This is a genomic window from Halonatronomonas betaini, from assembly GCF_015666175.1.
In the GTDB taxonomy this organism is placed as follows: domain Bacteria; phylum Bacillota; class Halanaerobiia; order Halanaerobiales; family Halarsenatibacteraceae; genus Halonatronomonas; species Halonatronomonas betaini.
Genome location: NZ_JADPIE010000010.1, coordinates 1 through 88,736, shown reverse-complemented (window position 1 = coordinate 88,736; position 88,736 = coordinate 1). Strand labels below are relative to the sequence as shown.

General features: G+C 38.2%; 80 protein-coding genes. 6 read left to right on the top strand and 74 right to left on the bottom strand.

Features of this window, described 5'->3' with window-relative positions:
• Positions 1 to 109: 109 nt before the first annotated feature.
• Genes I0Q91_RS13990 through I0Q91_RS13980 form a run of 3 tightly spaced genes read right to left on the bottom strand, consistent with a single transcriptional unit; the run spans position 110 to position 3,674 of the window.
• A complete protein-coding gene (locus I0Q91_RS13990; RefSeq protein ID WP_270455285.1) occupies positions 110 to 2,293 on the bottom strand; it encodes a molybdopterin-dependent oxidoreductase in 2,184 nt (727 codons plus the stop codon).
• A 33-nt stretch (positions 2,294 to 2,326) separates the two neighbouring features.
• Positions 2,327 to 3,028, bottom strand: a complete 702-nt coding sequence (locus tag I0Q91_RS13985) for a 4Fe-4S dicluster domain-containing protein (protein ID WP_270455284.1) — start codon at positions 3,026 to 3,028, stop codon at positions 2,327 to 2,329.
• 4 nt (positions 3,029 to 3,032) lie between these two features.
• Complete coding sequence (locus I0Q91_RS13980) at positions 3,033 to 3,674, bottom strand: TorD/DmsD family molecular chaperone (RefSeq protein ID WP_270455283.1); 642 nt, start codon at positions 3,672 to 3,674, stop codon at positions 3,033 to 3,035.
• A 251-nt stretch (positions 3,675 to 3,925) separates the two neighbouring features.
• Here I0Q91_RS13980 and I0Q91_RS13975 point away from each other — a divergent pair, with 251 nt between their 5' ends.
• Positions 3,926 to 4,255 (top strand): late competence development ComFB family protein, encoded by a 330-nt coding sequence (locus I0Q91_RS13975; protein WP_270455282.1) that lies wholly within the window; start codon positions 3,926 to 3,928, stop codon positions 4,253 to 4,255.
• A 14-nt stretch (positions 4,256 to 4,269) separates the two neighbouring features.
• On the opposite strand, the gene I0Q91_RS13970 is transcribed toward I0Q91_RS13975, so the two are convergent.
• From I0Q91_RS13970 to I0Q91_RS13790, 37 genes are all read right to left on the bottom strand, one after another.
• Positions 4,270 to 6,069, bottom strand: a complete 1,800-nt coding sequence (locus I0Q91_RS13970) for an ASKHA domain-containing protein (RefSeq protein ID WP_270455281.1) — start codon at positions 6,067 to 6,069, stop codon at positions 4,270 to 4,272.
• A 102-nt stretch (positions 6,070 to 6,171) separates the two neighbouring features.
• The gene (locus I0Q91_RS13965; RefSeq protein WP_270455280.1) at positions 6,172 to 7,836 is read right to left on the bottom strand and encodes a formate--tetrahydrofolate ligase; all 1,665 of its coding nucleotides are present in this window, start codon (positions 7,834 to 7,836) and stop codon (positions 6,172 to 6,174) included.
• Positions 7,837 to 7,890: 54 nt separating this feature from the next.
• Positions 7,891 to 9,318, bottom strand: coding sequence for a trimethylamine methyltransferase family protein (locus tag I0Q91_RS13960; RefSeq protein ID WP_270455279.1), 1,428 nt, complete (start codon positions 9,316 to 9,318; stop codon positions 7,891 to 7,893).
• Between the two features lie 21 nt (positions 9,319 to 9,339).
• Positions 9,340 to 10,182: an FAD/NAD(P)-binding protein gene (locus I0Q91_RS13955; RefSeq protein WP_270455278.1), complete on the bottom strand. Its 843-nt coding sequence runs from the start codon at positions 10,180 to 10,182 to the stop codon at positions 9,340 to 9,342.
• A complete protein-coding gene (locus I0Q91_RS13950) occupies positions 10,169 to 11,254 on the bottom strand; it encodes a 4Fe-4S dicluster domain-containing protein (RefSeq protein WP_270455277.1) in 1,086 nt (361 codons plus the stop codon). The genes I0Q91_RS13955 and I0Q91_RS13950 overlap by 14 nt, the downstream gene beginning before the upstream one ends.
• 2 nt (positions 11,255 to 11,256) lie before the next feature.
• Entirely contained in the window at positions 11,257 to 12,129 is an 873-nt protein-coding gene (locus I0Q91_RS13945) for a 4Fe-4S binding protein (RefSeq protein ID WP_270455276.1), read from the bottom strand.
• Positions 12,113 to 12,646 carry a hydrogenase iron-sulfur subunit gene (locus I0Q91_RS13940; protein ID WP_345790995.1) on the bottom strand — a complete coding sequence of 178 codons (534 nt, stop codon included), beginning with the start codon at positions 12,644 to 12,646 and terminating at the stop codon, positions 12,113 to 12,115. Before I0Q91_RS13940 ends, I0Q91_RS13945 begins: the two co-directional genes overlap by 17 nt.
• Positions 12,646 to 15,696 (bottom strand): CoB--CoM heterodisulfide reductase iron-sulfur subunit A family protein, encoded by a 3,051-nt coding sequence (locus tag I0Q91_RS13935; RefSeq protein WP_270455275.1) that lies wholly within the window; start codon positions 15,694 to 15,696, stop codon positions 12,646 to 12,648. Before I0Q91_RS13935 ends, I0Q91_RS13940 begins: the two co-directional genes overlap by 1 nt.
• A 1-nt stretch (position 15,697) precedes the next feature.
• Positions 15,698 to 16,147: a 4Fe-4S dicluster domain-containing protein gene (locus tag I0Q91_RS13930; protein WP_270455274.1), complete on the bottom strand. Its 450-nt coding sequence runs from the start codon at positions 16,145 to 16,147 to the stop codon at positions 15,698 to 15,700.
• Complete coding sequence (locus I0Q91_RS13925) at positions 16,147 to 17,076, bottom strand: methylenetetrahydrofolate reductase (protein WP_270455273.1); 930 nt, start codon at positions 17,074 to 17,076, stop codon at positions 16,147 to 16,149. The genes I0Q91_RS13930 and I0Q91_RS13925 overlap by 1 nt, the downstream gene beginning before the upstream one ends.
• Before the next feature lie 15 nt (positions 17,077 to 17,091).
• Positions 17,092 to 17,766 (bottom strand): methylenetetrahydrofolate reductase C-terminal domain-containing protein, encoded by a 675-nt coding sequence (locus tag I0Q91_RS14470; RefSeq protein ID WP_270455272.1) that lies wholly within the window; start codon positions 17,764 to 17,766, stop codon positions 17,092 to 17,094.
• On the bottom strand, positions 17,763 to 19,139 hold the full coding sequence (locus tag I0Q91_RS13915; protein ID WP_270455271.1) for a hydrogenase iron-sulfur subunit: 1,377 nt from the start codon (positions 19,137 to 19,139) through the stop codon (positions 17,763 to 17,765). Before I0Q91_RS13915 ends, I0Q91_RS14470 begins: the two co-directional genes overlap by 4 nt.
• A complete protein-coding gene (locus I0Q91_RS13910) occupies positions 19,139 to 20,182 on the bottom strand; it encodes an FAD-dependent oxidoreductase (RefSeq protein ID WP_270455270.1) in 1,044 nt (347 codons plus the stop codon). The genes I0Q91_RS13915 and I0Q91_RS13910 overlap by 1 nt, the downstream gene beginning before the upstream one ends.
• Positions 20,183 to 20,209: 27 nt before the next feature.
• On the bottom strand, positions 20,210 to 21,004 hold the full coding sequence (locus I0Q91_RS13905; protein ID WP_270455269.1) for a methyltetrahydrofolate cobalamin methyltransferase: 795 nt from the start codon (positions 21,002 to 21,004) through the stop codon (positions 20,210 to 20,212).
• Positions 21,005 to 21,125: 121 nt separating this feature from the next.
• Positions 21,126 to 21,773: a DUF1638 domain-containing protein gene (locus tag I0Q91_RS13900; protein WP_270455268.1), complete on the bottom strand. Its 648-nt coding sequence runs from the start codon at positions 21,771 to 21,773 to the stop codon at positions 21,126 to 21,128.
• 15 nt (positions 21,774 to 21,788) lie between these two features.
• Complete coding sequence (locus tag I0Q91_RS13895; protein ID WP_270455267.1) at positions 21,789 to 23,759, bottom strand: hydantoinase/oxoprolinase family protein; 1,971 nt, start codon at positions 23,757 to 23,759, stop codon at positions 21,789 to 21,791.
• Between the two features lie 34 nt (positions 23,760 to 23,793).
• A complete protein-coding gene (locus I0Q91_RS13890) occupies positions 23,794 to 25,242 on the bottom strand; it encodes a trimethylamine methyltransferase family protein (RefSeq protein WP_270455266.1) in 1,449 nt (482 codons plus the stop codon).
• Between the two features lie 16 nt (positions 25,243 to 25,258).
• A complete protein-coding gene (locus tag I0Q91_RS13885; RefSeq protein ID WP_270455265.1) occupies positions 25,259 to 25,897 on the bottom strand; it encodes a corrinoid protein in 639 nt (212 codons plus the stop codon).
• On the bottom strand, positions 25,897 to 27,402 hold the full coding sequence (locus I0Q91_RS13880) for a trimethylamine methyltransferase family protein (RefSeq protein ID WP_270455264.1): 1,506 nt from the start codon (positions 27,400 to 27,402) through the stop codon (positions 25,897 to 25,899). Before I0Q91_RS13880 ends, I0Q91_RS13885 begins: the two co-directional genes overlap by 1 nt.
• 18 nt (positions 27,403 to 27,420) lie before the next feature.
• Positions 27,421 to 28,059: a corrinoid protein gene (locus I0Q91_RS13875; protein ID WP_270455263.1), complete on the bottom strand. Its 639-nt coding sequence runs from the start codon at positions 28,057 to 28,059 to the stop codon at positions 27,421 to 27,423.
• 104 nt (positions 28,060 to 28,163) lie between these two features.
• The gene (locus I0Q91_RS13870; protein ID WP_270455262.1) at positions 28,164 to 29,729 is read right to left on the bottom strand and encodes a glycine betaine uptake BCCT transporter; all 1,566 of its coding nucleotides are present in this window, start codon (positions 29,727 to 29,729) and stop codon (positions 28,164 to 28,166) included.
• Between the two features lie 346 nt (positions 29,730 to 30,075).
• The gene (locus I0Q91_RS13865) at positions 30,076 to 32,346 is read right to left on the bottom strand and encodes a dipeptide ABC transporter ATP-binding protein (RefSeq protein WP_270455261.1); all 2,271 of its coding nucleotides are present in this window, start codon (positions 32,344 to 32,346) and stop codon (positions 30,076 to 30,078) included.
• Positions 32,288 to 34,099, bottom strand: coding sequence for an ABC transporter permease subunit (locus I0Q91_RS13860; protein ID WP_270455260.1), 1,812 nt, complete (start codon positions 34,097 to 34,099; stop codon positions 32,288 to 32,290). The genes I0Q91_RS13865 and I0Q91_RS13860 overlap by 59 nt, the downstream gene beginning before the upstream one ends.
• On the bottom strand, positions 34,099 to 35,088 hold the full coding sequence (locus I0Q91_RS13855) for an ABC transporter permease (RefSeq protein WP_270455259.1): 990 nt from the start codon (positions 35,086 to 35,088) through the stop codon (positions 34,099 to 34,101). The genes I0Q91_RS13860 and I0Q91_RS13855 overlap by 1 nt, the downstream gene beginning before the upstream one ends.
• 91 nt (positions 35,089 to 35,179) lie before the next feature.
• Positions 35,180 to 36,781 (bottom strand): ABC transporter substrate-binding protein, encoded by a 1,602-nt coding sequence (locus tag I0Q91_RS13850; protein ID WP_270455257.1) that lies wholly within the window; start codon positions 36,779 to 36,781, stop codon positions 35,180 to 35,182.
• A gap of 289 nt (positions 36,782 to 37,070) precedes the next feature.
• Positions 37,071 to 37,724, bottom strand: coding sequence for a 3-oxoacid CoA-transferase subunit B (locus tag I0Q91_RS13845; protein WP_270455256.1), 654 nt, complete (start codon positions 37,722 to 37,724; stop codon positions 37,071 to 37,073).
• Positions 37,725 to 37,739: 15 nt separating this feature from the next.
• On the bottom strand, positions 37,740 to 38,921 hold the full coding sequence (locus I0Q91_RS13840; RefSeq protein ID WP_270455255.1) for an acetyl-CoA C-acetyltransferase: 1,182 nt from the start codon (positions 38,919 to 38,921) through the stop codon (positions 37,740 to 37,742).
• A gap of 24 nt (positions 38,922 to 38,945) precedes the next feature.
• The gene (locus tag I0Q91_RS13835) at positions 38,946 to 39,593 is read right to left on the bottom strand and encodes a 3-oxoacid CoA-transferase subunit A (protein WP_270455254.1); all 648 of its coding nucleotides are present in this window, start codon (positions 39,591 to 39,593) and stop codon (positions 38,946 to 38,948) included.
• A 27-nt stretch (positions 39,594 to 39,620) separates the two neighbouring features.
• A complete protein-coding gene (locus tag I0Q91_RS13830) occupies positions 39,621 to 40,463 on the bottom strand; it encodes a 3-hydroxybutyryl-CoA dehydrogenase (RefSeq protein WP_270455253.1) in 843 nt (280 codons plus the stop codon).
• 20 nt (positions 40,464 to 40,483) lie between these two features.
• Positions 40,484 to 41,521, bottom strand: a complete 1,038-nt coding sequence (kdd, locus tag I0Q91_RS13825) for an L-erythro-3,5-diaminohexanoate dehydrogenase (protein ID WP_270455252.1) — start codon at positions 41,519 to 41,521, stop codon at positions 40,484 to 40,486.
• A gap of 20 nt (positions 41,522 to 41,541) precedes the next feature.
• Positions 41,542 to 42,357, bottom strand: coding sequence for a 3-keto-5-aminohexanoate cleavage enzyme (gene kce, locus I0Q91_RS13820; protein ID WP_270455251.1), 816 nt, complete (start codon positions 42,355 to 42,357; stop codon positions 41,542 to 41,544).
• Between the two features lie 3 nt (positions 42,358 to 42,360).
• Entirely contained in the window at positions 42,361 to 42,750 is a 390-nt protein-coding gene (gene kal, locus I0Q91_RS13815) for a 3-aminobutyryl-CoA ammonia lyase (protein WP_270455250.1), read from the bottom strand.
• 2 nt (positions 42,751 to 42,752) lie between these two features.
• Positions 42,753 to 43,508: a lysine 5,6-aminomutase subunit beta gene (gene kamE, locus I0Q91_RS13810; RefSeq protein WP_270455249.1), complete on the bottom strand. Its 756-nt coding sequence runs from the start codon at positions 43,506 to 43,508 to the stop codon at positions 42,753 to 42,755.
• Entirely contained in the window at positions 43,501 to 45,072 is a 1,572-nt protein-coding gene (kamD, locus tag I0Q91_RS13805) for a lysine 5,6-aminomutase subunit alpha (RefSeq protein WP_270455248.1), read from the bottom strand. Before kamD ends, kamE begins: the two co-directional genes overlap by 8 nt.
• A gap of 37 nt (positions 45,073 to 45,109) precedes the next feature.
• Positions 45,110 to 46,249: a lysine 5,6-aminomutase reactivase subunit KamB gene (kamB, locus tag I0Q91_RS13800; RefSeq protein WP_270455247.1), complete on the bottom strand. Its 1,140-nt coding sequence runs from the start codon at positions 46,247 to 46,249 to the stop codon at positions 45,110 to 45,112.
• A 12-nt stretch (positions 46,250 to 46,261) separates the two neighbouring features.
• The gene (locus tag I0Q91_RS13795) at positions 46,262 to 47,203 is read right to left on the bottom strand and encodes a LysO family transporter (protein WP_270455246.1); all 942 of its coding nucleotides are present in this window, start codon (positions 47,201 to 47,203) and stop codon (positions 46,262 to 46,264) included.
• A gap of 69 nt (positions 47,204 to 47,272) precedes the next feature.
• Complete coding sequence (locus I0Q91_RS13790) at positions 47,273 to 48,751, bottom strand: sigma-54 interaction domain-containing protein (protein WP_270455245.1); 1,479 nt, start codon at positions 48,749 to 48,751, stop codon at positions 47,273 to 47,275.
• Between the two features lie 171 nt (positions 48,752 to 48,922).
• Between I0Q91_RS13790 and I0Q91_RS13785 the strand changes: the two genes are divergently transcribed.
• The gene (locus I0Q91_RS13785) at positions 48,923 to 50,542 is read left to right on the top strand and encodes an amidohydrolase (RefSeq protein WP_270455244.1); all 1,620 of its coding nucleotides are present in this window, start codon (positions 48,923 to 48,925) and stop codon (positions 50,540 to 50,542) included.
• On the opposite strand, the gene I0Q91_RS13780 is transcribed toward I0Q91_RS13785, so the two are convergent.
• Positions 50,518 to 51,603, bottom strand: a complete 1,086-nt coding sequence (locus I0Q91_RS13780; RefSeq protein ID WP_270455243.1) for an alanine/ornithine racemase family PLP-dependent enzyme — start codon at positions 51,601 to 51,603, stop codon at positions 50,518 to 50,520. The genes I0Q91_RS13785 and I0Q91_RS13780 overlap by 25 nt on opposite strands.
• 169 nt (positions 51,604 to 51,772) lie before the next feature.
• On the opposite strand from I0Q91_RS13780, the gene kamA reads away from it, so the two are divergent.
• From kamA to I0Q91_RS13760, 4 genes are all read left to right on the top strand, one after another.
• The gene (gene kamA / locus I0Q91_RS13775) at positions 51,773 to 52,987 is read left to right on the top strand and encodes a lysine 2,3-aminomutase (protein WP_270455242.1); all 1,215 of its coding nucleotides are present in this window, start codon (positions 51,773 to 51,775) and stop codon (positions 52,985 to 52,987) included.
• An 85-nt stretch (positions 52,988 to 53,072) separates the two neighbouring features.
• Entirely contained in the window at positions 53,073 to 53,678 is a 606-nt protein-coding gene (locus I0Q91_RS13770; RefSeq protein ID WP_270455241.1) for a flavodoxin family protein, read from the top strand.
• A gap of 26 nt (positions 53,679 to 53,704) precedes the next feature.
• Positions 53,705 to 55,501, top strand: coding sequence for a hypothetical protein (locus I0Q91_RS13765; protein WP_270455240.1), 1,797 nt, complete (start codon positions 53,705 to 53,707; stop codon positions 55,499 to 55,501).
• A gap of 14 nt (positions 55,502 to 55,515) precedes the next feature.
• On the top strand, positions 55,516 to 55,788 hold the full coding sequence (locus I0Q91_RS13760) for an EscU/YscU/HrcU family type III secretion system export apparatus switch protein (protein WP_270455239.1): 273 nt from the start codon (positions 55,516 to 55,518) through the stop codon (positions 55,786 to 55,788).
• Here I0Q91_RS13760 and I0Q91_RS13755 read toward each other — a convergent pair.
• From I0Q91_RS13755 to I0Q91_RS13595, 33 genes are all read right to left on the bottom strand, one after another.
• Positions 55,785 to 56,807 (bottom strand): molybdopterin-binding protein, encoded by a 1,023-nt coding sequence (locus I0Q91_RS13755; protein WP_270455238.1) that lies wholly within the window; start codon positions 56,805 to 56,807, stop codon positions 55,785 to 55,787. The two genes, I0Q91_RS13760 and I0Q91_RS13755, sit on opposite strands and share 4 nt — an antisense overlap.
• A 1-nt stretch (position 56,808) precedes the next feature.
• Positions 56,809 to 57,150 (bottom strand): XdhC family protein, encoded by a 342-nt coding sequence (locus tag I0Q91_RS13750; RefSeq protein ID WP_270455237.1) that lies wholly within the window; start codon positions 57,148 to 57,150, stop codon positions 56,809 to 56,811.
• Entirely contained in the window at positions 57,150 to 57,905 is a 756-nt protein-coding gene (locus tag I0Q91_RS13745; protein WP_270455236.1) for an XdhC family protein, read from the bottom strand. Before I0Q91_RS13745 ends, I0Q91_RS13750 begins: the two co-directional genes overlap by 1 nt.
• A 3-nt stretch (positions 57,906 to 57,908) precedes the next feature.
• A complete protein-coding gene (gene yqeB / locus I0Q91_RS13740) occupies positions 57,909 to 58,739 on the bottom strand; it encodes a selenium-dependent molybdenum cofactor biosynthesis protein YqeB (RefSeq protein ID WP_270455235.1) in 831 nt (276 codons plus the stop codon).
• Positions 58,711 to 59,559 (bottom strand): selenium cofactor biosynthesis protein YqeC, encoded by an 849-nt coding sequence (gene yqeC / locus I0Q91_RS13735; RefSeq protein WP_270455234.1) that lies wholly within the window; start codon positions 59,557 to 59,559, stop codon positions 58,711 to 58,713. The genes yqeB and yqeC overlap by 29 nt, the downstream gene beginning before the upstream one ends.
• Before the next feature lie 42 nt (positions 59,560 to 59,601).
• A complete protein-coding gene (locus I0Q91_RS13730) occupies positions 59,602 to 59,934 on the bottom strand; it encodes a winged helix-turn-helix domain-containing protein (protein WP_270455233.1) in 333 nt (110 codons plus the stop codon).
• 12 nt (positions 59,935 to 59,946) lie between these two features.
• Complete coding sequence (locus I0Q91_RS13725; protein ID WP_270455232.1) at positions 59,947 to 60,552, bottom strand: nucleotidyltransferase family protein; 606 nt, start codon at positions 60,550 to 60,552, stop codon at positions 59,947 to 59,949.
• Positions 60,521 to 61,363: an Asp23/Gls24 family envelope stress response protein gene (locus I0Q91_RS13720; protein WP_270455231.1), complete on the bottom strand. Its 843-nt coding sequence runs from the start codon at positions 61,361 to 61,363 to the stop codon at positions 60,521 to 60,523. Before I0Q91_RS13720 ends, I0Q91_RS13725 begins: the two co-directional genes overlap by 32 nt.
• 9 nt (positions 61,364 to 61,372) lie before the next feature.
• Positions 61,373 to 62,503, bottom strand: coding sequence for a sodium ion-translocating decarboxylase subunit beta (locus I0Q91_RS13715; RefSeq protein WP_270455230.1), 1,131 nt, complete (start codon positions 62,501 to 62,503; stop codon positions 61,373 to 61,375).
• Positions 62,504 to 62,527: 24 nt separating this feature from the next.
• A complete protein-coding gene (locus I0Q91_RS13710; protein WP_270455229.1) occupies positions 62,528 to 62,926 on the bottom strand; it encodes a biotin/lipoyl-containing protein in 399 nt (132 codons plus the stop codon).
• A 22-nt stretch (positions 62,927 to 62,948) separates the two neighbouring features.
• Positions 62,949 to 63,347 (bottom strand): OadG family protein, encoded by a 399-nt coding sequence (locus tag I0Q91_RS13705; protein WP_270455228.1) that lies wholly within the window; start codon positions 63,345 to 63,347, stop codon positions 62,949 to 62,951.
• A 29-nt stretch (positions 63,348 to 63,376) separates the two neighbouring features.
• Positions 63,377 to 64,921, bottom strand: a complete 1,545-nt coding sequence (locus I0Q91_RS13700) for an acyl-CoA carboxylase subunit beta (protein WP_270455227.1) — start codon at positions 64,919 to 64,921, stop codon at positions 63,377 to 63,379.
• 305 nt (positions 64,922 to 65,226) lie between these two features.
• Complete coding sequence (locus I0Q91_RS13695) at positions 65,227 to 66,564, bottom strand: NCS2 family permease (RefSeq protein ID WP_270455226.1); 1,338 nt, start codon at positions 66,562 to 66,564, stop codon at positions 65,227 to 65,229.
• 93 nt (positions 66,565 to 66,657) lie between these two features.
• Positions 66,658 to 68,373, bottom strand: a complete 1,716-nt coding sequence (ade, locus tag I0Q91_RS13690) for an adenine deaminase (protein WP_270455225.1) — start codon at positions 68,371 to 68,373, stop codon at positions 66,658 to 66,660.
• An 11-nt stretch (positions 68,374 to 68,384) separates the two neighbouring features.
• Complete coding sequence (locus tag I0Q91_RS13685) at positions 68,385 to 69,482, bottom strand: 4Fe-4S dicluster domain-containing protein (RefSeq protein ID WP_270455224.1); 1,098 nt, start codon at positions 69,480 to 69,482, stop codon at positions 68,385 to 68,387.
• 41 nt (positions 69,483 to 69,523) lie between these two features.
• Positions 69,524 to 70,513 carry a xanthine dehydrogenase family protein molybdopterin-binding subunit gene (locus I0Q91_RS13680; protein WP_270455223.1) on the bottom strand — a complete coding sequence of 330 codons (990 nt, stop codon included), beginning with the start codon at positions 70,511 to 70,513 and terminating at the stop codon, positions 69,524 to 69,526.
• Positions 70,506 to 71,834 carry a xanthine dehydrogenase family protein molybdopterin-binding subunit gene (locus I0Q91_RS13675; RefSeq protein ID WP_270455222.1) on the bottom strand — a complete coding sequence of 443 codons (1,329 nt, stop codon included), beginning with the start codon at positions 71,832 to 71,834 and terminating at the stop codon, positions 70,506 to 70,508. Before I0Q91_RS13675 ends, I0Q91_RS13680 begins: the two co-directional genes overlap by 8 nt.
• Positions 71,834 to 72,310: a (2Fe-2S)-binding protein gene (locus I0Q91_RS13670; RefSeq protein ID WP_270455221.1), complete on the bottom strand. Its 477-nt coding sequence runs from the start codon at positions 72,308 to 72,310 to the stop codon at positions 71,834 to 71,836. Before I0Q91_RS13670 ends, I0Q91_RS13675 begins: the two co-directional genes overlap by 1 nt.
• A 13-nt stretch (positions 72,311 to 72,323) precedes the next feature.
• Positions 72,324 to 73,256, bottom strand: coding sequence for an FAD binding domain-containing protein (locus I0Q91_RS13665; RefSeq protein WP_270455220.1), 933 nt, complete (start codon positions 73,254 to 73,256; stop codon positions 72,324 to 72,326).
• On the bottom strand, positions 73,195 to 74,529 hold the full coding sequence (gene ssnA, locus I0Q91_RS13660; protein ID WP_270455219.1) for a putative aminohydrolase SsnA: 1,335 nt from the start codon (positions 74,527 to 74,529) through the stop codon (positions 73,195 to 73,197). The genes I0Q91_RS13665 and ssnA overlap by 62 nt, the downstream gene beginning before the upstream one ends.
• On the bottom strand, positions 74,529 to 75,905 hold the full coding sequence (locus tag I0Q91_RS13655; protein ID WP_270455218.1) for an 8-oxoguanine deaminase: 1,377 nt from the start codon (positions 75,903 to 75,905) through the stop codon (positions 74,529 to 74,531). The genes ssnA and I0Q91_RS13655 overlap by 1 nt, the downstream gene beginning before the upstream one ends.
• Positions 75,906 to 76,376 carry a (2Fe-2S)-binding protein gene (locus I0Q91_RS13650; RefSeq protein WP_270455217.1) on the bottom strand — a complete coding sequence of 157 codons (471 nt, stop codon included), beginning with the start codon at positions 76,374 to 76,376 and terminating at the stop codon, positions 75,906 to 75,908.
• The gene (locus tag I0Q91_RS13645; protein ID WP_270455216.1) at positions 76,369 to 77,244 is read right to left on the bottom strand and encodes an FAD binding domain-containing protein; all 876 of its coding nucleotides are present in this window, start codon (positions 77,242 to 77,244) and stop codon (positions 76,369 to 76,371) included. Before I0Q91_RS13645 ends, I0Q91_RS13650 begins: the two co-directional genes overlap by 8 nt.
• A 3-nt stretch (positions 77,245 to 77,247) precedes the next feature.
• Positions 77,248 to 79,536, bottom strand: a complete 2,289-nt coding sequence (locus I0Q91_RS13640; RefSeq protein WP_270455215.1) for a xanthine dehydrogenase family protein molybdopterin-binding subunit — start codon at positions 79,534 to 79,536, stop codon at positions 77,248 to 77,250.
• 94 nt (positions 79,537 to 79,630) lie between these two features.
• Positions 79,631 to 80,959: a uracil-xanthine permease family protein gene (locus I0Q91_RS13635; RefSeq protein ID WP_270455214.1), complete on the bottom strand. Its 1,329-nt coding sequence runs from the start codon at positions 80,957 to 80,959 to the stop codon at positions 79,631 to 79,633.
• A 159-nt stretch (positions 80,960 to 81,118) separates the two neighbouring features.
• On the bottom strand, positions 81,119 to 82,306 hold the full coding sequence (locus tag I0Q91_RS13630) for a YgeY family selenium metabolism-linked hydrolase (RefSeq protein ID WP_345790996.1): 1,188 nt from the start codon (positions 82,304 to 82,306) through the stop codon (positions 81,119 to 81,121).
• 17 nt (positions 82,307 to 82,323) lie between these two features.
• On the bottom strand, positions 82,324 to 83,310 hold the full coding sequence (locus I0Q91_RS13625) for an ornithine carbamoyltransferase (RefSeq protein WP_270455212.1): 987 nt from the start codon (positions 83,308 to 83,310) through the stop codon (positions 82,324 to 82,326).
• Positions 83,311 to 83,361: 51 nt separating this feature from the next.
• On the bottom strand, positions 83,362 to 83,913 hold the full coding sequence (locus I0Q91_RS13620; protein WP_270455211.1) for a helix-turn-helix domain-containing protein: 552 nt from the start codon (positions 83,911 to 83,913) through the stop codon (positions 83,362 to 83,364).
• Positions 83,913 to 85,169, bottom strand: a complete 1,257-nt coding sequence (locus tag I0Q91_RS13615) for a threonine synthase (RefSeq protein WP_270455210.1) — start codon at positions 85,167 to 85,169, stop codon at positions 83,913 to 83,915. The genes I0Q91_RS13620 and I0Q91_RS13615 overlap by 1 nt, the downstream gene beginning before the upstream one ends.
• Entirely contained in the window at positions 85,170 to 86,642 is a 1,473-nt protein-coding gene (locus tag I0Q91_RS13610) for a pyridoxal-phosphate dependent enzyme (protein WP_270455209.1), read from the bottom strand.
• Positions 86,643 to 86,826: 184 nt separating this feature from the next.
• Positions 86,827 to 87,240, bottom strand: a complete 414-nt coding sequence (locus I0Q91_RS13605) for an OsmC family protein (protein ID WP_270455208.1) — start codon at positions 87,238 to 87,240, stop codon at positions 86,827 to 86,829.
• A gap of 98 nt (positions 87,241 to 87,338) precedes the next feature.
• On the bottom strand, positions 87,339 to 87,815 hold the full coding sequence (gene rlmH, locus I0Q91_RS13600; RefSeq protein ID WP_270455286.1) for a 23S rRNA (pseudouridine(1915)-N(3))-methyltransferase RlmH: 477 nt from the start codon (positions 87,813 to 87,815) through the stop codon (positions 87,339 to 87,341).
• A complete protein-coding gene (locus tag I0Q91_RS13595) occupies positions 87,815 to 88,648 on the bottom strand; it encodes an MBL fold metallo-hydrolase (protein WP_270455207.1) in 834 nt (277 codons plus the stop codon). Before I0Q91_RS13595 ends, rlmH begins: the two co-directional genes overlap by 1 nt.
• Positions 88,649 to 88,736 lie beyond the last annotated feature (88 nt).

Here is an 88,736-nt window from a genome sequence, read left to right as displayed (position 1 = left end):
TATATTACAGTTTGGGCCACTATGGGCACTTTTTTATTAAATTTTTAATTAGTTCAAGTTCATTTTACAATTAAGCAGCAATTAAAATTCAATATTTTTTTAATATAATTTATACTTTTTCTACAGTAACTATAACCTCATTCACCATAGCATGACCAACAATCGATTCGACCTGATACTTAACAAAGTCATTAGGATTTAATGAATCAATCTCATGGGCCACCCGGTAATGGAAAGTTCTATTGCCATAACTCCCAGGATAATAAACTGTTTCCGGATGAATCCTTTCAGTAACTTTAATCCGGGTAGTATCACTGAAAATATCAGATGTAACCTTCACCTCATCACCATCTGCAAGTCCCATCTCCTCTGCCACTGAGGCATTTATCCAGAGCCTGTTAGTATCATAATCTTTCGTAATCTGTAATAACTGTGGCGTATTAGCTGTGGCTGTATGAGAATGATAAGCCTCCTTACCATGGACCAGCCTGAATTCATTATCACCAAATTCAAGACCTGTTGCCGGTGGCAACCAGCCAGCAACTGGAGGTGCTCCATGTTTCTCAAAGGTTTCAGAATAAAATTCAAATTTTCCGCTTGGAGTTCCTAGTTCTGGCCAGGGTTCAGGCTGAGGAACATCAACCATCATCGAACCCTTCTCCTTAAATTCAATCAGGCTGATATCAAAGGGCTCTAAAATAGCAGCATTGGCCTCATCCATTGTAAATTTGAAATATTCGCCAACCCCCATTCTAACAGCCAGTTCTCTTATAATCTCATCAAAGCTCCTGGTCTTGCTATACATCTTAGGGATAGCCTGAGTCCGCATGGCCAGATAACCTCTGCTGCCACCCCTGGATTCAATGATTTCCTCTCTTTCAGCAAATGAAGGTTCTGGCAGGACATAATCTGCAACCATGGCAGTCTCAGAACGCTGGGTCTCAAAGACAACCAGTAAATCTAGCGCTCCAAAACCTTCCTCCATATGGTCATAATCAGGGAAGTTACGCACAGGATTATGATGGCGGACAAAACCGGCTTTAACCCTGCCTTCCTTAATCCGCTCAGCCAGTACATGGGGCAGACCGTGGCCTGTAGCCAGCGGATATTCATCTTCAACCCCGGCGCCATCGGCCCGTTTAGTGTCTGGCGCAGATGGTGCAGGATACCTGTCAGGATCAAGGCTACCTGTCGATGGACCATTATAAAATTTCAGGCCACCATCCTGATTAATGTTACCGAGCAAAGCATTTAAATAGGCAACTGCTCTGGCAGTCTCAGTACTATTTTCGTAATTACAGCCAAAGGCACCTTTCCAGGTCGGATGAACTATAGCTGCCGGGGCTGCATCAGCTAATCCCCTGGCCATCTCTCTGATTGTATCTGCAGGAACATCTGTCAACTCTTCAGCCCATTCTGGCGTATATTCATCAAGGCTATCAGCAAACTGATCAAAGCCGATAGTATGTTCTTCAATGAATTCGTGATTATAGGAATCGTCATCAATTATAACTTTACACATGGCCAGCACCATAGCCAGGTCAGTACCTGGCTTAATCGGTACCCATTTATCAGCTATTATTGAAGTCTCGTTCTGCCTCGGGTCAACACAGACTAAAGTAGTATCACCTTTTACTGCTTTATTTACAGCTTTAAGCTGACTGGTTCTAATACCTGCACCGTAATTTCTCCCGATCATAACAACATATTTGCTATTGCCAATATCAGCTGATGGCACTCCACCCATTGTGGCACCAAAACCCCGGCCTCTAGCAGTATTACAGGCAGCATTATGAGTCATAATCGTGCTGACATTTAAAGCATGCATAAACCGATTGCCATAAAAGACCCCGGTTCTCCTTGGATTATGGGCATAAAAGACCTTTTCTGGGCCTTCCTCTTCTAAAATCTCTGTCAGCCTTTCAGCAATCTCATCTAAAGCCTGATTCCAGCCAATCGGCCTGACACTACCATCATCTTCAATCTTAATAGGTTGCTTTAACCTGTAAGGATCATAGACCCAGTCAATTCCGCCATGGGCTCTAGGGCATAATCTCCCCTGACTCCTGCCATTCTCTTCATGGCCAGTAACCTTCCAGATCCGGTCATTCTTAACATGGATCCACATTCCACAGTGACTGGCACAGACATTACAGAGACTTGGCCTTTTAACTACTTCTGAATCTTCTTGAACTTCAGCCCAGGCTTTGAAATCAAAACCACTTAATCCTATACCAACGGCTCCAGCAGTCAATCCAGCCGTCTTTAAAAACTTTCTTCTAGTTAATCCCATCTATATTAAACCTCCTCAAAATTTCTAAGTATTTTATACAAGCTCAAAATCCTCTGGAGCAGTTCTTAAAATCAGGAATAAGCCAAGGCCATCCTGAGCTTCTAAACCATATAAATAAGCTTCTTTGCCATCTGCTTCCAGCTCTTCCACCCGCTCAGCTCCTAGCTCTGCCATTTCTTCCTGATTGCCAAATTCAACAGCATAAGTCGGACAGGTCGAAACACAGGCAGGATTTTCTCCATCTTCAATCAGATGAACACAGCCATTACATTTATACATCTTGCCCTCAATAATCTCCGGTACATCATAGGGACAGTCATTTAAACAGGCTCCACAGCCAATACAGGCCTCAATATCAGTTACATTCATCTCCCCTTCCTGTCTTTCAAGGGCATCTACCGGACAGGAATCAATACAGGGAGCATCATTACAGTGGAAACAGCTCCAGCGAGTCGAATTATATTCAACATCAGGATATGAGCCAGTCTCAATACTCTTAAATTTAATACTCTGAGCAGTAATAGGAAAATCATTCTCCCGCTGACAGGCCAGCCTACAGGACTGACATTCAACACAGAGGCTCTGGTCCATTAAAATAGCCTTTTTGCCGGCATCTAAATTTTCAGCACCGACTTTTTGACCCTTCATTCCAAAGCCGGCCATTAAGGTAGCCACCCCGGCAGCTCCTTTCTTCAGGAAGTCTCTTCTACTTTCTCCATTCTTTTCATTACTCATTTTCTCACCTCTCAAATTTTTGGAATTTATCGGTCTCCTCATTATTTAAATCAAACTCCTGCCATTCTAACTTTAAAAATATTTCTAAAATTTTAATAATACTAAAGTATTCAGCTACTATCTCCTTTTCCTCTGCCTCCTCTCTCAAATCTGGAATCCAGTCTAAATGATGGAGCAGAAATAATTTCTGCTCTTCCTTTAAATCTTCTGCTATCAATAAACTCATAAATTCCAGCTCAAAGCAGATATAATCAGGCATTGCCTGATAATCCTCTGGAATCTCAAGCTCAAACTCATTAAAGAGATGCTTGATATGAAGAGCCCAATCACTCATTAAATAACCTTTATCCTTGGCAAAGGGCAGATCATAACTATCATCAAGGGTCCAGACCTTATAAATAGATTCAATTGGCCTAATTTTTCCTTCTTCAGGGCAGATATTATTTCTCCAGAGCTTTAACATTTCTTTTAAATTATTTGTACTTTCAAAGGCTGGCATGTGAATATCAAAACTTTTCTGGCCAAAATAATTCTGCGTTATTTTATTATGCAGACCAGACTTAATATCCTCAAAAATTTCCTGATCTGGCTCTCTAAATAAACTGGCAAAAACAAGATACATCTTCTCCCTTAGTTCATTTTCCATTAAATATTATCCCCTCCCTGTCGTAATACTTTAAACCTATAAAACCTAGCGATGTTATCGAGATTTATTTCACAATCCCTTATATATTATATTAAACTTATCCCCCTTTATTCCTCTTTTTTGAAGCCAGTTTTTTAATTTATGTAATAAATATAACATAAGTTGGATTAATCAATTGACAGTCAGTAATTTAAAGATTATAATTATAAACAATAGCGCTAAATTTATCCTAAAAAATATGAGGTGAAAAAATGACTGCAAATAAGTCAAATCGTTTAAAGATAGACAAGAGTTCTTTAAAAAACGAACTGGAAAATCATACTGAAGACTTTGTCTTAGATAAATTAGAAGAAGTCTTAAATAATGATGAGCAGTTCAATGATATCTGTACCTGCCACAACTGTTTATTGGACATGGCTTCCTATACTTTAAATAGAATCCCGGCCAAATATATATCCAGTCCCCAGGGTTCACTCCATGCAAAACTTATAGAGTTTGAGCAGCAGGTAAATGTAGATATCATCTCAGTTTTAACCAGAGCAATCAAAATTATATCAAAAAATCCACGACATAATGAATAAACATAATTTGCAAATTAATTTCCAGGGAAATTTAGTTCTTCAATAAATTTTTCCTGGAAATCTGCATCTTTAGAGAGTTCAATATATTTTATTCTCTCCTTTAAATCCTCAACTATAGTTTCTAGATCTCTATCCAGTAGATATAGACTGGCCCCTGCTCCTGAACCATTACCAAATTGAAGAATCTTACCTGCAAAGATCTCAGGTAGCATTCCAATTAAAATAGTATTATCAGGATCAAGATAATTGGCAAAACCTCCAACCAGATAAACCTGATTGATTTCTGCTAATTTTATCTCAAGCCTGGCTGCCAGAACTTCAATGCCAGCCCTGATTGCTCCCTTGGCCAATTGCAGTTGTCTGATATCTTTCTGGGTTAAGCTTATTTTATTTTCTGCTTCTTCCTCAGAAAAAATTACAATTTCCTTTTTATCCTTATTAAATCTTTTCTGCCAGAATTCAGGCATCTTCTCTTTATCATTAAATTTACCCTTAGGATTAATTAATCCAATCTTTAAAAATCCAGCTACTAAATCCAGGAGCCCTGAACCGCAGATACCCCTTGGTTCTGCAGCATTAATTGTCTTATAATCAAAACCCTCTTCCCTAATCTCAAACCTTTCAGCTGCACCATCCAGGGCAGCCATTCCAGATGAAATATTACTGCCTTCAAAGGATGGACCGGCAGCCACAGAACAGGTATATATCTCCCTGTTATTACCCAGGGCAACCTCTCCATTGGTACCAATATCAATTAATAATTGATTCTCTCTAGCTTCTCCTACCCCTGTTGCCAGCAGATCAGCAATTATATCGGCTCCAATATAGCCGGAAATAGAAGGCAGGACTAAAAGTTCAGCTTGAGAATTTATATCCAATCCTATTAAATCCGGTGACAGATTTAAACCTTCTGTGAAATCAGGAATAAAAGGTGATTTAGCTATATCTATAGGATTAAACCCTAATAAAGTATGGAGCATTGTTGTATTGCCTGCAAAGGCAATTCTATAAATATCATCAGGCCTGGTATTAATTTCAGCTGTTAAATCCTGGAGGCCCTGATTTAACCTTGCAACTAAAACCTGCTGTAATTTCTGAGCATTCTCTTTAGATTTATTGGCAAACTGGATCCTTGTAATAACGTCAGCCCCAAATTCCTTCTGAGGATTATACATAGAGTCTACTGCCAGTTTCTCACCGGTTTCTAAATCATATAAATAAAGGACCAGAGTTGTTGTCCCAATATCAACAGCGACACCTAGTAATCTTTTCTGATCATTGCCTGAAATTAATTGAACAAGTCTGTCCTGACAGCAGATACCTGTTAATTTATCCACCTTTGCTTCAAGTTTTTTTATATCCTGAATAATACTGTCAGATATAGAGACAGTATTGGTCTTTTCAAGATATCTTGTCAGATAACTCCTCTGATCATCAAGTTCTGGTTTTGCTGGCATAAAATCAACCAGTCTCCAGCCAGAATTTAAGCGACCTTCGACTGCAGCTGTCCCGGTCAATACATTTATATCGCCTTCAGTATCCAGTCTTATCTCTAAGTCTTCTTTAACCTGATGTAAACAGGCCAGCCTGAGCCCCTGAGCTTTCTCCTTATCAGTAAAAATCTCCTCTTCAATGCTTTTAAGTTCTGGAGCAGGCGTTAAGCGGACTCTGCATTTTTGACAGGTCCCCTCTCCTCCGCAGTAAGCTGTAAGTTGATAACCTTTCTGATTAATAATATCATATAAATTCTTATCTTTTTCCACTTCAAATTCATCAGCTTTATTACCCTGAATTATTTTAACCTGATAAGCCATATTACCCCGCCTTATTCTTAATTTTAAGAAAATTATATTTAAAAAAGAGACCAGACAGCAGGTACTGCCTGATCTCTATTATTTATCAAATGAGTTATCGGTTTAGAATAAACCACTAATCTTTCCATTTTCATCGATATCAATATCTTCAGCAGATGGTCTCTTTGGAAGACCTGGCATTGTAAGAACCGGTCCAGTTAAGGCAACTAAGAAGCCTGCACCTGCAGAAACATTAATCTCTCTAACATTAACTTTAAAACCCTCTGGTCTACCCTTTAGAGCCGGGTTATCAGAGATTGAACTCTGAGTCTTGGCCATACAGATAGGCAGTTTATCATAACCATAGCATTTGTATAGTTCTATCTGCTTTTTAGCTTCATCGCTAAATTCAACACCATCAGCACCATAAACCTCTTCAGCTATAGTTCTAATTTTTTCTGGAATTGAAGCTTTCTCATCATAGAGGAATTCAAACTTTGATTCTTCGTTATCTAGAATATCGATAACCTTCTTACCTAATTCCTCTCCACCTTCGCCACCTTTGGCAAAGACTTCAGATAGAGCAACATTAACATCTAGTTTTTCACAACGTTCTCTAACTAATTCTAGTTCAGCTTCAGTGTCATCAGGGAAACGGTTAATTGCAACAACTAATGGTACCCCAAATTTCTTGATATTCTCAATATGCTTCTCTAAATTCTCGATACCATCTGATAATGCGTCAAGATCTTCATCTGTTAAGTCATCCTTGGCCTTGCCACCATGCATCTTTAGAGCTCTAACTGTTGCAACTAAGACTGTTGCATCAGGATTAAGATTGGCAAATCTGGACTTGATATTGAAGAATTTCTCAGCACCAAGGTCAGCACCAAAACCAGCTTCAGTAACAGTAATATCACTGATTGACATAGCCATTTTAGTGGCCATAACACTATTACAACCATGAGCAATATTGGCAAATGGTCCACCATGGATAAAGGCCGGAGTATTTTCTAAGGTCTGTACCAGGTTAGGCTTAATAGCTTCTTTAAGTAGAGCAGCCATTGCACCATGGACACCGAGTTGTTTTGCAATAATTGGCTCATCATCATAATTATAGGCAACCACAATTCTACCGATCTTTTCTTTTAACTCACTAATATTATTAGCAAGACAGAGGATAGCCATAACTTCTGAGGCTACTGTGATCATGAAATTATCCTGTCTTGGATAACCATTAGATTTTCCGCCAAGACCAACTATAATATCTCTTAGAGCACGATCATTCATATCTACAACTCTTGAAAAACTGACTCTTGTTGGATCGATTCCAAGCTCATTACCCTGCTTGATATGGTTATCAATTGCTGCTGATAATAGGTTGTGGGCTACACCAATCGCATGGATATCACCAGTAAAATGGAGATTAATATCTTCCATTGGAACAACCTGGGAATAACCACCACCGGCTGCACCACCTTTAACACCCATTGTAGGTCCTAAAGACGGCTCTCTAAGAGCAATTGCTGCATTTTTGCCAAGTCTATTTAAAGCCTGGCCTAAACCTACAGTAGTTGTTGTCTTTCCTTCACCAGCAGGAGTTGGGGTCATAGCTGTAACTAGAACAAGTTTGCTGTCCTGATCAAGCCTATCTAAGGCATCTAAATTAACCTTGGCCTTATATTTACCATAATGCTCCAATTCCTCTTCTAATAGACCTGCCTTCTCTGCTATTTCACTTATTGGTTTCATTTCTGCTGCCTGTGCAATTTCAATGTCGCTTCTCATTCTTTTAAATTCCTCCTTTATAATATTGTGCTTTTAAAATAAATCTAAAAAATTTTATAACCTATCAATATACTTCTGTAATTTTTCCAAAATTCCTGCTTTTAATTCAGGCTTATTAAAATTATTAAGTATTTCTTCATATTTAGCCTTAGCCCTTGCTGCAGTCTCTGGCTGATCCTGATCACTGAAATACCGCTCTCTTTTTGATAATAGAGGCATTCTCATGTCCTTCATATGGCTAAAAGTATGATCAGTAGAAATATAATTACCACCTGCTCCAATCTCAATTATTTCATCGACTGCCAGTTGATCCTCATCAACAATTAAACCCTCTGCCACATTATTGACTATCCCACAGACTTCATCATCGATGATAAATTTCTCATAGGACATTGACATATAATTTTCTAATAGACCGGCGGCATGGAGGATAAAATTGAAACCATTATTGACAGCTGACATTATATTAAGCATTGATTCATAACCGGCCTGGGCATCAGGGAATAGTGAATCAGTTAAAGCTCCTCCACCTCTCGATGGAATGCCATAATATCTGGCCATTTGAGCAGTCCCATTAAACATCTTGACAGTTTCAGGACTTCCCAGGGCAAGATCTGCTTTCTTTAGATCAACAACACTGGATGCAGAACCATAAATTACTGGGGTACCAGGATTAATTAGCTGGGTTAAAACTATCCCTGTCAGAATCTCTGCATTCTGCTGTACTAAAGAGGCAGGCAGGGTAGTTGGTGAAGTTGTTCCAGTCATGCTTAATGAGGCAATAACCATTGCCTGTTTATTCTTAGAGTGGACCATAAGAGCATCGCTCATCCGTTCATCAATCGTTAAAGGACTATTTGTATTAATCAAGGAGATCAAAACTGGATGACTTCTGACAAATTCTTCACTCTCAAATACTATAGCTGCCATCTCCAGTGATTCCTGTGCTTTTTTTGCCCCCATTGCGCTCCCCATCAGGCATTTATCACTATATTTAACTGCTGCCTCCAGCATCTTGCCGTGGCGGATCTTATCATCAATATCAGTTGGTTCTACCAATACTCCACCGACAACATCAATATTATCACTAGCCTGGGCTAACTTCGTGAATTTTATATAATCATCATATTTAGATTCACGACGATTCATTTCTGGATAATCCATTACAAAGGGCGAACCATAACCTGGTGCCAGAACTGTATTATTACCTCCAATTTCAACATTATTCTGTTCATTTCTAGCATAAAGAGTAAATTTTTCAGGCGCCAGATTTAAATACTCATCAAGATCTTTCTGAGTAAGATGGACACTCTTCTCATTAACTTTCACACCAGCACTTTTAAAGATTTCTCTTGCCTCATCTGACATGATTTCTACTCCTGCTTTTTCTAAAACTTCAAGGGTTGCTTCATGTATCTTCTCCAGATCTTTTTCAGAAAATATATCAAGGCCTGCTCTACTTCTCTTTATCAATCTACTCACCCCCAAAACTATTTTTGCTGCTTAAAATTCCTCAGGCATATCCAGTAACTCCTGATAACTAAAGACAGGTCCATCTTTACAGACATAGCGATGGCCAATATTACATTTTCCACATTTCCCAAGCCCACAGGACATTCTCATCTCAAGTGTTGTGATAATATCTTTAGGTTTTATTCCAATCTCCAATAGTTCATTAATTACTGATTTAATCATTATCGGAGGCCCGCAAACATAATACTTTGCCCCCTCAATAATACAATCAATTTCATCCTCTATAAGCTTATGAGGAAAACCCACACAATGTTCCCAGTCTTCACAGGGTTTATCGATTGTATATTTAATATCTATATTTTCAGCATCTTCCCAGCGAGGCTGATCATAGTCATAGAGCATGTCTTCAGGTGAACGAAAGGCCTGCAACATCTGGACTCTTCCATAATCTCCCCGGTTATCAGGATCAAGCACATAATCAATTGCTGACCGGAGTGGGGCCAGACCGATTCCTCCACTGATAAAAATTATTTCCTGGGATTTATGCTCTTCAACAGGAAATGAATTCCCATAAGGCCCTCTAAGTCCAACTTTATCGCCTACAGTTAGTTCATGTAAGGCTGCAGTTACTTTGCCGGTCTCTTTAACTGAAATAACAATCCTATCTCTATTAGAAGGCGATGAAGCCAGGCCAAAAGGAGCTTCCCCAACACCGTGAACAGTCAACATTAGAAACTGGCCAGGCTTAAAGTCAAAAACTGGATCATCTCCTATAAGTTTAAGATGAAAGGTCTTTATATTAAGATTACTGCCTGTCTCCTGAATAACTTCAATAATTTCAGCTTCCTCTGGAAGATAATCATCTCTCTTCACTGGCCTGACCTCCTTTAACTAATGTTTTATCGACAGCATTTATTACATTTCTAATATCTAAATTAACTGGACATTTATAGATACAACGGCCACAACCGACACAGCCTGGTTTATCATTATAATTCTGGGGATGATAGGAGAATTTATGCAATAAACGTTGCCGCCAGCGCTGATGCTGTTCCTCCCTGGGATTATGACCTGAAGCATGTTCAGTAAATAATGAGAACATACAGGAATCCCAGGCACGATTCTTAGTACTCCCATCCCAGAAGAAATCAAAACAGAAACAGGTCGGACAGTAATAGGTACAGACACCACAGCCGAGACAGCTAGCTGTCGGTTCCTGCCAGTCAACCTGGTTAAAGACTTCTTTTTCTGGAAATGGCAATTTATTTTTTATTTCAAAGTCTGTCTCACCAGTAAACTTATCTTCCCAGTCATTTAATAGTTTTTCTAAATTTCCAATTTCTCCAGTCTCCAGATTATCCAGATGAGCTTCTACATCTTTTGAGAATTGATAACCTGCTTTAATTTTTAACCAGTAATGTTCTCTCCCTCTGGCTTCTAAATCCTCATAGATGAATGCCGGAGCCAGCTGGTGATCAAAATAACCAATCTCTAATTCTTTCTGAAAATTATTCGGTGGCAATATCTGATTAGAATAGCCTATGAAAATATTCTTTTCCCTTCTTGATTCATAAAAGGGATCAAGATAATCCTCATCTAAAAAGACATCATCAAATAATTCAATAGCAGCCAGGTCACAGCTTCTAACTCCAAAGAATAGCCTGGTTTTAGCCCGGGCTAAACTATTTTCATTTTCTTCTCTTTCAGAGTTAAACCTTTCAAAATCAAGACGCTCATCCCTTGGCAGTATAAAGTTTTTAGGGGTAGTTTCAGGCATTTCTTTAAGATAGATTGATGGTATCTCATTATTCTGCCTGATCTTTCGAAAAAGAACTCGATTTAATCTACCCTGTTCAACTTTAAATGGAGCAATCAGATCATATTCAGCAAAGAATATTTCCAAAAGCTCAATAAGTTCTTCTGAGTTTAATTTCTTTAGTCTCATAATTAATCTCCCTCCTGCTGGAGGAAACCAGGTTCAGGATCTTCCTCATTATAGTCTGAAAAAAGTGATTTCTGATCTACTGCTAATCCAGGTCTAAAATCAAAATATTCTCTTGCCTGATGATATAGATGAGATGTTAAGGAACGCATCTCGATCCCTTCAGGACAGGCCATCTCACAGGCTCCACAATTTACACATCTACCAGGCATATGCATCGTTCTCATTAAATGAAAGACCATATCCTCTTCTGGCCCACTGCCAGCTTCAAGCCAGACCGGCTGATTACTCTCAACAAAACAATGATCACAATAACAGACCGGACAGGCATCACGACAGGCATAGCACTGGGTACATCTCATGAATTCTTTAGTATAATGATTCTTTCTTGTAACTTGATTCTCCTCTGATAATAAATATTTTAAATCTGACTTATCCTTTGCAAATTCATCTTCAGGCATTAGGTTGCCTGCAGTGTAATCTGCTATCACTGGATTTTTAGAATCGCATTCATCACAGGCTGTATTATCTTTTATTCCTGGACAACCATTAATTCCAACGACTATCAGGTTATCCCTTGCAATAATATTTTCAGATATATAAAAGGCTATAGCCCTGGTATCACAGGGTTTAGCAACTACTACCTGCTTTAATTCTCTATTTTTTAAAAGATACTTGCTTAACATCTGATAGGCCTCATCTGTAAATTCCAATCTATCAAGATCCAGTTCAGCCTCTTTATCAACGATAACCGGCTCTATTAATCCTGAAAATAGACCTCTACCATAAGCAAGCAATCGATCAAATTCTTCCTGTTTATAAATTTGTTCAATTATATCCTGCAGATCTTCTGTTATCTCTTTATATGAATTGGTCATCGATTACACCGCCTTTATCATCTGGCTCAGTACACCCAGGATTACCTGCTTCAGGTATAAAATCTTCCATTAAATCAGCTGACAGATAACCGTCCCAGGGGCCAACAGATTTGACTCTATCAACAACCTGTCTGACTACACTGGCAAACCTTCTGCCTTCAGCAGCAGAACACCAGGTAAAATTAAGCCGCTCAGGCTCAACCCCTGCATACTCTAATAACTCTTTTAACATGATAAATCTACGCCTGGCATAATAATTACCATCAATATAGTGACAGTCACCAGGATGACAGCCTGAAACCAGAATGCCATCTGCCCCCTTTTTTAAGGTCTTGATTACTATTAATGGATTTAATCTGCCTGTACAGGGGATTCTGACTGCTCTAATATTTGTCGGATACTGAAGCCTGCTGCTACCAGCAAGATCTGCTGCAGCATAACTGCACCAGTTACAGAGAAAGGCAATTATTTTAGGCTCAAATTCCTCTTTTTTTGCAACTTCTTTGCTTTCTGCCATTAGAGCATTCCCCCTTTGCTAAATTCTTCCTGGTCTTCAGCTAAAAGAGTCTCAACTTCATCAAGTATCTGCTGATTCCTGAAGCCTTTTAAGTCAACAGCATGGGGGCGGCAAACTCCAAGACAGTTTCCACAGCCTTTACAGAGGACCTTATTGACTTCAGCCTTTTTATCAATTGGGTCTACCTCTATAGCCTTATAAACACAGACCCTTTCACAGTCGCCACAGCCAATACATAAACTCTCATCAACTTCGGCAATCATAGCTTCAGTTAATAAAAATTCTTTAGAGAGGATTGATGCAGCCCGACCGGCAGTTGCCCGGCTCTGGGAAATAGTTTCAGAGATATTTTTAGGACCATGGGCCAAACCTGTTAAAAATATTCCATCTGTTGAGGAATCAACTGGTCTTAACTTAACATGGGCCTCAAGGAAAAACTTATCTTCGTTTAATGGCGTCTTTAACATCTTGCTGATTCTTTCATTATCCTCTCCTGGCAAAACAGCTGCTGCCAGAATAACTAAATCTGGATTATCTTTAATTGTCGTCCCAGTTAAAGGCTCATTAAATCTTATCTCCAGTTGGTTTTCTTCTATTTTCTCAATTTCCGGTTTATTATCCAGATCGAATCTGGAGAAATTAATCCCTATATCTCTAGCTTCCCGGTATAGGTCTTCATAATACCCATAGCTCCGCATCTCACGATATAGGATAGTAATTTCTGATTCAGGATTTCTCTTTTTAAGTTCAATTGCATTTCTTAACGACTGGGTACAGCAGAGCCTGCTGCAATAGGGCCTTTCTTCTTCTCTGGAACCTACACACTGGATCATATATATCTTTTTAGCATCAGCCAGTCTTTTAGAGTCTTTATCTATAAGCTCTTCTAATTCCAGAGCAGTCATCACCTTATCGGAATTTTGATACTGATATTCATCAGGTTTTAATTCCTGACCTCCGGTTGCAACAATAACGACTCCGCCCTCAAGCTCAATCTGCTGGGGACCTGAAATGTCAAGTTGATAATTCCCGACAAATCCAGAGATATTATCTATCTTATAGCCTGAGTAGATATCGATCAACTTATTATCCCTGATCTCAGCAGTTAATCTTTCTAAAAAAGGTTTAATAGGTCTGCCAAAACCAGACCGATGAATCTCTGCAGCCTTGCCACCAAGCCATTCTTCCTCTTCAACCAGTGATACTGGAAATCCAAGATTGCCAAGCTCTCTGGCAGCTGTCATACCGGCTATTCCACCACCAAGAACTAGAGCTCTTGTTATATTATCTACTTCTCCCCGCTCTAAAGGCAGAGCATTCTTGATCCTGGCAACACCAGCCCGGACCAGCTCATAGGCTTTCCAGGTCGCTTTCTCTTTCTCTTCTTTATGAACCCAGGAACCCTGGTCCCTGATATTGGTCATCTCCATCAGATGGGGATTAAGGCCTGCTCTTTCCACTGCATCCTGGAAGAGCATTTCATGGGTTCGGGGAGTACATGAAGCTATTAAGATTCTATTTAAATCATGTTCCTCAATTCTATCAGCTATTAATTTCTGGCTATCTGTTGAACAGAGATATTTAACATCTTCAGCCAGCTCAACAAATGGCATCTCTGCAACTCTTTCAGTCACCTCTTCTACATCAATCACACCTGCTATATTGGTGCCACAATGACAGACAAAGACTCCAATTCTTGTTCTCTGATTGGTCACTGCTCTACTGGCAACTGGAGGAGCTTCTGTAATCCCAAGCTCATTAATATCTAAAGATGCTAACTGACCGGCCATAACAGCTGAACCACTCGCTTCAGCAACAGATTCTGGTATATCTTTAGGACCAGTTACAGCACCACAGGCAAAGATTCCCTCTCTACCTGTAACAAATGGAGAAAATTCTTCTGTATCAGCAAAGCCATATTTATTTGTTCTTATTTTTAATTTCTGTAAGTCTTCAGTAACCTCTTGTTTAGGTGCAATTCCAGTCGCAAGAACAACCAGGTCATAATCTCTGGCCTCGAAACCATTGTCGCCATCTGTTATTTTTAAATTGAGCTTTTTATCCTTTGAATTCCTCTCAATTTCAGCTACTCGACTTCTTATAAAATTAACTCCATCAGTTGCCTCTGCCCGATTAAAATATCTTTCAAAACCTTTACCATGGGACCTTATATCCATATAATATAGATCAACCCCGGCATCAGGCAGATGATCCCTGGTCAATAAGGCATGTTTAATTGAGTACATACAGCAGACTGATGAACAATAATTATGGTCACAGCTATAATCCCTGGAACCGGTACAATGGATAAAAGCAATCTTTTCAACTTTTTTACCGTCAGATGGGCGAATAATTTTCCCATCAGTCGGTCCAGCAGCATTTAAGATCCTTTCAAACTCAAGACTTGTAACAACATCCTGATGATTACCATAATGATATTGACTGACAATATCACCAGCAAATGCTTCATAACCAGGTGCAAAAATGATTGCAGCTGCCTGAACTATAAAGTTTTTCTCCCTCTGTTTATAATCAACTGCATCGAAATTACAGACTATTTCACAGAGCCCACATTTATCCTCCTGAAGTTTACGGCAATGATCTGGATCAATTACAGCCAGATTAGGAACTGCCTGGGGTTGATATTTATGAACTGCCTTCTGCTCAGTTAAGCCTAGATTATATTCATCAGGAATTTTCTCAGGACATTTTTCAAAACAGTCAGCACAACCGGTACATTTATCTTCATCAATATATCTAGGCCTCTTTTTAAGCCTTACTCTAAAGTTGCCTGGTGTTCCTTTAACATCAACAAGTTCAGTCATTGTATATGTGGTTACATTTTTATGGTTGTAACATGATGTAATCTTAGGAGCTAAGATACAGGTCGAGCAATCATTAGTTGGAAAAGTTTTATCAAGCTGGGCCATTCTGCCGCCAAGACTGGGGCTTTTTTCTACTAGATATACAGGAACACCCATCTCAGCCAGATCAGTTGCTGCCTGAATTCCAGCAATACCTCCACCGATAACAACTACTGGATCTGCCATCTTAAACACCACCTGAATCTGGTAATTCTTTTTCCCAGGTAGATTTACCAGATTCAACTCTTTCCAGACTTTTTAAGCGATAATTAACTAAACTTCTATCAAATTTATCAAGTTCTTCTTCCAGCTCTTCTGAATAATAACCGGCTGAAACTGATAACTCCCTTAATACCCTTATAATATCGGCAAATCTGACATTTTGAGGACAGGCAGATACACAGCGACGACACTGTATACATTGCCAGATAGTAAGTTCAGAAAGAAGTTCTTCTCTAAAACCAAGCAGAGCTTTCTTAATTATCAACCTTGGATTAAAGTTTTCTTCCTCTTCACTAACCGGGCAGGTTGCCGTACAGCTGCCACAACTATAACAGAGGCTAAGATTCTCGCCTCCTGGCTTAGACTTAATCTCATCTTTAAATTTATAATCTAATTCTTTATATTCTTTTACCATTATCTCTCTGACACCTCCGGTCTCGGGTAGAGGCCTGCTTCTTCGACAACTCTAGGAGTTATTTCCTCCCAGGCCACCGGCATTAAATGAATTCCTCTAACCCCTTCTATCTTTCTAACATGTTCGATAATATCAACTGCCATTCTTACTCCCTCTTCTTTTTTATCTTCTGCCCTATCCATTCTCTCAATAATCTCGTCAGGTACATCCATACCGGCAACATGTTTTTTCATCATTCTTAAAGCTTTTACAGATTTAGTCGGGAGAATCCCGGCCATTATATAGCATTTTTCATGAATTCCTCTTCTTCTCACTTCTTCCATCCAGCGATCAAATTTCTCTAAATTATAAATAGCCTGGGTCTGGATAAACTCCATTCCAACCTCTACTTTTTTCTCAACTTTCATCATATGAAGCTCAAAGGGATCTGCAAAGGGGTTGGCTGCCCCGCCCAGGAATAATTTGGGTGGAAAGTCCATCTCCTTACCGTTTAATAAAATGCCATCATCAACCATGCTCCTGGCCGCACTTAGCATGCTAACTGAATCTAAATCAAAAACATTTTTAGCCCCTTCATCCATTCCAAAACATTGATGATCTCCAGTCAGGCAGAGAACATTCCTTAAACCTAGAGCACTAGCCCCTAATAGATCGCTTTGAATACCAATTCTATTTCGATCCCGACCGGTGGCCTGAATTATCATTTCCAGGCCTTCATCAGCAGCTATTTTAGCAGCAGCTATACTTGACATTCTAACAATTGCAGTCTGATTGTCAGTTATATTTACTGCATCGACATAACCTTTCAAAAAATCGGCTTTCTTGCGAATAAAATCTGGATCAGCACCGATTGGAGGTCCCATCTCGCTGCAGACTACAAACTCTCCTTCTTCTAATAGTTGTTGTAATTTCGATATATATTCAGCCATCCTCTAATTCTCCTTTCATTCCTGGAAGAACTCTGGATCTTTATGGCTACGGACCCCGCCGTCTTTATGGGTTGACCAGTCCTTTGGAAAATCAAAATCCAGTAATTTTTCTAACTGGCCCAACTCCTCTGCCCGATCATAGATTTTCTGCCAGCCACAATCTATATCATCATCAACCTCACAGATTCCATCCTGGGATCCACCACAGGGTCCATTTAATAAGCTTTTTGAACAGCGGGCTACAGGGCAGACACCAGCAAATTGATCGAGAATACATTTGCCACAGCCATGACACATCTCTTCCCATTCACCGATATCACTGGTCCTGCCATAAAAGGTTGTATCGAGTCCAGGCAAAATTATTTTATCTGGATATTTAATTGCCAGATGCTGGACACCGACTCCACAGGCCAGAGAAAGTACAATCTTATTTCTAGCTATAGCCAGTTCAAGTTCATCCAGAAACTCATCGTCACACTGTCTCTTAATAGTTTCAGTTTCAATTGACACTTCCTGATTATTAGTCTGATAATAAAAATCAAGTAAGTTCTTTAATGACTCAGCCTCTCTTTCACCACCTGCCAGACTTACAGAGACACAGCTGCCACATCCTGCTATAAGAAGGCTATCTAAATCATCTGGGAGGCTATCTTTAATTTCATTTACATCCTTTAATTTTCCAACAATCACTGGATAACCGCCTCCTTCCAATCAGCAAGAAAACCACCAAGGTCCGTTGCCATTCTCGGTGAAAGCCTCTGGTAATGGACTCTATCCTTATTTAAGTCCAACTTCTCTAAATCTTCTTTAATCCTATCTATCACCTGTTGACAGCGATCATGCCCGGTCAGATGCTTGCAGGCTTCGGCAACACAGCCTAAAACCATAATATCAGCTGAGTTACTGGCTAAAAGTTGGATAATATTTTTCCTTTCAACTGTTGAAACACAGGGAACAACAATCTCTTTAAAACCAGATAAAGGCTCTTCACCTGTCATAGAATTATATTTTTCTGCGGCTATCTCTGCAGAGTTCTCACAGATAATCAGATTAGTTTTATCTTCTGAATCTGCCTCTGTAAAGTAATCATGGTCGATTTCAATGGCCGATGTTGGACAGCGACTTATACAGAGATTACAACCCTGACAGGCCAGTTCCATAATTTTCATCGAATTTAGTTCATCATCTCTCTGGATTGCCCCATGGGGACAGACCCGATAACAGGTGTAACAGACAATACATTTCTGATCATCTATAGTCCTTTCGTAATCATCTATTTCATTAACTCCAGTTAAATTCTTTGCTATTTCTCCAAGAGTAAAATCTAATTCTTCTTTATAATAAGTTAATGCTGTTGGTCCACGGCTCCCCCTTAATAGATATACGCCTCTTCTTCCACTCTGGGTCGGCTGAAGATAAATATTATCTAATTGCAAATAATCCTGATAGCCATCGACAAGATTAAAAATTCTTGCCAGTCTTTCTGTCTGATCGGCCGGCTTTAATTCAGGGGCTGCCAGAATTGTACCAGCTAATTCAAGCTCTATATCTTCTCGCTCATAGGATAGCTTTAAGTCTTCTGAGACTGTTAACTGACCTATATCAAATTTCAAAAATACTATCCCGGCTTTTCTGGCCTCTTCATAAAGTCTGTCATTATCTTCTAGAAACCTCATGGCCTGATAAAGATAATACACTTCTTGATCTGGATAGTTATTTTTAATTTCTAAAGATCTTTTTAAAGCCACTTTACTGATAAAAGCCGGTGATAAATCGGGATAATCCTGAACTATAATAGCCGGTTCATCATCTTTTAGATAATAATTATCATTCAGAAGTGAATCTGCCCCTTCAATAACAGGTTCTTCCTGATAGGGGAGATTAATAATTATATTGGCAGCTTCAATTTTAGCTGGATTATTCCGATCATTGCAAGTAAGTATAAAATCTCCAACTTCTCCCTGGCAGGCTACTAAATCTTTAGCAGATATTTGAATATCTTTAAAATCTGTCTCCACTTTATCACCTATCCAGGCTAATTCATATTTTGGACTGCCTGCCATTAGATAACAACCTCCTTTTCTGCAGCAATAATCTTATTTGCAACAGCTTTACTTTTGCTAATTGTTGTGGCAATATCTCCTGGGCCTGAGACTGTACCGGCTAAATAGACTCCTGTCTCTCTGCCAGGATTAATCTCCTCGAGGAAGCCGTCTGAGTTTAGTTGTAAGTTAAAGAGTTTTGACCAGAGTTCATTTTCTTTGCCTGGGTGAATCCCTTCAGATAATATTAGAAGATCCGTTTTAACTTTTTTCATCTCGCCTGCTGCCTGATCTTCATAGGCTATCTCAATCTGTTCATCTCTTTTATTGATTCTTAAAGGCTTACAGTTAAAATATTTAATCTCTTCATCGATTAATTTTTGAAATGAGAGATCAGTTAAAAAGCCAGATTCCTGCATATCAATGAAGAAAATTCCTAATTCCAACTCAGGGTAATTCTCTCTTAAAACTCTGGCAATCCGATAATTATAACCACAGCAGACCCTGGAACAATAAGCAGCCTTTTCCTGAGGGCTCCTGGAACCATTACACTGAATAAAGTAGGCTGATTCAGGCTTGAAATCTATGTCAAGCTCTAAATCTTTATTCTGGAGATAATCTCTTCTTTTAAATAACATTTCTTCAAACTCACCGGACCAGATTATTCTCTGATCTGTAAAGATTTCAGGGGTACCAGTCTCAAGTTCAGACCAGCGCCTGTAACCTGTCGCTAAAACTATCCTGTCAAAACCTTTATATACTTTTTCATTCCCATCTTCTTCACAATAAAGAGTAAAGCTGTCATTCTCTTTATAAGAATCTATGACCTGGTGGCCTTTATTGATTTTTATTTTAGAATCCTGGTTAAGTTGATTGAATACTGAATCTACCAGGCAGAGGTTGCAACGGGTACAGATATCAGTTGCCTTACAGCCAAATTCTGAGACCTGGCCCCCAATCTCACCAGCTTTTTCAAAGAGGGTGATCTCAAAACCTGCTTCTGCTAGCTCAACTGATACTGTTGAGCCAGCAATCCCACCTCCTATAACTCCAATTCTTGTCATATCTAACCTCTCCTTTTACTGGAACCTTTAATCCAGTTCTCCTGCTCTGGATGCTTTTAGATAATTCATGGCATGTTGGTCTTCATTCATTAAGACTTCAGAAGCTCTGATAAGCTTAATCATATAATCATCAAGGGGATCTATTATTGCTGAATCCATACCTCTTCCAATTGCCATAACCATAAAGGCCTGATTTAACAAATGCCTCTGTGGTAAACCATAAGAAATATTACTTAAACCACAGGTTATATGAACTCCAGTTCCCCAGCTTTTAATTTTTTCAATAGCATTTAAAATCTCTGGTCCCCGGGAACAATCAACACTGATCGGTGTTATAATCGGATCAACAAAGATATTATCCGCTGGAACACCATCATTAATTAATTTATTAATCAGTTTATCTGCTACCTCTATTCTGTCATCAGCACTCTCAGGCATTCCTTCATCGCTCATGCAAAGGGCAATCACATTTGCATTATATTCTTTAACAATAGGTAAAACTTTGCCATATCTATCATCTTCTAAGGTAATTGAATTAATCAAGGGTATGCCTTCATGTTTCTCTGCAGCTTTTTCTAAAGCCTTTTCATTGGGACTATCAAGTGATAATGGTTTATCAAGAACTTCCTGGGTTATTTCAACCAACCAAAGAAGGTGCTCAATCTCATCATGAACAAATGCTCCTGCATTTACATCAATAAATTCTGCCCCTGCTTTCTGCTGTTTTAAAGCTATATCCTGAATATACTCTTTATCTCTCTCCTCAATCTTCTCTTTAATAATATCCCTTGTAGAGTTAATCAGTTCACCGATAATAATCATTTAATATTCCTCCCTGCTTAAAATATAATTTATTAAACTTTAATAATAATATATAACTCAAGTTACTTTAATTATATTAAAATTTTGCTTACATCTTATACTTTTTTGTTGAACAACAGAATTAGACTAGATCAGTTCTCAAGATAATTCTACCTGGTTCAAAAACAGCAATTTCATCATTTTCCTCTCCAGCAAGCAACATTTTTAATAAATCCGGGTTGCCCTCTTTTATTTCAAATTCTAGATTAACAAAATCTGCTGCTTGTCTGGCATACTCTCGGTACTCTTCCAAACCATCAACCCAGGTATTAATAAAAACCAGACGGGTATAATTCTTATATTCAAGTTCTATAGTCTCCTGGGCAAAATCTGCTCCAACTCTCTCTTTATAGTTTTCAAATTGGGTTAAAGGATCACCACCAAATTCTATCCAGCCCCTGGATAAATAAATGGTACCAGGGTTCTTGCAAAATTCATTATGATAGGACTGACTTGAACCCAGTAGAATTGAAATACAATCATGCATTCTTGGAACAATCAACTTTGCTTTTTCACTACTAATACCAGCTATTCCATTAGAGCAGAGACCATAGCCAAGCCTGATTCTGCTAAAGCCTGCTTCCTCTGATTCTTTTACTGCCTCCTGGACTTTTTTATTTAATTTTTTCGGAGTGCGATGGAGTCCATATTCAAGGTATTCTGATTCTATATCAGGATTTATTGCTTCAATTTCTCTTCTAATTGTTGAACAGGCAATTATCTTATCCAAGCTACTATCCTCCTTTTACCAGGGCTTACCAACAGCTGAAATATTTAAGATTGTCTCAATAAAGATTTTGTCCTCTTCTCGACCGCCACTAAAACGGCCATATTTGTCTTCTCTTTCAGTGAAGATCTCGATATCCTTAGCTGCCGATTTCTCAGCCCTCTCAATAACTAATTCTTTGCCGAGCTCTCTAGCAGCCTCCAGCGCTGCATCTAAACGTTTATACCCCAGTCTTTCTTCAGGAGTATGAACTGCATATCCAGCTCCGACTTCATCTGGCTTAATAATTATTTTGACTCTTTCAATAATCTTGCCCATGACAGTACCTACAGCATTGGCCACTTCGGCCCATTCTGGCAGATATAGTTCTGCTGTAATCCTATCAACTACACCAGGAAAATATGCCCTGGCCGGAGCACCAACTCCGACCAGAGGCCGGGAGAGATCCACTTTAAAATCAATCATAGCTTCTTGGTCATGCTCCAGTAGTTTTCTGTAAAAATACTCAACTTCTCTACTGCTAAAATCTAACTTATCTGTTTCATCTCTAAGAGCCGATTCAATAATTAATGATCCCAGTTTAATTTCAATCTCTTTTTCAAGTAGATCAACAAATTTATCAGGGGAGATTCCTCTTCTCATTGCGGTAATCTCAATTGCAAGTGAGGCAGCCTCTCGATTCCAATCAAGATATTTATTCTGCCAGTGCAACATATCTGTTGGAGTTAAGCCGGCTCTATGCAAACATCCTGTTTTAACCAGCTGACGCCAGGGGAGAACCTCTGGATCAACATCTAAAATTTTGCCAAGTTCTCTAATGGTATGAGGCTTTTCCTTTATTTCTTTGATTATCCTCTGCTGTAATTTGCTCAGACTAAACTTTACTGGATCTTTGATATAAGTTAAAACTGAAACTGGTTGATGATTGATAGGAAAATATTCTTCAGCCTTTATTTTCTTTAACTCATCAATTAAGTGTGGATATTTATCTGAAGCCCAGGCCAGAGGAAAAACTCTCTCAGGTCCAATCTCTAACTGGCCTGATTGATCAACTCTGATCTGGCTATCTCCACCGAGCCCGATTGTTGTAATTCTGGCTGCCTTTACCCTTGTTAACCAGCCCCCGACTCTGGCACCGGCTTCACTGAGTCCAGGCTGGCCATCTTTTAGAAGGGCTAAATCTGTTGTTGTTCCGCCGATATCTATTATTATTCCGTCATCAATACCGGCAAGCTGCCTGGCTCCGATTACACTGGCTGCTGGGCCAGATAATGATGTCTCTATTGGTCTTTTTTTAGCTTCTTCAGCACTGATTAAACTACCATCACCTTTAACAACCATCAGAGGAGCCTTGAGCTGGTAATCCTCAAGTTTATCTTCGACAGAAATTATCAGATCAGTTATTAGGGGTAAAAGCCGGGCATTAAAGACAGCAGTATTTGCCCTTTCCTGGAACCCAAGTTCTGAGCTTAAACTATGGCCCTGAACGACTGGATAACCAGTCTCTTCAGCAATAATATTTGCAACTGCCTTTTCCTGAACTGGATTTCTAACACTTAAATACCCACAGACTGCAAAGGCATCGACTTTATCTTTAATTTCATTAACCTTTTTAATAATCTCCTGGCTATTGATTTTTTCTTTTATTTTACCCTTAATTGTACAGCCTCCTGCAACAGAAATATGGTGGCTGGTTGGCAGTTTTTCAACTGAATCAAAACCTATTAAAATGGCTCCAACCTCAGCACCCTGTCCTTCAACAATAGCATTGGTGGCCAGGGTTGTTGAAAGAGAGACCAGTTTAATATCTTCCTTATGAAACTTATCTGATGAGAGCAGGGCCTGAAGACAATTATCTATAGCCAGGGTTAAATCATTTCTGGTTGTAACCTGTTTGGTGGCTACAATAATTTCCTCAGTCCTTAAATCAACAACAACTCCATCAGTATAAGTTCCGCCGGTATCAATACCTAATGCTAGTTCATCCATTAACTGGCCCCTCCTTGTGAAGATTCAATTTCTATTATAATTTAGCCTCTGCTTCCTGAACGATTCGCTCGAGTTCTTCGACAATATCATCAGGTAATGGTTCAGGTTCATGATTTTCTAAGATATCTTTGACCTTTTCATTACTCCGCTCCAGTAATGTTTTTTCACCTTCCATCTCCCAGTTATCATAAAACTGCCTCTTAAAGAGATCAGGATACCAGGTCTCCTTCTTGAAATACTCTCTGGTATGAGCTTCCCCGAGGAAATGGCCACCTGGACCAACTTTATCAATAACATCTAAACCTAAAGTATCATCATTGACTTCGATGCCTTTAACAATTCTTCTGGCAAAACCGATAAGATCATTGGAGATAACAAGGTTTTCTAAGGATGCACAGTTACCATGCTCTATATAACCAACATCATGATTTAAATTAGCTCCTGATTGAGCGGTAATTAAGATTGAGAGAGCATCTTCAATAGCAGCCTGCTGATCCACTACCTTGGAATCAGTACAACCACAGGTTCCAAACATTGGTATATCAAGATAATTAGAAACATCAGCCAATGCTGCCTGCATCAAATGAAATTCAGGGGCACCATAGGCAAAGATTGTTGTATTCATATCCATAATTGTGAAAACTCCACCCATAATAAATGGATTACCGGCATTTACCTGCTGGTTTAGAACTAATCCACTGAGACTCTCGGCAAGCCCTGTCGCCATGGCCCCTGCCAGAGTTGCAGGAACAGTACCTCCTGCCATAATACATGGTGTATAAACTACTGGCAATGATTTCTTGCCGGCAAGAACCAGCTTCTGGGCAGCATCTTCAGCATGCTGGAGTGGCGAGATTGGCTCGGCATATAATGTCATGAATGGATTATCTCTTAATTCCTGTTCCCCACCAACAATAGTTTCGCACATCTTAATTATATCTCCATAACCATCAGCATCGTTGGCTGTTATAACAATTGGTTTTGATGTATTTAAAACCATTGCCTGAAACTGATGACGGTCATAAACTAACTGAGGAACATCCTGAACTATGCCTAAAGACATTACAAAATCAAGATTTTCCAGGGCATCAATAGTTTTAGTTGCCATGGCTACAGTTTCTTTAGATGTTTTAACTCTTTCACCTGTATATGGATCCATAAAATGAGGTGTATCTGAACCGGTACCAAAGTAAGCATTATTATTGGTAAGATCAACAACCCGCTCCCTGGTTCTACTATTACTTAAAGTAACCCGGTTTGGAACAGTACTTAGAGCATCCTTAACTAATTTATTCGGGATTCTAACTCGATTCCCTTCTACTTTACAACCAGCATTTTTCATTATCTCAATGGCTTCATCATCATAATAAACAACACCGGTCTCTTCTAATATTTTAGTTGATGCTTCAAGCATCTTATCTATCTGGTCTTCAGTTAAAACTTCTAGATTAACACCTGCTACAGATTGATAACTACTTTTCATCTTTTTCCCCCCTGACCTAATTAACTTCTGCTAATTCAAAGACTAGATCCTTGGCTGAAGCTGCATCTGGTGCCCAGCCATCTGCTCCTATCTCATCTGCAAATTCTTTTGTCACTGGAGCTCCACCGACTATTATTTTAACTGAATCCCTTAAACCTTCCTCTATTAATACTTCAATTGTGTTTTGCATCTCTAGCATTGTTGTTGTTAAAAGTGCACTCATTCCTAAAACATCTGGTTTATGCTCTCTAACTGCTTCTGCAAATTCTGCTGCCGTTACATCTGTGCCTAAATTGATGACCTCAAGGCCACCGCTCTCCATCATCATTCCAACTAAGTTCTTGCCAATATCATGGAGATCGCCCTCTACTGTTCCTAATATAACTTTTCCGGCTTCCTCCATCTCGCCTTCAACTAATAGCGGCTTAACTAATTCCATGCCACCTTTCATTGAACGGGCTGATAAGAGCACCTCTGGGACAAACATATCTCCCTCTTTAAATCTCTTACCTACAACATTCATGCCACTAATTAGACCCTGATTGATTATTTCACTTGGCTCTAATCCTTCATCTATGGCCTCCTGGACTAGCTCTTTAACTTTCTCCTCTTCTCCTTTAATTACGCTTTCGCTTAACTTTTCAAAATCTGCCATTATTTTTTGCCCTCCTTCTTTTTCTTGGCTTTCTCGGCTTCACGGGCCTCGGCTCTATCTATAATCTTTTGAATTTCTTCAAGTTTTTCTTCTGGAAGAGCTGGTACTTCATGTTCATCTAAAATTTTATGGAGCTTTTCTTTAATTCTTTCTCCCATCCTTGAACTGCCTGCCTGATGTTTCCAGCCATCATGGCGCATTCTATTAATTAATGTTGGGAACCAGGTCTCTTTTTTGAAATTCTTAACTGTATGGTCTTCACCTAAGAAATGTCCTCCTGGTCCGACATTATCAACAACATTAATGGCCAGAGTCTCATCTGTTACTTCTATTCCTCGCATAATTCTTCTAACCATACCTATAATTTCATCATCCATAACCAGTTGTTCGAGTGAACCACACTGCCCTGAGCTTATATATCCGCAATCATGAACCAGGTTAGCTCCTGATTGGGCTGCTGTTAAAATACTCATGGCCGCTTCTGCTGCTGCCTGTTCATCAATTGTATGGGAATCTGTACAGCCAGCTGTACCAAATACTGGAACACCCATATGGTGAGCAACTTCAGCAACTCCTGCCTGAAGAACATTGAATTCCGGACTACCATAACTGTAAATTGTTGTATTCATATCCATAATTCCGTAAACTCCACCCATAATTATTGGAGTTCCAGGACGAACAAGTTGTGATAATGTAATTCCAGCAATACTTTCAGCAATTCCCTGGACAAGGGTTCCGGCCATTGTTGCTGGAGTTGTTGCTCCAGAAATAACACATGGAGTATAAACTATCGGTATCTTTTTTCTGGCCGCAAAGATAACTTTTTCTATAGCCTCTCTGGAATGGAGCAGAGGTGATGTTGGCTCAGAATAAAGGAAGAAGAATGGCCTCTGCTGAAGTTTCTCCAGTGAACCGGCAACTATAGAGGCAATATCTATCATATCTTCATACTGCTCAATATCGAAACCCCAGTGAACTATTGGCTTGGTTGTATTTTCAACTAATGTTCTAAAGGCATGGACGTCAGCAATATTATCAGTAACTCCAGTTGGAGTACCAAGATCCATTACAAAGTCAATATTATCCAGAGCATCACAGACTCTGGCCACATTTTCAGTATCACTCAAAACCGGACGTCTCCGCTCGCCGGTATAGGGATCACGGTGATAGGTATTAGTTGGCCCAGGTCCATAATAGGTTCTAGTGGTGCTGAGATCTAATTGGCGATTACCTTCACGGTCATAAAGAATAATTTTATTCGGAGCTGAATCTACTGCCCACTGGCTAAGACCTATTGGCACTCTTATTAACTCCTCTTCTTCATCATCCTGCCAGCAACCTGCCTCAATCATTATTTCCCTTGCTTCTTCAGAGAATAATTTAACCCCTGTTCTTTCAAGGACTTCCAGAGCTGCCAGATAAATTTCTTCTCTCTCATCATCGCTTAAAGACCTGTAATTAACTGACTTATTAATATTAAACCTTGATCTTGTATATTTGCTCATTAATTTTAACCCCCTGACCTAATTTACTTCTGCTAATTCAAAGACTAGATCCTTGGCTGAAGCTGCATCTGGTGCCCAGCCATCTGCCCCTATCTCATCTGCAAATTCTTTTGTTACTGGAGCTCCACCGACTATTATTTTAACTGAATCTCTTAAGCCTTCCTCTATTAATACTTCAATTGTATTTTGCATCTCTAACATTGTTGTTGTTAAAAGTGCACTCATTCCAAGTACATCTGGTTTATGCTCTCTGACAGCCTCTGCAAATTCTGCTGCTGTTACATCTGTGCCTAAATTAATAACCTCAAGGCCACCGCTCTCCATCATCATTCCAACTAAATTCTTGCCTATATCATGGAGATCGCCTTCTACTGTTCCTAATATAACTTTGCCGGCTTCCTCCATCTCGCCTTCAACTAATAATGGCTTAACTAATTCCATGCCACCTTTCATTGAGCGGGCTGATAAAAGTACCTCTGGCACAAACATATCTCCTTCTTTAAATCGCTTACCTACAACATTCATGCCACTAATTAGACCCTGATTGATTATTTCACTTGGCTCTAATCCTGCATCTATGGCCTCCTGGACTAACTCTTTAACCTTCTCCTCTTCTCCTTTAATTACACTTTCGCTTAACTTTTCAAAATCTGCCATCTGCTCATTCCTCCCTGTGTTAATCATGATTATTTAATTTGAAAAAATTTATTTAGTTTCTCTGGCTGGCAATCAAAAGTAATTGCCAGCCAGATATAGCTTATTTAGTAATCCAGATCAATATCTCCGATAAATTCACCTTTCTCCATCATCTCATAATCATTGTTCAGAGCCTTAAAAATGCCAAACATGCTTGCAATTACAAAGAGCATGAACGGAAATGCCCCGGCAATTGAAGCAGTTTGTAGAGCCCCTAATCCTCCTGCAAGTAAGAGGATAGCTGCAATCAAACCTTCAATAACTCCCCAGGTAACCTTAACCTGTGTAGAAGGATTTAATTTACCTTTAGATGTAAGCATACCCATTACAAATGTACCTGAATCTGCAGATGTAATAAAGAATGTACTGATTAAGATTGTCGCCAGAACACTGAGTATCGCCCCTAACGGGAGTTGCTGTAAAGTGATGAAAAAAGCGACAGCCATATCATCATGGACCGGTCCTGAGATATCAATACCTTCAAACATTTCTAGGTGGAGTGCTGTTCCTCCCATAGTTCCAAACCAGACAATACCTACCAGAGCAGGAACTAAGACAACACCGACGACAAATTCTCTAATCGTCCTACCTCTAGAAATCCTGGCAATAAATCCGCCAACAAATGGTGTCCAGGCTATCCACCAGGCCCAGTAAAAGATTGTCCACCAGCCAGGCCAGGGATCCCCGGTAACTGAGCCAGTATAAAAACTCCTGGTTAAGAATTGATTAATATATTCACCAGTAGCTTCAATTGTATAACTCAGTATAAAGACTGTTGGGCCAAAGATTATAACAAAGGCAAGTAAAATTCCTCCAATAGTTATATTGATATTACTTAAGATTTTAATACCTTTATCGATACCAGTAACTGCAGAGATAATAAAGGCAAAGGTTATAACAACTACAATTATTGATGCCATATTATTGCTGACCGGCATACCGACCAGTTCATTTAACCCACTATTAATCTGCTGGGCACCGAGACCTAGTGAAGTCGCGATTCCAAATAATGTTGCAAATACAGCTAGAATATTAAAGACTTTACCCCAGCCACCTTTAACTCCCTTTTTACCTAAAAGTGGATATAGCGTTGAACTTGGAAGCTGTGGTAGACCTCTTCTAAATGAAAAATAGGCCAGCATTAAACCAAAAAATGCATATAGCGCCCAGGGGTGAAGACCCCAGTGAAAGAATGAAGATGCTCCAGCTTCAAGTGCTGCCGCATCGGTACCTGCCTCTATGCCAAATGGCGGAGCAGCATAATGCATTATCGGTTCTGCTACACCCCAGAAAACAAGACCGATTCCCATACCAGCACTAAATAACATAGCTATCCAGGAACGGGTTGAATACTCTGGTTCTTCACCAGGTTTGCCAAGTCTAATTTTACCAAACTTACTAAAACCTAAGATTATAACTAAAATAAATATCACCATTGTAAACAATAAATAAAGCCAGCCAAAGCTTCCTACTAGAAAATTAAAAACATTATCAATTATGCCACCAAAATGATCTGTTGCAATTGCTCCCCAGACAATTAGGATTGCGGAAATAATAGCAGAAACCCAGAATATCGTTGGATCAATATCCTTCAAACCCTTACCTCTCTGCTGCTTTTCTTCTTCTGCCATATTAATCAGCTCCTGATAATTATTTTTAATAAAGATAATTTTCAGACTCTTTAAAAGCTACTTACCCTCCTCAACTTCTCTGAGAATCAAGTTATCATTTCGCTGCAATCCCCCCTTTAAATTTGCCTGATAGCTTGAATACTATTGAGAATTATCAAAAAATTAATAATAAATAATAGCGATTACTAAATAATCAGTATTTATAAGTAATCACGTTTAGAGTTGTTATTTATATTATTAGAGATAAATTAGAAAAATCCTTCTTTTTTAATAAAAAAACTGTATAAATATAAATTGCACTGTCTATAAGTCACTGACAGTGCAATAATTTAGACTTTATTTATTTTTAATATAAGACACAGGCTACCTGCTGACCATCCGGTCCTGGTCTTAGCTCTGGCTCTTTTTTGGAATCAAATTTAATAGTTAGTTTATTTGAGTTCCATTCCCAGGCTGTTACAGCTTCTGGCAATGAACTATTCCAATCTGCTGCCAGTTTTTTTAGATGATTTTCGAAGCCATCTCTCTCAATTTTTTCAGGGGCTAGAGTTATTTCTATATTATAACCGTTGGTTTCCATATTTTTTATACTCTCCAGTTCTTTATACTTCTCTGGATAGTCTGGATGGTTTTGGGCTTTAATTATCACCTGTTCTATATCTTTACCTTCAAAGCCACATTCTGGAGTTGCTTCAACACATCTTCCATGGAAACGGCAGCCATTCGGTAAGTCGATAGGATCCGGTATCTCTCCTCTCGGATCCACCCTCTCTCTATTCCGATCTGGATCTGGAATTGGAACTGCTGCCAGGAGCAGCCTGGTATAGGGATGGGCAGCATTTTTAATAACTGTCTCTGTCTCACCTATCTCCATAATCCTGCCTAGATAAAGGATAGCTGTCCTGTCACAGACATACCTGATTGTTGCCAGGTCATGGGAGATATAAATAATTGAAGCTCCTAGATCATCTCTCAATCTTTTTAGTAGATTTAAAATACCGGCTCTTACTGATACATCAAGCATGGATACAGGTTCATCTGCAATAATAAATTCTGGCTCTAAGACTATCGCCCTGGCCAGAGCAACTCTCTGCCGCTGCCCACCAGAAAGCTGATGGGGAAAGCGATCTATAAAGTCATCGACTGGCCTTAACTCTGCTTTATGGAGTGCAGATTTAACCATTTCCAGCCTTTCAAAGAAATTATCACCGATATTATGGATCTTTAAAGGTTCCATGATTGTCTGCATTACAGTAAAGCGTGGATTTAACGTCTCATATGGATCCTGAAAGACTACCTGAAGTTTTTCTCTGAATGATTTTAATTCTCTTTTTCTTAAAGCTGAGATATCCTGGCCCAGGTATAAGATTCTACCATCTGTAGGTTTTTGCAATCTGGCAACTAATTCACCTAAAGTTGATTTTCCAGAGCCACTCTCCCCGGCAAACCCGAGAATTTCTTTTGCTTTAACTTGAAAATTAACTCCGTCTACTGCTTTAAGTTTTCTTTTTTTCCGGCCAAGAAAGCCTTCTCCCTTTAAGTTAAAGACTTTTCTTAATCCATCAACATCTAAAATATCTTTATCTTTAACACTACTTTTTATTTCAACTGGACTCTGATCCTGATCCCAGGTTTTAGGTAATGCAGCTTTTTCTCTGAATTCTGCAACCCTCTCCGGGTAATGACAGGCCACTAAATGTTCAGGGCCAACTTCTGTTATTTCCGGATCCTGTTCACATAATTCTGTAGCAAATGGACACCGATCTTTAAAACGACAACCATTTAGATCCCTGGCCAGATTTGGCGGTGAACCAGGAATTGAGATTAGATTATCTTTAGCTGCCTCCAGTGTCGGGAAGGCATTAATCAACCCAAGTGTATAGGGATGATAGGCTTCCTTAAATATCTCTCTGGTTGTTCCCTGTTCCATGATTCTACCGGCATACATAACTGCTGTTCGCTGGCAGAGTTCAGCCACCACTGAAATATCATGGGTTACCAGAATTATTGATGAATCGATCTTATTCTGGAGATAAACAAACTGCTTTAAGATTCCATCCTGGACAACAACATCCAGGGCAGTTGTCGGTTCATCTGCAATAATTAATGGCGGATCCAGTGCCATTGCCATGGCAATAACAACTCTCTGTTTCATGCCACCAGAAAGCTGATGGGGATAATCCTTTAAACGGCTCTTTTCCAGTCCAACCAGGGAAAAGAGGTGGGCTGAACGATCAAGGGCTTCCTCTCTGTTAATCTTAATATGGGTCTGGAATGCCTCGACCATCTGATCGCCAATTTTATAGACTGGGTTCAGGGCATTCATGGCACTCTGGGTCACCATGGCTATCTCCTGCCAGCGGATTTTATTTAATTCGGCATCTGATAATTTTGCTAGATCTTTGCCCTGAAAGTTGATTTCACCACCAACTATGCCACCATTTGATGGCAGGATCCGATTAATTGATTTGGCTGTGGTCGTTTTGCCACAGCCACTTTCACCGACCAGGCCGAGATTTTCTCCTGATCTAAGTTTAAATGAAACTCCATCTACTGCTTTAATTATTTGGTTGTTCATTCGGTAATAGGTTTTTAGGTTCTTCAGGTTCAGGAGCATTATCTCTACCTCCTCTCAATCTTGGGTTTGTAAGAACTTCCAGAGATCTTGATATTAAAAATACTGAAACAACAGTTACAGATATAAATAGACCAGGTGGAATTACCCACCACCAGGCAGTTCTCCAGGCGCCTGAAAGACGGGCTGAATGGAGAATTGTTCCCCAGCTATATATCTGTGGCGGCCCAAGACCAAGGAAGCTAAGCGTTGCTTCTGCTGTAATTGCATAGCCCATTGCTACTGCCAGCTGTAAAAATGCCAGCGGTAGAATATTTGGGGTTATATGAATCAACATTATTCTTAAATCACTGGCTCCAGCTACTCTGGCTGCCTTAATAAATGGTCTCTCAACTAATGATAAAACCTGGGAGCGGATGATTCTTGCATTTGTCCGCCAGGTTAAAAGACCGATGGCCATTATTATAATCCAGAGGCTTGGCTCAAAGATTAGAACAAGAATTATTGCAAATGGCTCTAAAGGCAGGCCATACATAATATCAACAATTCTCATTAAAACATTATCAATATTACCTCGATAATATCCTGCTATCAGACCGACTGTTGCCCCGATCAGGTTAACCACCAGGGCAGCAATAATTCCAACCATCAGAGCAGTTCTGGTTCCATACATAACCTGGCTCCAGATATCCCGGCCAAGATGGGTGGTGCCAAAGAGGTGATCTCCAGAAGGCGGTGCCAGCTCATTGACATAGGGCTCAACTCCATAGATATAGCCCCGATCCATTGCAAAAGTAATGCCTCGATAATCACGTCTGGTAATTCTATCAATTGTTTCCCAGTTTTCGCCATCATATTTTAAAATTGTTCCTCTTAAACCGATCGCGTAGGCTTCATTTTCTGAGATATGGATAACACCATTTAAAGATCTTGAAGCTCCGCTATCATCGGTATACCAGTCTTCTCCATCATATACCATAATAGTGGCTCGCTCGCCAACTGCAATTGCCTGATTTTCATTATAATAGGATACAGCCAGGAGATCTCTAAAGGTTGCATCTGTAAAGGCTCTAAAGGATGGCTCCTCTAATTGATCATCTCTATAATGAATGATAGTTCCTCTGTCACCAACTATTATACCGTCATCAGGACTTATAAAGCTTATCTCTCTTAAGTTTCTTTCAGTACCAGAGTCAATCTGAGACCATTCCTGGCCATTCCAGCTTAAAAAGGTGCCATTATCTCCGACTGCATAGGCTGAGTCTCTTGAAAAGAGATAAATATCGTTGATATTGGTATCTACCGGGGTATCCAGTTGTTCCCAATTGCCATCTTCATTTTGAAATAAAATCAGGCCGGCTTCACCGCCAACTAATTTAAAATCCTGATAGACTGCTGCTGCCAGGAAATCAAGGTCCTGACCTAAATCATATTCGATCCAGTCTCCATCGATTTCTCTTTCATAGATAAAGCCTCCATCTGCAACAGCTAACTCATATTCTAATCCAACAGCAACTTCATTTAAAGGTTTTTCTCCTATAATCTGGTAATTACTCCAGTTGCCATCCTCATCAAAGGGAATGACACTGCCTTCAATTCTCTCATTCATTATATTTGGATTGTGGGTTGCTAAAACTGGAGCAAAAATTGCTATCAATACAATAATAGATAGGATTACCGCCCCAATTCTGCCCAGGGGATCCTTTATAATAATTTTAAAGGGTTCAATAATATTCATTAACATTGGTTTTAAATATTTAAGTCGCTCTTTAAGTCCTTTTTTGTTTTTAGCCATTATTTATCTCCCCCTTTTAAGACAACCCGGGGATCTAAATAACTATAAAGTAAATCGGCCACTGTATTCATAACCAGCACAAGTCCGGCCATCATCATAAAGGCACTCTGGGCCATTGGGAAATCACTGGTTCTAACTGCCTGAATCATCTCTCTGCCTAAACCTGGCCAGGAGAAGACAACTTCAACAACAACCTGACCGCCAACAGCCAGGCCAATTGTAATAGCAGCCTGGGTGACGACTGGTAATAGTGCGTTCCTGGCAACATGTTTATACATAATCTTTCTCTCGCTTAAACCTTTGGCCTGACATAGTTCTATAAAATCTTCCCCCATAATCTCTAACATTGTATTTCTCATAATTAACATCGGCAGGCCTAAATAATAAATTGCTATTGTAAACATCGGCAGGATTAGATGCCTTAAATAATCCAGGGTTAAAATTTTATCTAAATTACTGCTGGCTTCATAGGGTAATGTTCTCATGCCACTGGTAGGCAGAATCCCCAGCCAGATGCCAAAGACCATAATAAAGATCATCCCTGTCCAGAAAACTGGAGCTGAGCGAAGGGTTAATCCACCTATAATCCCTGTAAATTCAATATTGCTGCCTCTTTTCCAGGATAATAATACTCCAAGCAGTGGCCCAATTAAATAGGATACAAAGATTGCCGGTAACATTAAGGCCAGCGTATTAAAAAGTTTTTCCATTAAAATAGGAAAGACTGGAGATTTATAATGGAATGAAAGTCCAAATTCTCCTCGCATAAAATTTCTTAAGTAAATAAAATACTGCTCAACTATTGGTCTATCAAGACCGAACCTTTCTCTAACCATTGCCTGTTCTTCAGCAGATAGGCCATCCATGACTAATGCTGCTGTTGGATCTGGTAATGCCAGTCTAAATAAGAAAAACAGGATTGTTAAAATAATCAGGAAAGTAATAACTAGCTGAATTAATCGTTTTGCTATATATTGCCCTTTTCCCATCAGTTTCACCTCGTTACATATTTTATAATTAATTATAATGGAAATAGGGAGGGAAGCCCCTCCCTATTATTGTATTCAATTAGTTCATTGTCTATTCAGGGAAATTCAATCTTCCGTCATCATCCCACCAGTAACCTGCATTTTCTAATCTTTCACGGGCTAGATCTAGATCATAATCATAGAGAGGGACATCTGGATTATGCCAGAATGCATTAACAGGTGCGATTATTGAGGTTCCTCTTTCTCCAAGGCCATCAAGCAATACGTTTATGAAGGTTTCATAGGGTACTGCATGGGCAAGGGCTCTTCTGAATTCAACGTCATCCATTGGAGGAACTCTTAAATTATAAGTCATATGGTAATAGCCAAAGTCTGGTACACTAACGACTGTCAGATGATCTTCCTGTTCAGCAAGTTCAATCTGAGCAGGTTCCAGTCTCCAGGCTGTCATATCTATTTCTTCTGTTGCCAGGGCTGTATAGACACCTTCAGAGTCAGCATAGATATTAAAATCTACTCCATCTATATTGATGTCATCGGCTTTAAAATAATCATCAAATTTGACTAATCTCTTGTATTCACCTCTGTCATAGGTGTCAAATTTTAATGGACCACTACCTACAGTCGGTACATCTTCAGGATTGAGCTGATCTGCTGCTTCTATATCTTCCCAGAGATGCTTTGGAAGAATTGGAATCTGACTTAAAGTAACTGTTATAAAGAATGATGTTGGCTCTTCTAGAACAAAATGAAGAGTATTATCATCGACTATTGTAACTTCATCTAATGGCTGATAAAACGGTCTAAAATAGGCAAAGTCCTGTTCCCGGAAATAATCATAGGTGAATTTAATATCTTCGACTGTTACCGGTTCGCCATCATGGAATAACATACCTTCTCTTAAGACAACTTCGATTGTATTATCATCGATGGCGTCAACAGATTCTGCTGCCCAGGGTAATGGCTCAATATCAGGTGATAACCTGATTAATTTGTCATAATACATTCTCATAAATTTCCATCCCCAGACAGTTGTTGAATCTAATGGGTTGATATTATCTGGTTCCTGGGTTGTACCGATAGTTAACATTCTATCTTCCCCTAGAGGATCTACATCAAATGGAATCCATTCATTATAAATAGCCTCTCCAGCCATTGGTACAAAACCTTCAAAGTTATTGTGGTTATATGCAACTACTTCATCTCTGAAGAATAAAATATTGACTGGCTGTTCATCCATGGCTATCTCCTGCATCTCAAGCACATACTCTCTTCTCTGATCCTGGTCAAATTCTTTGGCCTGGAGAGCAAAAAGTTCATCATAACGCTCATTAACATAGCCACCAGGGTTATTGCCTCCAAGATCTGCCTGACCTGATTCCAGTGTTCCTAAGAAATGCTGGGGATCAAGTCTATCTACTCTACCTGACCAACCTGCTATGGCAATCTCAAAGTCCTGTTCATTATAAAAATTCTGAATTAATGTACTAAACTCTGTCGGCTCTACTGAAACTTCAATGCCAAGCTCTGCTAAGTTCTCCTGAATCAAAAAGGCTGCTTCATAACGGACTGGATCATAACCTTCTGTTGTCGTCATGATATTTAGTTCAGGTACCCTTTCTGCGATAACCCCAATACTCAATCCTAATACCAGGACCGGAACTAAAAGATAAACTAAATACTTGCTTCTCATCTACTATCTCCTCCTCATGTAAATTTAAAATATTTAATTATCTTAAATTATATAACATATTTTAAATTTAGTCAATTAAAGTTATGAAAATATAAACAAATTTCGATGAATAGTTTAGTTTTGAGCTGGACAGACTTGATTCTGGATATCTTTAGATTAGAGGATAAAAGGGGGATGGATCAGGACTGGGTTGATACTGGGTTAGTACTGGGTTGGTATACTATGAAAGGTGAATAAAAAAAGCCCTACCTAATAAAAAGGTAAGGCTTGCTGCTTAATTATATTATCTTTATTTAAAGGTTTTCAGATCTGTGCTAACCTTTAATTTTGCTCCAGTTCTGGCTTTTACTTCTTCGACAGAAGTACCTTCAGCAATTTCTGTTAAAAAAAGCCCTTTATCTGTGATTTTTATGACCGCCAGTTCTGTTACAATCATATCGACTTCACCGGCTGCAGTTAATGGCAGATCACATTCTTTAAGGATCTTTGGATCGCCTTTTTTAGTTGTATGGGTTGTAGCGACAATCACCTGTTTGGCTCCAACTGTCAGATCCATTGCACCGCCCATTCCAGGAACTAATTTACCTGGGATCATCCAGTTGGCCAGATTGCCTTTTTCATCTACCTGAAGAGCTCCGAGAACTGTTGTATCAAGATGGCCACCTCTGATTATGGTAAAGGATGTGGCTGAATCAAAGCAGGCTCCTCCGTCTTTAATTGTAACTGGCTGGCCACCTGCGTTGACTATATCAGGATCTTCCTCGCCTTCTGGAGGAGTTGGCCCGACTCCAACAAAGCCGTTTTCTGTCTGAAGGGTTATATCTATATCATCAGAGATATAATCAGCTACCATCGTTGGCATACCTATGCCCAGATTGACGACCTCGCCATCTTTAAGCTCCTGGGCAATTCTTCTGGTAATTCTCTCTCTTATATCTGACATTAAAATACCTCCTGTCTAATTCCTTTCAACTATTGTTGTAATTCCCTGACCGCCGCCAATGCAAAGAGTTGCCAGTCCGTAACGATTATCTCTTTTAATCATTTCATGGATAAGGGTGACTAAAATTCTTGTGCCGCTGGCTCCAATTGGATGGCCAAGGGCGATTGCTCCACCATTGACATTAACTATCTCTGGATCAAAGTTTAATTCCTTTAAGACTGCCAGGGACTGGGCTGCAAAGGCTTCATTGGCCTCAACCAGTTCAATATCTGAAATATCGAGCCCGGCTCTGTCTAAAGCCAGCTGGGTTGCTGGAACTGGACCGATACCCATTATGGCCGGATCTACTGCTGCAGAAGCATGGGCAACAAAGGTTGCGATTGGCTTGATACCTAGTTCCTGGGCCCTTTTCTCACTCATTAGAACAAGGACTGCTGCACCATCGTTAATACCTGAAGCATTACCGGCTGTTACAGTTCCGTCACTTTTGAAAGCAGGCCTTAATTTACCTAAGCCTTCAGCTGTGACACCTTTACGGTAATATTCATCTTTATCGAAGATTTCAGGGTCACCTTTCCGCTGTGGAATCTCAACCGGAGTTATTTCATCTTCAAAACGGCCCTCTTCCCAGGCTTTTTCAGCTTTATTCTGACTCTTTGCTGCAAATTCATCCTGCTCTTCCCTGGTAATATCATATTTTTCTGCAAGATTTTCAGCTGTGATCCCCATATGGTAATCATTGAAGGCATCCCAGAGGCCATCATGGATCATTAAATCTATCATCTCTCCATGGCCCATCTTTTCGCCCCAGCGGGCATTTGGCAGATAATATCCAGATCTGCTCATATTTTCGATTCCGCCAGCTACAACAATATCATGCTCACCAAGCATGATACTCTGGGCAGCCAGATTGACTGTCTTTAAACCTGAGCCACAGACTTTATTAATAGTTGTCGCTGGAACTGTTTCTGGTAGACCGGCTTTTAATGCTGCCTGACGGGCTGGGTTCTGACCCTGGCCGGCCTGCAGGATATTACCTATTAAGACTTCATCGACTAATTCTTTATCTATACCTGCTCTTTCTAGAGCACTTTTTATGACAGTTGCACCTAAATCAACAGCAGGGACTTTCTTTAAACTTTTACCAAAGCTACCAATTGCTGTTCTGGTGGCACTTGCTATTACAACTTTCTCCATTATTATAACCTCCTCAGGTTACTCTTATTTTTCTAGAATATAATCGACAAAAAGTCCAGGGGTCATGACTTGATTGGAATCTATCTCGCCAACTTCCAGGATTTCGTCAGCTTCAACAATTACAATATCAGCGGCTGTTGCAACTATTGGATTAAAGTTTCTGGCTGCATAGCGATAAATCAGGTTGCCTTTTTTATCTGCCTTCCAGGCTTTAACCAGGGCTATATCAGCCTGTAAGGGCCTGGCCAGGATATAATCTTCGCCATCAACTTCAATTATTCTTTGATCCTCTGCGACTGTTGTTCCGATTCCAGTCTGAGTTAAGATTCCACCCAGCCCGGCTCCACCGGCTCTGATCTGCTCAATTAATGTTCCCTGGGGAGTAAGTTCGACTTCCAGTTCTCCGGCATTCATCTGCTTCCCAGTCTCCCGGTTAGTGCCAATATGAGATACTATCGCCTTTTTTAATCTCTTTTCAACTACTAATTGCCCGAAAGTTTTATCATCAAAACCGGTATCATTGGCAATTAAAGTTAGATCCCTGGCTCCACTATCCAGTAAAATTTTAATTAATTCTGCTGGAACTCCTGATTCAATAAATCCTCCTACCATCAAACTCTGTTCATCAGCAAATAGAGATTTAATCTTATCCTTATTTACAAGTTTGGCCATCTAAACTACCTCCAGTTATTAGAGATCTTAATATTTATAGAAACCTTTACCTGTTTTCCTGCCTAATTCTCCGCCTCTAACTTTTTTCCTTAAGAGAGGTGCTGCTCTATATTTAGAGTCTTTAAATTCTTCTTCAAGGGTATCCATAATTGCCAGACAGACATCAAGGCCAATCATATCAGCCAGAGCCAGAGGTCCAATTGGATGATTGGCTCCTTTTTTCATTGCTGTATCAATATCTTCAGCTGATGCTACCCCCTCGGAGAGCATAAAGACTGCCTCATTAATCATTGGAACTAAGATCCTATTAACGACAAAGCCTGGGGCCTCTTCAACTTCTACTGGTGATTTTCCTAAATCTTCTACCAGCTCGCTTGCTAAATCAAAGGTCTGATCTGAGGTTGGAAGAGCTCTAATAATTTCGACTAAACCCATAACAGGTACTGGATTAAAGAAATGAATACCAATTACTTTATCTGGCCGCTCAGTTACTGTTGCCAGCTCTGTAATACTTAAAGCAGATGTATTAGTGGCCAGAATGGCTTCAGGCTTACAGATACTATCAAGCTTTTTAAAGAGCTCCTGTTTTAGACTTAAATCCTCTGGAGCCGCTTCAATGACAAGGTCAACTTCTGAGAGACTTCCATATTCAATTACTGTATCTATTCTAGCTAGAATATCTTCTTTCTCAGATTCATTCAATCTATCCTTTTTAATAGAACGATCAAGGTTTTTTTCGATTGTAGCAAGTCCCTTTTCTAAAACTTCCTGATTGATATCACGGAGAATAACATGATAGCCTGCAGTTGCAGCTATCTGTGCAATCCCGCTACCCATTGTACCTGCACCGATTACACCTATCTTTTCCATTTTTTACTTCCCCCTTAATTTTAGACCGTGTATAGATTCTCAAAAATATCTCTAAGTTTTTGATTCTCCTGCATAATTGCCAGTGAAATTTCTGAATGACCTCTGGTATAACCATTGCCTATAATCATCTCAACGTCTTTGCCAACACCTTCAGCCCCTAAAGCAGCCCCGGTAAAGCTGGTTGCCATGCTAAAGAAATAGATTTTGCCTCTATCTCTACATGGAAGAATTGAAGCCATCTCTGTATTTGGAATATTAACACAGTTAATTACAATATCAGCTAAATTGCCATCAGTGGCTTCCTGGACGCTTTTATAGACTGCCGTTGGGTCTGTTGCATCTGCCTGAATAATTTCATCTGCAAGACCGAGTTTTTTAATCCTTGAGATAGCTTCATAGCCATAATCTAAAGCGATTACATTCCCAGTGACTCCAGCCCGCTTTTTGGCCTCATGGAGACAGAGCATACCTGATTTGCCGCCGGCTCCGATTATTAAGACATTATCTCCAGAATTTACAAGCCTGGCTGTCTGGGCGGCTGCACCGGCAACATCAAGTACTGCCAGGGCAAGGGTTTCTGACATATCTTCTGGAAGTTTTGCATAGATTCCACTTTCAAAAAGAATTGCCTGGCCTTCAATATCTACCTGATCAACTGCTGAACGGACTTCTTTTATTCTTTCAATATTTAATGGAGTTAATGAAAGAGAGACCAGTGTTGCAATCTTATCGCCAACTTGAAGATCTCTATCTTTAAGTTTTGGCCCGATCTCAGCCACTCTACCTATTAGCATTCCGCCAGAACCGGTGACAGGATTATGGTGTTTGCCGCGATTATTAACTATCTCCAGCATCTTACCTTTAATATTCTCGATATCCCCGTCTGCTTCCTCCTTGATCTGAGTAAAACTTGCAGAATCTATATTTAAAGTATCGACATCAATTAATATTTCGTTATCATAAATCTCCATTGTATTATCAATTTTCTCTGCTGGCTGGGGTAATGCTCCAACCGGTTTGATAACTCTGTGGATTCCAAATTTATTGCCCTTATTCATTTACTGACCCTCCAGTTAAATTATTTAATCTTTAAGATTTCTCTGGCCTCAGCAGGGGTTGCCACTTCCCTGTTAACTTCTCTAGCCATTCTAACGATTCTTTCTACTAATTCGGCATTACTTTCTGCCAGCCTGCCTTTACTGTAATAGATATTATCTTCAAAACCGACTCTGATATGACCGCCCATTACCAGGGCATGACAGGCCAGACTGAGCTCATGGCGGCCAATTCCTGCCACTGTCCAGGTTGCCTCTTCAGGTAGATGTTCAACCATAAATAGGAGATTTTTTATTGAGGCTGGCATTGCCCCTGGAACTCCCAGAACCAGATCAAAATGGAGATGTCCAGTAAGAAGACCTTCTCTCTTTAATTGCAGGGCATTATAAATATGGCCTGGTTCAAAACATTCTAACTCTGGCAGTATATTAAGGTCCCGCATCTCTCTTGCGAAATTCCGCATTAATGGAAGATCATTTACAAAGATCTCATCACCAAAATTAGTTGTTCCGCAATCTAAGGTGGCCATCTCAGGTTCTAAATAAACTGGTTGAATTCTTTCTTTCCAATTCATACCTGCTGCCCCGCCTGTTGAGGGTTGAATAATTGCTGTAACACCTTCAGATTCGATAGCTTCAATAACCTCGGCAAAACGCTCTTTGCTCTGGGTTGGCTGACCATCTTCATCTCTGACATGGAGATGGATTATGGCTGCTCCAGCTTCTTCAGCTTTCCTGGCTTCAAGGGCTATCTCCTCTGGAGTTATCGGTAAGTTGGGATTATCCTCCTTTGTTACCTCGGCTCCACAGATTGCTGCTGTTATAATTAGTTTATCCATGGATTACACTTCCCGCTGTCTTTCTTTTGGAACGACACAGGTTCCCTCTGCTCTGCAGACAAGCACCGGTTCATCAAGGACCTGGGCAGCTGATTCGAATTCTGCGTCTTCAGCTGGTGCAATAACTTTGTAGGCTTCAAATTCCATTTTTCTTGAAGAATTACCGACTTTTACAATTTTCCCTCTGGCTTCAATATAATCACCGGCATAAACTGGGGCTGTAAATTCGACATTATCATAGGAGACAAAGAGTCCTTCATCTCCATCATTTCTTATTAATAATTCTGTGGCTACATCGCCAAAAAGTTCTAACATCTTTGCGCCATCAACTAAATTACCTGCATAGTGGGCATCGGCATTACTCATTCTGAGACGGATTTTAGCTGTAATCATGATTAATTCTCCTCCTTATTAATTTCAGAGCTTAATTTTTCTGCTAAAAATGAGGCTACTTCCGGTGGCAGTGTTCCAATTCCAAACCCGGCATCGAATCCTAATTCAAGTGCAAGCTCGTGACTGATTCTTGGTCCACCAACAACTATTGTGAATTTATCTCTTAATCTCTCTGCCTCTAATAGTTCTACTAATTCAGTTAGATTCTTAACATGGATATCCTTCTGGGTTACAACCTGGGATACTAAAATAGCATCTGCTTCAAATTCCAGGGCTTTATGAATTAATTCTTCATTTGGAACCTGACTGCCAAGATTGAGTGTCTTAAACATTGGATACCGCTCAAGACCGTATTCTCCGGAGTAACCTTTCATGTTCATGATTGCATCAAGGCCAACTGTATGGGCATCAGAGCCGGTACAGGCTCCAACAACTCTTAAGGGGCGGCCGATATGTTCTTCTATATAATCATTTATCTCGTAATAGTCCATTACTGATGTTGTTGCTCGGGCCACTCTGATTTTAGTATAATCAACTGTTTTGTCGGTCTGGCCATAGACAACATAAAATGAGAAATCTTCGCCAAGATCCCTGGTATGAACAACTTCTACTTCTTTTAGATTGAGCTGGGATGCCATTTTTCTAGCTGCTTCTTTTCCTTCAGGGCCTGCTGGAACTGGCAATGTAAAGCTTAACTGAATTTTACCATCGTTCATTGTATCGCCATATGGTTTAACAGCTGTTAAGTCTCTACTCACTGGCAATCAACTCCTTTCTAAATATTTCAGCAAAGGGATTGTAATAGTCTGATGATTTTTTGATTACACCATCTTTGCCTTTGCCGCCATCTCTTGGCCTTTCAATTCCGGCAAAAAGTCCTGACTCAAGGGCTGAGATTAAGCCTTCTTCAGCTATCTCTTCAAGCATCTCAACAGTTTCATCGAGAACCTGATCAGCCCGCTTTTGAATTTTACCATCAGGTTTAAACTGGATCTCATCGCCAAGATTTCTGGCATTATTGAAGATATACTTTGCATTATCAAGGCTGAGGGCCCGATCCTGCATGAAAGGAGTATGGATTGCCTCGGTTAGCATTCCTAATAGCTGAATACCCTGGCCAGTTAAAATTGATGTTAGATTGAACATGCCATCCTGGAGATGACCTTTAAAGATATCGCCAGTCATATATTTTGTTGGTGGCATATATTTTAATGGTGCCTCAGGAAATAGCTGCCTTACCAGTTGAGCCTGGGCAATTTCTAGCAGGAAGCCATCTTCAACTGTTGGATCAATTTCAAAGGCATGGCCAAGACCCATTAGTTCAGGTGGCAACTGACTTCTGCTGGCCAGTTCCTCATTAATAAATTGAGAGGCCACAACTGTATGGGCTTCAGTTAAGGCATCTGCAGTTGTGAGATAATTATCTTCTCCTGTATTAATAATAATGCCTGCGTAGGCATTTATCAACCTGGAAAAATATTGATCGACAAAAGTCCTCTTCATATTAATATCTCTAAAAAGGATTCCGTACATGGCATCATTTAACATCATATCCAGCCTTTCAATGGCTCCCATGGCTGCTATCTCTGGCATACAGAGCCCGGAGCAATAATTAACAAGCTGGATATAACGGCCTTCTTCCTGGCCTACCTCGTCAAGGGCTTCCCGCATTATCTTAAAGTTTTCCTGGGTTGCATAGGTTCCGCCAAAACCCTCTGTCGTTGGTCCATAGGGGACATAATCTAAAAGGCTCTGGGCTGTACTTCTTATAACAGCAACAATGTCAGCTCCCTGCCTGGCTGCTGCTCTGGCCTGCTGAACATCTTCATAAATATTACCTGTGGCCACGATTACGTATAACCAGGGCTTAGGTCCTGGTGGATATTCCTGCTGTAATTCATCTCTCTTTTCTCTGGTAGCTTTAATCTTTTTGGCCCTATCACTGGCCATTTCTCTCATATAGGATTTAACTTTACTGATGTTATGATTAGAGTTATTGACCAACTTAACAATATCAGCTTTATTTTCTGCTACTGCTTCTGATAAGTCCTCTACACTCATTTTGCTTTCAAGCAATGCCTGGCCAAGCCTGATTGCAGCGCCAGTTTTTAATAAATCTGCTTTATCGAGTTGCTCGACAATAAGGTTAGGTACCGGTATCTCTTCAGAATCTACCCCATCAATTCCATACAATCTTAATATAGTCCGTTCAACTGAAGTTGTTGTTAATCCTTCTATGTAATTATCAACACTATCAGCTATACTGACTGAAGCAGCGCGACAGCGCTCAACTTTATTCTGATCTAAATCTAATTTTGCCATACTAATTAATCCCCCCCAAAAATAAATAGACTAGTTGCTATTTTTTGCTATAGTAATCTGTTGATTTTACATCATATATAGGTATTTCAGGAAATAAACTTTTTAGTTCTTCTCTTATTTCTTTTGAATCCAGATCTCTTCCTTCTGGATTATGTGGATTGACTGTGATTGCAGCCAGATTAATCTCTTTTAATACTTCAATTTTAACCTGATTCCTTTTAAGTAAGCCTAAATATCTCTTCCTTAAAAATACTCTAGTACCATCCTGAATAACAACTTTAAAGTTTCTGCATCTATGATCTTCAGATAGTTTCTGCCCGAGACTATCGGTTAAAGCCCCTGATAAAACCAGGGTTTTAGAAGTAGTTTGATCTGTTGATATTTTTTTTAATTTCTTATCTAATTCTCTTGATATACCTAAAGAACTATTAGATTTTAGCTCAATGAGATTTTTAATTTCAGGGTTACTATCTCCATCTCTGCTTTCAACTTCTACCAGCCAGCCCCCTGGTAATTCTTTATTCTTACTCTGATGCTGACTAATTAATTTTTGATAAATATCTCTTTCTTCATCAGATTGGACCCTGGGTAGAAGCAGCTTTTTAACAGCCAGTGAAGTTTTATCTATAACTCCAGCAATATCTGGAGCAAGAACTGCCCCTGTGGCCAGTATTGTTTTATCAGATAGTCCTGGCAGAGATGAACTTTTTCTATCCAAAGCTCCATCAACAATCAGGTATTCAACCTTTTCAGCTAAGAACTTTTTGATTTTTTCCAGATTACTAATTCTATTGACGCCTGCAAGTTCTATCTCTTTATTAAAGAAACCTGTATTCTTATAGATATTAACTCTGCCTAATGTTGTTGAAATATCAGTTGTTTTATAAACCTGAAACTCAGTATTTAGATCTGCTTTAACATTTTCTGCTGTAACAAAATAGGTCCCGGAAGGTATAGTTATTCCTGGTTTTTCTTTATTTGTAACTGCATCTATCTCTTCCCCATCCCTGCCAAATGAGACCAGTCCGAGTTGATAGCCTTCATGGGCTAACTCTGATACAAGCTGATTAAAGGCCACTGTTTTACCGGCATTCTTTGCCAGTCCAATTAATGAGATAACTTTTATATCTGAATTTTTGTTTTTTATTAAAATTTCATCTATTAACTTTCCAGCCATTTCTTCACTCCTTTATAGATTTAATAAGAAAGGAACCAGAATTGGGACCAAGGTCGAAAGAATTACTCCATTGATAAAGGCTGGAATGACTATTGCCTCACCACCAGATTCCCTTAATAAAGGCAGGGTGACATCCATTGTTGTCGCCCCTCCTGGTCCAATTGCCGGGATTCCTCCTAAAAATCTTGATATCAGTGGAATGGAGATTAAAGCCAGCAACTCCCTGATGATATTTGTTAAAAATGCCAGAGAGCCTAACTCAACACTATGTAAATCTGTGAGCATTACTGCTGAAAGGCTATACCAGCCAAAACCAGCACCGACTGCTGCTGTTTCATTGGCAGCCAGACCAATTATGGTTCCGGAAATAACAGCACCTAAAATACTTCCTAATGCTACAAATAAAGGAATTATGATTAAACGGATTCCTAATGCTCTGATCTGGTTAAAAATCAATCTATTCTGGCCAATATCTATGCCAACACCTAAAAGTAAGATTGCCAGGGCGGCTACAGTTAGATTTTCTAATACTGGCAGAACTGTCTGGGGCAATAAGAGCCAGCCAGTAACTAATCCAGCTATGACTATAGCCATTATCTGGCCTGTCAGTTTTAAAGCTCCACCATTTTCAGCTGTAACCATCTCCTGATAGCCATCAACTGAGCCTTCCTTATGATCCAGAGCTGCTTTTAGATAAAATGAAAATAGATAAAGAAAGATTACACTTCCTGCAATAGCACCAACTGCTATGACAAAGGCCTGAAAACCTATCTGACCGAGATCTGCTATGACTTCTTCATCGGCACCAATTCTAGTTCCCATGATAAAGATTAAAACCATCAGACCAAAAAATATTACCAGATCTGAAGCTTTACTTACTCTTTTATCCTGATGTCGCCAGAAACCAAATAAAAAACCAGCTACTAAAAATGCCACAATCAACCAAAGATTCATATAAATCCTCCTCTAGTCTCTTCTATCTTTAATAAATATGCAAATTTTATACCAACTTTACTGAAATCTCTAAACTTCGATATTATATTTTTTCAATTTATACTGGAGAGATTGTCTGGATAGATCTAATTCTCTGGCAGCTTTAGTAATGTTATTGTCTGCAAGTTCTAAAGCTTCCTGAATAAGCTCAACCTCTATCTGTTCAAGGTAATCTGATAATGATGAAAGGTCTTTAACTGAAGGAATCTCTTCTAATTTATTTTCTTTTTTCTTTTCAGAGAAACTATTTTGATTTAATTTCTTCTGGAGATATTCTGGTAAAATTTCTAGATCAATGCAGGAACCATCCTGGCAGAGATTAAAGCCACATTCGATCATATGCTTTAATTCCCGGACATTGCCTGGCCAGTGATAGTTTTTCATCTTATTTAAAAGCTGTTCACTTATTCCATTAAGATTCTGCCCGAACTTTTGGTTGAAATTAGATATAAAGTAGTCAGCTAATACTGGAATATCATCCTTTCTCTTTCTTAAAGGCGGGAGTTCAAAGGAGACAACACTAATTCTATAAAATAAATCCTGGCGGAGAGTCCCTTCTGCAAAGGCCTGGTCTGGACTCTGATTCATTGTTGAAATAACTCTAATATCAACATCTATCTCTTTTTGTCCACCAACTCTTCTAACTTTCCCTTCCTGGAGAACTCTTAATAATTTTGCCTGGAGATCATAGTCTAAAGAATTAATTTCATCCAGGAGAATTGTTCCCCCCTCTGCCTGCTCAAAAAGCCCGGGTTTAGAATGAGCTCCAGTAAAGCTACCCTTTTCTGTTCCAAATAAAAGACTTTCTAGAAGATTTCTAGGTAGAGCTGCACAGTTCTGAGCAATAAAGGGCTTATCGACTCTAGGACTGGCATTATGAATTCCCTGAGCAAATAATTCTTTGCCAGTTCCTGTCTCACCAATTATTAAAACTGAAGAATCATTCTGAGCTGCTCTAATCCCTGATTTAATGAGATTCTTAAAGTGTTTTTCCTCCCCAATTAGATCTTTAAAGGTATATGTCGTATTATTATCTTTAACCTGATTGGATTTTAACTTTTTCTGGTTATAAAATTTATTTCTTAAATCTGAAACATTTTCAACCATTTCCTGAAGGTGAGTGATATCCCTGGAAATCTCCATAGCTGCCTTGCTACCATCTGCAAGAACTAATGGAAAGGTTTTATTGATCGTTGTTATCTGCTGGCCTTTTTTATTAACAAAAGTCTGCTGTTCATTATTATATGTCTTTCTATTATTTAAAGTCTGCATCAGGGTGCTGCTTTCATATGTCAATGAAGGAAAAGCCTCAAATATATTTTTATCCAAAACTTCTTCTGGCTTTAGTCCATCAAGTTCTGATGCCCTTTGATTATATAAGATTGTTCTACCCCGTTGATCAACTATATGCATGCCTTCATCCAGAGAATTAACAATCTGTTGCCAGATTTCACCATTCAATAATTTTTCGCCATCATCGGTCATAATAATATCATCAAGCTTAACCATCTAATATTTCCCCCTATAATAAAGTGAATATTACCTTTCTAATTATTACTATTCAATTTTAATTTAAAAATACCTGCTTTTAGTGCAAAATATTTTTCTAAAAGCAAAATATTTTTCGTGTTTATTAGTCTTAAGTTTTTATGATATTATTATATTCGAGGAGGAAATATAATGAATAATAGATTATTTTATAATTGTAATTTAAGAAAAGCTTATAATGACTGGGAAGAAGATGCTGCTTTTTTAGTGAAAAATGGCAGAGTTGTTGCGACTGGAAATAAAAGTTCACTCTTAGGAGAATGGGGGGATCTACCTAAAGTAGATCTTAAAGGAAAGACTGTAACTGCAGGCTTTAATGATTCCCATCTCCATTTATATCAACTGGGGAAAGATATTCAAGCTCTGGACCTTTCAGATGTCAATTCTTTAAGTGAGTTAAAAACAAAAATTGTTAAATGGCTAGAAAATAAAGATAGTGATAAATTGTTAAGAGCAGTTAGATTGCATGATCAAAACCTACCTGGCGGGAGACTGCCTGATCGCAAGGTTCTTGATAATTTAGTTGATGACAGGCCATTAATTATAACCAGAGCCTGCTATCATGCTGCAGCTTTAAACTCTAAAGCTCTGGAATTGGCCAATATTAATAAGAATACTGAAGCACCAGAAAGTGGCCGGATTGGAAGATATAAAGATGGTCGACCAGATGGCCGGCTTTATGATAGTGCCATAGATCTTTTAGAGGATAACCTACCAAAGCCAGAGCCAGAATCAGTTGTTAAAACTCTTGTATCAGCAAGCAAGAAACTCCTGGCTCAGGGAATTACATCAGTTGGAACTGATGATCTTAATGCTATAAATAGGCCTGATCTTATGCTCTCAGCTTACAATAAATTAATTGAAAACAGGGATAGTTTTCCGAGATTATGGCTACAGCAAAGGGTCAATTCTTTAAAGGAAATAGAATGGCTAAATAAAAATAACTGCCAGACCGGTCAGGGTGATTACTGGAAATTGCACGGGCCTTTAAAGATTATGTTAGATGGCTCCCTCGGAGCCAGGACTGCTGCATTAAGCAAGCCTTATTCTAGTAGCAATTCTAATTATGGAGATTTATTATTAACTGAAAATAAGCTGATCAATTTATTGAATACAGCTGCTGAATATGGTTTCACAGCTGCAATTCATGTTATTGGCGATAAGGCGTTAGATACAGCTTTAAATGCCATGGAAAAGGCCAGTGAAAATGGTTTTGAAATTAATGAATCTTTACTAATCCATTGCCAGATTTCAAGGAAAGAGCAACTATCCAGACTTGGAGATTTAAATATGAACCTGGCTATCCAGCCTGCCTTTGTTGCTACAGACTGGAAATTTGTTGAAAAATATGTAGGCAAAGACCTGGCCAGTAATTCATATGCCTGGAAGAGTTTAATTGATAAAGGGGCCTGTCTGGCTGGAAGTTCTGATGCACCAATTGAACCTATCAACCCTCTCTGGGGAATCCAGACTGCAATAACCAGACAGGATAAAGATAATAAACCTGCTGCTGGCTGGAGACCTGATGAGAAATTAGAACTGGATATGGCCTGGGATTTATTCACCAGCGCAGGAGCGATGATAAGCGGAGAAAACAATTATAAAGGCGACTTAAAACCAGGTCAGCTGGCTGATTTTGTGGTGCTTTCAGATAATCCTAATAAGGTTCCAGCAGAAAATATCTCAGATATAAAGGTTACAGCTACTTATCAGCATGGTGAAAAAGTTTATTCAGACTCTGAATCAATATAATTTCTATAAAGATAATTAGTGGTCATAGCTGAAAGCATTGCACCATAGCCCAGTTCAAAGGTGATTAAATCTCCAACTTCCAGTTCTTTTTCTGAGTCTGTTACATCAAGGAGAAGGTGATCGCTGCTGGCCCCAATTACTTCAATACCTTCAATAGTTGGCTTAACTCCATCAGGTCTGACATCCTGACGGCCAACTTCCAGGATTGCTCTAAGCCTGGTGCCTTTATCTTCAAATTCTGGCTTCTGGCCAAAGGCATCATGGCCTATCTCTCCTGTTGGAACTGATGGCTTATTTTTCAACTCAATTATCGGGGCTGTCAGGGTGATATTCTGCCTGTTAAAACCCATTAAATCTCTTTGATGGGTTACATCGGTTCCCTGAATGATTCCTTCACCAATTCTAAAATGGTTGATTCCTCTGGGAAGTTCATCTCTTTCTAACAGGATTGATGTGGCGGTATTACCTCCTGAGATAACTGGAAGTTTACAATTTAGAGTAGTTTCCAGTCTATCTCTTAAATCTACAAGAACCTTTGTATTAGTTGAAGTTGGCAGCACTCCACCATAGCAACCTACATTTGTTCCTATTCCTAATACTTCTATTCCATCCAGTTCTAGAGCTTCCACTAGAAAATCAGGAAGGTCATCCTGCATTACACCTTCTCTTAGATCACCGACATCTACCATAATTATAACTTTATGCTTTTTATTTTTAGTTATGGCTGCTTTAGAAAGGGCTTTAAGAGTCTTTAATTCGGTATTAAGACTAATGTCAGCATATTTAATTACATCCTCTGCCTCCCCGGGATGAGGTAATCTTAACAGCAGCATTTCAGCTTCTAAACCTGCTTCTTTAAACTTTTTTAAGTTTTGGATTCTTGAATCTGCAAGCTGCTCTATCCCACCTTCCAGAAAAGCTCGGGCAACCTTGAGGTCTCCGGCAGCACCTTTTGCAACTCCAGCAAGTTTAACACCACTGGCAGCACATTTTTCTCTCATCTGGCTGGCGTTTTCTCTAATCTTATCTAAATGAATATTTGTACAGGGATATTTAGTCATTATTTATACCTCCAGTTTATTATTGCTTTCCTATCTATTATAACAATAAATTATATGAAATTGCCAGTCCAGTTGCTAGCAGAAAGAAAATTTAACTGGCATAAAAATTGCATTTAATATTACTATGATCATAAAAATTTAAAACCAAACCTAATTAGGGGGAAATTTTATGCAGGAATATAAGAAGATTGATCTCTGGAAAGATGTTAAAGAATCTGACTGGAAAGACTGGCGCTGGCAACTAAAAAATCGAATTTCTGATGTTGAACATTTAAGTAAAGTTATTGATCTAACAGATCAGGAAAAGGAAGAGATAGATCAGGCTCTAGGAAAATTAAGAATGGCTATAACTCCTTACTATGCAAGTTTAATTAATAATGATGATCCTGATTGTCCGATCAAAAAGCAGGCTGTACCAGTATCCGAGGAATTAAATCTTGGAAAAGCCGATATGGAAGATCCTCTCCATGAAGATGTTGATTCTCCGGTACCAGGTTTGACTCATCGCTATCCTGATCGTGTTCTTTTACTTGTAACTGACCAGTGTTCGATGTACTGCAGGCATTGTACCAGGAGGAGATTTGCCGGCTCTACTGATGAATCTCTACCATTAGGAAAGATTGAAAAGGCTATAGATTATATTAGAGAAACACCAAGGGTTCGAGATGTTCTGATTTCAGGTGGAGATGCTCTTTTAATCTCCAATAAAAAACTGGAAAAGATAATTAAAAAATTAAGGGAGATTGACCATGTAGAAATTATTAGAATTGGATCAAGGACCCCTGTTGTCATGCCACAGAGAATAACTCCAGAACTTGTGAATATGCTTAAAAAATATCATCCAATTTATTTGAACACTCATTTTAATCATCCTGATGAAATCACACCTGAAACAGAAAGAGCAGCCCAATTACTGGCAGATGCAGGTATTCCTGTTGGTAACCAGTCTGTTCTTTTAAAGGGTATTAATGATAATCCAAAAATTATGCGGGAATTAGTTCACGGTTTATTAAAAATGAGAATTAAGCCGTATTATATCTATCAGTGTGACCTATCACAGGGAATTGAACATTTTAGAACCAGAGTCGATAGAGGTATTAGTATTATTGAATCTTTAAGACAGCATACAACTGGTATGGCTGTACCAACATATGTAATCGACGCACCTGGTGGAGGAGGCAAGATTCCTGTCAATCCACAATATTTAATATCCAGATCACCTGGAAAAGTCGTACTCCGTAATTTTGAGGGCAAGGTATTTGCCTATACAGAACCTGGTTATGAAGCTAAAGAAGATCATATTCCGGAACATACTGGGGGAGTCAGTTTGCTGGCTGAAAATGATAAATATAGTTTAGATACTAAAAAGGATAATGTAAAATAAAATAATTTATAGGGGACTTCTCTGTTTATTGACATAATAAGGCTATGCCTATACAATTAGATTAATCGATAGGAGGTAATAGCAGATGTTAAATATACTTGCAATTAAGGGAAGTCCCCGTTCTAATAGTAATAGTAGCTTTATGCTGGATAAAATTATAGATGGCTGTAAAGAAAAAGCAGTAACTGAGAATATAGAAATATCTGAAAAAATAATAAAACCTTTTATGATGGATATTAAAACCTGTACTGCCTGTTTCAACTGTGATAAGACTGCTAAATGTGTATTCAATGATGATATGACTGAGTTGTTAAAGGATTTTGATAGAGCTGATATAGTTTTACTTGCTTCACCTATTTATTTTAATGGTATGCCCTCTCATATTAAGAAAATGATTGATCGCTGCCAGCCGATCTGGGCCAGTAAATATGTGCTGGAAGAACCTATTATAGATAGGGATAAAAAAAGAAGATCTGTTTTGATCGGAGCAGCTGGAGCTCCTGGTTACGAAGACCAATTCATTGCCTTAGAGAAAGTAACTTCTTTATTTTTTAGAGCGATAAACGCAAAAAAATTCACTCAATTTTTATATCCCAATACTGATGACAATCTAATTTCTGAAGATGAAGAATCCTTAAATAAATTAAATCAAATTGGCAAAGATCTGATATCTGAATTTGTTGATGATTAATTCTTCAATTAGAGCAGGAGGATATTATGGTTTCAAGGATCGATAAAGTTATAAAAGTTGAATTAGAAAAGATTATGCGAGAAAGCCAGAGCTTAAAGAATAAAGAGTTTTCTTTTAAAGCAAATCAACCTGTTGCAGAAACTTTATCAGATATTGATAATCTTATTAATGATTTTGGGGAATTATTTACTAAAGATCAACAAGCATTTTTTCAAAACTGGATTGCATCTGAATTACCTTTAGATCAAGAATTAACATTACAACTGATAAAATTTATATCAGAAAATCCTGATTCTAATATCAAGAGATTGATAATAACTTCTGCTAATTTTTTAAGTAGTAATAATCTTTCTGTAAAAAATTTCTTCTTAAAGATTTTGAGTTATGAAGATCAATTGATTGAAAATTTTAATATTAATAGCCTATCTGACCTTATTGAATTTTTAAATAAAGGCGGTTTTTCAGATATAATTACTCATTCAAACAAAATTTCTTCTGCTATTGGAATAGCTTTGTTAAATCAGATATCTAATTTAAGTAAAGATAATGCTCTAGATTCGATGATTAATCAAATTATTGAGCTTGAAATAGAACAAAATTTACTAAATGATAATAAAATATTTGCTGAAAACTCCTCAAATAAAAACTATTTAGCAATTGATAGTTTTGCTGATGACTTCAGAGAAATCTCTATAGGAAATCAATCAACTGATAATTTTAATATTAATAATCTATCTGAACTTATAAAAACCCTTAATAAAGGTGGATTTTCATATACATTTTCCAAATCAAACTCACTTTCTTCTGCTATTGGAATAGCTTTGTTAAATCAGGTTTCAAAGTTAATCAAGGAGGATATAATGGCTGCAAGAATAAATCAAGTTATAAAATTTGAATTGGAAAAAATTATTCAAGATAACCATAGCTTTATTAATGATAATCTATCTATTAAAGCAGATCAAGAAAGTCCAGAATTATCATCGGCCCTTGATAATCTAATTAATAGTTTTGGAGAATTATCTACTGAAAATCAAACATTATTTTTTCAGAGCTGGCTGGCTTCTGAGTTACCTTTAGACCCAGAGTTAGTAGTGCCTTTAATTGAATTCATCTCGGAAAACTCTGATTCTAATCTTCAGAGATTATTAATAAAAGCTGCAGCATTTTTAGATAGAAATAATCTCCCTGTAAGAAAGTTCTTTCTAGAGGCTTTAAGTTATGAAAATCAATTCCCGGATAATTTTAATATTAATAATTTTTCTGAATTTATAGAATTTCTTACTGAAAGTGATTTCACAAGTTTATTTGCTGAATCAGACAATCTATCTTCTGCTGCTAGTTTAACTATGCTCAATCAGGTTTCTAATTTAAGTGAGAATCAACAACTTCTATTATATATTGAATTACCTCTATTTATAAATGATGAAAAAAATACTCCAGATAAATTGTATTTGAGAGTTACAAGAGATGCTAAAGCTGATAAAAATAAAGAAAATAAGAGTTATCAATTAAGCTTTATTATTGACCTTTCAGAAAAATCTACGGTTAAAGCAGATATCAACATTTTAAATAAAAAAATCAAAGCTAATTTTATCACTACCAGCGCTAATTTAAAGGAATCTATTGATAACAATTTAGAAACTTTAAAAGATAATATTGCTAGATCAAATTATAATCTAGTCACTATTGAGACTAAAACTATTGATGAAATCAATAATTTAGAATTAAGGGAAGAAATAATTACAGAAACTATTGATATAAAAGATGATCTAAGTATTAAAGAAGTCATCGATAAATATCGGCATATTGACATTAAAGCTTAAAAAGGATGATAATAATGACTAAAAAGAATAATAGAGAGCAGCAGGCTGCTGCCCTTGGTTATGATCTTGAAAAAGATTCTGCCCCTAAAATACTGGCCAAAGGTAAAGGCGATATAGCCGAAAAGATTTTAAAGAAAGCTGAGGAGAATAATATCCCGATTCAGACAGATAAAGATCTTGTTAAAACTCTACTGGCCCTGGAGATTGGCCAGGAAATCCCTGTCGACTTATATCAGGTCGTGGCAGAGATATTGGCTTTTATTTATAGTTTAGAGGAGGAAAATTAAACACCTTTACCAAAGTTACAATCTGGATAAACACAAGTTTCACAGGATAAACATAAGCCTCCATGACCATAGGCTGCAATATCTGCTCCAGTTAGTCTTTCATTGATTGCAATTCTTGGCAGCATTAGATCAAATACTGTTGTTTTAGAGAACATTACACAGCCAGGCAATCCAACCAGAGGCGTATCATTCTGATAACCTAACATAAACATTGCCCCTGGTAATACTGGAGCGCCATAGGTTATTACTTCATCAGCTGCATTTTTAATTGCTGCCGGTGTTAAATCATCTGGATCTACTGACATACCACCAGTGCAGACTACTATATCTACCCCTAAAGCAATTGCCTCTTCTATAGCTTCTGTAATTAAAGCTTTATCATCGGTTACTAACTTTTTATGGACTGTTTTGATATTATAATTAGAGAGTTTTTCTTCAACAACTGGTGTGAATTTATCTTTTATTCTACCATCATAAACTTCACTACCTGTTGTGATGATAGCTGCTTTTTTACTTTCATATGGAATAACATCAACTATTTTATGATTTTTTATTTCTGTTTCAACTGCTTCAAGCTCTTCTTCAGCAATTAATAACGGAATAATCCTGGTTCCAGCTAAATAGTCTCCCTCTTTAACCGGTGTATAATTATGTCTGGTTGCCATCATTAGTTTATCTTTGATATTTATTTTAAATAAAAGTTCTTTATCAATTTTTAACAGACCATCTCTGGCTGCATAGAGATTGATTTTTCCTTCTGATGGCTCTGATCTGTTAACATTCTTGCCCTGGCCTAAATCTGCCAGCCTGGCTGCTGCTTCATTCTCATGGAGATAGCCTGGTTTTTTCTCCCAGATATAGATATGCTTCTTGCCTAAATCAAGTAGATGGGGGATATCTTCCTCTTTAATAATATCGCCTTTTTTAAAAGCAGGCCCTTTATTTTCTCCTGGTTTTATTTCAGTTATATCATGTGCTAAAACATGTCCTACTGCATCTTCAACTGCTAATTTTTCCAATTTAGTGCACTCCCTCATTATTAAAATTATATGGCTCTAAAAATATATCGACATTTCCACCACAGATTCCACCAGTTTTAGCCGAGGTATCATTATCCATTTTGAAATGAAGTTTAGTTGGTTCTTTTCTATTATCTTCAAGCATCTCTATTGATTTTTCAATGACTTTTGCTTCAGCAGGGCCTCCTCCAATAGTTCCGGAAATTGAGCTATCAGGCCAGACCAGCATCTGAGCTCCTTCTTCCCTAGGTGAAGATCCATGGGATTTAATGACTGTAGCCAAAACTACTGAAAGTTTTTCTTTTTCTGCTTCAACTAATTTATTGACTATATCTAATTCCATTAGTTAGACCGCCTCCTCTTTATCATTGCAGCCATGATAGATACTGCTATTTCAGCCGGTGTTTCGCTATTAATCTCTACTCCTATTGGAGCATCTACCTGCTCGAGTCTATTTAAATCAAACTCTTCTTCTTTTAGATCGTCAAATAATAATTTAACTTTTCTCTTGCTACCTATCATGCCCAGGTAATCCCAGTCGCCAGAAATAACTGATTTTAAGACATCATAATCATGTTTATGACCTCTGGTCACGATAACTATATAATCACCTGGTTGTGGTTGATAGTTATCAAGAAATTCAGCAAAACTCTGGCAATGATGTTCCTCTGCATCTGGAAAATTATCTGGATTATTGAAATCAGCTCTATCATCTATCACCTCTACAGCAAAATCATTCATTGCTGCAATTTTTGCCAGTGGTTGGGCCACATGGCCGGCTCCAAAAAGCATCAATCGATCTATCTTTTGGAGATTTTCAAGATATACTTCTACCTCGCCATTTTGACTGCTGAATTTATCCAGAATAGGTTGATTAATGTTTTTGTATTGTTTGAATATATTTTTGAAATAATCAATATCAATCTTGGATTTATTTTTTATATTTGATATCCAGTTATCTTCAGTAATTACAAGGCGGTCAGATTTATCGAAAAGAGAAAACTTACCTGAAAAATCTCCATCAATAAAAGTTGCAATAAGACCAGCTTCACCGCTTTTTATTAAATTCTGTAATTCTTTCCAAAAAAACTTATTCATTATTTATGAGACCCCTTTCATATTATCTGAATTATACCAGTAAAAAATTGCTTCAAGGACTCCTCCTGCTATTGCCAGGGCTTTATCTGAAATATAGTAACAATAATTTTCTTCAGATCTTGGATCAACATCAGCCAGCTTTGTGCCTGCTTTGACTTCGATACCTGGCTTTAAAAGGCCTCTTATAACACCTGATATCTTTGTTTTTAAAATTATATTTTTTACTTTACCGATTACCTCTCCTGTATTAACCTTCTGGCCTATCTGACAATCTGATTGAAAGGTTCCGGCTTCAGGTGCATGAATTACCCTTTCATCTGTATAACCATTGACATTGCCTGGACTTCCTGTGTTTTTCGCAGTAGACCCTTCATAAATAACCCTGCCTAAATGATGACCACGATTGGTTTCTACAGCAAGATGACAATTTTGATTAATTGTAAAGCCAGGACCTATTCCAATGACCAGCCTGGCTTCATCTATTGTCTGATCAGTCCTTTCTTTTAACATTCTGCCATCAATGATTATATCAGGTTTGAATCTGGATAATAAATCTTTTTGGTTAGTTGTAATAACCGGTACTGACCCCTCACTCCAGCATTCTTCTGCTTCTTCGATATTTTTTACTTTAGTGCCTCTAACACCCTCAACTTCTAGCTGGCCCTGATAAATTGCACTGGCAAAGGAGACAGTCCTTCTTATTGCTGTTGGTTCTGGTTTTTCTACAATCAACAGATTAAAACCTGCCCTATTTAATCTATATCCTATTCCAGAGGCTAAATCTCCGCCACCTTTTAGCAGAACTTTAATATCTTTTAAATTTATTATATCCACTATTAAGATACTCCTCTCTATTACTATGATAGATTATTTCTGGCTTTTTTCGATAATTGACTGCGGTAATTGATTTTAAATTATCAAGCTTAATATATTCTTTAAACAAATAGTCAATCAAAGAGCTCGAAAAACCTAATATATTGCTGTCAATTTGAGTTAAGGTAAATCTTATCTGCCTGGCATTTTTAAATCTATTATGACCCCAATTTAGTGGGTTGTAGAGCATTTTATAACTACTAAGAGATGGTTTTTTGTTACTATGTTCAAATAAATCGGCTCTATGCATTATTCTCTTATCAAAATTCTTATTAATTGATCTTTTTAATGGACTTAACCCCTGGAGCAAAAATAAATTATCAATAGTTTCTGGCAGGACTGGTTCATGGTCTGCAGGTATTTTTATCGATCTATTTGCTGAACCATCGGCTTCTACTAAGTAATAGAACTCTGGAAACTCTTTGGCTATTGCTGTCAACCATTCTGGATTTAAACCAAGCAATTTTTCACCTTTAAACCTGCTTAACGAATGTGGTTTTTGGGCTGAAGCCAGAACCAGGACTTGTTGATTAGAATAACTGGACCTGGAATATTTAGCAACTTCATCATATAATTCTTGATAACTATTAATAAATGCTACTCTATGGGGAATAGATTCAGGCTTCAGAATTGCTGTTGTTGTTGAAATTATGGTATTATGATAATTCAACCCCCTGGCCAATTTATTTATTGTTGTAGTTTTGCCTCCGGCTCCAATAAACCAGTTTAGTTCACCTGGTCTAATCTCCCATAAATCTATTAAACCTTTCTTATTTCTCATTAGACACCCCCGTTCGTTATATCTGATTTAATATAACGATATCTAAAAAAATTTCTCCTCTAACTCTTTTAAACTTTTTTCTGCTTCTTCAATAAATCTTGAATAATCTTTTAACAATTTTCGGCTTTCTTCAGTTAAACTGGAGCCGCCTCCACCTTTGCCCCCTGCCTGAGCAGAGATAAGCTTAAAGCCAAGTCGCCCTTCTAAGGTTTTTATTAAGTTCCAGGCCTGGCTATAGGACATATTCATCTTTTGGGCCGCTTGATGAAGGGATCCTGTCTGCTCTATTAATTCAAGAATTTCTTTAGGCCCCTGACCAAAAACCTTGTCTTCCTTTTCTAACCAGATTTTATAGTTAACTTTATATTGGCTCAAATTATCACACCCTTAAGAATGATGATCTGAATAATACTTCTGATAATCTTCATAATAATCTAAGTCTATAATTACGCCCTCTTTATCGACATTATAATATTCAATATCATCTTCATATTTATCTAAGAGAGATCTTAAGCCACCTTCAGGATCGCCATCTTCTCCTAATTTATGGATCTCCGGGATGAGTTCAGCTGATATTATTAAAGGATGGCCTCGTCGCTTTTTATAGCTTGGAACTAAAAGGAGTGGCTCTTCTTCTTTAAAATAATTAATAAGCTTATTGTAAATCCCGGTAGTTACAAGGGGCTGATCGGCCAGCATAAAGAGTAAACCTGTTGTAGTCTCTGGAAGATTCTGGATTCCTGTCATAACACTACTGAACATACCCCTTGTATAGTCAGGATTAGTTAGAAACTGACAGTTGTAATCTGATAATTCTCTTTTAATTCGATCTGATTCAGCACCAAGAACTACCCGGATCTGTCCTTCCAGCCTGGATTCCTGTATATTTTTTATTACTGTTCCAAGAATGGTGCTATCCTCCCAGGGTAATAACTGTTTAAGTTTACCCATTCTACTTGCTTCACCTGCTGCTAGAATTATTGCTGAGATCATCTTTATCAACCTCCATGCCTGCTACTTCAACATTAATAGCCTTGACATCTATTCCTGTAAATCTCTCAAGAGAATTGGCCAGATTATGCTTGAAATCATTTAAAGCCTCATGGATTACATATCCATACTTGATTATAACTACTACAAATATGGTCATGCCGTCTTCTTCTTTTGAGATTCTAACATTTCTAAGCTGACTTATAATATCTGCCTGATCCGAGATATAATAAACTACATCTCTAAATACTTTATTGTAGACTATCAGGCCACCTAGATAATTAAATCTGGCTCTAACTACTGTACTCTCTCTGGCCAGGTCATCCTCTTCCCGATTAAATAAAACCTTTAAGGAGTCGATAAAATAGCCGAGGAACTGGCTTTTTACTTCAATTGTCGGAACAGGAATAACATGTTTGTTTTCCCGGGCCCTTGTTTCAATAGCCCGGGCTATTTCATCTTCTGAAGCAATATCTTCGATCATTATCATTTCCGTTATTTCTGGTAACTCTAATCTGGAAACTATTTTTTCTACCATTTCAATAGAGGTACCAAGAACCAGAATCTTATCGGCCTGGCTTTCTCTGATAGCTTTTTTAACCTCTTCTAGATGGTCTGAATAATGAAAAATAGCTCTTTTAATAGCAGCAAGTCTACTATTTTCCTTTTTAGCTGAGGAACCGCCAATAACTTTGCCATCATGGATTAAAAGACCATCATCTAAAATCAAAGGAATGTCATAGTCATAGGCCACAACTCTGGCTCGATGACTTTTACCGCTGCCACTGGGCCCAACAAGTGCATATACTTCCATAGCAATCACTTAACCGAAGATCGATAATAGGACGCCAGCTGCAACTGCTGAACCTATTACTCCTGCTACATTTGGCCCCATAGCATGCATCAAAAGGAAGTTTGATGGATTTTCCTGCTGGCCAATTTTCTGAACGACTCTAGCAGCCATTGGAACTGCTGAAACCCCGGCTGCTCCTATTAAAGGATTGATCTTGCTCTTGCTGAAATAATTCATGATTTTAGCAAGGATAAGGCCTGTAGCTGTACCAAAGGAAAAGGCCACAACACCAAGAACAAGGATAAGTAATGTATCTGCCTGAAGGAATCTATCTGCTGAAGCACTTGCTCCAACTGCTACTCCAAGAAAGATAGTAACTGTATTAACCAGAGCATTTTGAGCAACATCACTTAATCTATCGACTACCCCTGCTTCTTTAAAGAGGTTACCTAGCATTAACATTCCAACCAAAGGAGCTGAAGCTGGAACTAATAGAATTACAATTACAGAAACCATTATTGGAAAGATAATCTTTTCTTTCCTGGAAACAGGCCTGAGCTGTTCCATTTTAATCTTTCTTTCTTCTTCATTAGTTAAAAGTTTCATAATTGGTGGTTGAATCACTGGTACCAGGGCCATATACGCATAAGCTGCTATGGCTATTGCTCCTAGATATTCAGGTGCCATTAAACTTGATAGATAAATAGCAGTTGGCCCATCGGCCCCACCGATAATACCAATTGGTGCTGCTGCCTGACCTGTAAAGCCCAGTAAAACTGCACCGAGAAAAGTTACAAAAATACCAAATTGAGCGGCAGCACCTAAAAGTAGACTTTTAGGATGGGCGATAAGCGGACCAAAATCTGTCATCGCTCCTACGCCTAAAAAGATTAACGGCGGAAAGACACCTAAGGCGTTACCCATATAGAAATACTGGAATAAACCAGCCGGTTGGTCTGATGTTGCTTCTGCCATTAAACCGGTCATTGGCAGGTTGACTAAAAGCATACCAAAGGCTATTGGGATAAGTAATAACGGTTCATATTTTTTGACGATTCCTAAATATAATAGTACAAATGAAACTACAATCATTATAATTTCTCTATAACCAATAAGGACTAAGCCTGACTCGCTAAAAAAGTCGACCAATGTTGAAAACAAAGTCTTAACCTCCTTTTACTGGGCCTACTCTATCTTTAAAAGAGGGTCACCAGAGTCTACTGAATCTTCAGCAGCAACCATAATCTCAGTTACTTCTCCTGCTGCTGGAGCATATATCTCATTTTCCATTTTCATTGCTTCTAAAACAACTATTAGATCTCCCTGACTAACTTCTTCACCTTTTGATACTTTTACATCAATAATTTTACCTGTCATTGGTGCTTCAACAACTCCACCACCGGTAGCTGCTGGTTGTTGTTTTTTGGCTCCTGCTGCTGACTTTTTAGATGCTGGTGCCTGTACTCTTTCAGACTTTTGAGCAGGCTGTGCAGGTGAAGGGTTTGAAGAACTGGTAGCACCTAATTCTTCGACTTCAACTTCATATGTTTTTCCCTCTACTGTAATTTTAAACTTTTTACTCATTAAGATATTTCCTCCTCAATAATTATTTCTTTCTACCGCCTCTGGCCTGCTGGCCCCAGGCTGAAATATTTTCTTGATGGTCTTTAACTCTTAAAATCTTAAACTTTTTATCTGGACCGTAAAAGCTTTGAATTGAAGCTGTTATTACTGCCAGAATTTCTGGATCTAATGAATCCTGTTCAGGTTTAGGTTTTCCCCCTGGGTCTTTATCTGGATCTGGTTTAGCCTTTTTAGTAGGTCTATCTGAATCATTTCCATTAACCAGCCTTTCCATTATTTTAATTGAAACCATTAATAAAAATAAGATACTAAAGACAACAATCATACCAACCAATGCTATCTGAACTCCAGCAACCAGAGTTTCACCTAAAGTCATTTCTGCCAGAGTTTCTGCATCTCTAATTAATTCTAGAGGTGACATATTCTCCCCCTTTCAATTCTTGAAAATATTTATACAGGAAAATTACCATGTTTTTTATCTGGTAATTCATCTTTTTTCTCTTTGATTGATTCTAATGCCCGGATAAGTTCTGGCCTTGTATTTTCAGGCAAGATTACATCATCAACAAAACCCTGGGCTGCAGCCTGATACGGATTGGCAAAGCTTTCTCTATATTCATCTATCTTTTCCTGTCTGACTTCTTCTGGGTTGTCGGCATTTTTAATCTCTTTACGATAGATGATATTGGCTGCTCCCTGTGGACCCATAACTGCTATTTCAGCCTGTGGCCAGGCAAAGACGTAATCTCCTCCTAGATGGCTACTACTCATAGCTATATAGGCACCGCCATATGCTTTTCTTAATATGACATTTAATTTAGGTACTGTCGCTTCACTATAAGAGTATAATAGCTTTGCCCCATGTCTGATGACTCCACCATGCTCCTGTTCTACCCCAGGTAGATAACCAGGGACATCAGTTAAAGTTAGTAGTGGAATATTAAACGAATCACAGAAACGGATGAAACGAGCCGCTTTATCTGAGGAATCAATATCAAGGCAGCCTGCTTTTACTTTTGGCTGATTGGCTATGATTCCAACACTATGGCCACCTAATCTGGCAAAACCAACAACAACATTGGCTGCAAAATAAGGTTGGACTTCTAAGAAATCTTTATCATCAACTACTAGTTCTATAACATCTCTTATATCATAGGCTTTATTTGGTGATTCTGGTACAGTAGTTCTTAGTACTTCCTCAGTTCTATCAAGGGGATCTGAGGTTTCTTTAAATGGAGGTGACTGCATATTATTGTCTGGAATAAATGACAATAATTTTTTGATTCTATCAAAGCAGGCATCTTCATTATCATCGAGGAAATGTGCTACCCCGCTGAACTGGTTGTGAGCCATGCCACCGCCGAGGTCTTCCGCAGATACTTCTTCCCCGGTAACAGATTTAATAACCTGAGGGCCGGTAATAAACATTTTACTGGTTTTATCTACCATGAAGATGAAGTCTGTTAGTGCAGGTGAATAGACTGCACCTCCGGCACAGGGACCAAGAATAACTGATAATTGAGGAATCACTCCTGAATTACGGGAGTTTCTATAAAATATTCCACCATAACCGCTTAAGGAATGAACTCCCTCCTGGATTCTGGCTCCTCCTGAATCGTTAAGGCCGATTAGTGGTGCTCCTGCCTTTTCAGCCAGGTCCATAATCTTCCAGATTTTTTTGGCATGCATCTCTCCTAATGAGCCGCCCATGGCTGTAAAATCCTGGGCGAAGACGAAGATGTTTCTACCATTAATTGTTCCTCTACCAGTAACGACACCTTCACCTGGTATCTCTTTTTCATCAAGGCCAAGATCGCCTACTCTATGTTTAACAAACATTCCAATTTCCTGAAAACTGCCATCATCTAGAAGCATATCGATCCGCTCTCTGGCAGTATATTTTCCTTTATCATGCTGCTTGTCAATTCTCTTCTGACCGCCGCCTAATTTAATCTTTTCTCGCTTTTCTTTAAGCTCTTTGAATTTATCGTCCAAAATATACCCTCCTCGTTTAATAATAATATTACTTACCATATAATTTTTATTCTAGATTATTTGCCAGTTCCCTTTATAAATAGCTATTAAATTTTTATAAATGGTATCTAAAAATACTTTGTGAAATTTGCTCAAAGATACCGCTTGGTAACCGTCGGGTAACCGCCAGGTCCCTTTGAATATGTATCCAAATATATCGACTTTCTCTTTTATTATATTCTATGTCAGCTTAACTTACAAGCGTTCATATAAACGAAAGAGCGGGGGAATCCCCGCTCCTTTTATCATTATTCAATATTTTGCTATTATAGGAATACAAAGTAGGCAACAAAGACTACACCAAGAACGTATACAAGCCAGTGGACATCCTCGCCCTGGCCGGTAAATAATTTGATCAATGGATAGACAATAAATCCAACAGCAATACCGTCAGCAATTGAATAAGTAAATGGCATAACTACCATTGTCATAAATGCTGGCAGGATCTCTGTATAATCATCCCAGTCTAATTTAGTTATATTTGTCATCATCATGGTACCAACAATAATTAAGGCTGGTGAAGTAGCTGCTGCTGGTACAATTCCAACTATAGGCATAAAGAATAATGACAGGAAGAATAAGAATGATACTACTACACCTGTTAAACCGGTCCTACCACCTTCAGCTACACCTGAAGCTGATTCTACATATGTGGTAACTGTACTGGTACCAAATAGAGCTCCACCGGTGGTACCAATAGCATCTGCCAGTAAGGCTCTGCTTGCTTTTGGAAGGTCTCCATTTTCATCAAGATAACCAGCTTGCTGACTGACACCTACAAGGGTTCCTGCTGTATCAAAGAGATCAACAAACAGGAATGAAAGAATAACAGCAATTAGACCAAAGTCAAAAACAGCAGCAAATTCTAATTCAAATAAAACTTCATTCCAGGCAGCAAATGTTGGGAATTCTATAATTCCATCCGGCATTGGTGTTACTCCATTTATAAAGCCAAATAAAGTTGCACCTAAGATACCCCAGAGCAAAGCACCTTTGATTTTAAGGGCATATAAAATACCAGAAAATACAAGTCCCACCATAGCTACTAAACCTGGTCCTGAAAGAACTTCACCAATAGTTACTAATGTAGCGTCATAACCTACTACTAATTCTGCATTCTGGAATCCTATAAATGCAATAAAGAGGCCAATACCTGTTGAAATACCGGTTTTTAAGCACATAGGAATTGAATTTACAATCATTTCTCGGACCGGGGTAACACTTAAAGCAATAAATAATAATCCTTCAAAGAATATAATACCAAGCGCTACCTGCCAGGCAACGTCCATACCTATTACAACTGTATAAGCAAAGAATGCATTTAGACCCATTCCTGAAGCCAGAGCAAATGGATAGTTAGTTAAGATTGCCATTGCCAGTGTACCGAGTATTATACCGGCAATAGTTGCAATAAATACACCTTCAAATGGCATTCCTGCATCACTTAAAATTGAAGGGTTAACAAATATAATATAGGCCATTGTCATAAATGTAGTAATACCTGCAATAACTTCTGTCTTAACATTTGTGTTATTTTCTCTTAATTTAAAGACATCATTCAAAAAGCCTTCCTTAGCTGGTTCTACCTGACTGTCTTTTGCCATCTTTTTTATTACCTCCTTGTATTGTCTATGACACCAACATAATCAGAATTAACTATTATATATTTTTTTTGTAAAACACCTCCTTAGTATAATTTAGTTTAAGGTTAAATCTATATGTTTTGAAGATTTAACATCATATAACCCTTTATCAGTAATTTTAATATCCGGGATTACTGGTAATGCCAGAAATGCCAGCACCATAAAAGGACTCTTAATATCTATACCTATTTCTTCTGCTGCTTGATCTAAGGTTTTTAACCTTTTAGAGACCTCTTCAAGTGATAAATCAGACATTAACCCTGCCACTGGTAATGGCAGTTCTGCTATTACTTTACCATCTGATACAACTACCTGGCCACCTGATAATTCTTCAAGTCTTTCAACAGCGACTAACATATCTTCTCTGCCTTTACCTGCTACAATAATATTATGAGAATCATGGGCTATAGAACTGGCTATAGCACCATTTTGAATATTTAAGCCACTAATTAAACCTAAGCCAATATTTCCTGTAGCATTATGTCTTTCAATAACAGCTACTCTGGTTAAACTATTTCTATTTAAGAAATCTCCTGGATTTTCACCAGGTTCTCTTTCAATTTGTCTCTCCCTTGTAATTATCTGGTTTTCGACTATCTCAATAACTCGATAGGTTTTAGCAAGGGGCAAGGAAAAATCTTCTTGTTTAACTGCTGAAATATTTACAGTATCAATAACATTCTGATAAATTTCAGTATTTTTATTTATCTCCGGGAAGTTGAGGGCCTCATAATCTTTTGAAATAAGCTCACCATCTTTATATACTTCAGATATTTTTACTTCTTCCAGATTTTGAAGTATTACTAGGTCGGCTCTCTTGCCTGGACTAATAGCCCCTCTATCATTCAAACCTAAAGCTTTAGCAGGATTTAAAGTAGCAAGTCGATATGCTTTGATTGGTTCCATACCTAATTCAATGGCTCTTTTAATGAGATGATCTATCTGGCCTTCCAATAGAAGGTCATCTGCATGTCTATCATCAGTAGCCAGCATAAAAGAGGAATGGTTAATATCCTTAACAGCAGGTAATAATTCTTCCATATCTTTTGTAACTGAGCCTTCCCTGATCATTATATACATACCCCGAGCGGCTTTCTCTTTTGCCTCTTTAGCTGTTGTACATTCATGATCAGCCTGTATTCCACCTAAAAGATAGGCATTGAGGTCTTTGCCTGCAACTTCCGGGGCATGTCCATCTATAAAATAATCTTTGAAGGTTTCTAGTTTATCCCAGACTATATCGCTTCCCTTTATAACTCCTGGATAATCCATCACTTCACCAAGCCCAAATATACCTGGCTCATTAATTAAATTATAAAGATCATCAGCTGTTAGATTTGCACCTGTTGTTTCTGCTTCAGTAGCAGGAACACAGGAGGGAAGCATTAGATGGAAATTCCAGGGAAGTTGATTGCCCTGATCTAAAAAATATTTAATCCCATCAACACCTCTTACATTTGCAATTTCATGGGGGTCAGCTATAACAGTTAATGTCCCGCGATTAATTGCAAGCCGGCAGAATTCTGCCGGCTCAACCATAGAACTTTCAAGATGGAGATGAGCATCAATAAATCCAGGAAGAATATATTGACCTTCTAAATCTTTTTCTTCTCTGCCTTTATATTCTCCATAACCTACAATTATTCCTGCACTAATTGCTAAATCAGCTTCAATAATTTCACAATTATATAAATCAACTATTTTCCCATTTTTTAAAACTAGATCGGCTTTCTCTTCTCCTCTAGCAACTTTTAATAGCGATTTATTCACTTTAATCAACCCTATTGTTGTGGAGGTAAATGTAAGGCGTCAAAATTACACCTAGTCACACACAAACCACAACCTGCACATTTCTCAGGATCAATTTTTATAAATTCTTCTGACTCATCTAGTTCAATTGCATAATAGACACAGCTTTCAATACAGAGCATACAGGTTGTACAGTTTTCTTCAGTAACTTCTGGAACTACTGTTTCAAATTTGTCTTCACTATACATTTCTTCTATAGCCATTCCTCTGATTTCATCAAGGGATGAGTAGCCATGTTCTTCCATAAACTCTTCCATCTCTTTAACTATCTTGCCATAGACTTCAGGACCTTTAACGATAGGCGCTGTGCAGACCTGAACTGCTTCTGCTCCCATCATTATCATTTTTATTGCATCTATACCATTGCTAATACCTCCAACTCCAATAACCGGGATATCAACACTGGTTACGGCCTGATAGACTGCTCTTAATGCCAGTGGGAAAATAGCCGGGCCTGATAACCAGCCAAACCCATTGGCACTACCCATTAATGGACGACCATCTTTAACATCAAAGTCAATAGTTGGTCCGAATGAGTTAATTAAAACAAGCCCATCTGCTCCTGCTTCTTCAGCAGCTTTAGCAAACATTGGAATATCAATCTGTGGGCTTAATTTTACCCAGACAGGTAGGTCCGCTCCCTCTTTAGCGGCTTTGATACTTTCTACAACTGGAGTCGGGTCATCACCTAAGTAATGAGTTGAAAGTTCAAGGGCATCAGCATAGGGTTCAACCTTTGCTGCCAGCTCTTTTATTTCCTCAGCAGAATAACCGAGACCAACAATTACCGGTAATCCCAGTTTAGCTATCTCAGGATATTCATTATCCAGCCACTGGTCTGGTCCCATTTCTGACCAGAGTTCTGTATTCATAAACCCACCACGAATTGATGCCATATTTGGTCTTGGCACCTGGGCAGCTTCTACAGAGATCGTCTTTGTTACAATTGCACCTGCACCTCCGTCTGCAGCTTTTTTAGCCAATTTTGCGTCCTTGACTGGTGGACCAGCAGCGGGCATAACAGGATTCTTGAATTCGGTTCCAAATAGTTCTAAACTTAAATCAACCATTAACAATCATCTCCTTATTAGATTAAGATTATATTAAATTTCTAATTTTCTTGTTTTGCAAGTTCTGCTTTTATCTTTTCTGGTGTTATTGGCAAATCTTTAATCCTAACACCTATGGCATCATATACGGCATTGGCAACTGCTGGAGCAGCAGCGATTGTGCATGGTTCTCCTATACCTTTAGCTCCATACGGGCCTTTTGTATCCTCTCTTTCTATTAATACAGACTGAAATTCAGGGCTATCAACTGTCGTAGGTATCAAATATCGACTCATATCTGCATTGATTGTAAAGCCATTTTCAATTACCTGCTCTTCCATCAATGCCATTCCAATACCCTGGACAGTTCCTCCTTCAATCTGGCCTTCTACTCCCTGAGGATTAATAGCTTTACCTACATCTAAAGCAGTATGAACTTTATCTACTATAACTTCACCTGTTAAAGTATCAACAAAAAGATCTATAACCTGAGAAACAAAGGTATAACCAACATAAACTTTTTTGGATTCTCCGGTACGCTGGTCTGGCTTATATGTCTTAGGAAAGAAAGTACCTCGACCTTTTAATTCAATATTTTTCTCTTTAAGTTTATCTGCCAGTTCCCAGTAGGTCATTTCTTCACCAGGATCTTCATGGGGATATACTTTGCCATCCTTAACTCCCATTTCAGGATGATTGGTGGTAAATATTTGACTTGCATGATGATAAATATTACCTAGCAGATCTTCAGCGGCTTCTTTAACTGCATTTCCTGTAAAAAATGTTTGCCTGGTTGCTGAAGTTGAACCGGCATTCTGAGTTGTATGGGTATCACCTTCAACGATCTCAAAATTCTCAGGACTTATTTTTAAAACTTCTGCTGCAATCTGAGTAACCACTGTTTGAACTCCCTGACCAACATCAGCAGCTGATGTTCTGATTAATATCTTATCTTCTGTAAATTCAATTTCAGCTATTGAATGGTCAGGAAAGCCTTCGCCATAACCGAAGCCAAACATTATAGTTGCTAAACCACGGCCTTTTTTAAGCATCAGTATCAGCCCCTTCCCAGCCAGATAATTCTTTTACTTTTTCTATAGTTTCTCTAACATTAACACTTTCATTCAATTCCTGTTGATTTGGAGTAGTTGAGCCTGGTTTATAGGCATTCTTATATCGGAATTCTGCTGGATCCATACCTAATTCATCAGCAATTATATCCATCTGGGAATCATAGGCAAAGGCCATCTGGGTTGCTCCAAAGCCTCTCATAGCACCACAGTAAGTATTATTGGTATAGACTGTATAACTTACCCCTCTCACATTCGGGACAATATAAGGGCCAGTACAATGATATAATGCTTTGTGAACTACGGCTACTCCACTGGATGCATAGGCTCCAGTATCACCGATTAAGGTTGTCTGCCAGGCAGTCAATTTGCCATCATCTGTAACTCCAGTTTTATGTCTTATTATCATGGGGTGTCGTTTTGATTGAGCTATCATGGACTCTTCACGATTATAAATTAATGCAACTGGCTTCCCTGTTGCTTTTGCTGCCAGGGCAAGATGAATATGAACAGAAATATCTTCTTTTTTGCCAAAAGCTCCTCCAATTACTGGCTGTTTAATCCTGATCTTATCTTTACTAACACCTAGAGCCTGAGCCATATCTGCCTGGGTATCATGTAGCCACTGGGTGGCTGCCCAGATAGTTATTTCCTCTGATTCTGAATCATACTCAGCAATTCCCTTTTCAACCTGAAGTGGAACATGATCCAGGAACTGTGTCGTAAATTCATTTTCAAATATATGATCTGCTTCTTCAAAACCTTCTTCAACATTTCCTTTTTCTACATAATGGTCACAGATGATATTGCTATGATTTAGATCATCGTCTATATAATGGGTCACTTTGATTAAATGATCCTGATGAACTTCAGGAGATTCTGGCTGAATTGCCTGTCGAGCACTGGAAACAACTTCTAATTCCTCTATCTCCACTTTGATTTTATCTCTGGCAATTAAAGCTGCCTCATCATTTTCAGCTACTACAAAGGCCAGTGCATCTCCCATAAATCTCATCTTTTCTCCAACTTTTACTAAAACCGGCTGATCTTTAATAATCAAACCAAATTCATTTAGTTCTGGAAAATCAGCTGCTGTATAAACTCCTACAACTCCTGAAACCTGTTCTGCTTCAGAAGTATCAATTGAACGGAGATAAGCATGGGGATGAGGCGCTCTTAATACCCTGACATAATGAAGATCATCGAATTCATTAACTAAATCTTCAGTATATCTGGCTTCACCAGTAACCTTTGATTGAGCATCAACTTTATTTACTCCTTTTCCAACAAATCTTTCAGCCATTAATTTTCACCTCCAGCAGCCATGTTTTTGGCTGCTAATTGAACAGCATCTATAATCTTTTGATATCCGGTACAACGACAGATATTTCCTGCCAGAGCTGTTCGGATCTCATTACGTGTTGGAGAACTATTTTCTTTTAATAGACAGTAAGCTGTCATAATACAGCCAGGAATACAGAATCCACATTGAACCGCTCCAGCCTCAATAAATGCTTCCTGTAAAGGATGAAGATTATCTCCTTCAGCAAGTCCTTCAACTGTTAAAATCTCTGCTTCATCAGCCTGTGCTGCTAAAACAAGGCATGATGTTACAGGTTCTCCATTCATAATAACTGTACAGGCACCGCATTCTCCTTTGCCGCAGCCCTCTTTTGCAGCAACTAACCCTAAATCTTTTCTTATTAAGTCGAGAAGGCGCTGATTTGGTTTGACCTGTTCAGTCCGTTCTTCTCCATTTATTGTAAATTTGATTTCCATTCACAAGCACCTCCTATAGTTCACTGGCCATTTCTTTAATTGCATTTATAGTTAAATCATATGTGACCTGACGTCTATATTGCTCTGTTCCTCTTATATCATCAATAGGAGAAATTCCAGATACAGCAATCTCTCCAACTTTTTTAGGATCAACATTTTTTAACTTTTGTCTTTCTAAATAATCTCCTACATTTCTAATTTCTATTGGAGTTGGTGCTACAGCACCATAACAGGCTCTGGCAGTCTTAATTACACCTTGATCATCAACTTCTATTAAGATAGCCATTGTCAGGCTGGAAATGATAAGCGCTTTTCTTTTTCCTACCTTCCTCCAGCGACTTAAAGTATTTTTAGACGGTTTAGGGATTATAATTTTAGTTAAAATTTCATCAGATTCTTCAACATTTTCTTTAGGCCCAATAAAGAAATCTTCAATATCGATAATTCTCTTATCACCTTTTGATTGGAGAACAACCTTTGCATTATAGGCTAACAAAGGAGCCAGAGTATCTCCTGCAGGTGATGAGGTAACAATATTACCTCCAATAGTTCCTCGACTCTGAATCTGCCAGGCGCCTACTTCTGAAGAGGCCTGGGCTAACATTGGTAGGTGATTTTGTAATTCCTGGTGTTCAGCTATTCTTTTATGGGTCACTGTTGCCCCAATTATTATATTTTCATCATTGATTTCTATTTTTTTGAGTTCTTCAATTTTGTTTAAATCTAACCAGCTATTAACCTCATACAATCTTTCAAAATAATCCACCATTATGTCAGTTCCACCAGCAATAACCGTTGCTTGAAAGCCGTATCTTTTTCTATAATCTAATGCCTTTTCAAGACTTTCTGGTGCTAAAAAATCTGCACTACCTATCGGTACCTTTTTAGAATCTTTTCCAGAAGTCTTCTGCCTGTTCTCTACATTTGGCTTTGATTCTCTCTGCATCAAGAACTTTCACCTCCTGATTCTTCATTAGAACCTTACCCCGAGCTATTGTAGTATCTACTTTAGCACCTGAAACCCCCATTAATAAGTGAAAATAATAATTATCAGAATTAACTGGAGTCGGTCCTGAATAATTTATCACTACTATGTCTGCACCAGCACCTTCTTTGAGCACACCTAATTCTTTATCAAAATATTGGCCTGCTAACTTTCCATTTATATCAAACAACATATCTCTAACTATCCCTCCGCCAGCGTTAGGGTCACCTGTTTCATGGGAGGGTAAAACACTTGCTACCTTTAAACTTTCAAACATATCAGTTGTATAACCATCTGTGCCCAGACCTATTCTTAAACCTGATTTATCTGCTGCCAGTAAATCAGCAGCTCCAACTGCATTTCCCATATTAGATTGAGGGTTATGAATTAGGTAATTGTTTCGATTAGCTAATACAGAAAACTCTTCTTGAGACAAATGGACACCATGAATAGCCAGGGTACCAGGTTGAAGAATATTAAATTTATCAAGTCTTTCTACAACTCCTGAGTATCCCCGCTTTTTGCTATCTTCTACATCAGCCTTACCCTCAGCAACATGAAGATGACAGGGTACTCCAAGTCGTGCTGCTTCTTCTCCAATTCTTTTTAAAGAAGAGTCTTCTAAAGTAAAGGAAGCATGAAGACCAAACTTACCTGTTAAGTAATCTTTTTGATCTTCAGTTAAACTCTCAATAAATCTAATATTTTCTTGAATACTTGCTTCCGATTTTTCTTCACCATTTCTGTCAGAAGCTTCAAAACAAAGACTGGCCCTAATACCAGCATCTTCTACAGCTTCAGCTAGAATATCAAGGGAGTTTTCTATCATCCCAAAACTGGCATGATGATCAAAAATAGTAGTCGTACCATATTCAATACCTTCTAATATTGGATAAATTGCACTGTAATACAGATCATCTTTATTTGATAAAGTTTCATCAACTCTCCACCATAATTTTTCAAGTATCTCGATAAAATTTTCAGGAGGCTTATCTGTTTTAAGATCCATCCCCCTTGCAAAAGTACTGTAAAAGTGCATATGGGAGTTTATCAGTCCTGGAATAACCAGACCTCCTTTAGCATCAATTACCTCCGCCTCAGGATATTTTTCGGTAAGATCAACTGATTTTCCTATGGCCAGAATATTATCTCCTTCAGTAACTATAGCACCATTTTTTATAACTTCATCATCTTTATTGAAAGTTAATATCGTTCCATTTTTTATTATAAGCATTATGCCCCCTCCTCAGAAAGCATTTCTTCAGCCAGTCTATTTGTTTGAGCTGCAACTTCTTCTTCATCAATAGTAGTTAATTTGCCATCACGCACAACTATTTCACCGGCAACCATTGTTAAGTCGACTTCATGACTGGTTCCTGTATTAATTAATGCAGATACCGGGTCTGATAAACCACCAGCATAGGCTAATCTCTTACTATTAATTAAGAATAAATCAGCTGCCTTGCCTGGCTCTAAACTTCCAATTTCTGGCTGTTTTAAGATTTGACTGCCTCCTCTGGTTGCAATTTCAAGTATGTCCTCAGGTCCAACAGAAGTAATTCCATGTTGTAGCTTATGGAGTAAAAGGGCAAGTCGCATTTCAGCAATCATATTTGAGCCATCATTACTGGCACTTCCATCAACTGCAAGGCCTACTGGTACACCTAATTCTAACATCTCTGGAACTGGAGCCACACCTGATGATAATTTCATATTTGAGGCAGGACAATGGGCTACTCCTGTGCCTGCTTTTGCCATTCTCTTAAGTTCATCCCTATTAAGATGAACTCCGTGAGCAAACCAGACATCTTCACCAATCCAACCTACTTCTTCCATATATTCTAGAGGAGTAAGACCATATTTTTCCTGACAGAAATCATCTTCATCCTTTGTTTCTGCAAGATGAGTATGGGCTAAAACTCCATATTCCCTTGCCAATTTAATTGATTGCTCCATCAACTCTTTAGTGACTGAAAATGGAGAGCATGGAGATACTACTACCCTCTGCATTGCAAAGGGATCTGGATCATGATATTTTTCAATTACTCTTTTTGTATCTTCAAGAATTTCTTTATCTGTCTGAACTACTTCATCAGGAGGTAGGCCACCATCTTTTTCTCCCAGTGACATACTGCCTCTACAGGCATGGAGCCGAATCCCAATATCTTTACCAGCTTTAAACTCTTGGTCTAGAATATTTAAGTCCTGTTGCTTAGGGAAGACATAATACTGATCAAGGGCAGTTGTACAACCAGTTTTAAGAAGCTCACCACAGGCGACAAGCGCACTATAATAAACAGCTTCTGGTGTTAAATTAGCCCAGATCGGATATAAATATTTAAGCCAATCAAATAGTTCAACATCCTGAACAGCTCTTATATTCCTGGTTAAAACCTGATAAAAATGGTGATGGGTATTAACGAGGCCTGGAAACATAAAATAGCTTCCAGCCTCGATAATTTCTAAATCTTCTCTATCTGTAAGCTCAATATTTTCTTCAATAGCTGCTACTTTCCCATTTTCAACTAAAAGATCATAATTGGAAAGTCTGCGTTTGTCGTCATCCATAGTAATAATAGACCGAACATCTTTAAATAGGGTAGCAGTCACTTAGGCTTCCACCTCACCATCAGCGGCATTCTGAACAGCCTGAATAATCTGTTCATAACCAGTACAGCGACAAAGATTGCCATCTATTGCTTCTTTTATATCTTCTCTGGTTGGACTTGAGTTTTTATTTAATAATGCTTTAGCTGATAAAATCATACCTGGTGTACAGAAACCACATTGGACTGCCTGATAATCAATAAATGACTGCTGTAAAGGATCAAGCGTATCATTTGTTCCCAGGCCTTCAATTGTTAAAACTTCTTTACCTTCAGCCTGAACAGTTGGGATCAAGCATGAATTCATTGCCTCACCATCAAAAAGAACGGTACAGGCTCCACATTCTCCTACAGCACAGCCTTCTTTGACTCCTGTTAGATTAAGTTTATCTCTTAGAGTATCAAGTAGCCTTTCAGTTGGATCAACTTTGACTTCTACTTCTCTATTATTAACAGTAAATTTCACATTAACCATTATTTGCTACCTCCTCCTGAAGATTCTTAATTGCTCTGCGGAAAAGAGTAGCCAGTGCAGGCTTTTTATATGGAGTTGACCAGCGTTCTCCGGTTATTCCAACCATCTCTTCTGCAGCTTTTTCGCCAATCTCTTTTGAATCTATTTCTGATAATTTTTTACCCTTGATCTCTGCCTCAACCTCAGAAAATGTTGTAGGAACAGGTGTAGCAGAACCAGGTACTAAATTAATATCTTTAATTATTCCAGATTCTATCACTGCTTTAACTGCAAGACTTATTCTTGTAATAGCCAAAGCCTGACGCCTTCCTATTTTCTGAAAACCACTAAATGTCCCTTCTTCAGGTTTTGGCAATGTAAATGATATAAGAATTTCATTGTCATTTATTTCAGTTTCATATGGCCATTTTACAAACTCAGAAACATCCATTGTTCTCTTACCATTTACCGACTCAAGAATAGCTCTTGCTTCAAAGGCAATTAAAGGCCCTAAAGTATCCGCACAGGCAGCTGCATTACAGATATTACCACCAATTGTAGCCCTATTTCTAATTTGAGTAGACCCAATTGCTGCAGCAGACTGCGCTAGTGCTGGATAATATTTATTTATTAAATCTGATTTAACTAAATCTTTATGAGTAACCATTGCTCCAATTTCAATATGATTATCACTTTCAGTGATCTCATCAATTCCATCTATATTAGATAGATCCAGGATTCCATCATAACCAGTTAAGAAATCCTCTTCATTACGATAATCTACCATAAAGTCAGTTCCACCAGCCAGTAATTTTAATTTATTATCGGCTAGCAATTTAACTGCCTCTTCAACTTCTTTAACACTATAATAATTTAATTCTTTATTCATTATTTAACCCTCCCTGCTCAAATCTCTGCCAATCAATACTTTTTCCAGATTCAAAGGCAGATCATAGTGACGATCTCCTGTAGCTACAGCAATTGCATTATTAATTGCTGCTCCACCAAGTTCAACTGTCGGTTCACCAATAGATTTAGCTCCATAAGGACCGGCAGGATCAGGGTTTTCAACAATTATAGCATCAATATCTGGAATATCTTTAACTGTTGGAATTAAATATTCATCAAAATTTGTATGATTTATAAACCCATCTGAGAAACCAAGGTCTTCCATTAATGCCTGGCCTACCGCCATAACAACTCCTCCATAAATCTGACCGCGAACATTGGCCGGGTTTATTGCCTTACCAACATCATGGGCTGCAGCCATATTTAATACCTTTACCTGACCAGTACCTGTATCAACTTCTACTTCAGCTATCTGACAGCCATAAACGTAGGTGAAATATGGTCTGCCCTGTCCTGTCTCTTCATCCCAGGAAATTTTTGGAGCTTTATACCAGCCATATGAAGATAAAAACACTCCACTATGGAAAGCATCAGAAGCTACCTTTGCAAAATCTTCCACTTTTTTGCCTTTTTCAGTATAAAGGGCATTATCTTTAAAAATAATATTACCTTCAACACCATATTCCTCTTTGGCAAACTCAATCATTGTATCTTTAACATTTCTTGCTGCTTTTTTAAGGGCATTACCACCCATAAATGTACTCCTTGATGCCACTGTTGAACCACTTTCAGGGGCAACTGAAGTATCAGCTTCCATATAAGTTATTCTATCAAGATTAACACCTAATTCTTCGCCGACAACCTGGGAAAATACAGTTCTGAGCCCCTGACCATTTTCAGCCAGACCACAGTAAAGAATTATACTTCCATCTTTTTGAACTGCAACAATTCCTCCTGTAGTATCTATAGCTTCAGCTCCAAGGCTGACGCCACGATAACTTATTGCCAGTCCAATACCTCTCTTCTTTTCACCAGATTGCTCTTTAGAATATTTTTCATATTTTTCATCAAAATTAATTGACTTCTTCGCTTTATCAAGAACCTCCTGTAAACTTACAGTATGATTATCTAACTTCTGACCACTAGCGGTATGAGAATTCTGCCTATACATATTCTTTTCTCTCAATTCATCAGGCTTCATACCTAATTCTGCTGCAAGTTCATCCATTAATGATTCTTGAGCAAAACAGGTTGGAGGAGAACCATATCCTCTCATAGCACCAGTATAAGGATTGTGTGTATAAAAACCATAGGTATCAGTTTTTACGTTTGGTACCTCATAAGGACCTGTAGCCTGAACTACTGATCTCCAGGTGACAAATGGAGTCTGACAAGCATAAGCTCCGCTATCAGCAACTGCTTCTATCTCCATAGCAGTTAATCTACCATCTTCTTTTGCGCCAATTTTATATTTCAAATTATATGGGTGACGTTTATAACTTTCAATTATTGATTCTTCTCTAGAGTTAACCATCTGGACTGGCCTATCTGTGGCTAAAGCCATTACAGCAGCTCTAGCAGCCATTGAAGATATATTTTCATCTTTGCCCCCAAATGATCCACCCATATTATCCTGAATAATTCTCACCTGACTTAAGTCAGTTTCTAAAACTCTAGCAACAGCATCTCTTGTTGCATATGGATTCTGTACTGAACCGTAGACTGAAACAAGGGTCTGACGTTCATTAGGCACTACGGTTACTGCTTCTGGTTCTAAATAAGCATGTTCAATGTATTGTGTAGAATATTCTCGTTCTAAAATAAGATCGGCTTCAGCAAATCCAGATTCTACATCCCCTTTACGTAAAGGATGATGAACAACCTGATTGCTATCAGTTCCTTCCATTACTAATTGTGCATCTGGCTTTCTAGATTCAAGAGGATCATGAATACCTTTTAACTCTTCATATTCAATCTCTACCAGTTTTGCTGCTTCTTCTGCAGCTTCTTTACTTTCTGCAGCTAGCATTACAATGCCATCTCCAATATAAATAGCTTCGTCTTCAGCCAATACTCGCTGATTTTGAATTATAACTCCAAATGTATTATTCGGTATATCCTTTGCAGTCATTACCGCTTCTACACCTGGATATTTTTTAGCTTTACTTATATCTACATTCTTAATTTTAGCATATGGATATTTTGTTCTAACAACTTTTCCATATAACATATTAGCGAACTTAAGATCTGCACCAAACTTTGCTTTACCTGTTACTTTTGCTTTTGCATCAACTCTTTTTTTCGACTTATTAACCTGTTTTAAGTCAGTCACAGGTTTCACCTCCAACTTTATTTTTACTAAAATTTATCCGTATATATTAACTTCTAGTTAACCCCGGTCAGGTCCTCCTTAAAAAATAAAATAATTATTCCATAGAGCTGCCTGGCAATAATAAATTCAAGCCAATAGCCAGTAATGCACCCACTGTTACTCCTGACTCAAGGACTGTTGATAATAGATCAGGCAATTGATCAACAATTTCTGGCATATAATTAATCCCCAATCCAAAACTTAACGCTATAGATAATATGAAAAGTTTTCTATCAGTTAAACCTTTTTTTGTAATAATTCTAATACCTGATGTTGCAACCATACCAAATAAAGCTAAAGTCGCTCCACCTAAGACAGGATTAGGCATAACACTTACTAAAGCACCGATTTTAGGAATAAACCCAAGTAATAATAATATTACAGCGACTGCATATCCTACAACCCTACTACCTACTTTTGTTATTTGGATAACTCCAACATTTTGACTAAAAGTAGTATTGGGCATTGAATTAAAGATAGCAGCAAATGCACTTGCAATCCCGTCAGCTAACATCCCTGCACCTAAACGATTACTATGAATTTCCCCTGTTACAGGTTCTCCAGAGGTTTCAGCAATAGCTGTCAGGTCACCAATCGTCTCAATAGATGTTATAAAATAAGCAAGAACCCAGGGAAGTAAGTGACCCCAACTAAAATCAAGACCAAAGTATAGAGGTCTTGGAGCAGTAAACCATCCAGCATCGGCTACTGCTTGAAAATCAACCATTCCAAGAGGAATTGCAACAATATAACCTGCAACCAGACCAATAGCAACTGATCCGACTTTTACTAAACCTTTTCCAAACCTATTGGCTAAGATTATAACAATTAAAACAAATGTACCTAACATTAAATTTATTGGTGCTCCAAAGTTTTCAGCTCCAGCACCTCCACCAAAATCTCTAATTCCAACTTCAATTAAACTTAATCCAATCAATGTTACAACAGTACCTGAAACAATAGGAGGGAATAATTTCCTTGCCTGTTTTACAAAACGACTTATAATCATCTCAACAGGAGAAGTTACTAAAGCCATTCCAAGCACTAATGGAATACCACCAGCATTAGCAGCTCCAATTGCCATCGGCACAAAAGTGAAACTTGTGCCATGAACACCAAGTAATCCTGAACCTACTGGTCCTACTTTATAACACTGTATAAATGATGCAACACCTGACATAATAAGGGCCATACTAACAAAAAAACCTGTTTCAGCAGCATTTAATCCTGCTACACCAGCTATTATAAGTGGCGGAGTTATTATTCCTACAAACATTGCAAGCATATGTTGAAAACCAAGGACGATAGTTTCATGTAAAGGAGGTCTATCCTCTAACTTATAGTACGCATTATCATTAACTGTTCTCTTCTCAACTTCTGACATGATTTAACCTCACTTTTCCTGTTTTACAGGCTTATTTTAAATTTAATGACTACACTTAATTTTCGCTCAATTTGATTAAAAATATAAATAAGGACTTAATATTGTTATAAGGGCTTAAAGAGGAAGCCAGGCTTCCTCTTTAAGCATTATTATTTTTATTTACTCTAAATATTCTGGTAAGGCTGCATATAGTTCTGCTGCTTTAACCAGATGGTCTACTGGAATCTGGTCATTAACTGTATGGGCATAGATCTCATTAGCAGGGCCAAAGCCGACACATGGAATACCTGCTCTCCCCATGATTGAGACACCATTGGTGCTAAATGTCCACTTATCAACCTTTGGTTCTTCATCAAAGACATCCTTATAAGCATCTACTGTTGACTGGACAACTGGATGGTTTTCTTCCAATACCCAGGTTGGATAGTACTTCTCTGTTTCATAGACAAAGTCAGTGTAACTTGGAGTATCATAATTTAGGATTCTAACTTCTGCCTCCATACCAGCCTTTTTTACAACCTCTTCAACCTGTTTTACTGCTAACTCCTTATCCTCGCCAGCTGTTAAGCGGCGATCAAGGTGGATTGCACTTCTATTAGGAACTGCACATAAACTTGGGGTGTCATTGGTTATATGGGTGACTGCAATTGTCCCCTTACCAAGAAATGGGTCTACTTTTAGCTCTTCATTTAATTTCTCTATACCTGAAATTATTGGAGCCATTTTATATAATGAGTTATCGCCTCTTTCAGGGGCGCTACCATGACAGGAAACACCAGTTGTAACAACTTCCATCTCCATTCTTCCACGGTGTCCACGGTAGATATTAAGGTTAGTTGGCTCGGTTATAACAACCATTTCAGGGTCTAAAACACCTTCATTGATAATATACTGCCAGCAGAGGCCATCACAGTCTTCCTCCTGGACAGTACCGACCATGTAGAGACTAAACTCTTCATGTAGTCCCAGGTCTTTGATAACCTTGCCAGCATAGGCCATTGAGACCATGGCACCTTCCTGGTCAGTGGCTCCACGGCCATAGATTATACCGTCTTCCATCTTGCCTTCAAAGGGGTCCCAGTCCCATTCATCAGGGTCGCCAACACCAACTGTATCGATATGAGCATCATAGGCTATAACCTTTGGGCCTGTACCAACTCTACCGAAAACATTGCCCATCTCATCTATAAATACCTCATCAAAATCCAGAGCCTCAAGCTCTTCTTTAATTCTCTGAACTACTTCTTTTTCCTCACAGCTCTCACTTGGAATTCTGATGATATCTCGCATAAACTTAACCATATCATCTTCATACTTTGCAACTTCCTCTTTGATCTTATTAACCATTTCGGTTCTATCCATTATTAACCTCTACCTCCCATGGTTAAGGCCATAACAGCTTTGGCTGTATGGAGTCTATTTTCAGCCTCTTCATATACGATTGACTGAGGGCCATCAATAACTGAATCTTCAACTTCATTACCTCTGTCTGCTGGAAGGGCATGCATATACATAGCATCCTCTTTAGCTAGAGCCATCTTTTCCTCAGTACATTTCCAGTCTTTATTCTCTTCTAATAACTTGCTGCCTAATTTATCTTTAGGATCACTTACCCAGCTTCCCCAGTTCTTTGGAATAACGATATCGGCATTTGTATAGGCCTCATCCATATCATGGGTGATCTTAAAGGTACCGCCATTTTTCTCGGCATTTTCTCTGGCCTGTTCAATGACCCAGTCAGGCATTTCAAAACCTTCAGGATAGGCAAGGGTAACGTTCATACCATACCTTGGGAATAATAGTGATTGTGATAGTGGTACTGAGATAGGCTTTTTATGACTTGTAGCATAAGCCCAGATTATTGAAACATTAAGATTTTTAGTCTTTTCTTTTTTCTCTTTTATAGTCATTAAGTCAGCTAAAGCCTGCATTGGGTGATATAAGTCACATTGAAGGTTCATAATCGGGACATTAGCATGAGCCGCCATATCTCTTAAATAAGCATTCCCTTCTCCCCAGAAGCAGTTACGGCAGGCAATCCCGTGACCATAACTTCCAAGAATAACAGCAGTATCTTTGGCAACTTCACCATGGGAAATCTGCATTGTTGAAGTATCAAGGAAATTAGCATGACCACCCAGCTGAGCAAGACCTGCTTCCATTGAATTTCTGGTTCTAGTTGACTCTTCAAAAAACATTAACATTGCTACTTTATTATTTAAATATGGTGTGTCAATCTCAAGGGCAAACTTTCTCTTTAAATCAAAGGATACATCTAATAAAGTGTCTATCTCTTCTACTGACCACTCCTGTAATGTAATAAAATCTTTGTTTCTAAATACTGATCTCATTTTTGAATTCCTCCTATTAGTATAATAATTATATTCTACAAACCACCAAATTTAAAAATTTGGTGGTGTTATAGCTGAGACAAAAACAAGTGGTTCATCACCTATACTTAATAATCTATGGGGAATACTGGCTAAGTAATATATACTATCCCCTGGTTCAAGAATATAGTTTTTATCACCAATTTTAATATCTAATTTACCTTCAAGGACTAATGTGCATTCCTCTCCCTGATGAGAAAGGGGCATATCAACAGTAGTTTCACCAGGTTCAAGGGTAACTTCAATTATTTCCATCTGATGATTTAAATCAGGACTTATTAATTCAACTTTTGAATTAGAGCCAGGAAAACCTAACTGTTTTCTTTCATTTTTACGAACAACAGCATTATGCTCTTCATCTTCTACTAAAAAATAGAAAATAGGAACATCTAATGCTTTAGAAATTTCTCGCAAAGCAGTTATAGAAGGTTCAGCTAATCCCCGTTCTACCTGGCTTAGATAACTTGAAGTTTTATCAATCTTATCTGCTAACTGTGCCAGACTCATATTTTGAGACCTACGCATTTCCCTAATTTTTGAACCTAGTTTAAGATTTTTTTTCATCAGCCCTTAATAACCCCCTGCTGAATAAATTCTTTTTCTAAAAGATCTAAATCAGGCTTAATTGATAATGGCTCTTTAGCTGCTTCTCTAGCATTTTTAACATCTTTTAATCCATTGCCAGTAACTACAAAACCGACTCTAGAATTCGATTTTATTTCCCCTTTAGAAACCATTTTACGAATTCCAGCTAAGCCAGCAACCCCTGCAGGTTCACCAAATATCCCAGTCGTCCTGCCTAATAATCTCATCATCTCATAAATTTCTTCATCTGAAACATTAATCATTTCACCATTACTATTTTTTACACCTCTAATGGCTTTGACAAAATTTCTTGGATTTCCAACTGCAATACTATCAGCAATTGTATTTTCATCTACAACAGTTAACGGTTCTCCTGAATAAAAAGAGCTAGTTATTGGAGCACAGCCCTCTGCCTGAACCCCTAATAATCTAGGGACTTTTTCGATGAAACCAATCTCTTTTAAATCCTTTAATGCTTTCCAGGCACCAGCAATAGTACAACCATCGCCAACAGAGAAAACCAACCAATCTGGCAGGTCAAAATCCATCTGTTCAGCCATCTCTAATACTGATGTTTTCTTCCCTTCAACCATATATGGATTAATAGCAGCATTCCGATTATACCAACCCCATTTTTTAATAGCTGCAGCTGAAAGATCATATGCTGCCTGATAATCTCCCTGAACTGAAACTACATTGGCTCCATATATTAAAAGCTGGGCAAGCTTTCCTCCTGGGGCTCTACCTGGTACAAATATAACTGTTTCTAATTTTCCGCCCATCGAGGCAGCATTTCCAGCCAGCGAAGAGGCTGCATTACCAGTAGATGAGCAGGAAATTATCTTAGCATCGGCTTCTTGAGCCTTGACAACAGCCATTGCCGATGCTCTATCTTTTAGGGAACCAGTTGGATTTAATCCATCATCTTTTATCCAGATATTTTCAAGCCCAAGTTCTTCTGCCAATTTCTTTGACTCATAAATTGGAGTATTACCCACAGCTAAGGGAGGCAAAGGTGTATCATCTTCAATTGGTAATAATGACCGATACCTCCAAATTCTTTGGTCTGCTGTATTTGCTAACTCCTCTTTACTCCAATTAGCAGCAACTTTTTCATAATCATATTCCACCTCTAAAAGCCCCTTATCACCACAATCATAACAAAGATAACGGTCAGGAAGAGGTTTATATTCTTTTCCACAATTAATACAGCTTAAATGGCTAACATTTTCCATTTATTCCTCCAACTCCTCCAGCAATCCTGTTCTTTCATTGAATTCATTTATTAACTTATCAATCTCTGGGGCCATTTTATGAAGTTCTCCCCAGTAATTATCATAGTCATACCACTGGGCATTAAGTTCTTCTAATTCTCTACCCTGCTGCTCAATCCAGGTATAATATTTGAGATTATGAATTCTCTTTTTAGAATAGTAATCTAGCTCTTCAACATAATCAATTGTGGTACCTAAGATATAACGCTCATAATCAACTGCAGCATCCATCTTTTCATAACCATCAGCTTCTGCAACCATCTCTTCAACTCTGGAACCATATAATTCCATAGAATCAGTAAAAACTGTTACTATAACATCGTCTTCTCCTAATTCATAGTATTTAGCAAATTTAATTGCTGAAAGCATATTGGCTATACAAGAAATTCCCATTAAATCTAAATTTTCAATTGTCTCCTCAGGAACACCTATTTCTTTTAAATATTCATGACCTACATCAGTATTAAATAACCTTACTATATTCATAACATAATCATCATCAACAGCCATTACCATATCAGTATTTTTTACATTATGAACCCATGGAATATGTTTATCTCCAATACCTTCAATTCTGTGAGCACCATAACCATTATTTAAAAGAGTTGGGCACTGAAGTGCTTCAGAAACAGCAAGTTTAGCATGAGGGTATAACTCTTTAACTTTATCTGCAGAGCCAAGAGTACCTGCAGAACCGGAAGTTAAGACAACTCCAGCTAAATTCTTGCCATTGACTTCCTCAAAGGCTTTAACCATCGCATTACCAGTAACTTCATAATGCCAGAGATGATTGCCAAGCTCTTCAAACTGATTAAATACATTAATATTGTCTCTAGTCTCTTTGAGTTCCCAGCACTTATCGAATATCTCTTTAACATTACTTTCACTACCAACTGTTGGAATTACTTCATCCGCCATATGCTCAAGCCACTCAAATCTTTCCTGACTCATTTCTTCAGGTAGAATTGCTATAGAGTCACAGCCTAACAGCTTGGAATTATAAGCTCCTCCACGGCAATAGTTCCCAGTTGATGGCCAGACAGCTTTTTCAGAAGTAGGATCAAACTGACCGGTTACTAATTTAGGTACTAAACAGCCAAAGGTTGGTCCGATCTTATGTGCACCAGTTGGCATCCATTTACCAACTAATGCTATAATCTTAGCATCTACCCCGGTTAATTCAGATGGCAATTCAACATAATTTACTCCATCATACTGACCCCCACTTTCAGTTGGCTCATTATGCCAGCTAATTCTAAATAAGTTTACTGGATCTACATCCCATAAATCAACTTCTTTTAATCTCTCTTTGACTTTTTCAGGAATAAGGTCTGGATTCTTCATCTGAGCTAGAGTTGGAATTACAACACCCATTTCCTTTGCCCTTTCAACTGCTTTTTCTAATACTTCTTCATTCTTAGTTAAATCAATCATTTTATTCCTCCTTTAATTTATAGAAGTTCTGAGCTAAATATTTGTTCATTAATTTTTCTTTAATTACACTTTATATATTCAATAATAATTAATAAATTCCTGCCTGAATTAAAAAGTTTTCTAAAAATAAAAAAAATAGACCAGTATTACCTGGCCTATAACATAAATTTAAACTAAATAAAACTTATTCTGTTGAGATGATTTCATAGGTTCCTGTTACTTTTGCTGAAAGTGAATTGCTTGCTGAGCAATATTTATCCAAACTTAAATTAACTGCTCTAGAAACTTTTTTCTCAGTCAAACCAGACCCTTCTATTATAAAGTGAATATTTATCTCAATAAATTTTTGGGGGTAATCATCAGCTCTTTTACCATCAACACTTATTTTAAAATCATCAATATCAGCTTTCATTTTTTCTAATGTTTTAACAATATCAATCCCTGTACAACCTGCAATACCATGTAGTAGTAACTCCATTGGTCTTGGACCTTTGTCATCTCCACCAACATCCCTTGATGCGTCCATTAAAACCTCATGACCTGACCCACCTTTTGAATTAAAAGCCAATCCACCGACCCAATCTGCACTAATTTCCATAAACTATCTCTCCTTATTTCAATTATTAGATTAATATAATTTAATTACTGTACCATTATAAATAAATTAAAACTTTATATCTGTTAATAACTAACATATTATTTATGATATGGTTCACCGGCAATTATCTTAAAAGCTCTATAAATCTGTTCAAGAAGAATTAGCCTGATCATTTGATGGGTAAAAGTCATATGAGATAATGATAATTGATAATCAGCTTCATTAAGCACCTTTTCTGATAAACCTAAAGAGCCCCCAATAATAAATGTAATATTGCTCCAGCCCTGAACCTGTAAATTTTGAATCGAGCTGGCTAATCCTTTAGAGGTCATTGGTTTCCCTTTAACATCAAGAACTATTTTATATGAATTATCTGGAATCCTGGCAAGAATTCTTTTGCCTTCTTTGCTTTTAACCATGTCTGCCTGACCAGTAGAATTTTTAGGAATATTTTCATGAGCAACTTCAATTATATTTAAATTACAGTATTTTAAAAGACGTTTACTAAACTCTGCTATCCCTCTATTAATATAGTCTTCCTTGATTTTACCTACTGTAACTATGTTGATTGTCATCATGCTGAATCTGTCACTCCTTTTATAATTTCAGCAGTTTCAATATTATAGATTTCGCTAGCCTCATCTCTAGGAGCACATTTCAATATTAAATCTTTTCCAATTTGAAAGCCTGCTGAACAGACTGAGTTTTTAACAGTTAAATAAGCTAATTCTGGCCTATTATTTTCTGCGCTCAAGTGAGAAAGAAGAACGACAGGACAGGAAGATTTTTCATTTGTCTTTAAAAGTTCAGGTAACAACTCTGCTGTTTCATCATTTGATAAATGACCTTCATTGCCTCGAATTCTTCTTTTTAACATTCCTGGATATGATCCTTCTCTTAATAAATCAATATCATGATTGGCTTCTAAAAGTATACAATCTAAATCTTTAAGATGATCATAGAGTTCATCAGCTATATAACCAATATCGGTTGCAAGCCCAAAATTAACATCGCCATCACTTACTACAAAACCAACAGGCTCAGCTGCATCATGAGGAATAGGAAAACTTGTGATTTCAAAATCTCCTAATTGCCAGGATTCTTCTATCGTTCTTTCATAACCTTTACCGATTTTACCAAGCTTCTTTCTTGCCGCTTTCCAGGTTCCAGCAGAGGCATAAATAGGAATATTATAACGTCTTGATAATACTCCCGCCCCTTTAATATGATCCCCATGCTCATGAGTTACTAAAATTGCTGAAATATCTTCAGGATTTAATTTAACACTTTTCATCCTTCTTTCTAATTCTTTACCGGATAAACCAGCATCAATTAATATTGCTGTATTGTCTGTAGATAAGTAAATAGAATTGCCAGAGCTTCCACTGGCGAGAACTGCCATTTTCATTGCCAAATTAATCACCTTGTATAATGAACATAGGGAAGAACATTATACTTTTCCTTTCTTATAAAAGTTTTATATAATCTAAATAGGT

Bases quoted from the DNA above. Each gene is read 5' to 3' on its own strand.
- I0Q91_RS13990 (WP_270455285.1), bottom strand. From the start codon at position 2,293: ATGGGATTAACTAGAAGAAAGTTTTTAAAGACGGCTGGATTGACTGCT.
- I0Q91_RS13985 (WP_270455284.1), bottom strand. From the start codon at position 3,028: ATGAGTAATGAAAAGAATGGAGAAAGTAGAAGAGACTTCCTGAAGAAA.
- I0Q91_RS13980 (WP_270455283.1), bottom strand. From the start codon at position 3,674: ATGGAAAATGAACTAAGGGAGAAGATGTATCTTGTTTTTGCCAGTTTA.
- I0Q91_RS13975 (WP_270455282.1), top strand. From the start codon at position 3,926: ATGACTGCAAATAAGTCAAATCGTTTAAAGATAGACAAGAGTTCTTTA.
- I0Q91_RS13970 (WP_270455281.1), bottom strand. From the start codon at position 6,069: ATGGCTTATCAGGTTAAAATAATTCAGGGTAATAAAGCTGATGAATTT.
- I0Q91_RS13965 (WP_270455280.1), bottom strand. From the start codon at position 7,836: ATGAGAAGCGACATTGAAATTGCACAGGCAGCAGAAATGAAACCAATA.
- I0Q91_RS13950 (WP_270455277.1), bottom strand. From the start codon at position 11,254: ATGAGACTAAAGAAATTAAACTCAGAAGAACTTATTGAGCTTTTGGAA.
- I0Q91_RS13945 (WP_270455276.1), bottom strand. From the start codon at position 12,129: ATGACCAATTCATATAAAGAGATAACAGAAGATCTGCAGGATATAATT.
- I0Q91_RS13940 (WP_345790995.1), bottom strand. From the start codon at position 12,646: ATGGCAGAAAGCAAAGAAGTTGCAAAAAAAGAGGAATTTGAGCCTAAA.
- I0Q91_RS13935 (WP_270455275.1), bottom strand. From the start codon at position 15,696: ATGGCAGATCCAGTAGTTGTTATCGGTGGAGGTATTGCTGGAATTCAG.
- I0Q91_RS13930 (WP_270455274.1), bottom strand. From the start codon at position 16,147: ATGGTAAAAGAATATAAAGAATTAGATTATAAATTTAAAGATGAGATT.
- I0Q91_RS13925 (WP_270455273.1), bottom strand. From the start codon at position 17,076: ATGGCTGAATATATATCGAAATTACAACAACTATTAGAAGAAGGAGAG.
- I0Q91_RS13915 (WP_270455271.1), bottom strand. From the start codon at position 19,139: ATGGCAGGCAGTCCAAAATATGAATTAGCCTGGATAGGTGATAAAGTG.
- I0Q91_RS13910 (WP_270455270.1), bottom strand. From the start codon at position 20,182: ATGACAAGAATTGGAGTTATAGGAGGTGGGATTGCTGGCTCAACAGTA.
- I0Q91_RS13905 (WP_270455269.1), bottom strand. From the start codon at position 21,004: ATGATTATTATCGGTGAACTGATTAACTCTACAAGGGATATTATTAAA.
- I0Q91_RS13895 (WP_270455267.1), bottom strand. From the start codon at position 23,759: ATGGATGAACTAGCATTAGGTATTGATACCGGCGGAACTTATACTGAT.
- I0Q91_RS13890 (WP_270455266.1), bottom strand. From the start codon at position 25,242: ATGAAAAGTAGTTATCAATCTGTAGCAGGTGTTAATCTAGAAGTTTTA.
- I0Q91_RS13885 (WP_270455265.1), bottom strand. From the start codon at position 25,897: ATGGCAGATTTTGAAAAGTTAAGCGAAAGCGTAATTAAAGGAGAAGAG.
- I0Q91_RS13880 (WP_270455264.1), bottom strand. From the start codon at position 27,402: ATGAGCAAATATACAAGATCAAGGTTTAATATTAATAAGTCAGTTAAT.
- I0Q91_RS13875 (WP_270455263.1), bottom strand. From the start codon at position 28,059: ATGGCAGATTTTGAAAAGTTAAGCGAAAGTGTAATTAAAGGAGAAGAG.
- I0Q91_RS13870 (WP_270455262.1), bottom strand. From the start codon at position 29,729: ATGGCAGAAGAAGAAAAGCAGCAGAGAGGTAAGGGTTTGAAGGATATT.
- I0Q91_RS13865 (WP_270455261.1), bottom strand. From the start codon at position 32,346: ATGCTCCTGAACCTGAAGAACCTAAAAACCTATTACCGAATGAACAAC.
- I0Q91_RS13860 (WP_270455260.1), bottom strand. From the start codon at position 34,099: ATGGCTAAAAACAAAAAAGGACTTAAAGAGCGACTTAAATATTTAAAA.
- I0Q91_RS13855 (WP_270455259.1), bottom strand. From the start codon at position 35,088: ATGGGAAAAGGGCAATATATAGCAAAACGATTAATTCAGCTAGTTATT.
- I0Q91_RS13850 (WP_270455257.1), bottom strand. From the start codon at position 36,781: ATGAGAAGCAAGTATTTAGTTTATCTTTTAGTTCCGGTCCTGGTATTA.
- I0Q91_RS13845 (WP_270455256.1), bottom strand. From the start codon at position 37,724: ATGTCAGATATAAGAGAGAGAATTACCAGAAGAATTGCCCAGGAGCTT.
- I0Q91_RS13840 (WP_270455255.1), bottom strand. From the start codon at position 38,921: ATGGAGAAAGTTGTAATAGCAAGTGCCACCAGAACAGCAATTGGTAGC.
- I0Q91_RS13835 (WP_270455254.1), bottom strand. From the start codon at position 39,593: ATGGCCAAACTTGTAAATAAGGATAAGATTAAATCTCTATTTGCTGAT.
- I0Q91_RS13830 (WP_270455253.1), bottom strand. From the start codon at position 40,463: ATGGAAAAGATAGGTGTAATCGGTGCAGGTACAATGGGTAGCGGGATT.
- kdd (WP_270455252.1), bottom strand. From the start codon at position 41,521: ATGAATAAGGGCAATAAATTTGGAATCCACAGAGTTATCAAACCGGTT.
- kce (WP_270455251.1), bottom strand. From the start codon at position 42,357: ATGGATAAACTAATTATAACAGCAGCAATCTGTGGAGCCGAGGTAACA.
- kal (WP_270455250.1), bottom strand. From the start codon at position 42,750: ATGATTACAGCTAAAATCCGTCTCAGAATGAGTAATGCCGATGCCCAC.
- kamD (WP_270455248.1), bottom strand. From the start codon at position 45,072: ATGGCAAAATTAGATTTAGATCAGAATAAAGTTGAGCGCTGTCGCGCT.
- kamB (WP_270455247.1), bottom strand. From the start codon at position 46,249: ATGGCTGGAAAGTTAATAGATGAAATTTTAATAAAAAACAAAAATTCA.
- I0Q91_RS13795 (WP_270455246.1), bottom strand. From the start codon at position 47,203: ATGAATCTTTGGTTGATTGTGGCATTTTTAGTAGCTGGTTTTTTATTT.
- I0Q91_RS13790 (WP_270455245.1), bottom strand. From the start codon at position 48,751: ATGGTTAAGCTTGATGATATTATTATGACCGATGATGGCGAAAAATTA.
- I0Q91_RS13785 (WP_270455244.1), top strand. From the start codon at position 48,923: ATGAATAATAGATTATTTTATAATTGTAATTTAAGAAAAGCTTATAAT.
- I0Q91_RS13780 (WP_270455243.1), bottom strand. From the start codon at position 51,603: ATGACTAAATATCCCTGTACAAATATTCATTTAGATAAGATTAGAGAA.
- kamA (WP_270455242.1), top strand. From the start codon at position 51,773: ATGCAGGAATATAAGAAGATTGATCTCTGGAAAGATGTTAAAGAATCT.
- I0Q91_RS13770 (WP_270455241.1), top strand. From the start codon at position 53,073: ATGTTAAATATACTTGCAATTAAGGGAAGTCCCCGTTCTAATAGTAAT.
- I0Q91_RS13765 (WP_270455240.1), top strand. From the start codon at position 53,705: ATGGTTTCAAGGATCGATAAAGTTATAAAAGTTGAATTAGAAAAGATT.
- I0Q91_RS13760 (WP_270455239.1), top strand. From the start codon at position 55,516: ATGACTAAAAAGAATAATAGAGAGCAGCAGGCTGCTGCCCTTGGTTAT.
- I0Q91_RS13750 (WP_270455237.1), bottom strand. From the start codon at position 57,150: ATGGAATTAGATATAGTCAATAAATTAGTTGAAGCAGAAAAAGAAAAA.
- I0Q91_RS13745 (WP_270455236.1), bottom strand. From the start codon at position 57,905: ATGAATAAGTTTTTTTGGAAAGAATTACAGAATTTAATAAAAAGCGGT.
- yqeC (WP_270455234.1), bottom strand. From the start codon at position 59,559: ATGAGAAATAAGAAAGGTTTAATAGATTTATGGGAGATTAGACCAGGT.
- I0Q91_RS13725 (WP_270455232.1), bottom strand. From the start codon at position 60,552: ATGATCTCAGCAATAATTCTAGCAGCAGGTGAAGCAAGTAGAATGGGT.
- I0Q91_RS13720 (WP_270455231.1), bottom strand. From the start codon at position 61,363: ATGGAAGTATATGCACTTGTTGGGCCCAGTGGCAGCGGTAAAAGTCAT.
- I0Q91_RS13710 (WP_270455229.1), bottom strand. From the start codon at position 62,926: ATGAGTAAAAAGTTTAAAATTACAGTAGAGGGAAAAACATATGAAGTT.
- I0Q91_RS13705 (WP_270455228.1), bottom strand. From the start codon at position 63,347: ATGTCACCTCTAGAATTAATTAGAGATGCAGAAACTCTGGCAGAAATG.
- I0Q91_RS13695 (WP_270455226.1), bottom strand. From the start codon at position 66,564: ATGGCAAAAGACAGTCAGGTAGAACCAGCTAAGGAAGGCTTTTTGAAT.
- I0Q91_RS13685 (WP_270455224.1), bottom strand. From the start codon at position 69,482: ATGGTTGATTTAAGTTTAGAACTATTTGGAACCGAATTCAAGAATCCT.
- I0Q91_RS13680 (WP_270455223.1), bottom strand. From the start codon at position 70,513: ATGCTTAAAAAAGGCCGTGGTTTAGCAACTATAATGTTTGGCTTCGGT.
- I0Q91_RS13675 (WP_270455222.1), bottom strand. From the start codon at position 71,834: ATGGCTGAAAGATTTGTTGGAAAAGGAGTAAATAAAGTTGATGCTCAA.
- I0Q91_RS13670 (WP_270455221.1), bottom strand. From the start codon at position 72,310: ATGGAAATCAAATTTACAATAAATGGAGAAGAACGGACTGAACAGGTC.
- I0Q91_RS13665 (WP_270455220.1), bottom strand. From the start codon at position 73,256: ATGCAGAGAGAATCAAAGCCAAATGTAGAGAACAGGCAGAAGACTTCT.
- ssnA (WP_270455219.1), bottom strand. From the start codon at position 74,529: ATGCTTATAATAAAAAATGGAACGATATTAACTTTCAATAAAGATGAT.
- I0Q91_RS13650 (WP_270455217.1), bottom strand. From the start codon at position 76,376: ATGGTTAATGTGAAATTTACTGTTAATAATAGAGAAGTAGAAGTCAAA.
- I0Q91_RS13645 (WP_270455216.1), bottom strand. From the start codon at position 77,244: ATGAATAAAGAATTAAATTATTATAGTGTTAAAGAAGTTGAAGAGGCA.
- I0Q91_RS13635 (WP_270455214.1), bottom strand. From the start codon at position 80,959: ATGTCAGAAGTTGAGAAGAGAACAGTTAATGATAATGCGTACTATAAG.
- I0Q91_RS13630 (WP_345790996.1), bottom strand. From the start codon at position 82,306: ATGGTTAATAAGATCAAAGAGGAAGTTGCAAAGTATGAAGATGATATG.
- I0Q91_RS13625 (WP_270455212.1), bottom strand. From the start codon at position 83,310: ATGAGATCAGTATTTAGAAACAAAGATTTTATTACATTACAGGAGTGG.
- I0Q91_RS13620 (WP_270455211.1), bottom strand. From the start codon at position 83,913: ATGAAAAAAAATCTTAAACTAGGTTCAAAAATTAGGGAAATGCGTAGG.
- I0Q91_RS13615 (WP_270455210.1), bottom strand. From the start codon at position 85,169: ATGGAAAATGTTAGCCATTTAAGCTGTATTAATTGTGGAAAAGAATAT.
- I0Q91_RS13610 (WP_270455209.1), bottom strand. From the start codon at position 86,642: ATGATTGATTTAACTAAGAATGAAGAAGTATTAGAAAAAGCAGTTGAA.
- I0Q91_RS13605 (WP_270455208.1), bottom strand. From the start codon at position 87,240: ATGGAAATTAGTGCAGATTGGGTCGGTGGATTGGCTTTTAATTCAAAA.
- rlmH (WP_270455286.1), bottom strand. From the start codon at position 87,815: ATGACAATCAACATAGTTACAGTAGGTAAAATCAAGGAAGACTATATT.
- I0Q91_RS13595 (WP_270455207.1), bottom strand. From the start codon at position 88,648: ATGAAAATGGCAGTTCTCGCCAGTGGAAGCTCTGGCAATTCTATTTAC.